The organism is Lactobacillus xylocopicola (assembly GCF_033096005.1).
Taxonomy (GTDB): Bacteria; Bacillota; Bacilli; order Lactobacillales; family Lactobacillaceae; genus Lactobacillus; species Lactobacillus xylocopicola.
The window spans coordinates 1,455,089-1,570,431 of sequence record NZ_AP026803.1; the positions used below are offsets into that span (position 1 = coordinate 1,455,089).

Below are 115,343 nucleotides of genomic sequence, written 5' to 3' on the forward strand. Positions count from 1 at the left end.
ATTGATCAAGTGAAAGGCTGCACCAATTTTAGAATTGAGGATTACCAAATGGAATGCTCGCCGTTGTGCAAAAAAGTGCTCACTAAAAAATGCTTGTAATATCAACCTTTTCGTGATGATTACAAGCATCTTTAAAGCAAGCTAAGTTTGTGCATTACTTATTATTATTTTCGTTAGTGTATTCTGCAATTGCCTTTTTCATGGTAGTAACTACTTCTTCTATCACAGATTCATTGGTAAAGGATTCCATATAAGCAATTCCATATGGCGAAATATCCTTGTAGTCAATTGGAACGTAAGAAATACCGGTGGTTTGATAATCAGCAATAAAGTTAGGTAGGATACCGTAGCCCCAGCCGCCCTTAACGTAAATTCCCATTGACAGGTAATCCTGCACAAATTTGATATGATCCATGCCCATATTATTAATCAAGAGATGTTGATACTTCATCTGCACATTGAGTGAACTATTAGGATCAAGTAAAAAAATGTCTATCTGCTCTAAATCTTTTAAAGAAATTTGATTTTTTTGAGCTAATGGCGAATCATCTGGGCAAGCCAAGACAAATTTACCTTGAATTAACGGTCTAAACTTTACATCCTCAACCACATTAACATCATCTTGGGCAATGGCACACAAGTCTACATGATGATTGAGCAGTTCACCCAGCGAATTATTGAGTACAAAGACAAATTGCACATTTAAGTTGCTACCATTTGCGCGCAACTTACGCAAAAACAGGGGCAATAACTTTTGTTCTAACGGTGTATCAGTGACCCCTATGCGCAGAAGCGTTTCTGGATCATTACGCTTGCTTTGCAAATACGAAACTGTATAGTCCATATCATCAACAACATTGCGCGCCACGCGGTAGAAATACTTACCTGCATTAGTCAGCGAAATCCGGTGATGGGCCCGGTTAAGGAGGGGTACACCGATAGTATTTTCCAAATCTTTAATATTTTTTGAAACGGCTGATTGCGAAAAATTCAAGCGTTCGGCCGCAATCGTAAAGCTTGAATTGTCCACCGCCTTGATGAAACAACGTAATTGAGTAAAATTCATTTTTTCTTCCAATCAACTTAAAACTAACCTGAATTGTATACCAGGTAACGCTGCTTTACCATAAAAACCACTAGATTAACCTATGAATATACATAAAAAAAGATTATTGTTTGAAATAACCCTTTTTGCACTATTCTACTACTAGTTAATCTTACTCAGGGCATCATTAACCGCATCCTTTAAGCCGCGACTGGTACTGGAAGCTCCAGAAACAGCGTCAACATCAACCTTATTCTGCTTAACCATTTCAGCGGGCAGAGTTTTTACGGCTTTTAGACCATAGTCGGCTGACTCATCCTGCTTTAGCACCTCAATATTAGTAAGCCGCTTCTGTTCACCAACAGTGACCCGGACAACAAGCTCATCACCCATACCGGTCGTCGACCGGCCAATGTACTGATTCTTGGCAGTTGGATAGTCTTCTTGCTTAAGATCTGAATCCAGGTACCTTGCCTGAGCAGACCCTCCACTAACAGCATCAACAGTGATGTCATCCTTGAGGCGAGCAGCTTCTACACCAGCAATTTTGCCCCAAATCAGACATTCAGCCAGGTTACCCCCGCCTTGGTATTGGTTAGCACAGAGACCACCCAATTCACCCGCCGAATACAGGTGCGGAATCGGCTCGCCCTTAGTATTTAGAACTTCTGCACGGGTGTTGCGTTTAGGACCACCCTGGGTATTGAGCATGGTCTGTTCCATTTGAACCGCGTAGACTGGCTTGCCAGCTAGTGCCTTCATCGTTGCCGGTGCCCGGTGGAACTCTGTATCATCTTGCGCTTCGGCTGCTTGGTTGAAGCGCTTCAACGTAGCTGCAAGTGTTTGCGCTTCAACCCCAATCTTGTCCGCCAACTCTTCGATCGAGTCAGCCTTCAGCACGTGTTCCGTGTATGGCTTGTAATCGCCAATAATATCATCGGCATCCAGTTCTCGTTTCTTATTTTCATCAAAAATTAAATATGGATGTTCCTGATTTAGCGGCACCTTCCACAAACCGTGGTTTTTAATATGGCCATGGCGGTTTTCTTCAGCTTCATTAAAGTACCTGGTGCCATCGTCACCAATCACAAAGGAGCTACCTTGTGCAACAACGTCATTTTGTTCGCCAAGCATTAAGCGCCCGCGCTCGCCGGCGGGCACGGCAAAGGCCATGCCGTGCAGGAGACCTAGGCTCTCGTAGTTAGCCATATGCCACAGGTCGGCACCGGCTGCTTGAGCCATCGTAATCCCCATCCCTTGGTTGTACAACGTACCCAGTGGTGCCACCCGTTTAGCCCCTAAGAAATCTTCAATCATGCGCTGGTTATTCTCAAAGCCGCCAGTTGCCAGCACGACACCATTCTTAGCCTGGACTTTAAGCTGCTTACCCGTACGGTCAATAACCACCCCTTCAATCCTACCTGTTTCCGGATTCTGAATTAGCTCTTGTGCCGGGGTATTGTATAAGACCGTGATTTTAGCTTTACGCTTGAGGACTTGCGTTTTCAGATTTTGCCATAAAGAGGCATCAAATAAGTTCTCCACAACAGTTGTATAGTCGTAAGAATGGACTCCTGGGAACTCTGGATACTCTTCATACGAATTCTTCAGAAACGGGGCAAATTGGCGGGCGCGGCAAGGCTTAACCTCAAGATACTTTTCAACGTACTCTGGCATGTCAACCATGCCCTGAACAAAGGTATCTATCATCTCTTCGTCAAGTTCCATTGGCGCAGTCAATTTTTCATAATATTTTTTCGTTTCGGCAAAGTCCTTACCCGTCCCGATTAACTGAGCAGAGTAGCGGGTATTGCCTCCCTCATGACCTTCTGGGGCCGAATCGACCAATAACACTTTAGCACCGGCATCAGCAGCAAATCTTGCCGCAGTTGCACCAGCTCCCCCAAAGCCCAACACAACTACATCGTAATTAGCATCCCAAGCAATATTTTTTTGATCAGTCATCACTTTGTCTCCTTTTGTAATCGGTTGCATCAGCATATATGTTAAGTTTATCACATATTGACTTAGAAAACTATCCTAACTAAAAAATCGTCCACTATTTATAGTGCAAACGATTCTTAACTGTTTAGGTATTTTTTGAGTTGACGGCCAGTGAGTCCAGCACTCAAGCCGACCAGTAACTTAATCCGCGCCTTGGGACCAGTTAAACCGCGGCAGTAGATAATACCCATCTGTGCCAGGTTAACTCCCCCGCCCTCATAATCATAGACCGGTTCCGCAATACCGTTGAAACAGCGTGAAACTAGAACAAGGGGGATGCCATGGTCAATTAGGGACTGTAAAGCACCTAGCGTTTGCGGCGGCATGTTACCGGCCCCCAGTGCCTCGATCACAATTCCTTTAGTCTGAGGACGGTCCAATGCTTGTAATAGTTCAGGACCCATGCCTGCGTATGCCTTAACTAAAAAGACACCTGGTAACACTCGGTCAATCGGCAAATGCTCCTGCGGATTGATGGTTTGCACATAATTAACGTGCCCGTCAGAGACAATCCCAATCGGCCCAAAAGTAGGTGTACGAAAGGTAGCGACATTGGTCGTATGAGTCTTGGTCACATAACGAGCCGAGTGAATCTCGTCGTTCATCACCACCACTACGCCCTTACCAAGCGAATCTGGCGCACTTGCAACCGCAACTGCTTGGCGAAAATTATAGATTCCATCGCTGCCAACTTCATTAGAGGAGCGCATCGCGCCCGTCACTACCACGGGCAGCTGACTGGAAATGGTAAGGTCCAAAAAAATGGCCGTTTCTTCCAGCGTATCTGTGCCGTGTGTGACCACTGCACCATCAAACCCTGCTGCCTCAGCCCGCCTGATCCTGAGCGACAAGTCCAACATCCGCTCTGGTGTCATATGGGGCGAGGGCAAGTTGAAGATTTCTTCTGTCACTAGTTCAACTTTACCGCTAGCTGCTAATGAGACAGTTGCAAGCGGGTTCTGGGCATTGGGCCTGATTTTACCCGTTTCATCCTCTGACATCGAAATAGTCCCACCGGTATGCAAGATTAAAATTTTTTTAGTCACAATTTTCAACTCCTAGAAGCAAGATTACTAACCCAATTTTAGCACTTAAGTTAGGCCTAATAAAAAATTCTGCTATCCCCAAGTTATTGTTATTATTCTAAGTCCGCCAGTTTATTAGCCAGCTCGTAAGAGCTTTTTCTTGCTAAAAAGTTGATTCATTTGTAAAATGACCAATGGTCATTATTGAAAATAACGGAGGCTTATATGCATACATTAACACCTACGGCAAGAAAAGCTAAAAAACAGTTGATTGCTACCGCAGCGGGTAGGCTATTTCACGAACACGATTTTTATGAGCTTTCAATGGCTCAGATTGCACATGCAGCTGGCGTAGCCAAGGGAACATTATTTAACTACTTTAAAACCAAAGAGAATATTTTTATGTACTTGCTCTTGGCAGGTTACCAAGACTTCTTGCAGGCTGCTTTAAACAGCTGGCAGTCACAACCGGAATTATCCACCTGGGAAGACCTGGTTGAGTTTTTATTACAACAAAATCACTTGTTAATTCACAAGCAAGCCGACTTAGTACGCCTTAATGCCCTCCGTGCGCCAATTTTAGAAGCTGCAGCTGACCGGGAAGAAACGCTAGCCGAGCGCCAAAAACTCTACCAGATTAACCAGACACTGGGACAGGCAATTGCTGACCGTATTCCTCGCCTTTCAGTCAAGCAGGCGAGCCATCTATTTGTAATTCAGAGTGCCATCATCAGTGGTCTAATCAACATGATGAAGTTAGATGAGTTTCACCATGACCACTTGCCAGTAAATTTCACAGGCTTTCAAATTGACTTAGAAGCCGAAGCCAAGCAAATACTAAAGTTCTACTTACAAGGTTTACAAAAGGAAATAGAGGTAGATAAATAATATGAAGCGCGAGAATATCCGGAACTTTGCTATTATTGCACATATTGATCACGGTAAGTCCACCCTAGCTGACCGCATCATGGAGCAGACTAAAACCGTCAGTGAACGCGAGCTTAGTGCCCAACTACTAGACAGTATGGCAGTCGAGCAAACACATGGTGTTACCGTCAAAGCTCGCTCGGTACGAAATTTTTATCATGGTGCTGATGGCCAAGAATATGAATATAACCTGATTGATACACCTGGGCACGTTGATTTTTCTGATGAAGTGGCCAAAAGCTTGGCTGCCAGTGATGGCGCCATCTTATTGGTAGATGCAACCCAGGGCGTTCAGGCTCAGACAATTGCCAATCTGCGGCTCGCTATCAAATACAACTTGAAGATTATTCCGGTAATTAACAAAATTGATAATGTTGCAGCAGACATTGCAGCAACAGAAAAACAGCTTCGCAAGCTGCGACCTGAATTTGCAAGTAGACCTATCTTAAAGATTTCTGCCAAAACCGGACAAAATGTCCACCAAGTCCTTGAAGCCATCTACCAAGAAATTCCTGCCCCAACGGGCGAACCGACTGCTGCTCTTAAAGCTCTAGTCTTTGATTCCCAATACGACCCATATCAGGGAATTATCGCGGACATTCGCGTCTTTGATGGTCACTTGCAGACTAAGCAAAAGTTACAACTAATGGGCCATGATAGCTCATTTACGGCCCAGTCTATCGGGATTTTCAACCCAGATATGAAAGCAGTCCCAACACTAACAACCGGTGAAGTTGGCTATCTGGTAACTGGCCTCAAAGACGTTCAGGCCCTGCAGGTCGGTGAAACCATAACTACTACCGCGCATCCTGCAACTACCGCAATTCCCAACTTTAAGCCCGCACAATCAATGGTCTATGCGGGACTTTTTCCAAAGGGGGAGACGAGTTATGAGGAACTTAAGCAGGCAATCAGCAAGCTTGCTCTCAATGATACTTCGTTTCACTATAAACCGGAACAGTCTGAAGCACTTGACGCTGGCTTTCGTTGCGGCTTTTTGGGCATTTTCCACTTGCAAATTATCAAAGAAAGGCTGCGTACCGAATATCATGTTGAAGTCTTAACAACCGCACCCAACGCTACATACCAGGTCTACCTTAAAAATCAGCAACCACAGGGTGAATACTTAACCATTACCAACCCGGTGGAGTTTCCCGACTTCGCTATAATCGATCACGTGTGCGAGTCCTTCGTCAAAGCCATTATTACCACTCCCAACACCTATCTCAGTGCAGTCATGAAACTTTGTGAGGAACATTATGGCGAATTACTCGACATTGATAATCAGCAAGACTTGGTTACTCTTACCTACAAATTACCTGTTTCTGAAATTGCCTACAACTTCTTTAACAGTCTAAAGTCACTCACACACGGTTACGCGACTCTCGACACCGAATTCCTCGACTATGAGCCCGTTGATATTGTCAAAATCCAGACGCAAATCAACTATGCGCCGGTCGATGCCTTAGATATCCTAGTACCGCGTCAACAAGCAGACCAAATTGCACATAAGTTAGTGGAAAAGTTAAAATATGCCATCCCGCGCCGGTTATATCCTATGCCCGTTCAAGCAATTATTGAAAATAAGGTTATTGCCCGAGTTGATGTTCCTCCATTGCGTAAAAACGCTGCAGTTAACGGTGAACAGCGTAGTATTTCGAAAAAGCAACAATTGTTGCGCCGTCAGAGCCTCAATAAGCGCCAGGCCGCCCGCAGTGACATCAAACTACCCCAGAGCGTCTTTGATGCGGTTTTAAATTTAGACTCACCTGCATAAAATATAGCTTATCCTGCTGAAGTCGTGTTTTTAATTAAGCGAACGTTTAATACCAAAAAATCTCCCAAGATGCACTACTTGAGAGATTTTTAGTTAACAGCTTAATTTTAAAACTTAGTCGTCCAGCTTTTCCTTGTTAGTAACCTTTAATTGGTCATCAAAGGTGTAGACAACTGGTTCACCGGTCTTCATTTCTACGTCCATGATATCAGCATCGGAAATGTTCTCAATGTACTTGGTCAGGGCACGCAGTGAGTTACCGTGAGCGGCAATAATGACGTTCTTACCAGCCAATAAGTCAGGCGCAATGTGATCTTCCCAGAATGGCATTACCCGTTCCAGACACACTTTGAGGTTTTCAGTCCGTGGAATGATGTTCGGGTCAAGGTCAGCGTAACGGCGGTCATGCACTTGACTAAATTCTGAATCATCCTCAAGCTTCGGTGGCAGCACATCATATGACCGGCGCCAGATGTGAACCTGGTCGTCGCCGTACTTGTCAGCTGTGTCCTGCTTGTTCAAACCTTGCAACCCACCATAGTGACGTTCATTCAGCCGCCATGACTTAGTCTCTGGCACCCAAAGTTGGTCACTTTCTGCTAAAGCATAGTGCAGGGTCTTAATCGCCCGGGTTAACACCGAGGTATAAGCTTGGTCAAACTCCAAACCATGCTCCTTAATCAGCTTACCTGCGTTCTTGGCTTCCTTAACCCCCTGGTCTGATAGGTTAACATCAACCCAGCCCGTAAACTTGTTTTCAAGGTTCCATTCACTTTGTCCGTGACGGATCAAAACTAATTTCGACATGAAATATCTCCTTTGCAAATTAAAAACTTCACTTACCATTTTACACATTTAGCCCTTGTTTTCACAGAGTTTCGAACTAAAAATCATTTTTTTAATTCAAGTTTTACGATACAATAGACATAATATAATTAGTAGAAAAGAGATTTTACCCACCATGAAACCGAAAAAAATATTACTTGGCTTGGGACTTGTAACTGCGTTGTTGGTCAGTGGCTGTTCTAATCAGCAAAAAAAGACTGAACCGGTCTTAACCAAAACAGCAGTAATCAAGCGGTCCCAAAAGAGCTTCAAGAGTGGTCAAGTCAAGCAAGTCGTTGACTTAAACACGGACACATCCAGCCAGTCAGTTGCCTCAATCTTCACCTTTGGCGGCGAACCGACAATTGTTCACCTTAACTATGAAACTAAGAACAAGAACAAGTCTCAACGCGCTGAAGAATGGGTTAGCAATACCGGTACAACTTATATTAACGGTCAGAGTACTTGGTATAAGGCCGACCTAGGCAAGATGACCGGACATTCCTACGCTGATGTGCTTGACGCGATTTTTAATAATGAAATGTTGATGGCTCCGCCGAAAGACCTCGTCAAGGCATATCAGATGAAACGCAAGGGCAACACCTACACCTTAACCGCAACTCTCAAAGACAAAAAGATTATGCAGGAAGCGGTCAAGCCGATCTTTTTGACTAATACACAGAGCCCGAAGCAAACTAAGATTTACCAACGCCTGGGTAAAGAAGGCAAGTTCAAGAACATGCAGGTCAAGTTGGTAGTCAAGAACGGTCACCTGCTTAGCTTTAAGTACTTCGTCAACATGCGGATTGGCAAGTTAATGACGCTAAGAACCGGACAAGTCTACAGCAATATGCGGAGTCGTGACTTCTTAAAAATCCCTGACAATGTCTTGAATGCCAAGCCTTTACCAAAGGATAAGCAAGATAAAAAGTAAATTCCAAGCCTCTTACTAGCGCAGTGCAGTAACGGGCTTTTTTATTAGTGAAATTATCGCAGACCCAGCAGTAAAACTTAAATTATGCACCCTAATTGCCCAGATATTCCCAATCGTTTATGATTGAGTAGACAAGGATATTTATAAATGGAGGTTTAATGATGAAGTTAGGAATTATCGGCAGTGGCATGATTGTCCACGACTTTTTGACGACCGCAGACCAGGTTAAGAACTTAGAATTAACCGCAATTTCAACGACGCAACGCAGTCAGCCGGTTGCCCGCGACCTGGCTCAGCAATACGGCATCAAAGAAGTTTATGCTGACAACGAGCAGCTACTACACAATCCTGAGGTCGATACGGTCTACGTTGCCGTACCCAACTTCTTGCACTATGACGTGGTCAAGCAGGCAATTGCTGCCGGCAAGAACGTCATCTGTGAGAAGCCTTACGTGGAATCTGTAGCAGAAGCTCAAGAGTTGAAACAACTGGCTGACGACCGCGGCGTGATTATTGTTGAGGCTATCACCAACATTCACTTAGAAAATTATCGGGCAATCAAACACATGCTTGCCAAGATTGCTCCGATTCACATCATCTCGCTCAACTACACCCAGTATTCTAGCCGTTATGATGATTTCTTAGCCGGAAAGATCGCTCCCGTCTTTGACCCTGCAAAGGACGGCGGCACTCTAAAGGATCTGAATATCTACAATATCCACCTGACGGTTGGACTCTTCGGTAAGCCGGAAGCCGTCCACTATTACCCAGTGATGCAGCAGGGAATTGACACCTCCGGTATCTTAACTATGACATATCCAGATAAGCAAGCGGTCTTAATTGCTGCCAAGGACTGCTACACTACACCCCGTTCTTTTATTGAAGGCGAACAAGGCTCAATCTCGTTTGACGGGTCAACCGGAGTTATCAAGGACTTCACGGTCGAACCACGAAATGGCGATATTGACAAGTTCCGCTTCAACCAGTACCAAAACCGCATGACCAGCGAGTTTATTGACTTTGTTAATATTATTGACGAGCACGATACTAAGACTGCAGACGACCTATATGAACACAGCGTCAATGTCATTGACGTCTTGGCGCAAGCCGAGGCCTCAGCAGCAAATAAGTAATTGCTAAATTCAGCCTAAGGGATTATACTTGATAAAAATTACAGCAAAGGTGGGTGCAGCAATGATTATGAGGGATATTTTTTATATCTTAGACAGGGTAATAATCTCTTACGGGATTATTGGGCTACTTTACAGTGTGAAGAAGTATTACAACAATAACCGCTATCCGTTGGCACAAAGCAAACTTTCTAAGGCAATGAAGCTCTGCTTTACTGCCTTATTGCTTATTCCCTGGATCTTTCCGTTAGCTACAATACTGTTCCCATTAACTTCAGTTCCACCCACTTATCTTCACCGGGCTGTGACGGCTTCAGCACTATTCCCATTAGCAGCGCTAGTCACGGATGCTGTCTTGTATGCCTTTACTTGGTTACAGCAAAAAAATTACTTAAATAAAAAAGTAAATTAAACCACAATAAAAGGCCGTATTCCCATAGTAGTGGGATACGACCTTTTACTTATATGATAGCTAAAAAAGTCCACAGAACAAAAATTCTGTGAACTTTCTTTGTTACTTTAAAAGTTGGCTGCCTTGACAAATTCGGTAGCGCTAATTGGGTAGTAGACCTGACCTGCAATGGTAATCCGTCCCCCATATGTGCGAACGGTATCGCCTCGCAGTAACTTCGAGTTGTTGGCACGAGCGCCAACAGTGTTGTAAACATAAGCATTATGCTTCAAGACCCGGTTCTTGCCAATAATGTTGCTGGCCACAACATATTGGTTATCACCAATCTTCAGGAACTGCTTGTTGTTAATGGTAACAGTCTGCTGCACCGTTACCTTTGTACCGGCAGTCTGTAGCTTGGAGCTGGTTTGCTTGCCTTGCGCATCGTAAATATAAGCATCATGCATCAGGGTTTGCTCGCCAGTTACAACTTCACTGGTTGCCGGCTTGCTAGTATCATTTGCGCTGCTAGCGCTACTTGCTGCACCATCGTTATCCGTTTCGCCGCCTTGCAAGTTATAGTAATACTTGAGCAGGTCAAAGAAGTCATCCATTGAGTAGCCCCACTTCGCAAAGTAGTCATCGGGATCGGTATGATTGGTACCGCCAAGAAATTGTGAAACCGCATGGTGGGACCAGATTGTCCCCTTACCAGTATTGGAAGCATTAGTTGGCACGATATCATAGCGGTGTAATAACTTGGCTGCATAGATAGCATCATTGTTTACGCTCTTAGCAAACTTATTCCGCGTATTCTCCTGGCAAAGTTCAATCTGAATGAAACGATTGTTGGCCAATGCACCTGCGCCCCAGACCCCGTAATTAGGCGTCATCATTTGAATGACTTGCTTGTGGTCAACGAAGGCATGAACGTAGGAGTACATGTTCTTCCACTCACGGTTGAAGTAGATAGCTTCGTTGTACGCTGAAGCCCCCGGTGTTGCCGTTTCATGGATAACAATCCCTTCGGGTTGACCCTTACGGTACTTAATCGCGGTCTTCTTGGTGTAGAACTTATTATACCGAATGTTCTGCGTCTGCAACATCTTGTGCAGGTAGGTAACACCGACATAACTATTCTGCTTAGCAACCGCGTTAATTGAAGCAGCTTGAACCGCTTGACTCTGACCAAGCTGCAAAACAGGTGTAACTAAACCTACTCCGATAGCAATAGTAGTTATTAGTTTCTTTATTTTCATTTAAAAATTCATTCCTTATTTCTTACTTAATGCATCCTGCGTGGAGCTAAAAATTCCCCTTCTTAATGTATTGGTGAAGTCCAATCCGGTAATACTGGTTGCCATAAATCTTAACTGCCGCACCAAAAGTGGCAACGGACTCACCCTTCTTCATCACTTTCTGGTTATCGCGATTACCATAATCATTGAAGATATAGGCGTTACTCTTCAATACTTTCATCGTGCCATCAATGTTGCCACTTGCAATGTACTGGTCATCAGCAATCCGGTAATACTTCTTACCGTTAATGGTCTTGGTACCATAAGTAGCAACTATCTTGCCGTTGACACCAGACTGAATTGCCTTCATACCCTTAATCCGTTCGCCCTTACCATTATAGACAAGCGCATTGTGCATCAGGGTCTTGTTAACCTTCTGATCACCCTTAGGTGCTTTAGCAGCTGGGGGCAGGGCACTGCCCTGGTTCAATAGAGTATCATTAACCCAGCCCTTGCCATTAATGTACATCCGCTTCTTACCATTATAAAAGGTAATCGTCTTAGTAACTGTAACGGCATCGCCCTTAGCAACGGAACCGCTCTTAGCTGAAACCGCGTGATCAGTTGGCCAGGCATAAGTCGCTCCCGCCTTCTTCACGATATATGACTTGCTGGTAGTCGAAAGCTGGGGATCATATTGCGTTAAGTTGTAAGTGCTAATGCGGTTGTTTAAGATTGTGTTGTAGTTATTGGCGGTGGCATAGGTCCCCGTCAGCGCCTTGGTGGCGTCCTTATAGCTGGATGCATTCTCCAGCCAGGCACCCTGGTAACGCAATGGCTGCCAAGAGACACCTTCACGAAGCTTCTTACCGTTATCGTTAAAAGATTGTTGGTAGCTTGGGTACTTCCTAAACTTGGCAACTACGTAGTAGCTCTTGCCGTCCTTGGTCTCTTCGCGCGTCTTGGCAGAATAAGTTGCTCCAGGCCAGCTATCATCGGCCTTCATGCCGAACAAGTTATTGGCATTTACCGCTAGGCCCGATTGACCCCAATTAGATTCCACAATTGCTTGGGCAATCATGACCGATGGATACAGACCATACTTCTTCGCCATCTTCTGAGCTTGCTTAGCAGCAGTATTCAAAAACGTCGTCTGACTAGACGTAGCTGCTGATACCTGCTCAGTCTTTGCTGGAGAATTGGCAATTAAGTTGTTGGTAACTGGCGCAACGGCAGTAGCAGCAAGTGCTGCCACCGCAAAGCCAGTGATAAGTCTTCTTTTCATAAATTATGTTTCCTCCCTAATCGACACTTTTATTGTATCGAGCAATCTGCTGATAGACAATACTTTCTACCTATTTGTAGTCAAAAAGTAATATTGGCTTTTCTATATTACAAATAGTAATTTAGTTTTCTAAAACATTTCGTAAGCGGATCACCAAACTACGCTTGATGCGCTGCAATTGTACCCGGCTAAGACCAGTCTCAACTACTAAGGAATTAACGGGCTGCTTCAATACTAGGTGCTTGAAGAAGATGATGCGCTCAATTGGGGCCATTCTTACCAGCTCGTGCTCTAGGGTTAAGTAATTATCCCAACTCATCAATTGGCTGACCGAGGCCAGATCTTGGCCGAGTTCTTGTGTCTCTTGCCGCTGATTCTTGCGCAGCTGGTCGATGGTGCGCCAGACAATCTTGCGAAAGGACCGCCGGTCGACTTCTGTCCGGGGCAGCCCCCGCGATTGACTAAGCAGCTCGGCATACAGCAATATACCCTCCTGCAGAAAGTCTTCATAGTTGGGATGGTTATATCTGACGTGAGCAGACTGCAAGGCGCCTCGCACCAATCTCTGGTTGTTCCACGCCGTTAGGAATGCTCTTTTGCTAATCTTCATTTTTTGTGACTCTCCTTAAGTTAATGTCACAAGCGCTTGTGTAGCCTAAGATTAGCAAGTTTGGTGGTTGGTTCAAAGCCAAACGTTGTAAGCGCTAACACTAATATTTATCATTATCAACTAGGCGGACTTAAAGTAGCCGATAAGCGGACGCCCGTGTTGGCAAGACCTAATCTATGGGTATTAAAAAACAACAAAAAAACGCAAATCTAAGTAGATTTGCGGCCGAAATCAGTAGAGCGTATCTGGGCGCTGGCTCAAGTGGTAGATGACGCGATGAGATTCGGTCAAGTAGGCCTGTTCATAATAATCGGCCAGATACTGAGCATAGCGCGAATGCTTCTTATTGAGCAAGTCCTGCAAGATTGCATTCAAGGATAAGTCACTGCTCGACTGATGAGGATGGAAGTAGTCAGATTGGTCAAGCAAAGATGGTCCACTGGGCGGCTTGACCTTCCAGCCCAAGCGCTCTTCAAGGTGAGCCAGACCCAACTTACACAGATAATGATTGTAGAGTAGCCCGGTGCGCAAGCGGTCATGGATGCGGTTAGTGCAGTTGTTAAAGGTAAAAACACACCCACCTGGACCGATTGATACAAAGTTAATTGTGTACTGTTTAACGACTTTGAAGCTGGCCATCTGGTGCAGGGCAACCCAGTCTACATTACCGGCATTATAACTGCGCATGGAGAAGTAAGCCAGCCGACCGGTTGCTATGGTATTGCGCCCCTTGATGTTGATCTGACGAGCAAATTCACGCTGAAACTCAATCCCAGCCAGGAGACATTGCTTGCCGTAAGCGGTGAGGAGCGCACTTGAACTGCGCTGGCTCAACACAATACCTTCCTGACTGTCAAAGGCCACACTCTTGTACTTGCCCAGAAGCGGTTGCTGCTGAAACTCATAGACAGCAAGGGTCTTTGCATTAATGCAGTAGTTCTGACCACCGGTTAGGTATTGGTCTAATACCTGGTCATGCCCTACCTGCTGGCGGAGCAGTTGCTTAGACCAATTACGGTATTTATCGCCGGCTGGTAAGTTCCAGTTATTACTATTAGTTTTCATCGCTTCTTCCTCCCTTAAAATGTCTGTTTAAGCCAATTATACAGAAGAAGCGAATGAGCATAATAAATCTGCTAAAAAAGTGCAACAAAAAACGGAAACAATTACTTGTTTCCGTTTCAGTTGTTAATACAGCAGTTAAAACTTAACTGTCAGGATTAATTAACGAATGTTGGCAACCTTAACGTATTGCTTAGCAGGACCACCAATCCGGTAGTAGAGCTTACCATTCTTGAATTTATAAGGTGAACCGTAAGTAATGACAGTCTTGCCCTTACGCAGAACACGCTTATCAGCACGCTTCTTACCCGTCTTGTAGACATAAGCGTTGTGCTTCAAGACACGTGAAGTACCATCGATGTTGTCGGCCATTACGTATTGACCTTCAGCAATCTTGTAGGCCAGACGACCATCTGCAAGCTTAACTGTTTTACTGTATACATCAACCTTAGTGAAGGCACGTAAAGTTTCAGTGCCCACACGCTTGTGCTGTAGATCATAGATGTATGCGTTATGCATAACAGTCTTAGATACCTTGTCAGCAGCTGGCTTGAATGAACCATCAACGTACTTAGTTTCTACATAAAGGTTAGAATCAGCAGACTTAATCCGCGTGTATGATTTACCGTTAATGATTACTGGATCACCAAAGGCAGTAACTTTTTCACCGTTTTGCACAGTCGTCTTGGTGTCAGTTACAGTGCTACCATCAATTTGGTAAACTGGAACGGCCCCATCTGACTGAACAATCTTATCAACACCAGCTGCTGGCGTAGTGGTGGTAGAACCACCTCCATTAACAGGTGCTGGAGTTGGGTTTGGGTTAATAGTAACTGCTGGATTAACCGTAACTTCAAAAGTTCCAGTCTCACCGCTATCAGCAAGCAAGTTCAAAGTGATTTTAAATGGGCTTGCTGGTTGGGTAAAGTTACCGTTAGTATCTACACCACTGAGAGCTGCACGAATATCAGCTTGAAGATCCTTAAAATCAGCTTTCTCAGTTGGAGTGCCATTAGTTGATACTGCATATTTAGCAGTAATCTTAGCTGCGACATCAGCAATATTGGTGTCTGCGGCAGTCAGGTCAACAGAGCCTGAAGTGACAACTGCACCACCCGCCTTATTTTCTTTAACAACTGGTTCGCCAGTCAAAGTAGTATCAAAAAGCTTAAACATGTCACTGACTACACCGATTCCAGTGATTTTACCAGTTGAATCAGCTTCAAGGTAATAGGTATCATCATTAGCAGAAATTGCATATGTTTTACCAGGTGTCAAACCAGTAATATCAACTTTTTCAGCTACAATATAATTAGTATCTTGCGCAAAATTTGCAACTTCACTACCAGAGACTACTAGTCCCTTACCATTCGGATCTGGTTCTACATCTGGAGCGACAACCGAAATTGTATTTCCATTATCATCAGTAATTATTTCGGGCGTATCAGAAGCAGCCTTATAAACCTTTTTTTCTGTTACCGTTGCTGTAGCACCTGTCGGCTTAGTTGGCATAGTAAGGGTTGCCTTCAACTTACCAACAGGAGCGTTTGGAACCAAACTAGTAACATTGTCAAGGCTCAGGCTAATTGTGGCCGCACCATCAACCTGAACAGCATTATTCCCACCACCTTTAACATCAATGTTGCTATCCGCTAATACAGTTGATACTGACGTTGCAACAACTGGAGCAACTGCCAGTATGGCAGCAGCAGCAGCACTAATAATTCTTGAATTCTTTTTCATAAGTCTTTCCTCCTTTTTCAAAAAACCCGGAAACGACTAGCTCGTTTCCGGGTTTCTAGATTAACAATTAAAACTTAACTATCAAAAGTTAATTAACGAACGTTAGCAACCTTGATGTATTGCTTCGAAGGACCACCAATCCGGTAGTAAGCCTTGCCGTTCTTGAATGTGTAAGGTGAACCGTAAGTAGTTACAGTGTTACCCTTACGCAGAACACGCTTGTCAGCGCGCTTCTTGCTGGTGCTGTAAACATATGCATTGTGGTTCAATACACGTGAAGTACCATCAATGTTGTCAGCCATTACGTATTGATCTTCACCTTCAGCAAGCTTGTAAACCAGACTACCGTCTTCAAGTTTAGTAGGTTGGCCTAATACATCAACCTTAGTGAAAGCAGCTAACATCTTAGTACCAACACGCTTCTTCTTAGCATCGTAGATGAAAGCATTGTGCATAACAGTCTTAGAAACCTTGTCAGCTGGCTTGAATGTACCATCGATGTATTGAGTTTCAATGTAAAGGTCTGAGTCAGCACTGTTAATGTGAGTGTATGACTTACCGTTGATGATAACTGGTTCGCCAAAGGTAGCAATCTGATCACCGTTTTGAACAGTGGTCTTGGAGTCAGTTACAGTGTTACCAGTAATTTGGTAAACTGGAACGGCACCGTTTGATTGAACTGTCTTGTAAGTTGCACCCTTAGTACCAACAGTCAACATGAAAGTTAACTTAGAAGTCAACTTGTCAGCGTTAGTAGCAGTTACAGTTACTGGGTATTTACCAGCAACCTTAGTGTTAACCTTGCTGTAGTCAAAAGTTGGCTTCATTGCTGCAGCACCTAAGCGGTTACTTACCTTAGCAGAGAAAGCTGCTTCAAGCGCTGGCTTGTTAATAGCACTGTTAACTGGTACATAGTTCCAAGCAGCATTTTCTAATGCGTCATTATCCTTCATGGTTTGAGTACCCTTGAAGCCCAAACCAGGAACAGTAGTAACACCACCAACCGTTGTTGGAGTACCACCTGGAATAAAGGTAATCAATGGGTATGAGTCAGAAACTTGAGCAACACCAGGGTCAACTGTAACTACGAAAGTACCGGTCTTACCATTAGATGCTTGCAAGTTCAAAGTAACCTTGAATGGCGTAGCTGGTTTAACAAAAGTATCGTCTGACTTAACAGTAACACCAGCAGCCTTCAATGAGTCACGAATATCTTGGTAAAGGTTCGTGAACTTCGCAGTTGCTGCATTAGGACTATTAGTACCAGCGTCAGTAGTTGTTGGCGTATACTTGTCAGTAATTGCTGTAGCAATAGCGTTAACAGTATCAGCAGCAGCAGTAACATCACCAGAACTTACAACAGTTGTTAGTAAAGTGTTGTCAGCTTGCTTAATTGGTGTAGTTACAACTGGGGCGCCAGTCTTGGTAGTGTCAAAAAGCTTGAAGCTGTCACTAACAACATCAACCCTAGCAATACCTGTAGCATCAGTAGTTGCCTTATAGTTCTTACCACCTACAACAATAGTGTATTCCTTGTTAGGCGTTAAGTTAGTAATCGAAGCAGTAGCAACGGCTACGTATTCACCAGTAGTTGAAAGTTGCTCAGTAGGAGCACCAGTAATAGTTGCTGCACCAGTAGTAGCATTAACAGTAACACCACCCACTGGGTAGATCTTAGCTGTTGAAACTGATACACCAGCACCTGTTGGCAAAGTTGGGGTTGCAAGTGAAGCCGCTACTTTAGAAGCAGGATCATTGTTAACCAAACTAGCAACATTAGTAATGTTCAGGCTAAGTCCAATAGTTGCTGTAGTAGTATTAGTAGTACCACCTACAACAGTAACAGTAGTATCAGCAAAAACAGTTGATACGGTAGATGCAGCAACTGGGGCAACTGCCATTAAAGCAGCAGCAGCAGCGCTAGCAATTCTTAAATTTTTCTTCATGTGGTCTTTCCTCCTTGTGTATATACAAAATAGTAATAGGCTATAGGTTCGGTTGTATTGAGCCTACATTGTTACAACACCCTTCCAGCCGAATTCATAAGTTTATAACTCTTATGAGGTAGCTTTCGAGCTGAAGAACGCGCATGCGTACAGGCAATTCAACCTGAAGCATAGCTATTACTTACCACATTTCATATTGTACCTACCTTTCTGGGAAATTGCAAGACGTGCGTTTATTTAACATACTTTTGTAATAAAGTCTTATGCTTTCTTTATTTTGGGATCTTTTTTGTAACAGTCGGAAAGCCCTAGTTATTGGGCCGTATCAATATATTGATGTAGTAAAAGGCTTTTTTTGATACACGAATTTTACAAACAAATAACGAAATAAAGTAAAAAGGCATGCCAATGTGACATGCCTTTCACCTGCCAGGTCCTTACTTAGACCTGAAATACTGCTTAATTAACGCAATTACCCTAGCAACTGCGTGCAATAGGTGCACGCTAGCTTGATTAAGCTGCAGTATCATCGAACACACTAGTAACAGTTCGTTCAATATAGGCAGCAGATTGCGGAATCTTATACAGATCAACTCCATCTTTGGCGAAGGCATTAGCCTGCGCAATTGTCTCCATTGCTGTCTTCACGGTCGCCTTATTTAAATTGGCGCTGGCCTCTGGCACCGCTAGCTTAGCCTTCTTAGCGGCACCTGTCAAGAATACTAGTTGTAAAGTTCTGCTTGTCGTCATTGTGTTTACCTCTTTCTACCTATTAATTTAACGGGACTGCTTGCTTCTGAATCAGGGTGGCACTACCTAAGTCATCACCCTGCAGGTCGGCCAAGACGCCACCTACTTCGGCTAGGCCTGCGGCTGATACTCCCTGCTTAACGTTCTTGAAGGTCCGGGCCTTAGCCCCCACCTCACCATACCGGTCATTCAAGAAAGTATATTGGATTGACTGATCTATTAACTCGAAATTCATGTTTCCTAAACCTTTCCTTATTATAATCTGCTTAATTCTGCTGTAAGTGCTCCGCGCGCCAGCTCCCTTACACTATTAATAACGAATTAGGTCGGGCGAGTGTAACATTATTCTTGCGAAAAGCTTATTTTTCTAGCTTAAAAATATCATTAAGTAGTCAAATCGCCCCAAAGCAACTATAATTAGTCTTAGTATTAATAAGGAGGATTATTTCCTAATGAAGAAATCTACAATTTTGACGATTGTGGCGGTGGTGGTTATCGCCATTGGCGGCGGTGTATTCTACGCCACCCAAAAAGCCAACCACAATCAGGTCGATGCTTCCTATAATGACGCAATGACCAGCGGCAAGAAGGCCGTTGCCGATAAGGACTACAAGCGGGCAAGTAGCGCGTTCGAGAAGGCGCTGGGCATCAAGCAGACTGACCAAGCCAAGGCTTACAAAGACCAGTCTGACAACATGCTGGTAGCAATTACGGCTACTAAGGCTGGCAAATACGACCGGGCCCTTAACCGCGTTGACGGAGTAATCAAGCAGAATGCTGGTTACGGCGTCTTGGTTAAGCAAGGCAAGCAGCTGAAGGAGACCATCGAGGACGTTCAAGACAACTACGACCACGAGATTACGCCTATCTTCACTGCAGCTGAGGAAGCAGAGAGTAACCAGCAATATGTGACGGCCGTTGAACAATATCAACGGGTACTCGACCTGCCCTACATCAACGGACAATACTACAGCAAGTATAAGGAGAGGGCCCAAAAAGGCATCAAACGTGACAAAAAGGCAGCTAAGAATAACAATGGCACTGCAGCCGTTCCTTACGGTTCAAAGTCGAGTCGCGCAAATAAGCATGACACGGGTAATGCCGGCAAGACCGGTGAAGGCGCCATGGGCAACCACAAGGTGCATGGTAAGACTGTTACGAACAAGCAGATTGACCAGTTACGCAAGCGCGTTGGTCAGCTAGGTTATGAAGCTTCATCTTGGAGTCCGCAAGATCTGATTGACTTGTACCGCAATTCCGGCCAGAATAGGCCAAGCAAGATTACCAGCCAAGATGTGCAAAATTATTTAAAGCCGTAAAGTAACAACTATGCTGCTAACTAATCGCCCTTGCTGCACTATGCGGTGAGGACGATTTTTGCTAATGGGACAGTTGCAGAAATCGCCCCAATGGTTGCTTTTACCATTTAAACTCTGTAAAATGACTATTGACTTTCACGGTTCCTATTTTTATTAAAGGAGTGTCTGCTTTGACCGAAAAAGAAGAAAAAAATATCAAAGAGCAAGATCAGGAAAAAGAAGAACAAGAAAACGAAGAACTTAAGGTCATCGTTCCTGAAGTTACTTGGACCACGATGCCCGCAGCAGAGTTTGCCGAGCAACCCAAGTACTTGCAAGTCTTCACTGACTTCTATATTGCGAAGTTCAACCAACGCGACTTAGAAATCATGAACACTTACGACGTTGACTCTAACATGGTTGACATTAACATCTATCTGCTCGACAACATTAAGTTCGGCCACAAGGATTTGGTTAGCCATGCGCTGCAAGATCACGCCCAAAATTTCCTCAACATTGTCGCTGAAATCGCCCAAAAAGACGATGTAACCGCGGAAAATATGACTTCCTACCAAGACTGGGACGACTGGTATGAGGACCGACGCAACAACATTTCTACTTCTTTATCATAATTTACTTGTACTATAAAGAAAAAAAGAACAAAATAGAGTTTTAAAAGAGGATGTCGCTTGGGCATTCTTTTTTACTTAAACTATTTTGGGTTAAGTCTATGGGAGTATTAAAATGTCTATGGATCAGAAACAAAAGCGCATTTCAGCGGCAGGACTGCTAATCACAATTGGCATTGTCTATGGTGATATCGGAACCAGTCCGCTCTACGTAATGAAGTCAATCGTTACCGGGAACGGGGGCATTGCCAATGTTAACCGGGAATTAATTTTGGGGGCAATCTCGTTAATTTTTTGGACGGTTACCCTATTAACAACCGTTAAGTACGTCATGATTGCTCTGCGCGCAACCAACCGCGGCGAAGGCGGAATCTTCGCCCTCTATGCGCTGGTACGCAAACGAGCCAAGTGGCTGGTAATGCCGGCACTGATTGGAGGCGCCGCGCTCCTGGCTGATGGTACATTAACTCCAGCCGTAACGGTTACCACTTCAATTGAAGGTCTTAAGAACATGCGCTTTGGTTCCAGCATCCCGGTCCCCAGCCAGAATGCGGTCGTTTTAATCACGATTATTATTCTGCTAGCTTTGTTTTCAATTCAAATGCTTGGCACGAGTAGCATTGGTAAGGCCTTTGGTCCCATCATGCTGGTCTGGTTCACCTTCTTAGGATTAGTCGGCATCAACAACATGACGCATGACTGGTCAATCCTCCAAGCCCTTAATCCGGTCTGGGCAATTAAGATTCTGTTCAGCCCGGCTAACAAGGCCGGGATCTTCATCCTGGGTTCAATCTTTCTAGCAACAACCGGGGCTGAGGCCCTCTACTCTGATGTCGGTCACGTTGGCCGTGGTAATATTCATGGTTCTTGGCCATATGTTTTTGCCTGTCTTGCCCTCAACTACCTAGGCCAAGGGGTCTGGATTCTACAAAACCCCAACTTCAAGACCAGTGGCGGGACTGAGCTCAACCCCTTCTTTGAAGCAGTTCCGGCCAACTTACGTCTGTTCAGCATTATCTTGGCAACAATAGCAGCCATCATCGCCTCTCAAGCGCTCATTACCGGTTCCTTTACCCTGGTTTCTGAAGCCAGTGGGTTAAAGTTCCTGCCGCGGATGAATATCCATTATCCTACTACTACTCACGGTCAGATCTATATTCCAGCGGTTAACAAGATGATTTGTCTTGCTACCATTGCGATTGTGCTCTTCTTCCGCACTTCCCAGCACATGGAAGCCGCCTACGGTCTGTCAATTACCGTAACAATGTTAATGACGACCCTGCTCTTGTTTGAATACTTGGGTGCTAAAAAGCAACCGTTCGTCCTCCGCCTGCTCTTTCTCGTTGTCTTCGGCTTCATTGAGGGTATGTTCCTCATCTCCAGTTTGACCAAGTTCATGCATGGTGGTTACGTAACGGTGCTCATCGCAGGCTTCATTGGCATTATCATGTTCATCTGGTACTTCGGTAATAAGGTACGCGACAAGCACGAAGGAGTAAGTACTTACGTCCGCTTAGACGAGTATACTGACATGCTCACCGACCTAAGTCACGATGAAGACTATCCAATCTACGCAACCAACCTCGTTTACATGGCCCCGGTCAAGTATAACAAGTTCATCAAGCGCGAAATTTTGTACTCGATTTTGGATAAACGGCCAAAGCGGGCTCGGGCCTATTGGTTCGTTACCGTCAACATTACTAACGAGCCCTTTACCGCCAGGTATGCAGTCAATACCTATGGAACCAAGAACGTGATTAACGTCCAACTCTTCCTGGGTTTCAAGAAGCAGACCAGTGTGAACATCTATTTAAGACAAATTGTCCACGACTTAATTAAAGACGGCACAATCGAGTCTCAACCACAAGAATACACTACTACACCTGGCCGGATGGTCGGGGACTTCTCCTTTGTCCTGGTTAACGATGTTGTCAGTCCGTTAACACGGCTAAAGGGCTTTGAGAAGTGGATGCTAAAGGCCCGCGTCTGGCTGCAAAACCTGTCCCCGAATCCGGCTTCCTGGTTCGGTCTTGAGTACACAGATACTGTGGTCGAACGGGTTCCGCTAATCTTGGGTAAGCCGCAGCACAACCTGCATATCCGGCGGGTGGCAGCGCAAGACTATTCTCACTCAAAAGATCAAGAGAGTTAATTTTTTACTTTAAAAGGCATTAGTCCGGTATAATTTACCAGGCAATGCCTTTTTATGTTGCCAACTTTTCATGATGGTTTAGACCAAATTAGTTATCAACCAAACAGGCTTTGTTTGCACTAATAGACTTATTTTCACTGCTGGTAGCAGTACTTGCTTTTTAGGTGGCTCAACTCTTGTTTTGAGGTCTTGCTGATTTTTTCACAAACTAAATAGCTTGAAATCAATAACTTTATTGGATTAATTTCACAAATTTTTATTTTTTATATTTATTTTTTCTTTTAGCATGCTATAATGTAAGCGGTTATATTCAGCTATCTTTTATTTCTTAATCAAAGATATGCTAGGAATATTTTACTTGTGTTGAATGTGTCTTTTGGAGGATATTAGAATGGATTTATTTAAAACGGTGATCGCCATTATCCCAATCGTGTGGTTGATCTTATCCCTGGGCGTCTTTCACGTCCGCGGCGACCTCGCTTGTGTGATTGGCTTCGTCGGTGCGATTGTGTTGAGTATTGTCGGGTTTGGCTTCTCCATTCCGGACAGCCTGACCGCCGGGTTAGACGGAATCATGATGGCATTTTGGCCAATTATTTACGTTATTATTTCTGCTGTCTTTATCTATAACATCAGCAGAAAGTCTGGAGGCATGGACACTATCATGTCCATGTTAACCTCGATTACCAAGGATATGAGAATTCTTGTCCTGATTCTTGCTTGGGCGCTTGGTGGCTTCCTAGAAGCCGTCGCCGGCTTTGGAACTGCCGTAGCGATTCCTGCAAGTATTCTAATTATGCTGGGAATGGAACCAATTAAGGCAGCCGTTATTTGTCTGATTGCCAACACTGCCCCGACCGCCTTTGGTGCAATTGGTCTGCCAATTACTACCTTGGCCAAAGTAACCGGCTTGGGTGCAACCGAATTAGGCTTCTTCGTTTCCATTCAATTATTTATTTTAATTATTATCATTCCTTTTGTACTGGTTTATCTAACCGGCGGTAAAGGGATGAAGTCGTTCAAGGGTAATGGAGTATTAGCCGCAACGCTGCTGGCGGGACTGACTTTTGCTGTTCCCCAAATCTTCATTACTAAGTACATGGGACCAGAACTACCATCCATTGTCGGTTCAATCGTTTGCCTGGCTGCGCTCGTCCTAGTTACCAAGATGTACAACAAAAAAGATAGCGATGGATCTAACGATGCATCCGACAAGTCGACTAGTGATAAGGTTAAGGCTTGGTTCCCGTTCATCCTGTTGTTTGTCCTGATTATCGCCACTTCTTCCCTGTTCCCAGCCGTTAAAAATGCCTTGGCTGGGGTTAAGACCAGCTTCCACTTCTATACTGGAGCACATCCAAAAATGGTAGACATTGACTGGTTGACCTCTCCTGGTACCCTGATCTTGCTATCAAGCCTCATTGGCGGTGCCGTGCAAGGTCTGTCACTGGGCAAAATGCTCTCGGTCTTAGGTAGCACAATCAAGCAGTTGAGTAAAACCATTGTAACTGTCTGTGCCATTGTTGGCTTATCAAAAGTTATGGGATACAGCGGCATGATTGCCACGATTGCAGTTAGCCTGGTTGCTATCACCGGTCCCTTCTACCCGGTTATCTCACCGATTATCGGTGTTCTAGGGATCTTCATTACGGGTAGTGATACCTCTGCCAACGTCCTATTTGGTGGCCTACAAGCCCAAGCTGCACACGCCCTAAGTGTTAGCCCTTACTGGTTGGCCGCTGCCAACATGGCCGGTGCTACCGCAGGGAAGATGATCTCACCGCAGAGTATCGCCATTGCAACGGGTGCAACCGGCTTGGACGGTAAGGAAGGTGTCCTTTTGAAAAAGGCCCTACCATATTGTGCAATGTACACCGTAGCGCTTTGTGCCATTGTTTATATCGTTGGAAAGCTGATGAGCTTACTATAACCCCGTTTAAAGTTATATAAGACAAAGAAAATATAGCACAAACAACACAGCAACAACATTATCAAAAAAGACTAGCCTGCCGTTCAAGCACGTGCTAGTCTTTTGCTTTGCTTTTTGCTACCGCTTCTTTATTCCGTAAGCAAGTACCAGCAAAGCGGAATAATCGACAACAGGATGACTGCGCCAATCACGCTGGCCCCAACCACCTTAATCCGTCTTGTTTGCTGCGCTGTTGCCGCACGGTTAGCTTGCGTTTCCACTGCTAACGTTACCAGCAGGACAAGTAGGCTCCAGCAGCCAACAATCAAGTGTCCGTGACGAGCTTCATTAACTGCTCGGTTAAAATAGAAAAAAATAAATGGTATAACGAAGCTAATTGTTAACTGATACTTGGCATAAAAGCGATTTATTGTTTGCATTATCGAAACTACCTCCCCGCCTAGCAAAAATCTTTCCTCATTATCATAGTCCTTTTTTGCAAAAATACCACTACTTAGTTAATTTTTTGCTACACCTAAAAAAGTCCTATTCCTGCTTAGGAATAGGACTTTTATACTTATACTAGGACTCACTTACCAGATGTCAACACGCTGGTCTGGCTCAAGCCACATGCCATCACCAGGCTTTACGTCAAAGACTTTGTAAAAGTCATCCTGGCACTGAGTCTGGACGTTGGCACGCAAGGGACCCGGCGCGTGAACATCTACTGCTGTCTGCGTCTTAATCGACTCCGTCAGCTGCTTATTAGCCCAAATCCGGGCAAAGTTTTCAAACAGTTTCTGCAAGTCATCGCTTTCATTCTTGGCTGCTTCCACCGCGGCCGTCAGTCCACCCTGGTCAGCGATATTCTCTGACACAATCTGCTTACCATTCAGCTTCACGGGGCCATATTCAATTCCATCAAAGAGGTCGATTTCAGCTTGGGTACGCTGCTTGAATTCAGCGTAATCTTCGTCTTTCCACCAGTTCTTCATGTTTCCAAATTCATCGAATTGTGCACCATTGTTATCAAAGGCATGAGAAATTTCGTGAGCAATAACTGTTCCAATTCCACCAAAGTTCGTGGCCCGATCCTGCTGCAAGTCATAGAACGGGGCCTGCAAAATAGCCGCTGGGAAAGTTAGGTCATTTCTTTGGGGATCATAACAAGCATTAACCAAATTGCCTGGCATTGCCCAAATCGTCCGGTCAACCTGCTTGTGCAACTGCTCAATGTTATACTTTTGCTCTTCAATGCCAAAGGCACGGTCGTTAGCATATAGGCTACCACCCCGATTTGCTGGAATTACTTGCAAGCGGTTGTATATTTCTTCAATCTTATCTGGATAGCCAATCTTCAAGACTAGTGCCTCAAGCTTGCCAACAGCCTGCTGCTTGGTTGCCTCTGACAGCCAGCTATTGCTCTGCAAGCGTTCCTTGTACACGTCGAGCATCCGGTGGATCATGTCTTCAACGTCGCGCTTGGCATCTGCACCAAAGTATGTCTGACCATAATAGACCCCGACTACTTCACTAAAATTACCATTAGCAATGCGGTAAGCCTGCTTCTCTCCACTTGCCAACTGCGGCTGACCAGACAGTGCCTGACCGAACGGAAAGGCTGCTTCACGGAATGCTTGAGACAGGTCTGAGGCAACATCGTTGATAAAGTTGACGATTATCCAACCCTTAATTTCAGCAAAGTTAGCCTGATTGATCAGTTCGTTAATATGGTCGAGGTAGCGCGGCTCACCCACAATAATGCGGTCAGGTTCTTCCCCGATCACTTCTTGTAGGTAGTGCTGGATTTTGAAGTCGCTGAATTTAGCTTCGAAGTCAGCAATTACCATTGGATTATATGAAGCTGGATAGTCGGCCCATTCTTCAGTTGACTTAACTACCTTGGCTAGTTTGGCGTCAAACTTGATCGCGTCGCCGGCATACTGCTTGGCTTCATTCTGGTCGACACCGGCCATTTGCAACAACTTAACTGACTGCTTTTGTAAAACTTCTAGCAACTCGGGTGCATCGGCAGTTTGGTAGGTAGTCGTATCTGGCAGGTAAGTAGCCGGACCAGTGAAACTCAAGACATTAACCTTAGTATTCTTCATGTCTGGTTCAACACTGAGACTAAACGGAACTGAGGCAAAACTGGTTAAATCAGCCGCCTTCAGGTTAAAGTCAGCGAAATCCTTGAGCCCAGTGAGGATTGCCAAGTCGGACTTAATAGGCTCTGCACCTTCACGATTACGTTTATCAAAGTCCTTAGCTAACCGGTAAAGCTCCACCGCCTTAGCCAAATTAGGTACATTCGGGACCGCCTTTTTACCAGCGGCAAAGTCTGCAAAGTCCTGCATCAAGTGTTGTTCAACATTCAAGTCAATCCCGTCAAAGGAAGCCATGCGTGAGCGGTCTGCCGGAATCTTAGTTTTTTCCAACCACTCAGAATTAACTGCCAGGTAGATATTATCCTGCGGGCGTGTACCCACTTTAGGTTCAATGACATCTCCGCTTCCGCCGCGGACTGCAAAAGTATTTTTCATCAAGAGTATCCTCCTCTTTTAAATATAAATTAAAATCAGGCTAAATTAATATTATCATTTTAATCAGTGCTTGGACATTAAAAAGTCGTTACAGAATCACTTAAACAACTTAATCCGTCCCCGCAACTTGGCATGTAGCGGCAGTAGCAGCAAAACCATCAAGAAAATGCCGGCCGCGGCAATAATGAAGAAGGGAATGTAGCCCGCCCGGTCAATGACCAAGCCGCCAAACAAGGGACCAAAGGCCTGACCAATACCTCGGGCCACGTTAATCTCGCCCTGGTACTTGCCCTTACTGCTGAGCGGTGACAGATCATTAATGTAGGCCGGCACGGCCGGAAAGGCAGTCGCTTCTCCCAAAGTTAAGATCACCATTGATAGTGCAAAGTGCCCAAAGTCACGCGCAAAAATCAGCGTGGCAAAGGAGATAGCAAACATTGAAGTCCCAAAAATAATCTGCTGGAACAAGTTTTTAAAGACATGCGGAAAGCGGGCCAGTAATACCTGAATAATTACAATAATTGCCCCGTTGAGGGTCCATAGCAGGCTGTACATGTGGAATGGAATGCCGAGCGAGACCATATAGACTGAGAGGTTAGATTCCCAATTCATGTACATCAGCCACGTTACTGCCAATGAGATTAAGAAGCCCACCATTAGCATTGCATTGTACTTAGGCATCGGCTCAGCCTTTCGTTTCTCGCCGGTATCCATTTTCTTGGCAGCCTGCCGACGTTTGTGAAAGCCACTAATTGGCCGATAATGAATCGCCGCATTAATGCAGGCAATAGCAAAAAGACTAGCGGCTAACAAGAATAGAAACTCAATGGAAAAGTCATACAAGTAGCCCACCAAGAGTGTCCCAGTAACAGTGCCGACGTTTTGAGCAAAGTAAATCAGGTTGAACACATAGCGCCCGGGATGCTTACGCAAACTGGTAGCAATTGAGTTAATCATCGTTGCATCCCAGCCATCAAGAAAGCCGGTAATAACTAACCAAATCCAGTATTGCGGCCAGCCATGGAAAAAGGCCATAAAAAATAAGACCAGGGCATTAAGGCCAAGGCCCGCAACTATTAGCGGATATGGGTTGCAGCGGTCATAGAAGCGCCCAGCCGCAAGGGACCCCAACACATTGCTGGCACAGTTGCAAAATAGCACAATCCCAATAACCGAAAGACTGATATGCAACTGCTTGTTAAGGTAAACCGAAGTTAGTGGCCAGACAAAACTGGCCCCAATCCACGTCGCTAGTTCTCCTAGCAGAAGCCAACTTAATTTAACTTCCTGTTCATTTTCCTTATGAAAACCATGTGTAACTTTCATTTATTCAGTCCTTCCTATAAACTCCAACTACTAGTGTAGCAAGTTGCCCGCAAAAAGAACACCCCGAGCTACCTGTAAAAAAGCAAAAAAGACAACAGGCAAATAATTGCACCGTCATCTTCTGTGGTTTGGATTCATCCTGTTATTCGAAAAATTGCCCTTTGTTCACCTGAAAGTACTTCTTGTAACGCGCATAGTAGTTATGAAACATATACTTCATGAGTAGCCAGCGCTTGAAGCTATGTTCTTGATCATAAAAGACCGTTGTACCGTAGCGTCCTTCATGGATTAACTCCTCGGCCGCACGCTTGGCCTCATTGTTAACAGCGTACCGCTTGAAGACCTTCACCGGGATACCCAGCCACAAAACTTGCTGCGCTTGCAACTTGTTACCGTAAACCGTCTCCTTGTCCTTCAGACTATCGTTAATATAGTCGTCAACATACCACTTGGCCAGGTTGTAGCCGTTCAAGGTCACATAAAAGCTGGACCGCCCTTGACGCAAATTAATTTCAAAGAACTTGTACTTACCATCACGACTATCATACTTGATGTCAAAGTTAGCCATGCCAACATAATTTAACTTCTCTAAAAACGCTTCAACTTGCTCGTATAATTTTTCGTTATATTCAGGCAAAATCGCCATGTAGTTACCAATCGCCTGCGGCGTTGGGTCCTCTAGCAGCGGGTGACCCAAGCACATCATCTTAATGTGGTGATGCTTATCAACGTAGGCATTTAACACCCGCATATTGGAGTCATCACCGGGAATAAAGTCTTGCAAAATCAAGTCGGCCTGGTAGCCATTATCATAGATCTTGCCCACAATATCTTGCAATTCGGCCTCATTATGAATGGTAAACGCCTTTTTGCGACCTTCAAAGTGAACATCAAGCCAAGAGACCGGATCTTCTGGCTTGAGCTCCAGCGGGTAGCCAAACGGTAGGGCCAAGTAATCTTGTGCCTGATAGTCCGCCCTAGTTACAATCTTGGTCTTCGGATAGGGCAAGCCATATTCTTCTGCAATCTGGTAAAAGCCTTCCTTAGAAATCAACTTTTCCAACAAGTCGTGTTCAATATAGGGAACAACGAAGACCTCTTCTAACTCAGCCTTATGCTTGGACAGCAGTTCAGCATAGCCATCACCGCAGGCAATCAGCATAACGGGCTCTTGATGGTCGCGGTAGTGAGCCATTTGCTGGCGCATTACCGCGATAAAGGTGGGATCCTCACTAAAGCCATGGTGCAATTCAACTCGCACGATTTTGGAATAACGCGTAGCTGCTAATTGGCTATCAGCCAGTGCTTTAACAGTAATACCATATTCCTCATGAAAGGATCGAGCCATGCCGTAAACATTAATATCACTGCCAAGTAAGATCGGTGTAAAGTCCTGCTTCATTATCAAATTTTGCTCCTAAATTAAACTAGCTTTCCTTGTTCAATCAAGTTAGCTACTTCTGGTTGCACGTGCTGGTAATTGGCTACTGTACCCTCGTAATCGACGAAGAATAGCTTGTACCAAATAAGAAAGGTGTAGATGGTCCAGACCTGGCGACGGTGTGAACCATCGCCGTGGTAATTATCATCGAGCAAGCGCAAAATCTGCGCTTGCTCAAAAATATCGGCAACAAAGTCTTCGCTGAAGAGTTCCCTGACTTGTTTGTAAAAGCGCGGTTCCTGCAGCCATTGCTTAATCGGGGTAGGAAAACCCAATTTTGGTCGCTGGGCCCATTCATCTGGTAAGACTTTTTCCGCGGCCTTACGCAGAGCATATTTGGTATCATACTTGTTGACCAGATAGTCAGTCGGAATGGAATTGGCCCGTTCCGCAATCTTTTTGTCTAAGTATGGTACCCGCAATTCTAGTGAATGCGCCATGGAAATCTTATCTGCCTTCTGCTCAATGTCATTGAGCATAAAGTGGTGTAAGTCAATATACTGCATCTGCCGAACGTTGTCGAGGTCCTTGACCTTCTTGAAGTCATTCTGGTAGATACTGTTGACCGTCAACTTGTTGCGGTATGACGGCTTTAGAATCCCATTGGCATCGTCAGACGTAAAGATCGTAGGATAGTCCATATCATAGATCACTGATTGTCCTACATAAAATTCGCTGGGTTCAGCCAGGTTCGTGTATAAGTGTACTTTGCCTGGAAAATTTGGCAGCTTCTTGATTCGGCGGGCCAACTTGAGCCTACTCTTTGGAGGCAACTTCTTGAACTGGGAGGTGAAGGCCTTGATCACGCTGTTATGCGTATGCATACCATAGTTGACGTAACCGGCAAACAATTCGTCAGCACCTTCACCCGATAAGGCAACCGTCACATGCTTACGTGCTAACTTGCACAGATACCACAAGGGAATAATTGACGGGTTAGCGTCAGGTTCATCCATGTGATACTGCATCTCGGCAAAGTCATGCATGGCTTCATCGGCATTTACCTTGTCAGCAAAGAACTTCCAGCCTTTAATGTCCGCTAATGCCTTAGCCTTTGACGCCTCATCATAAGTTGCATCATCAAAGGAAATGGAAAAGACATCATCAGGGTTCAAAATACTGGTAATGTAACTGGAATCAACCCCCTCTGACAAGAAGGCTCCGACCGGAACATCAGCATTATGGTAGAGTTTGACGGTTTCTTGGAGGTCTTCATTAATTCGATTAACTGTCTCCTCAAAACTTAAACTATTGGCCTTGTACTCAGCATCCCAATACTGGTGAAGCTTCAGCTCACCGCCCTGGTACTCAAACCAATGACCGGCTGGGAAGCGGTGGATGCCCTTGAAGAAGGTCTCATTAAGGTCGTTATACTGGTTCATCAGGTAAGGCTTAACAGCAGTAGTATTCAACCTGCGCTTAAAGCCGGGATAGGCCAAAAAACTCTTGATCTCTGAACCCATAATCAGGTGGCCGTTTTCGTCACTATAATATAACGGTTTAATCCCAAAAAAGTCACGGGCACCGTACATGGTTTGGGTGTTATCATCCCAAATAACAAAGGCAAACATGCCCCGCACCCGCTTTAAGAGACCGTCCATCCCCCATTCCTCAAAACCATGCAAAAGCACTTCTGTATCAGTCTTAGTTGAGAAAGTATGGCCAGCAGCAAGTAGCTCTTTTCGCAGTGGCTTGAAGTTATAGATTTCACCATTAAAGATAATTGCCCGAGTTTGATCTTCATTGTAGATCGGTTGACTACCACCGCGCAAGTCAATAATTGACAGCCGTCTAAAGCCCAGAGCAACTTGATCATTCGTGTAGTAGCCGTCTGAGTTAGGACCGCGGTGCTTAATAGTAGCCATCATCTTGCCAATGGCCGCTTGCTTATCATTGATATCTGGATTATAAAATGCGACAATTCCGCACATAGTGATCGTCCTTTAATTAATCTTTATTTATCTTCGTGCTAGTTTAACTGTTCCATTATATGCTAAAAACCGGCATTTACCAAACTCACCGGTTTGCCTGATCAGACGTAGAAGAATCTTCTCCTACCTGCTGCACCATAACCGAACACCTGAATAAAGTGCCGGTGCAGGTCTATATTGACCACGTAGCCAGCAAACTCGGTCTGGTGGTCAAGCTGACGAGTCCAATTCTTGTTATACTTCGTCGTTAACGTATGATTAGCACCCATGAGGGCCGAGCAGTTGAACAAGATGTACTGGATGCCGTTAATGCGGTACTGGTCTTCGCGGTGACGGTGACCACAGAAGTAGGCAATAATCCGCGCATTTTTAACATTGGTAAAGTCAAAGGCATTAGCCAAGCGAAATTCAGGCGGAATCCCGCGGATAGAATGCATCTGTCCCTTTTCGCCCTGGTTGAAGGCAACTAACAATTCATGCAAAGAGCGGCCGTTATACTTCAAAGCATTTGAACCCTTGCGATTGATTGGGTTGGCATGACTCATGAACACAATCTGCTTGTTTGAAGACTGTTGCAGAATTTCGATAATTTCTTCAACCTGGTCTTCGCGTACCGCTAGCGTGATTTTGGCATCATAGTGCTTTTGACCCTGAGCATTTAATAGATAAGGCAGGTCCGTCGTGTTGACAGTAATAAAGCGGACATCATCCACATCATAATAACTGACGCCATGCCGGCGGGAAATATAGTGCACCCCTCTTTGGTTGTACAAAGTCGGCCACATAATGTTTTCGAATTCATTTTCGGGAAAGGAGGCCTTCATATCATGCTGTTCGTCATACTTGTCGTTTTCATCATGGTTGCCCTTGACCAGCAAGCTCGGCACCTGCTTAGACTTGAAGGCATCGCGCAGTTTGATTAGTTCACTTTCACCGATAAAGCCAGTGTCAGACCCATCAATCCAATCACCTAGATGAACTTTTAAGTCGACTAGTCCAGACTGGTCAAGATAAGAAAACTCATTGACGTGAGTTAGCCCATTCCACCCGTAAAAGTCGAGACTATTACGGTCCTTATAGTGAGTATCAGTAATAACACTAACATTGACCGAATTCTTGCCGCGCCGCACATGCCCCTGCACCCGCTCAACAAAGCGGTCAAGGTATTCCTCAACCACGTAGCGGCGTCCGGTTTTGCGGTTAACAAAGGCCCGGTAGCGCCCCAGTTCAGGGCTATACGTGCGCACGTATTCCGGTTCTAAATTTTCTGTCTTTTGGGGACTAAGGGCTTGGTGCAAGATTCCATCCTCATCCTGGTAGACCGTCAGATTATAGGGCTGCCCACCAGGTGTCTGCTGCTCTTGACCAACGTTATACTCGCCTACCTTGACATAGCTCTGCATTGGATCGAGCAACTCATCCTTCTTGTTAAACAAGGGCTTTTTTTGAAGTTCTCGCGCCTGCTTGATTAACCCTTTAGCATATTTAAAAACACTCATAATTCTGCCTCAAGACAAAGAAAAAGCTGGGGTCCTGCCGCAGCTTTAACAATTATGCATTACTTGCCAAAGCATGCGCTGCTAGACCGATTGACAAAACCGCATCCTTGGACAATACTTCTTGTAATACTTTAGGCGCAACCGCTTGAACTGCACCGATTACCTTTAAACTATAGGTGACAACGTGTAAATCAATCAACTCATTATAATAATCGTCCTCATAAGGATTCTCATGATTATAAGTCAGATTAATTTTGTGCTGATCAACAAAGCCATCCGCATGATTGGTTAAGACTCGCTCGTGCAGGTCAGTCAGCTTATCAGCTAAGTCAATCAGGGGCAGCTTATGGTCACTCTCGGTCTCATAATACTGTTCTTCGGTTAATTCAAAGTACTCTTTAATTGGCCTTTGCAACACGTGCAAGTGGTCAATCGCCTGATAAACGGCCTCTGCATCAAAGTCTTTTTCTTTATTCAAAATACTCTCTTGATTTGTGGCCAAATCATCGGCCAAGGTCATTATATCTAACTTTTCCATGGTATCCTCCTCAAGTTCATTCCATATTATACCAAAAAAAGCCCTAATGCACTTTTTGCGGAAGAATTTTTTATTCTTTTATAATTGCTTTAAAATTAAAGCTTGAGCAAACTGCTTAAATTTTCTAAAGGAGAAAGTAAATGACCCTCAGCACCCGTTGCTCATGGAGCAAGCCAAACGACCCCTTAGTTGAAGCATATCACGACCACGAATGGGGCAAGCTCAACCTAAACGAGCAGTACTTATATGAAATGCTCGTGCTTGAATCATTTCAGTCGGGCCTCAGCTGGACTACGATCTTACACAAGCGCGAGAACTTGCGGACGGCATTCAGGCAGTTCAAGCCTGCCGGAGTAGCCCAGATGGCCGACCCTGACGTAAACAGACTGATGCAGGATGCGTCCATCATTCGCAACCGGCGTAAAATTGTGGCCGCCATCCAAAATGCACGGGCAATATTAACTATTGCGGCCAAACATGGCAGCTTTGCCAGTTACCTGCAAGATTTTATTAAAAAACCCATCATCAACCACCCGCAAACAGCTACCGAAGTGGCGACGACAAGTCCGATTGCCCAGAAGCTGGCCAAACAAATGAAGCAAGACGGCTTTACCTTTGTCGGTCCCGTGGTCATCTATTCCTTTTTAGAAGCTATTGGCCTCATCAATGACCACTTAGAAAGTTGCAGCTTCAAGTACACGAATAAAGAATAATAAAAAGATGCCGCACCACCCCACAGGGTTGATACGACATCTTTTTAAGTTAACAAATTTTTTAAACCAGCTTCTTGCGGATCCAACCGGAAATCCCGTCAATCACAATGACCATCAGAATAATACCAAGCAGGATGATGCCCACCCGGTTCCACTGCCGATATTGCAAGGCAATAATCAGCGGATAACCGATTCCGCCGGCACCAACCAGGCCGAGAATGGAAGCCGACCGAATCGAAACGTCGAACCGGTACAAGGTGTTGGAAATCAGCGCTGGCAAGAGGTTGGGCAGCGTTGAAAACATCACAATGTTAGTCTTTGAACCACCAACTGCTGTTACCGCCTCGTTCGGACCATCTTCTAGATTCTCGATCGCTTCGGAGAAGAGCTTAGCCAGCATCCCCACTGAGTGAAAGCCCAGTGCTAACACACCGGCAGCTGAACCCGGCCCAACCGCCTTGATAAACATTAAAGCCAACACGATCTCGGGAAACGACCGGATAATTGCCAGCACAATCTTTCCTGTCCGCGAAACATACCACTTCTTATGCTTGGTATGGGCCGCCCAAAAGGCAAACGGTAGTGAAATGATTGCTGAGATAAATGTTCCTAAAAAGGCAATACAGACGGTTTCCCATAATTGGGAAACTAGGTCCTCACCGGTTCCGTTGTATACATAAGACCAGTCTGGATGAAAGATTCCCCCAAAGATTGCGCCCGCAATCTGGCCGGCAGTTTCTTTAATGCCGCCAAAATCAATTCCAGTACATGACCAAACAATTAAAGCTGCCGTGATTACAGCCACTGCCCAGTGCAGCAGCCGCTTCTTCGTCTCTACCGGTTTTGGAGGCAGTTTTTTCATTGTAGTATCCATTATTCCATCAACGCCTCCCGTGATTTAGACGAAACATAATCAATCAAGACCACCACCACGATAATCACAATAATGATGGTGCCAGTCTTCCCATAGTCAAAGACTTGCAGGGTCTGTTGCAAGTACAGGCCAATCCCGCCTGCACCGATGTAGCCGAGGACGGTTGAAGCCCGGACATTAATCTCAAAAGCATACAAGCAATATGAAATAAAGTAGGTCATCACCTGCGGTAACACCGCAAATACAATGATTTGCAACTTGTTAGCCCCAACCGCGGTCAAAGCCTCTATGGGACCTGGATCAATCGTTTCGATTGCTTCATAAAAGAGCTTGACGACAATACCAAAAGTGGCAATTGCTAGCGCCAGCACACCGGCAACTGGGCCAATGCCGACAATAGCAACAAAAATCGCCCCGAGTAGGAGGTCTGGGACCGTCCTGATGATATTCATCATTATCCGCAAAACACCAGTTACAGCCTGGTTTTTGACAATATTGCGGGCAATCAGCAAAGCGTAGATAAAGGCCACCACTGAACCAATCACCGTACCCAAGATAGCCATTTTGATAGTCTCAAGGAGTAGCGGAACCACTGTCCCCAGGTAAGACCAATCCGGATGCATCATCTGCACAAAAATATCGGTAAACTGGCTAAAATTGGCAAAAAACGCACCCAAACTTGTCTTAGTGACATCAGTTGAAACGAAGATACCGCCAATAAAGATGATTAACCAAATGAGGTTTAAAAAGTTGAACTTCTTTTTTGGCAGGGTCAGCAGCTGGTCACGCTCAGTCTTACTCATCTTCATCACCGCCACTGTATATTTGCTTAAAAGTCGACTCCGGCGTGTCACTCATCTTGCCATCGTAGATAATCTTACCAGCGCGAACCCCGATTACCCGCTGGCCAAATTCACGGGCCAATTGGACACTATGCAAGTTGATGACCACAGTCATGCCATGCTTTTCGTTGAGCATCTTAAGATCGCTCAAGACGCGGCGCGAAGTCTGCGGGTCGAGTGAGGCAGTCGGTTCATCCGCCAAAATAATGTCGGGATTTTGGGTCAATACCCGGGCAATCGCAACCCGTTGTTGCTGACCACCCGACAGCTCATCAGCCCGCGAATAGACCTTATCGGCCAAGTCAACTTGCTGCAAGGCGTCATAGGCACGCTGCTTATCTTCCTTGGTAAACAAGTTTAAACTGCTCTTCCAGGTGGGATAGTAAGCTACCCGACCCGTTAATACATTGCGCAAGACACTAGAGCGTTTAACCAAGTTAAAACTCTGAAAGATCATCCCGATGTTGCGGCGCAGCAGGCGTAGTTGCTTGCCCTTGGCCTTGGTAATCGATTCACCGTTAATTAAGATATCACCCGCACTCACATCGATGAGACGGTTGATCGAGCGCAGCAGAGTGGACTTACCGGCACCCGATAACCCAACAATCACGACAAATTCGCCTTTATTAATAGCTAAATCGACGTCTTTTAGCCCAACAACGTCTTTACCGTAAACCTTTTTGACCTTCTTTAATTCAATGATTGGCTTAACTGCAGAATCTGCCATTATATACTTCCTCTATATCTTATTTTTTGGTTGATTCGATAATCTTTTCATATTTACGAACACTATCGAAGTCACTGTCCTTAGACTTAACGTAGCCTTCGTGCGTATAGATACTTTCGATAACCTTTTTACCCTTCTTGGACTTACCAATGTCAATAAATGCCTTGGCTAATTTTTGCCGGAAGGCCTTGGACATGCTCGGCACCACCGAGATGGTATCATTAGGAATTGGTACCGTGAAGTAGATTGGCACGACCTGACTCATAATCTTCGGGTTGTCCTGCTTAACCGTGTTGCGCGCATCTTCAAAAGCAAAAGCAGCATCAGTATCACCATTCAACACGTTCAAAACCGCCTGATCTTGTCCAGTCACTGTAACCAGTTTACAGCTCTTGCGCACATCGAGGCCTTTTTCCTTTAACTCCGCAATTGGGTATACATAACCACCGGAAGAAGATGGACTTTGGATTGAGATTGACTTACCCTTCAAGTCCTTCCAAGTCTTGATGTTAGAGCCTTTTTTGACCAGAATTTCTGCCCGGTAGCTGTTAACCAGTTCACTGGTAGCTCGACCACCCGGTTGCTTAACCCCATATCGCTGAGCCTGCAACAGCACATCAGCCGCCCCTTGCTGATGGGCCAAAACATAACCACTTGGCGGTAGGAAGCCAACATCGACCTTCTTAGACTTCATGGCCTCAACCACCGTATTATAGTCGGTTGACATGGAAACGTGGACCGGAATTCCTAAACGATCCGACAACATTTTTTCAAGGGGCTTAGCCCGGGACTCAAGTTTAGTTGCCGCCTGGCTAGGTACAAATTGAACATTGAGCGATTTTGGTGTGCCATTATCGGCACTCTTGTTCTTGCTCGAACACGCGGTTGCCATCATTGCTACCAAGAAGACAGCCAGACCAGCTAATACTTTTCTGAATTTTTTCATCATGCCCTCCAGACATAAAAAAAGACTTTAGATAGAAACACAAACGTGAATTATCCCAAGTCTTTCAACAACATTTTTATTTAAAAAACGAACAATACCAATATTTTCGAGGAAGCGAAAAGCCTGCTTGATAAAAAGCACAATGAACGCTTCAAATCGCTCGTACTTCTGCATAGCCTTCACTTCCCTTCAATATCTGTACTTATTCTATCAAAATAATAGCAGAAATGTTTTGTTTAGAAAAGGGAATCAGGTAGAAAAATTATTTTTTTAGAAAATCAACTAATTACAATATTATTTTCTAATTGCTGATACGATCTTATTGTATTTGCGGATAATGTCATAGTCACTGTCTTTGGCTCTAACATAGCCCTCATGGGTGTAGACTTTTTCAATAATTGCCTTGCCCTCTTTGGACTTACCAATCGCAATAAAGGCCTTAGCCAACTTTTGCCGAAAGGCCTTTGACATGCTCGGCACAACTGAAATAGTGTCATTGGGAATCTGCTTAGTAAAGTAGATTGGCACCACTTTATTCATTATTCCAGGAATATCTTCCTTCACGTTGTTACGTGCGTCTTCAAAGGTAAAGGCGGCATCTGTGTCCCCATTGAGAACATTGATGACGGCTTGATCAGCTCCCTTAACTGTAACCACCTTACAACTCTTAGGAATATCCAGACCGCGTTGCTTTAGTTCAGCAACCGGGAAGACGTAGCCGGAATCTGAAGTAACATCAGCCACCGAAATCGACTTCCCTTTCAGATCCTGCCAGCGCTTGATGGCCGAGCCCCGTTTTACCAAGATCTCACCGCGATAAGAATTAACCAGTTTTTTAGTGGCCTGGCCACCTGGTTGCTTGATCCCGTAACGAACAGCTTGTAGCAGCAGGTCTGCAGCACCCTGCTGGTGGGCCATGATGTAACCATCTGATGGTAAAAAGCCCACGTCCACTTGCTTGGACTTCATCGCTTCAACCAAGCCATTATAGTCAGTTGACATAGAAATGTGGACCGGAATTCCTAGCCGTTTAGAGAGCAATTTCTCTAGAGGCTTAGCCCGGTCTTCAAGTTTATTGGCACCAACGCTAGGGACAAATTGCACCTTGAGCTCTTTAGGTGTGGCATTATCGGCAGTTGATGACGGCTTTTTGGTTGAGCAGGCCACAGTCCCCACTGCTACTAGCAATACCATCAACGTTAACCAAACTTTTTTGATCTTAGACATTTTCTCTTCTACTCCTTCTATAAAAATTTCAAAATTCGCACATTAAAGAAAGCACCCGCTTCCTTTATCATCCGCAAATAAAACGTTCATTACACGATTATATTAGCACGATTATTCGGATTATTACACAGATATGCCTAAAAATATTATTTAAAAAAGACGAAAACGAATAAATAACGAACATTATCAAAAGAAAAGAGCACCCCGACTAGCTCTGGGTGCTCTTTAAGTAAAGTCAAGCTTACTTGACTAGTTTATTGTCCATATCAGTTCTTACAATCAAAACATCGGCTAGAGCGTGTTGGTTGACATACGCTGTTACCGAACCCATCAACATTCTTTCAACTACATTTAGGCCAGTTGCGCCCATAATAATCAGGTTGTTGTGATGATCCTTGATGAAGTCACGGGAAATAACCGCCTTGGGACTACCATAACGGACATGGTAGTCAATGTCATCAAAGTTAAAGTTGTTATAGGCCCAGTCTTTCAGACTCTTCAAGTATTTGCTAGCATCTTCCGTCATTTGATAAACCGTGTCACTCGTAATCAGCGTATCTTGCATTTTTCCCAAAAAATGTCTAGTATCAATCACATTCAAAATATCAATATGAGCATTTTCCCCCATTGCAATTTTGACTGCTTTGTCAAAAGATCTTTCCGCTGATTCAGAGCCATCAACGGGAACTAAAATTTTATCTTTTTTCATAACTTTTGTCCTCACTCAACTAGATAATACCGACCTTTTACTGTTAATTTTACCATATTAATGGAAGCAGTTACTTTTTAAATAATTGTTTACACTTTAATTTATTGCTAAAATGTTTCTTACAAACAAAGTCAAATGGTAAAAAGGTGGGAGAATTAATGACCAAAAAACTAACCAATCAATTAATCGGTGTAAAAAGCGGCCGCAATTTTCGTGAATTAGGCGGCTACCAAACAAAAGATGGCAAAACTATCAAGATGCATAAGTTGCTCCGAACAGCCAATTTAGCGACTCTTGATCAGGCTGACCTCAAGTTTTTACACGATTATGGTGTCAAATATATTGTTGACTTTAGAAGTACAGCGGAAGTCGAACATGAACCTGATTTGGTTCCCGCAGGGGCCTTCTATAACTTCGATCCTGTCTTCAGTGAAGACCTGACGGACGCTTCTAAGGGCATCGATGAGATCATTAACCAAGAAGAAAAAGATCCCAAAGCCGGTTTTAACCACATGTTCATCGCATACGACGACATGATTAATAGCGCATCGGCTCAGAATGCTTATCGCCGCTTTTTTGACACGCTGCTGGCCAACACGGCTGCAGGAGAAAGTGCAATTTTTCATTGCACGGCCGGTAAAGATCGGACTGGCGTTGCCGCCCTCTTAGTCTTAACTGCACTCGGTGTCCCACTTGATACGATCAAGCAGGATTACCTGTTGACTAACGTTGCTACAGCTGACTTTGTGGCTCAGTTTCTGGCCAAGGCAAAGTCCGAAGGCGCAAACGACGTCACCCTAAATATTTTAAAAGACCTGCAGACCGTCCACCCCGAGTACTTTGACCATGTTGTAACCACCATGAATGAAAAATATGGCAGCATTGAAGACTACTTACGTGATATTATGAAATTAACTGATCAAGAAATCAGTGACTTGCGTGAAATTTATCTTAATTAGTAAAGGAGAAAGCAATGAGCAAGACAAAGACAGTATATTTTGGTGCGGGCTGGTTTAATGACAAACAAAATCGGGCTTACAAGGCTGCTATGAAGGCGCTCGAAGAGAATCCGACCATCGACTTGGAAAATAGCTACGTTCCGCTTGATAACCAGTATAAGGACATTAAAGTAGATGAGCATCCAGAATACCTACATGACCGTGAATGGGCAACTGCTACCTACCGCGGCGACCTTACTGGCATCAAGTCCAGTGATATTATGATTGGCGTCTATCTGCCAGAAGAAGAAGATGTCGGCTTAGGTATGGAGCTCGGCTATGCAATGGCTCAAGGCAAGTACATCCTTTTGGTGGTTCCCGATGAAGATTACGGCAAGCCAATCAACTTGATGAGCTGGGGCGTTTGCGACAACGCTATCAAAATCAGTGAACTACAGGGCTTTGACTTCAACAAGCCAAAGTTCAACTTCTACGATGGTGCGGTATATTAAATAACCTAGCTAGCATAAACTTAAAAAGCTTCCAAATGCAAATTGCCTTTGGGAGCTTTTAATATACGCCGCTTTATTTTAGATTGGGTTTACTAATATTTTTAGGCCTGGTAACGCGACTCGCCGTTCAAGTACGTTTCTGCCAGCGTCATATCTGGATTCAGCACCAGGAAGTCAGCATCCTTATCGGGAGCAATCGACCCGCACTTATCCAAAACCGCAGCGCTCTTAGCTGGTACATAGGAAGCCATCATCAGCGCTTCTTCGGGAGTTGCAATGTTCCAGTCGACCAGATTCTTCACGGCCGTTTTCAGCTGCAAGATGCTGCCTGCCAGGTTGTTCCCATCCTTGAGGCGGGCCATGCCGTCCTTAACATATACCGGCAATTCACCTAACATGTAGTCACCATCCGGCATCATTCCGGCCTCCATACAGTCAGTAATCAAGCAAATATGCTCTGGACCCTTGACTTTGACTAGCGTACGGATCATTTCCGGCTTAACGTGGTGGCCATCACAAATTAATTCGTCGGTCACATTATTCAAAGCCATCGCCGCATTAGAAATTGAAGAGTCATGGTGCCCTGGATCAGGCATCCCGTTAAAGGTATGGTTGAACATCGTGGCACCAGCCTCAACACCAGCCTTAGCTTCAGCAAAAGTGGCACTTGAGTGACCAAGTGAAACGACCACCCCTTCCTTGACCGCTGCCCGAATAAATTCCTTGGTTCCCCGACGCTCTGGGGCAAGCGAAATCTTATTCAACAGGCCCTGGGATGCTGCCCGCCAAGCATTGAACTGGTCAATGTCAGGATCAAGCAAGTACTTCGGGTTTTCCGCACCAGCATGTTCAGCCGTAAAGTATGGTCCTTCAAAGTGCATCCCCTGGATCTTCGCTCCAGTCTCTTCACCCTTGTGGTCGCCGAACATCTGGCAAATCCTTGTCAATTCGTCTACGCTAGTAGTATAAGTGGTCGGCAGCCAACTGGTCACACCTGACCGCAAAAAGCCTTCAGTTAGGCGATTAATACCCGCCCAGTCGCTTTTGGTTACGTCTTCTTTGAGCGAACCATGGACATGGGTATCAACTAGTCCCGGCGCAATCCACTTGCCTGCATAGTCAACAATTTTGCCCGCCGGCTTTTCATCTTCTGGGTAATAAAAACCAAACTTGCCATCATCTTGAACTTCAAGATAACCGCCCTCTTCGGTCACGTTTTCAAGAAAGAATTTAGCTGCATGAATATAATACGTCATTTATTTTGCCTTTCTCTTAAAATGTTTCTTCTAGTCTTTTCAAATTATTCTAGACTAATATACTGGTCTTTACCAGTTTAATCATAAATACTAAAGAAAGTTTTTATTTTTTAGTTATAATATGTAGTAAGTAGAATAATACAGGAAGCAAAAATCATGATTAACGACACGCAAACAAACAAACATCAATTGGGCGCTTTAACCGGCGCCAGCAAGTGCCAAAATTACTATGAGCTCCACTTTGCCACTGGTGAAACTGCCCACTTTTATATTTTGGCCGACGGGATTTTCCGGCTTTTGGTCGATCCCGACCAGAACTTTACTGAAATTCGCACGCCCTTTATCCAGTTAGCTGCATTCACTGCTGATGCCTTCGAGCAATCAACTGTGCGGGCAACTAGTGATTCACTGATTATTCAGGCGGGTACTTACCAAATCATTTTTGAACAAAAACCCTTTGTGATGAGTATCTTTGACGAAGCTCTGCACAGGACCCGGATGGCACAAGCAAGACCGCTGGAACTGGCGGCGAATGGCACCAGTGAAAGCTTGGTTCAAAATAAAAATGAGTACTACTTTGGCGGCGGACTACAAAACGGTTACTTCAGCCACAAGGGCCACAAAATTGTAGTGGCCCGCGACCAGATTACCGGCAAAGGCGGCGTAATCTTACAGGTGCCGTTCTTCTGGTCAAGTGCGGGCTATGGCGAGGTTCGTAATACCAAGCAGAGTGGCACATACGACTTTGGTAAGCTTAATCCGCGCGAGACCACAATTGAGCACTTGGACCGGGTTTTCGACAGCTTTTACCTACTTGGCAATAACCCCCAAGAAATGCTTGCCAAGTACTATACTTTAACTGGTCAACCCATGCTACTACCTAAATACATGCTAGGATTAGGCCATATCGGCAACTTCTGTACTACGCTCTGGCAACCCAGTCAGGCTAAAGAACGCAATGCTAGCAAGTTTGGCAGCAATTTTTACACGCGGACCAGTGACACTAGCGTCGTATCGGGCCGTGCTTCGCTTAATGGTGAAGAAAACTACCAATTCTCGGCGCGGGCGATGATTGACCGCTATCGTGAACTACACCTGCCCCTAAGCTGGTTTATTCCTAATTACGGTGTGAATGAGGTTAGTCTTCAGGCTGCCAGCTTCTTCAATGATTATGCACATAACCAGGGTGTTCAGCCCGGCTTTTGGCATGACCAAAGCAAGACTTTACCGGAACAGACTGCCTTCACTTTTACAAATGACGCAGACACCGCTGCGGACTTAGAGCAATTACAAAGACAAGCTAATAAGCACCCCTTTACCAGTAGCAGCGGCGGCTTTATGGGCCAGCAAAAGCACACTGCACTACTTTTTGGCGGGGTCGGTGGTAACTGGGAAAACATCGCAACCCAGGTAGCTGGCCTAATCGGAGCCAACCTGTCAGGGCAGCCGTTAGCCGGAGCAGCCGTTGACGGCGCTGAAGGCGGTGGCAACGCTCAGATCTATGTACGCGACTTTCAATGGAAGTCCTTTACCCCCCTGCTGTTCAACCTTGACGATCAGGGTAACTTTAGTAAGACGCCTTTTGCCTATAACCGCCGAATCACCGAAATTAACCAAGCATACCTGCAGCTCCGTACTAGACTTACCAGTTATTTGTACACCCTCAATGCTCATGCAAAAGCAGGTGAGCCAATCATCCGGCCACTCTTTTTAGCTTTCCCAGATGAACAGACTAATTACAGTGAGCAGTTCAGTAGCGAATTTATGCTAGGTGATAACTTGCTAATTGCGCCAATTACCAACGGTCGCGAAGACGAAAATGGCAACGCCCGCAAGGACAACCTATACTTGCCGGATCAGTCAACCATGTGGATTGACCTGTTTACAGGGCAAAAGTATGCTGGCGGCCGGGTTTATAATAATTTAACTTATCCAGTGTGGCATCTGCCTGTTTTTGTCCGCGGTGGCAGTATCTTTGACTTCGGTAAGCGGGACTATGTCTTCTACCCCCAAGGTGAACGCGAAACCGTTACTTATAGCGACAACGAGAGCGACGATAACAGTATCCATTACGAAACCAAAATCAGCAGTAAACTCGATGAAAACAAACTAACCATCACCATTGATCCCGCTAAGGGTGATTTGCCAGGCGCAGAAACCATGCAAGAGACCAAGCTGTCCATTCTGTGTGATTCATACCCGCACCAGATAGCCGTCAAAGTCAACGATCGCGAAATTCCGCTACAGGCATGCGGAACAGCTGATGCGTTCGAACATGCCCGCGAGGGAATCTTTTACAACAGCAGCTATGGTCTGCCCGAATTCAGCCAATACCAGGAGTTAAATCAAAAGGCGCTCCAGATTAAGCTGGACAGTCATGATATCACTACCAATAAGATTGAAATCACCATTCATAATTTCACTTACAGCCAACAAGTCCTAGTCCATGAAGTCACGAGCGGACTCTTGCCCACGCCGAAGTTACCAGCTGTTGATTCAAATAAAATTACCGCCCACTCCTTCGAGCTTGCTTGGACTAGACCCAGTAGAGTTCAGATTGAAATCAATCACCTCCTCTACGAAGGTATTTCGGGAACCAGCTTTACCTGCCACGAATTGACCCCCAACACGCGCTACATTATCCGCATCCGTTACGTGAGCGGAAACCGCGTTTCAGAATGGTCCGAGCTTTTTGGGGTAATTACCAAGCCGGCGGCCGCAGATTATGCCATTGAGCAGATTACGGCAACCAGCAACTTTACCAGCAATCCCCAGCACCCGCTGTCCTATCTAACCGATCTCAAATTGGCCAGCGAATGGCAGACGGAGGAAGCTGCTACGCCTGATCATCCCCTGGAATTGACCTTTACTTTTGAACAAGTAGAAAAACTGAGTCGAATTGTCTTTGTTCCCCGTAACCTTGACCACAGCGGTGATCCGACTGAAGTAAGCATCGCTATCTCAGAGGATGGCATCAATTACACACCTTATGCCTTTGCTCAGAAACAAGCACAAGAAGATGCTGATTCAACTAGCCAAGAAAACTACACTGCATATAGTGACCAACTACAGTGGAAAGCTGACAGCAAGAACAAGGTAGTTGGCTTGCGGGACGTTCAGGCCAAGGCAGTTCGCTTAACGGTCTACCAGTCTTCAGGTCCCATTGTAGCGGCGCGCGAAATTTTCTTTTACCGGGCAAAGAAATAAAACTACAACATAAAAAAGGTCTGTCGAAGAAATTCCAGACCTTTTTTATTTTTTGCTTCCAGCTTCCTACTCTTTTCTATGCAAAAAAGCCTCAAAATCAACTTGATCTCGAGGCTTACGGCTACTCAATCGGGCAAGCTTATTAGTTTGCGCCGTACTTTTTTCTCATCTTGAAATCGTGCCGTATTGCCAGCACCATAACTAGCGTCCACAGGGCACAAATTATCATTAGCGGCCAGACATCTGTTAGTCTTTTAGCATAAGTTGCTACATCACCACTAAGTGGTAGCACTAGATACCAGAGTAAGGCACACCATGGAACAATGACGGGCAAGCTCACTAGCAAGATGGTCAGAGACTTCGAATATAATAAGGGCAGTTGATAGATCGCTTTTTTGTGTTTGGTAAAGTAAAGCGCATAGACAATTGCACTGATTAGGAAAATAAGTGCGATTATCCCCATACTCTGCTGTAATAGCTCCCTCCCACTTGTCATCAGTAAAATGGGGAAATTTAAAAGTAATTCTTGCACGTTCATAGTTTACACCTCTTTCTTAAGGCAATCGTTTACTTAATAATTTCATATTAGGCTATTTAAATTTTTTGCAAGCGTTTTCTTAAAATGATAATAAAAAAAGTTTAAATGATAAACTTTCTTATCAATTAAACCGGTCCTGCTTAATTACTCGGTAAATAGAAATCACTAGCACTAAGCCCGCACAGGCCATGGCCACATAGGCCATCGGTCCCACACTTACCGCGGCGCGGGCTTGACTACTAGCCATGCGGCTTTCCATGGCATACTCCACAATCCACTTACGCATGAACTGGGGGGTCAGTACAAAACTGACCGTGGCCACGATTGAAGCCACTAGAGCTGTATTTCGAGCATAGGGCTCACGGAAGAATTGGGCTAAGACACAGCAGGCTGGCGCGATCATAAGGAGCAGAATCCACATGATGATAAGGCGGCCGGCGCTGCTATTCATCATTTGAGCGCTGTTAGTCGCATAACGATACTTGCCCCAGAGTTGGCCGTTAGTCAACGTGTTGAGTAAACTCAGCAAGTACGACCCCCGTTGACCATAAACGCCGCCGCGGTTGGATAGCACACCTTGAACCACTTGCAGGCCATCAGTTAAACCCGCCGTTGAAAAGTTAACGGTGACCACCTTTTTCATGTAAGTTGCCAAAAACATAATAATGGCACCACCGAACTGCAAGGCACGGAGCATGCTCAACTTACGCGAGGCCTTCAGCCTGAACTCAAGACTAAGAACACGGCTGGGATGGTGACTGCGCCCAATCACCCAAATCCCGGCAATTACCAAAATAATAAGCAGCAGCAATAACCACCAAAACTTCGCCATCACGAAGAAAATCGCCAGGACAATCACGGCCACCGCCAAGTAAGGCCGATCCGAAAAGATTTCCCAAAAATTCAGTTTCAAGTGCCGGTAGCTAGCCCGACTTTGGGGGAGCGTTGGCTGATCAGCCAGCTGGGGCGTAACTTTGGGACCACTATTTACTCCCTTATCTATCTGCCGGCGGCGATATTCTCGCCTAGTCAGGCGTGAATTTTTAGCCATATCCACCGCCTCCTTTCAGGAATAATATCCTAGCACGTTCCCTGAGTAAAATTATTGCTTTTAGCAAATTCTTATCTTTTTTATTGTGCTAAAATGGAAAGGATGATGTTTTCAATACAATCACAAAGGAAGATGAAGATATTTTGAAAAGTTCCGCTAAACTACCAGCAGGTTGGCACAAGGCTTTTTATACTTTATGGCTAGGCTGCTTTATTACCGGCATGGGCTACTCGATGACAATGCCATTTATTTCTTTATTCATTGCCGACCTAGGTCATTATAGTAAATTGCAAATCAGTCTGTATTCCGGGCTGGCATTCGCCGTGACCTTTATTGCCCAGGCAATAGTTTCACCCTACTGGGGCAACCTCGCCGACCGTAAGGGACGTAAACTGATGTGTATGCGCGCGTCTGGCGTAATGGCCCTAACGATTACAGCCACCGGTTTTGCCCCCAACGCAATTTATATTATCGTGCTGCGGTTCATTCAGGGTGCCTTTTCTGGCTATATCAACAATGCCACCGCCCTGATTGCCGGTGAAACTCCCCACCAAAGGAGTGGCTGGGTCATGAGTCAAATGATGACGGCCGGAACTGCCGGCAACTTAGTGGGGCCGCTATTGGGGGGCCTCCTATCGAGTTTCTTTGGCAATTGGTTGGGGGCAGTCTGGGGTTACCGGATTCCGTTCTTTATTACGGGCTTTTTGATGTTACTGGTCTTTCTCGGTAGTACCTTCTTGGTCAAAGAAGAATTCACCCCCGTTTCACGTGCGGAAATGAAACCAATGAAGGAAATTATGCACACCTTGCCCAACGTCAAGCTGATTATCGCCATGTTTGTAACCACGCTGCTAGTGCAAGCGGCCAACATGTCAATTGATCCCATCGTCTCGCTCTATGTCAAGTCAATGATGCCTAATAGCAACAACATTGCCTTTGTCGCTGGCGTAGTAGCTGCCACTCCCGGCTTAGGGACCCTGCTTGCCGCATCTAAAATCGGCCACAAGATGGATGAAATTGGTCCACTAAAAATTTTGCGCGTGGGCCTGGTGGCCGGAGCTATTCTCTTTATCCCCATGGCCTTGACCAGCTCCCCTTGGGTACTGGCTGCCTTACGCTTTTTGTTGGGAATTGCTAGTGCTGGCATGTTGCCAGCCGCACAAACTGTGCTGACTCTTAATACGCCGCCTGAAAGTTTTGGCCGGATCTTTAGTTATAACCAGTCCTTCCAAGCCATCGGTTCGGTCTTTGGCTCCCTCATGGGATCAACCATTTCAGGACTCTTCAATTACGCCACCGTCTTCTGGACAACCGGCTTAACTCTACTACTTAACTTTATGCTTATTATCCTATTCAGCTTGCGCAAAACGGCAAGTAAATAAAGTTAACCTATCTATAGTTATAAATTTATCACATCCCGGAACCACTAATGAAAGGGCGAACCTGATTCAGACCACGCATTAATCAGTTCCAAGGGCAATTCTCTGGATGACGAACTAATGGAGAATTTCTTTGGCATCTTAGCAGGAAATGTTTTACTATTTTGAACAAGACCTTCGAGAATTTAATCGCACTAGAAAAAGCAATTATCAACTACAATACCAAAATAAAAGGACTAACTCCTTATGAATATCGGGAGTTGGTCCTCGGCTGATATTTATTAAAATGTCCTAATTTTTAGAATTACATTACTATTTATTCAGATGAATTTCTCGATCGAACAAGTTGTTCATGCGCTGATTAAAGTTGTGTGCAATAAAAATAATTGTGTTAGGTCTTTGTAGTAACTGATGTAAAATTTTTAGTGTTGCTGTCTGGTCAATGGCACTGGTTCCCTCATCAATCAGCAAAATATTACTGTGATGAACTTGTGCACGCGCCAAAATAATTTTTTGCCTTTGCCCACCAGAAATATTCAGTTTTTGCAAATTGATTTTAGTATTAAGACCTTGAACAAAAGCCGTATTATCAGCTTGGAGGTCCATTTCTTTACCCGCTATTTCGGCTAGATTATTAAGATTATCGTTAAACATTGTAATATTTCTTTTGACCGTACTTGGAAATAGGATGGAATTCTGCGCAATATAGCCAATCTTTGTAAGATCAGGATTAATAATCTCGCCATTTTGATTCTTAAATTCAATTTGTCCAGAACTGGGTTCAAGAAAGTTTAAAATCAGTTTGAATAACGTTGATTTACCTGCCCCACTATCACCAGTAAGCAAAATCTTTTCACCATAATCGATCTCAATATCAGGAAATTTTAAAGTTTCTCCATTTTGAAATTTTATTGTTAAGTTTTTTGTTTTAAAAGAGAAAGGCACTTCCGAAGATTCAGATTCACTGTGATTTTTCATAGGTAAAGTTGCCCTGGTAATCTGTTCTCTTAATACACTGGTACCTTTAATTAAGCCCAGATAATAGGGTAGATACTCAATGCCCGTAGACATATAATGACTAAAATTACCGATAACAGCAATAGCACCAAAAGGTACAATATCCTTTTTAATCAATACTCCTGTCCACACAAACAAAGCAAAAATCATTACTTGAGAAATGCTACCAGTAATAATTGATAAGATTTGCTGTTTAGCGTTTTGCCTTAGTTTAGCTTCTTCCAATCTTTTTGCGCCTAGATGCATTACACTCATTAAATGATCACCTGCAGCATAGCGCTGCAGTTCAGCTATCCCACCAAGCCATTTTTCAACTAAATCCAAATATTGTCTATTTTTTATTGATACGTTTTCCATTGCTCTTTGGATTGGTTTATCAATTAACTTGGGTAACAACATTGAAATCAAGACTGTCAATAAAGTGATCAGTAGTAGGGTCCAATTAATAGTTAATAACGCAATTACTGAAAAAATAATATATCCAAGAAAAACACATATAGTTGGTAGTAAATTAAAGTACTGATCATTGACCATATTCAAATCGTTAGTCAGTTGATTCTCAACCTCTGTCACCTGATAGTTTCTTTTTTCATCATATAGATGTCTAAGAACTTTTTCTCTTAATTGTTGGTTAAACTCTCGCATGTGTGTAGCAAGTAAGTAGCTTGCTGACATATCGCAAAAGTAAGAGGATAAATACGCTAGTAGTGAAACTATTATAATTGTCAACCAGGCTTTTTGGTTATGATTACGTAGAGCACTAATTTGCAACATATTGAGGTAGGAGGTAGTGATTAGGATAAAAGGTTGTAATATACTAGAAATGACGATTAACCAAATACGTAAAGGACTCGTCCGATAAAATGTTTTAAAATTCATCTTTTTCCTCTTTGTTGTCTACTAGACTAATTCTTTTATCAAATAGTGCAGAAACTTTTGCGTTTAAATTATGAGCAATAACTACAATCGTTTTGCTGGAAGTAGTAAGCTCATACATAATTTTCTCTGTAGAATTACTATCAATAGCACTCGTTGCTTCATCTATTAAGACAATATCATTTGCAAAGATTTCTTCTCTGGCTAAAATTATTTTTTGCAGTTGTCCTCCGGAAAGATTACCCTGATTCAAATCAACTATGGTATTAATTCCTAACGGAAACCCTGCTATATCTGCTTCTAATTGCATTTTTTTGAGGACATCTGGCACTTTCTCTAAAAGTTGATCTTTAAACATGGTGATGTTTTCAGCAATTGTTCCTGGAAACAACTGTGAATCTTGTGCTAAATATCCAATTTCACTTAAATTTGGTAAAAAAACGACACCTGTCTCCGTTTTAAAAACTATTTCCCCTTGGTACGGTTTAATTTCACCCAAAATCGCTTTAAACAAAGTAGACTTACCTGTTCCACTATCACCAGTTAATAAAATTTTTTCACCCTTATTAATTACAAAATCTGGGTATTCAATTTTCTTTCCTAGTTTATACTTTAATACAAGATCATGTATTTCAATTCGGCTAATTGGAATATTTGAAGTATGCTTGCTATACACTTTCTTGCTCAATTGTTTAGTTTGTCTATTAATACTTTGTGTTGAATTGATTTTGACCTTAGCAGAGGTGATTGTTGAAACAGCAGAAAAAATACTAAAAGCAAAAGAAGTAGATGCAAGTACTGCACCAATTTTTATATACCCTGTAAGAAACAGTATACCGGCCAAAAATGCAATTGACATCTGTCCAAATGTATTACCAAAACCGTTTACTGTGTTTGAATACATCTTAACTTTAGTCTGGTTAACCTTCGACTCCTCTAATTTATCAGCATATCTACTCAATTCCTTATTAAGTACCGTCCAAGAATTATATCGTCGCAATTCATTTAAACCAGCAATCCACTCTCCAATTACAGTCAAAAACATACCATTTTGTTTAGATACTTGCATACTTGCTTTTGCAGTCTTTTCTGCCATAACCTTGGGTAAATACAAATCAAGTACAATAAAGAAAGCCGTTAGTATGACAAAAATCCAGTTAAGACTAAGAAGAGCTCCCAGTGATAGCAAAATAATAAAAAGATTGCTTAATATACTAATCCAAGGCAGCGCATAATCATTAGTCAGTAAATCGAGATTGTTTTGTAAGTGGTTTTGCATTTCAGAAGTGGTCAAATGGTTAGTTGCATATAAGTACTTAACCATTCTTGTTCTCAATTCGTCCACATATTCTTGAATTTGTTTATTAAATAAATATGATGCTGTTGGTAGAATAAATAAACCACAAATAGTTGGAATTAACTCAATTATCTGCCAATAAATAAAGCCGCTCAAATTTCCACTGCCTAAGTTGTTGATAGCATATTGATAAATATATAAATCAATCGTTCCAGTAATAGCAAACATTAAATAAAGAAAAATCACCCAGAAGGCACGCTTATTATTGACTTTAATTAATCCCGATAACGTCATTATGAATCCTTTCTAGTAAAACTTATTTTGTTTAATGACAACAGCATCATAAAATAAATGTAAAAATACACACGGAATAAATCCTATATTAAACCTTGTGATAATCAAAATAATATTTAATATGAAAAGTATAGAAAAACTAAAGAGTTTATTTTTGGAACTTAAAATAATAAAGCTGTGATTCAACAAAAATATAATAGTAATTATAATTATTGACATAAGAACATTATTTAAAATGATAGGTAAGTAACTTATTCCAATTTCTCTATATATGATTTCTTCTAAAACGGCAGCAACTAAAAGTCCTATTTCATAGCTATTATGCGCATTCGTAACAACTATCGCTATGACCACCATCATTATAATTATGATGGCACGCATATAAATACCACTTGTTATATTATGAAGTTTAATATAATTACACGAAAATAATTGTATAAAAATAATTATTAGCCAAAATAAAAGATAGCAGTTATAAATCACATAAAAATCATTTTTTTAATATATGATATATAGCCTGACATAAAACTTGATATTGATAAAAGAAACAGGTCAAGGCATAGGATGAATATAGCATTCATAATCTAAACTTTCATTTTTTAGTCTTGGATGATTTAATTGTGGAAAAGAAGGGAATGTCATTGCAAGAAGCTCGGGAATAAAAACTCTTGCCACTCTATAATTATTTACAAATGGAGGCGTAATATCTAAAAAACTGGCTTCGGGTGCAACTTGCTTCAGATAACTTAATAATTCTACAAATGAAGATATGTACTTTTTTCTTTCCAAAAATTTTAAAGGATCACAAAAATCTATTTTAGAAAATAAAACTTCCATATTTTCCTCGTAATTACTTGGATTTAAAAAAAGGCAACATTTTTATCAAAATCAACCATTTTTTTTAAATCCACGTCCTCAAATTTTGAGAAACTAATATAGTTACTTTCACTCATTTCCCTATTTGCAAAAGCTTCACAAAAAGCTCTATAAATCGTATCATTTACTTCTAGTCCACCCTGTAATCCAAAACTAATTGCAGGAATGTTGTGACCTGATTTAGAAATTATAAATACTCCAAAGACATATATGGGAACCGCAGCAAATTTCGAGTAATTCAAAATTAATACGTCATATTTCGTAAAAACGTTTCCCATTAAATTAACAATCTTATCTTTCAATTCTTTATTGTATAGTTCATTTAAATGTATTCCATCTACTTTTTTAACTGAATACCATGTTGAAGTAAAACTATCAATCTGTATGTATTCAATAATACTGTTGGTTAATGCTTCCCTCCACGTTACATGAGCTGCGGTACCAGTAGAAACAGATAGCATATGCATATTTTCACCAGGCATTCCGAAAAGAAAGTCGTTTGCTGGAACCACAACTTCCTTTTGAGTAGAATATAGTGATTGTGTACGAATCCAAAGTAGCTTTTCATTTACATCAAAAGCGCTAGATCTAAAATCACTTCTTAGCTTATTTATTGCTTTCAACTGATTTACTGTATATGGCATTAAATACTTTTTGTCTACTGCATTTTCACGTACTTTCATATAATTGCTTTCAAATATCCTATTTGCTAAATACTTTTGGGCTAAAACACCAGCTGCACGTTCCACGCTTTCTCCACCTAAACGTGTAAGCCCATCACTAAAACTATATCCATATCCTGCCAAATGATAATTTATTTCAGCATTAGGAGAAATAACATATTTTTCAAAGTTGGGTAATAATGCGCTACAAATATTTAATTTCGAAGCTATATTAGATCCCTGAGAATAATATATATTATTGGTTAGTAAACCAGAATATCTACCTGACAAATTTTTAACTTTAAAATTTCATTTTGTTGCAGTTCCCATTTATCAAACATCTACCGTTCTTTAATAATAAATATTCCTTAAATTATTATTATAGTTAAAAATAAAATTAAAGTCAATACTCTATTTAAATTTATTTTAATTTATAGTTAAGCTAAGCAGAACTGCTACTTGCCAGCTAGCATTAATTCGATTTATATTACAAGAGTGCTTTTACTTGACAAAATTTTTCTGCACGAATTAGTTAAACATTGTATCCAATATAGATTAACAATATCAGAATATTGCTGGGTAGCGTAAAACCGAATATGGCTAGGAACAATTTAGTAGCAGAGGAATTGCTCTTAAGTCGACCAAAACTAGTCCTAATTTCCCTAATGTTGGGTAAAGATAGCTTTATACGATTAATTACAATCAGGTATTTCTGTTCAAAATCAGTCTTACTAATAATTTAGCATAAGTACTTGTATATAGTTGGCTTATGCCACGGCTTGAATTTTTTACGTAAGAGTAACTGTAAGTCTTCCTGAAGAAATTTCAATTTTTGATAATCACGCAAGTGAAATAGTTGGTTAAGCGGGGCTTAGCTAAAATAAGTAGCTGAATAACCCAGAAAATTATATGACTTTCTGGGCTCATTTCATTGGAATCGGGCTTTTATTATGGAAATATTCTGTTTATACTTAACCGTTAGCAGCAGCAAGCAAGGAATTCATTTGTTCAACTAATTGGTCATTAGAGTAATCTTGAGCCGTTTGCAAAACCAAATTAAATTGGCCCAGCCCCAACTTGACGTTGATTTTTATTATTATGCGGGATATTAATGGTATTTGCAGCAAAAATTCCTCAGGCTCCTTTAAATAAACCGAAACATACCGGTCACCTAATATCCCCTTTTTGTTTTCAACTTTAGCAACAGCACTCCACGGAATAAGCAGATTTTTAGTTGCAATAGCACTACTATAATCATAAAAACCAACTTGGGTAAGTTTTACTACTGTCTTTTTACCCTTAAGCATTTGCCTAATGACAAAAATTTCACCAAAACAGAACATAATCAACCAAATTACTCCACCAACCACAATCAACGGTTGGGACACCAAAGGCCTAAGCCCAAAATCGCCAGGGAGACGACAATCATTAAGAACCCCGCCCAGAGTGACTTAAGCTGTTTTGCTTTATCTTGATAAACTAGCAATTCTTTTTGCATTTTTCTAATCCAATCATGATATTATTTCATCATTATATACTATATAGCAAAAATCAACATCACTTTTTTTACCTTATAAACACTATTTTGCGAGTTGAACTAGTAGCAGACAGACTAAAAGGCCGCATCCCGACGTTCTGAACATCGGCATTCGACCTTAGTAAATTGCAACTACTGCACTGTTAAAGCAACTTAGTTACTTGCGTTTTTGCCAGCATCAAAGTACTTTAAATCACCAATTTTTCCGGCTAACTTAAACTTCCCATTCTGATAAACTAACTTAGTTACCGAATCATTAGCTAAGCCCGTCCCCTGATAGGAAGGATAATTTTGCGTTGACAAAAACATATTAATTGCCATTCCTGAACTAACTACCAAGACGTTGCCGCCTTTGCGTTGTTGCTTTTTGGCGATCATGGTTAGGCAATCGGTCATTCTTTTCTGAACGGTCTGTGAACTTTCTGCCCGGTACTGGATTGGCAAGCCACTCTTCAGTTTGTCTTGTTGGTCAAGCTCATAGTAGCCATCCTGCATCTTATTTTGGAAGAGTTTACCCGTCTTCGCTTGGAAGTCTTCGCTACTCTCATAACCGTAGTATTCGGCAATTTCCGGTACATTCTTACCAATATCTGACCGGCCCTCATAGCTGCCGTAGTTACATTCACGCAAGCGCTGGTCTATTTTAACCTTGATTTTCTTGTTGCCAGAGGCCTTTAATGCTCCTTGGGCGGTTTTTTCTTGTCTCGATAAGTCACCTGAATAGGCCGCCTTGAATTTTACGCCTTTTAGACCTTTACCTAAGTATTCTGCACCCTTTACCCCGTTATCCGTCAACGTAAAGTCGCTCCAGCCTTGGGCCAAGTGCATCACATTAGCAGTTGTTTCCCCATGCCGGGTTAGATAGATTGTAACGGGCTTAGTGCTCTTACTTTTAGCTTGGACTGTACTAGTAGTAATAAAAAAGATGTTTAAAATACTCGCTAATAATACCAATACTTTCGTTAATTTATGTTTCATTTTATCCAATCTCCTCTCCATTAGAAGCGATAACCTGTTTATACCAGGCAAATGACTTTTTCTTATACCGGTTAAATGTTCCGTGCCCCGCATCGTCTTCATCAACATAAATGAACCCGTAGCGCTTAGACATTTCTCCCGTTGAGGCACTGACTAAGTCAATACAGCCCCATGGAGTATAGCCCATGACCTCAGTACCATCATCAATTGCAGCCGAAATTGCTTCAATGTGTTGGCGCAGGTAGTCAATCCGGTAGTCATCAGCCACAAAGTTGTTCTCATCCGGTTGATCGAGGGCGCCCAAGCCATTTTCAACAATAAACAGGGGCTTTTCATAACGATCATACAGCTCATTTAGAGCAATTCGCAGACCAGTAGGGTCAATCTGCCAACCCCAATCACTCGACTCTAAGAATGGGTTCTTAACTCCGCCCATCAAGTTACCAGCAACGCGATCTTGGTCTTCATTAGTAACATCAACGACAGAAGACATGTAGTAACTAAAGCCAATGTAGTCAACCGGATACTGGGCCAGTAAGTCCAGCTCGTCAGCAGTATAGTCTAAATCGCTGAGCTTGACCCCATTGCGCGCAAGTAAGCTCTTAGTATATGCTGGATAATGACCGCGAACCTGCACGTCAGCACAGAAGAAGTTGTTAGCCTGGTTATCCTGCAGCGTGGCCAATTGATTCTTAGGATTAGCATCAAAACTGTAGGTAGTGGCATACAGAATCATGCAGCCAATCTGCAACTTAGGATCTAACTCGTGGCCAATTTTGACTGCCTTCGAGCTGGCAACAAATTGATTATGCCAAGCTTGATAAATATTCTTTTTGTCCTTTGCTCCATTGCTTACCGTCAAGCCCTGACTCATAATCGGAAAATGAGCTGCACTATTAATTTCGTTGAAGGTCATCCAGTACTTAACCTTGGCATGGTACTGGTCCAAAACAGTTCTGGCAAACCGTTCATAGCAGGCAATTAATTTTTTGTTCTTCCAGCCGCCATACTCCTTAATCAAGTGGACTGGCAATTCGTAGTGCGAGATAGTAATTACCGGTTCAATCTGATACTTCAAGCACTCATCAATTACGGCATCGTAGAACTTAAGACCCGCTTCGTTAGGTGTTTCTTCATCACCCTGCGGGAAGATCCGTGACCAAGCAATTGAGAAACGATAACACTTAAAGCCCATCTCACCAAATAGCTTGATGTCTTCTTTAAAGTGGTGGTAGTGGTCAATACCAACGTGGTTAGGGTAAACCCGCTGCGGATCGATGGTAAAGTCGAAATCCGGTTCATTAATGATAGCCATCCGGTCTTTGCCCCCAGGTAATACATCTGGTAAGGATAAGCCCTTGCCGCCTGCTTGGTAAGCACCTTCAAGTTGGTTGGCCGCTGTAGCGCCACCCCATAAAAAACCTTTAGGAAAATTGTTCGTAGTCATCAATTGACTTCCTCTCTTTATTCTAAGCTAAGTAGTCGTCCGCCAGTTCCCCTGTCGTCAACCATTACCTTAATATTTGTAACAATTGTTTACTTAAATGGGACTATTTCTTTTGAACTTTATCATCCCGCTGCCTGTGCGTTACCCGCCAGATATGGAGCGTTAGATAAACCTCATCATCAGGTTGTAAGTCCCAACCAGCCTGTTTAGATAAATAAGCGCCGATCTTTAAGGCCGTCTTGTATGCTTTCTGATACTTCACCCGCATTAATTCAAGTAAGGACTCATCAAGCTCACTACCAGCAGAATCTGCACCAGTATCGTAGAGGTGGCGTACCATGAACGACCTCAAGTGAGTCATGAAGCGGTTGAAATTAAAGGACTCAGTATCAAGTTGCAGACCATACTGATATTCAATAATGTTGATAACCCCTTGAATTAACTTGGTTATTTTGATCGTGTCTTGAATTTTAGTCTGGTTTGAAGCCGCATTAATGAAGTGATAAGTTAAATAAATTTCTTCAGAATTAGAAAAAGCTAAACTTGTCTTTTTTTCAATCACCTTCAACGCCGCTTTTGCGGTAGAATACTCTTTAGGAAATAACTTATTCATTTCCCATCTGACCGTGGCTTGACCTAAATCAAGACCTTCATCCGCTCTTTTGAGCATGAAGTCAATATGATCTGCAAGAACCAGGTATTGATAATCAGAAAACTTAACTTGCAACTTATTTGAAGCTAGTTCAATGACGTCAGTTGCCAACGATAACGTTCGTTCGTCAATGTTACTAACGCTGTCAATCATCTTGATATTCTTCTTAACAGCAACAAAGCGGCGGGTGATTTTGGCTTCATCAATGGGATCATTCGGCTTCTTACCAAAGCCAATCCCATTACCAATCACGACCCATTCAATCCCAGATTCATCCGACACCAGAGCAGCATTATTGTTAAAATTCTTAATAAATTTCATCCACAATACTCCCTCTTTCAATAAAAAAACCTATGGACTACAAGAAAAGCCTTGTCCATAGGTTAATGCCTGATCGAATCAGTAACACACTCATTTACACCTAGAATTATAAATTATTATTTAAGCGATTTCAATACTTATTATTGATTTTTAGTCAGTGTTTTACTTCGCTTAATTATTGGAAGAGCAGCTAACTACTAGCTGGTTAATGTGAAATCAGTGTTTTAATAAGGACGCTAGTATAAATGATCACAGTCAAAGCACCACATCCACTTAAAAATAAACTGCGCGCGACTACTCGCGTGCTCCTTTGGGCTACCCTCTTTTACCTAGGTGTTACCCTGATCTTTTTGGGATCGAGCTTTGGCACATCTTACCTCTTGCAGCAAAATACCGAACAGGCTAGTAGCGGCTTAACGGTTAACCAGGTAGATGCCAACAAACGACGTAAAACTAGCTATGACACCAGTAAAACGGCCTCCATCAGTACTAGTAAAATTTTGCAAGCCAAACGGCAAAAAGCCTATGCCATTGGCCGCCTGGCAATTCCTGCGGTCAACATTCACAACCCCCTTTTTGCTGGTTATGGCGACCAAAACCAAAATTTGGCCTATGGCGTTGTTACTTGTCTGCCCGACCGGGTAATGGGCGGGGCCAACAACTACGTTTTGGCTGGCCACTATATGGGCGCTTATGGTCCTGCAGTCTTAGATAATCTGCACCTGGCTAAACGTGGCGACCGAATCTACGTAACTGATCTGCATCACATCTATGCTTACCAGATCAACCGGATTTCTTTTGCCATCAAACCTAATCAAGTCGAGGTTGAAAATAATGTCAAAGAAAAGAGCATGATAACCTTAATTACCTGCTCTGACTTTAATACTTCTAAATACGGCTACGGCGAACACCGGACGGTCGTTCAGGGCGACCTGATTAGCCAGCTCAAAGCTACAAAGAAAAAGCTGCAGGCTCTGGAGTTAACTGCCCACCCCCAAACAACTAGCAAACAGCCGCAAGTCACCTTGCCTACAAAAAAAGCTGGCCGCGTGCGGTCTGCCGCCCGACCCCAGTTTTTCCAAAATACGAACCTGATTAGCAAGTTAATTATGGGCTTCACCGTTATTTTCCTGCTACTGCTTTGCTGGCGGATCGTGCGCATTTGGCGACCGCGAGGCAAATCATCATCACATTAAGCTTAATTTTTAAAAAAGAGGTAGAAAAATGGGACTGCACAAACCACTATTATTCGCACTTAGCGATGCACCAACCGGACCAAACAACCTAATCACCGACGTTGCTGGTATCACGGTCGGCCACAAAACCATCGTTACCGACCGCCTGAGAACCGGTGTAACCGTGATTAAGCCCTGTCAGGACAACATCTTTCGTGAAAAAATGCCGGCTGCAGCCCACGTCATCAACGGCTTCGGCAAAAGCACCGGTCTGGTCCAAGTCGAGGAATTGGGGACGATTGAAACTCCGCTGGTATTAACCAACACTCTGAGTGTCGGCACCGCTTCAATGGCTTTAGTCAAAAGAATGCTAGCTGAAAACCCCGAAATTGGCCTTTCAACGGGTAGTGTTAATCCACTGATCATGGAATGCAATGACAGTAGTATCAACCATCTCCGTGACCTAGGTGTAACCGAAGCAGACGTCGACGCGGCTTTTGTTAATGCTAGCACCAAATTTGCCGAAGGAGGTGTGGGCGGTGGCACCGGCATGCGCTGCTACCAGCTTAAGGGCGGAATCGGTTCAGCTTCACGCCAAGTCATAATCGATGGACAGACTTTCACCATGGGCGCCTTGGTCATGTCCAATTTCGGTTTGAGCCAAGACTTGAACATCTACGGCCGGCCAATCGGCAAAAAGCTTCAGCAAATCCAAGCAAGTAAGGAAAAAGGTAGCATTATTACCATCATTGCCACCGATATTCCCTTTAACTCACGGCAGTTAAAACGGCTGGCCAAGCGCTCCAGCATCGGTATTACCCGCTCTGGCTCCTTTAGCGGAAATGGTAGTGGTGAAATTACCCTCGCCTTCTCAACTGCCAACCGGGTCAGCCACTTCCCTGAACACGAGCTAACTACAATTCAGGCTATTACCGATGACCAGATTGACCGTTACTTCCGCATCACCGTCGATATTGTCAACGAAGCCATTTTGAGTTCCTTGACGCACGGTCAGACCACACCAGACCGTGATGGTAAGCCCATCTTAGGTTTATCAGCGGCCTTAAGCAGTCTGGGCAATGATTTTGACGCCCTAACTTTACGCCAGCAGCTAGGTCTTTAAACACTAAACCGCTAAATTTACAAAAGGTGTATGATACTGTGCCTAAGGACAACATTTATACAATTCTAGAATACTGCCGTGACCACAACTTTTATGTTACGATTGAAGCCTCAGAAGATGACTACATCGAAAACGGCAAAATCATTGCTGTTGATTCTGATCAAATAACTATTGACCAAAAAGAGTATGGCAAAGACCATCGATGGACGGAGGAGAGCTCCGAGCCTCAACTTGAAATTGACACCATTCAAACGTTAGATATTGTCAACCGGGAAAATTATCTTTACCAACAATATGTCAAACAGAAGTTGCTAACTGATTAACTTCAGCATAGCGAAAGAAAGACTGCAACTGCAGTCTTTCTTTTTTAATTATTACGCTTTAATTATTCCAAATACAGCTGGCGCAATTTAGCTAAATCTTCCGTGCTAAAGCCCAGGGCCTTGGTAAAGAAACTGGCAAAGTCGCCCCAACCGCCACGGATGGTCTCCGTAATACCGAGAATAGCGTCCCCCTCACCTCTAGTAAGGTTCATCTGCGCAATCATTCGGGAAATTTCATCATTGCTCGGCAACTGGCGGGAGGCTGCAAAGTCATAGAGCTTATTAGTTAGCAAATAGTCCCTAGCAATCGTATCATCATCCACGCCCAGGGCCATCAAGATTAAGGCCGAAACCATCCCCGTCCGGTCTTTACCGGCGCTGCAGTGATAGACTAAGGCCTGATCTTGCGGCAAATTCAGCAATTCGGTAAAAATCTCCGCGAACATCTTTCGACTATGGGAGTTAAGCAGGGTCTGTTGGTAGATGCGCCCAATAAAGTTACCGCTTAAGTCTGGAATATGGTGGAGCAAACGGTATATCCGGTGGTCGTTTTGACTATCATCCGCTTTTTCGGAGTAGACTGGCACATCAACGAGGCGAGCATCAGGCCAGAGCATATCAGGCGCAGAGTGTTTTTCATATTGCGAGCGCAAGTCACAATCAACTGTAACCCGAAGCTCCACTAGCTTATCCTGGTCAGTTGACGTTAGTCTACTGAGTGAATCCGACCGGTAAATCTTATTCCACTTAACTGCCTGACCAGCTTCATTCTGGTAGCCGCCAACATCCCTAAAGTTTAGCGGACCGTCCATCTTAACAATGCGATCATGTGCCATCTTACTCACCTCTCATACTTTTATTATCTCACTTATCGGTCTGGTCGCGGGCAAATAATTGGGTTGCCTTGACTGCGCTTTTCCAACCTTGGTATAGGTGGTCACGCTCGGCTGACCCCATCTTGCTCTCAAAGGTCTTACCAACTACAAAAATATCTTTTAATTCGTCAACATTTTTCCAGTAGCCGGTCGCTAGTCCGGCCAAAAAGGCTGCACCCATTGAGGTCGTCTCGAGTGTTTTTGATCGCTCGATTTTAATTCCTAAAATATCGGCTTGAAACTGCAACAGATAATCATTGTTGGACGCACCACCATCAACCCGCAAGGTCGGAATTTTAATACCTGAATCGTCTTGCATCGTGTCAACTACATCCCGCGTTTGATAGGCCAGAGACTGCAACGTGGCCTTGATGAAGTCATTCTTACTTGTGCCGCGGGTAATCCCAAAAACCGCCCCTCGCGCTTCTGAGTCCCAATACGGTGCACCCAGTCCGGTAAAAGCAGGAACAACAAAGACCTCGTCTGCAGACTTGGACGCGGCGGCAGCCCTTTCCGATTCTGCGGCTGTTTTGATCATCTGCATCGAATCACGCAACCACTGCACAGCACTACCTGAGACGAAGATTGACCCCTCAAGCGCATAAGAAATATGACCGTTAATGCCGTAAGCAATCGTAGTTAATAGGTTGTTGTCCGATTCGGTCGGCTCCTCGCCAGTGTTCATTACGATGAAAGAACCTGTTCCATAAGTGTTTTTGACCATGCCCTTCTTCAGCGCAAGCTGGCCAACCAAGGCTGCTTGCTGATCGCCCGCAATACCGCAAATAGGTACTTTTCCCCCAAAAAAGGTATAGGCTCTGGTATAACCATAGACTTCCGAACTGGACTTAACCTCTGGTAGCATTTGCGCCGGAATATTGAGCAAGTTGAGGATATCTTCATCCCACTTTAGATCATGAATATTAAAGAGCATTGTTCTTGAAGCATTGGTGTAGTCCGTAACGTGGACCTCACCGTCAGTTAACTTCCATAGTAGCCAGCTGTCAATTGTCCCAAAGAGCAGTTCACCCTGCTCAGCTCGCTTTTGCGCGCCCTCAACATGGTCCAAAATCCAGCGAATCTTGGTCGCACTAAAATACGGGTCGATGATCAAGCCCGTTTTTTTATGGATCAGGTCGCTATGACCGGCCGCCTTGAGTTGCTCAGCCAGATCTGTCGTTTGCCGGGACTGCCAAACGATTGCATTATAAATCGGTTTACCCGTTTTCTTATCCCAGATGACGGTTGTTTCTCGTTGGTTGGTAATGCCGATCCCTTGGATCTGCTCAGGACGGATACCTGAATTAATAATTGCATTAGCAATAGTGGTTTGAACTGCATGCCAAATCTCTTCGGCCCTGTGTTCAACCCAACCCGGCTCAGGGAAATACTGCGGAAATTCCCGTTGGGCTGAGGCAACCTTGTGGCCTTGATGATCAATGATCATTGCCCGCGTAGAGGTAGTCCCCTCGTCAATTGCCATAATGTAGTTTTTCGCCATAATGTTTCCCTTCTAAGAAAGCGATTCATAATAATTTTACTATTTAGCCCTACTTTTACAAGAAATAATTATCTCATTGCACTTATTTACGTTATACTAAGGCATAATGTATACCTTAAAAGGAGGACTATCAGTGAAAAAAGAAATTATTGCCTTGACAATTGCCGGCAATGACAGTGACGGCAGCGCTGGCATGACGGCTGACCTACATTCATTTTATGCCCGACAAGTTTACGGAATGGGCCTGCTAACCGCTGCTGTTGCTGGCAATACAACCGGCATCTTTGCTCAAGAGGTAATGCCGATCCCCTTTATTCAAAAACAATTTGACGTGCTCAACGAGGACTTCAAAATCAACGCACTGAAGACCGGAATGCTGGCCAACCAAGAGGTAATTGCCTGTGTTGCTAGCAACCTACACAAGTACCAGATGGGCAAGATTGTCCTTGATCCGGTCATCATGACCAAGCATGGCGACACGTTGCTCGATGACGATGCCTACCAGGCCTTTTTGCATGACTTACTGCCCCTAGCCGACATCATCACGCCGAATTTCTATGAGCAACAAAAGTTAACCGGCCTCGAACTCATTGACAAGGACGAAATTCACCAGGGTGCTAAGAAGTTGCAGGCCATGGGGGCTAAAAACGTGCTGATGAAGGGCCGCCATGACGACAAAACCCAAAATCAGGTGACCGATATCCTGCTAGCAGCAGATGGTCAATTTTATGAATTTACTAAGCCTTTCATTAACACCGACCGCATCAACGGCACCGGTGATACCTTATCAGCCGTGATTGCAGCTGAGCTGGCCAAGGGGAACACAATTATCGATAGTATCAAGATTGCCAAGAGGTTCACGTATGAGGCCATTGCCCATCCGATTGAAGTTGGGTCCATGTATGGCCCAATTAACCATTTTGCCGCTCAGCAAGATACAAAATGATTATCTTTTGCCCATGGCCAACCTTTAAGCTATACTTTAACAAGATATTAGAGGCAGGTGCATAATGGCAGACAAGACAATTAAAATTGCTTACTTATACGAAGATCTAATGAATACTTACGGCGATTCCGGTGATGTCAAGATTATTCAGTTTTGGCTAAAAAAACAGGGCTATTCAAGTCAGGTTGCCAATATTTCTTTGGGCGACCCGTTTAACGCCTTTGATTATGACTTTGTCTTCTTCGGAGGCGGCCAGGACTTTGAACAAACCGTGGTAGCAAAAGACTTGCCGCGCCACAAGGAAACCTTGAGCGCCTACATCAAGGCAGGTCGACCAATGCTTGGTGTTTGCGGCGGCTACCAACTGGTAGGCACATATTACAAGACCAACTCCGAGGTTACCATTAAGGGTCTAGACATCCTGCCCTTCCATACAGTCTTCAAGGCCGACAAGCGGATGATTGGAGACACTCGCTATCTGAGTGAGTGGGGCGAAGTCACGGCCTTTGAAAATCACTCTGGCCAGACCTACTTCGACGACCAAGACTTATTGGAACCGCTAGGCAAGATGATTGCAGGCTACGGCAATAACCCGCAAGATGGAGTTGAGGGACTACGTTACCGCAATTTCATCGGAACTTATTCGCATGGGCCGCTCCTTAAAAACCGCAACATGGCTACTGCTATCAGCAAGATGATCTTGTCCTGGCATGAAGAACGGATTAGCACCAAGTAAGCATGAAACTAAGCGGAAACAGTCAACTTTAGAGGCGACTGTTTCCGCTTTTTTGACAGTTTTGGGGGAATCCTTAAGTAAGCAACCATTACGATAAGCTGTTATAGTAAAGTAAATATTCCATGATTTGACTATAGTCAAAGGAGATCTTATGAAAGTTTTTGTAGTTGGGGCCAGCGGCCGGGTAGGCCAAGAATTATGTCAAGCATTAATTAAACGCGGCCATCAAGTTACTGCTGGTGCCCGTCACTTTGACTCCCTCAAGGGACTGAAGTTAACGGAAGTACCACTCGACCTCCACGCGCCAGTTGCCGAAATCGCAGACAAAATTGGTCAGCAAGATGCCCTTTACTTTGTCGCCGGATCCCGCGGCAGCGACGTCTTAGAGATTGATACCTACGGTGCCATTAAAACGATGCAGGCGGCGCAACTCAACCACATTAGCCGCTATATCATGCTTAGTGGTTATGGTTCTTTAAACCCAAGCTTTTGGGAGGAGACTACTATCCGTGAATACTACTTAGGCAAGTACTTGGCCGACAACTGGCTAATCCATCAAACCGACTTGGATTACACCATCTTACAGCCGGGTAGTCTTACCGAAACGCCGGCAACTGGGACAGTTGCCCTAAATGTTCAAGCAGCTGGTAATAATTCAATTAGCGATGTTGCCCGTGTCCTTGCTGCAATTCCAGACCACGACAACTTGATTGGCAAAGTAATCCCCATGCATGAAGGAACTATTCCGATTGATGAAGCGCTAGCGCAAATATAGTCAAAAGACCGCAACATTAGTGAGTTGCGGTCTTTTGGTGTTTTATGCTTTAACTTAATAATTTGCCATCTTCTAAGCAACTATACCAAAGGGACTTAATCTGGTCACTTCAGCTACTAACAGGCTGAGGGGCTCTTGTATTTGTATCAGCACATTACTTTTCAGGTGTTAGTTCCAGCCCTCTTCTTCATAGGCCATTTGCCAAAACTGCAATTCATAGTAGCTGCTGCGAATGAAGGCGTCCCGCATCCCTTGCCGCTCATCTTCTGTTGCCTGGTCGGCCAGCTGGTTGGTCAGGGCCAGCACCTTGGCCACGTTAACTTGATACCAGTCATCTTCATAGGTATCAATCCATTCCTGATAATAAGTAACAGGTGAATCAGTGTCAGCCAGCGATTTACCAATCTCCTGATAGAGCCAATAACAAGGTACGATAGCAGCTACGCCGGCACCGAGGCCGTCCCTGGCCAGAGACTGATACAAGTGATTAACATAAGCATAGGCCGTCGGCGCGATCGGCGTCTTTAAGACTTCTTCCGACGTGATTGCTAATTCTTGAAAAAATTGTTCACGTACCTTGATTTCCGTATCCCTTAAGTCCTGGGCTCGTGCCCGCACAAAGTCAGCTATCTGCTGGTCCTCAGCCGTTGCCGCAATTAGTTGGTGGAACTTGGTGAACTCGTCTAAATAATACCGATCCTGCAATAAATAAAAACGAAACTTCTTTAGTGGCAGTTCCCCACTCGCTAACTCTTTGACAAAGGGGTGATCCTGGCTTTTTTGCCATAAACTACTAGTCGCCGCCTGTAATTGGTCCGTAAATTCTGCCATCATCTTTTCTCCTTGCTCCTAATGGCTTCAGTTTACGCCAGTCTGCCTTTTGGGGCAATCTTTGACTGCTAGCGCATTTAATTCGACATAACAAGGAATAGTCCAAATTTTACCGTCCAAATTCATTGTTGACAACGTTTACAGCAAGACCTATAATATCTAGTATAAAAGGTGTGTTACCGATTAAATTTGGGCATTAACCTATCTTTTGCTGTACGTGTACTTCCAGAAGGTAGGTTTTTTCTTTGCCTTAATCAGAATGAGTGGTGATTAGGAACTACAGGTAACGGAGAGCAGATTTTTACAAAATGGCATGTGACCCCTTGCCACATAAGTGAATAATCATTAATTTGGTGTGTTACTGATTCGATCAGGCATTAACCCGTTAATTGTGATCGCTAGGATTTATTGCAAATTTTAGTCTTTTGCTTTGACGGGTTTTTATTATTTAGGAGGAAAAAATGGCTTACGAAGAATTAAGCAAGCAAATTTTGGAAAATGTTGGGGGAGAACAAAATATTAAGACCGCCTGGCATTGTGCAACTAGACTTAGATTTATTTTAAAAGACGAAAGTAAAGCTAATAAGGCAGCTATTGAGGCCTTGGATGGTGTCGTTACGGTGGTGCAGGCCGGTGGACAATACCAAGTTGTAATTGGCAACAACGTAGGCGAGGTTTACGATGCGCTGGTCGCCCAGGTGCCACGGCTTGGTTCCGGTGATGAAGCAGAAACTGTTGCCGGAGATAAAAAGAAATTAACTGCTAAAGGAGCCTTTGATGCTTTTGTTAGTTTTATTTCAGGATCATTTACGCCATTTTTAGGTGCAATGGCCGGTGCCGGTATCTTAAAGGGCTTACTTTCACTGTTTGTCGTTCTACATTGGATGACGCCAAATACTGGTGCTTACCAGGTTTGGTACGCAGCCGCTGACGGCATTTTCTACTTCCTGCCAATTGTTTTAGCATTTACTGCCGCAAAGCAGTTGAAGGTCAACCAGTTTGTTACGGTTTCAATCGCTGCGGCGCTAGTATATCCAACAATGGTTGCACTTACTTCCGCCAAAACCGCCATTAACTTTTTTGGGATTCCAATTATTCCAACCACTTATACCAGTACGGTAATTCCCATCTTGTTGGTTGTTTTCTTACAAAAATATTTGGAACCACTATTTAACAAGCTTTGGCATGAATCGGTGCGCAATATTTTGACCCCACTCTGCGTATTAATGATTTTAGTGCCCTTGACTTTTATCGTGGTAGGACCGATTAGTACCACCATTAGTAATGCCCTAGCCAACCTGGTGCTCTTCTTATACAAGAATACCAGAATTATCTCCGGTTTCGTTTTAGGCGGTTTCTGGGAAGTCTTCGTGATTTTTGGGGTCCACTGGGCGTTTGTACCAGTCATGATGAACAATGTGACTAAATGGGGTTATGACCCGTTAGTACCAATTCTGTTACCTGCTGTTTTAGCCCAAGCTGGTGCTGCCTTCGCCGTCTTTTTAAAGACTAAAGATGAAAAAATGAAGGGTTTAGCAGGTTCAAATACCATTACCTCAATTTTCGGAATTACCGAACCAACTGTTTACGGCATCACTTTAAAAATGAAAAAGCCTTTCTACTGCGCAACGATTGCGGGCGGGATTGGCGGTGCGATTGTAGCCGCTTCTGGTGTTCATGCTAATGCAGTTAGTTTGGTCAGCATTTTAACGATTCCAACCTTTATTAGTAAAGGTTTTGGTATCTCTTTAATCGGTGACGTTGTAGCCTTTGTTTTGGCCACCATTTTCACTTTGCTATGGGGCGGCATTAACGATCAGCCTCAAACAGCAGCTGTTGCTGCCGCAGCACCACAAACAAAAACTAGTGGACAAGCAAAAGCAACGCTACAAACTAGAGCAGAAACTTTAGTAAGTCCCTTAACTGGCCAGGTTATTCCGTTAACAGATATTAAAGATGAAGTCTTTTCTTCTGGTGCGATGGGTAAGGGTGTTGCGATTGAACCTAGTGTAGGTGAAATTGTGGCACCAGCTGATGCCACAGTTCAAATGGTCTTTCCAACCGGCCATGCAATTGGCTTATTAACCGATAATGGTGCCGAACTTTTAATTCACATTGGCATGGATACCGTTCAAATGGATGGCAAAGGCTTCGAAACGCTGGTGAAGAAAGATGACCAGGTTAAGGCTGGCCAACCACTGGTTAAATTTAACATCAAAGAAATTAAAGCAGCTGGCTTAAAAACAACCACTCCAATTGTCGTCACTAATAGCAAAAATTATCATGAAGTTAACGTAATGGCTAAAAATGAAGTTAAGCAAAACGAGCTATTGTTAGATTTGGAATAAAGTTTTAGCCAGAAAGTACATTTTGATAAATGTGAACTGCAAAATTAGAACAACTTAATAAGTTTTAACTGAGGACTAACTCCTGCTGCACATCAGGAGTTAGTCCTTTTGTGATTGGCGGTAGCCTATGAAAAGCAGTAACCCAACCTAGTTGTTGCCAACCGCTTTCAAAGTCGTTATAATGAAAGTGTTAACACGAGGGGTGCCTTTTAGGCTGAGATGAAAGTTAAGTTCAGACCCTTTGAACCTGTAAGCTAATTCTTGCGTAGGAACGTGTCAAATACGATTATGCTTTGACACCAATGTGTCAAAGCTTTTTATTTGCTTGAAGCTAGGTTTGGGTACTTCTCTGCTTTTTCAAGGAGAAAAAATATGCAGATAGATATGCTTAATAAGGTACGCGGACAAAATCCCGTAGTTTTAAACGTGGCCAATTTCGTTACCGTTCAAGACGTCGCCAACGCCCTAAATGCAATTGGGGCATCCCCCATCATGAGTAAAGAAGTCGCTGAAGCCGAGGAAATGGTCAAGATGGCCGGTAGTGTGACCATCAACTTGGGTACACTAACTAAAGAACAGGTTATCCAAATGCGCACTATTGGGACCTTGGCCAACCAGTTCCACAAGCCCGTGGTGCTTGATCCCGTTGCTGTTGGTGCTGTTCACTACCGTTTAGAAACTGCCCTGGACCTACTAGCATCATTTCCCGTCAGCATTATTCGCGGCAATGCAGGCGAAATCGCTGCTCTTGGGGGCTTTGACTGGAGGGCCCACGGAATCGATGCAGGAACCGGTTCTGGCAACCTGGACCAAATTACTAAGCAAACGGCGACTAAGTTCCACTGTGTGGTCATTGCCAGTGGGGCCACTGATACAATCAGTGACGGTAAAACAGTTGCACACATCTATAATGGCACTTCGCTCTTTCAAGCTCATGTTGGTTCCGGGGATATGCTGTCCAGTATTGTCGCAGCCTTTGCGGCCGTCTGTGACGACCCCTATGCAGCAGCACAAGCGGCCACATTAATTTTTGCCGCTACCGGCGAAAAATTGGCCCTAGATCAACCAGCTCTGGGTCCTGGAACTTTTGGAAGTCATTTGATGGACTACCTAAATAAGCTTCAAACCACTGACTTTGACCAAATCGCACGTTTTGATTAAGGAGAATTATCATGAATGACCAAGTCAATTCGTTTCCCCAAGTGCTTACTATTGCTGGCACTGATTCCGGTGGCGGTGCCGGCATCATGGCAGATCTTAAAACCTTTCAGATGCAGCGGGTCTTTGGCACCGCAGTGGTCGTCGCTGTGACCGCTCAGAATACACTAGGCGTGCAGGACTCTTACTTAATGCCACTCGACATGGTGGATGAACAGTTTGCTGCTTTAGCCGCTGACTTTAAGATTCGCGCGTGCAAGACCGGCATGCTGGGCGATGCTAATCATGTCCACCAAGTTGCCCTCAACCTGCAAAAATATAATTTTGGACCCGTGACCGTTGACCCAGTGATGGTAGCCAAGGGCGGCGCGCCATTATTGGAACCAGCTGCAGTAGCCACGGTCAAGGAAGAACTGCTACCGCTGGCCAACCTAGTGACACCTAATCTACCCGAAGCAGAGGTTCTAACGGGACTTAGAGCCGAAAGTGAGGCCCAGTATCCTGATCTAGCCCACAGCCTGCAAGAACTGGGCGCCCAAAACGTCTTAATTAAAGGTGGTCACGCTAGTCATAACACTGTTCGGGATTATGCCCTGCTTAGCAATGGCTCAAGCTTTTGGGTCAGCAGTCCGCGCAAGCAAACAGAACGCACACATGGGACCGGTGATACCCTAGCAGCGGCAATTACTGCTCAGCTAGCTCTGGGTCACAATCTACAAGATGCAATCGAAAGCGCCAAGAAATACGTCAGCCGGACAATTGAGCAAACTATCCAGGTTGGACACGGGCATGGACCACTCAACCACTGGGCCAAGTAAAAGGGGAAACTATGCAAAAATTCAATTCCCAGTTGTTACGCGCTTACTTTATTTGTGGATCTCAAGATGTCCCTGCCGGCAAAACACTACCAGGACTAGTTGAAGAAGCCTTAAAAGCTGGTATTACCGCCTACCAATTTCGTGACAAGGGGCCGAGATCAACCTTGGCGGCCGCAGCACGTCTACCGCTAGCTCGCCAATTACATGGGCTCTGCCAGCAATATCACGTGCCTTTCTTTGTTGATGATGACGTAGACTTGGCCCAAGCAATTGGTGCCGAAGGTATCCACGTGGGACAAAGCGATGAGGCCATCAAGCAGGTTGTCGCAGCAGTTCACGAGCAAATGATGGTCGGTTATTCTTGTTCAACCCTGGCTGAAATCATTCAAGGCGACCACATAGGTGGCATCGATTATTACGGTAGTGGGCCGATTTTCGCCACCCAATCTAAAGACGACGCCGATCCCGAAATCGGCCTTAGTGGCCTGACCCAGTTAGTGGAACAAACGAACCGGCCGATTGTTGCCATTGGCGGTATCACCGTAGAGAGCCTGCCAGCCATTGCGCAAACCGGCGCAGCCGGTGCCTCAGTCATTTCGATGATTGCCAGTAGCACCAACATCAAGCAGACAGTGCAGGCCATGCTCGCTGCTCCGTGGAATAACTAATTCCGTTTAAGTCCTTAAATACACTTACACCAAAAACCCAGCTTCAAGTTGAAAGCTGGGTTCTTTTGGACTCGTTTGCTTAGTCTTTTTATAAACAAGCCAATTTGGTTAAAGTTCGAATCATTTGTGCCACAAAGCCTGATTCATTATCATACCAGGCATAAGCCTTAACAACCTGACTGCCCGCAGGACCATTGGCAATCTGGGTAATTGTGGGGTCAAAAATTGAGCCAAATTCTGTACCAATAATATCCGACGAAACAATTTCATCATCATTATAACCAAAGGATACGTTATCAATGGTGTGTTTTTTTATGCTGTCATTAAAGCTATTTACCGTCACAGGCTGCTGCAAAACGACTACTAATTCTGTTAATGAACCAGTAATTACTGGGAGCCGCTGAGCAATTCCCGTCAGCTTACCTTGCAATTCAGGAATTACTAATCCAATAGCCTTAGCTGCACCAGTTGAATGCGGAATAATATTCTGTGCAGCAGCGCGGGCATTACGCATGTTGTCATTACGATCTGGACTATCTTGTAACATTTGCGATGTCGTATAAGCATGGAAAGTCGTCATTGTTCCCGTATGGATACCAAACTCATCGTTCATTGCCTTAGCAAGAGGAGCCAGACAATTGGTCGTACATGATCCTGCTGAAACAATCTGGTCATCGGCAGCCAGGATGTCATCATTGACATTATAGACAATCGTCTTAATATTTCCGGCTGGAGCAGAAATGAGGACTTTTTTTACACCAGCTTTCAAATGCGCTTGCGCCCGTTCCTTAGAGGTATAGAAACCAGTACATTCTAACACTACTTCTACTCCATCATTTTGAACCCAGGGAATATTCTGTGCATCTGCCTCCGCATAAACGGGAATTTTTTTGCCATCAATTACAATACCATCTTTAGTCGCTTCAACATCGTGATCAAACTTGCCATGTGCGGTATCATATTTTAACAAATGCGCAAGCATTGCTGGTGAAGTTAAATCATTGATGGCAACAAGTTCAAGATCATCATTACCCACTTCATACATGCGCCGTAAAGCTAAACGACCAATCCGACCAAAACCATTAATTCCTATTTTCTTTGTCATCATTATTTTTCTCCTTTAATATTTATTGATAGGCCAAGTATATGACCTCCAAGCTGTTGTGCATAATTCAAAATCATGATTGTGTTATCATCTTTAAAGATAGGAGAAAAAATGAATTTTAACGACCTTAGTATTTATCAAACCATTTATGAAACACAGTCGCTAAACAAGGCTGCAAAAGAACTAGGTTACTCCCAATCCAACCTTACTGCACGTTTGCAGGCTTTGGAAAAGGAATTAAATGCTCCACTCTTTATTAGATCCAATTCGGGTATTCGTCCAACTACAAATGGGGAGCAAGTTTATAAATTTACTGTATCTGCCCTGCACAATCTCGACGCACTCAAGGACAAACTAGCTGACCGCCAGCCTCAAATGCTTTCTTCAGAACTCCTCTTTGACTACCTACTCAATCAGAAAGATATCTTTCTACTTGAACATTATGATGTAACCATTAAAAAGACTGATCAATTTCAAGACATTCTAGCTCGTAAAGAATTCGATGTGGTTTTATCCTTTACACCGACTACACTGCCAAACTATTCTTTAGTCAAGGAAGACCAGCTTACAGCAACTTTTTTACAAGGAAAGCCGTCAACTAATAGCAAGCTACCAATTGCAATTAATTCTGACTATTCCTGTCCTTTTCGCCAATTAACCTGTAAATTGTTTCCCAACCAGAATGATCTGATTGAAATTGATTCTTTAGAAATGATTTTGCAACTGGTCAAGCAACAACGGGCAATTGCCTTGTTGCCATGTCATTTGATTAATGACCAACTGGTTCAGGCTAGCCCGAAAAGATGGTCTATCCCCTACTATCATTATCGCAACCAGCTATAATAGCTTGCAGAAGTTACCTTCAAACATGGATCAAATAAAACTGTTTTGAAAGATTTGAGCTATCAAAGCAATAGCAACAAACCTTTTCCTTGTCATGGTATTTGGAGCTTCTGTTATAGTTGTTTGGCGTGTAATCATAGTTTTGTCACTATTATGCTAATTTAGCTAACAGCATTCTGATTACCATAATTTGGTTAATAGTCGGTATTATGGCTTATGTAGTACAAATAAAACTTGTTTTACAGACAAGACAACACAAATATATAATTAGTCATTCATAGTAAAAGCATTTACTATGAGAAATAGTTAAAAATTAAATTTCATAAGAAGAGCTTGGCAGAATAGTTTCTCCCAAGCCTTTTTTCGAAGCTATTAGTAAAATATCACTTTTGTGAAATATTGGAACAGGTCACTCTAGAATCATCAATACCTTTCTAATTAGATATTTATTCTGAAAGCTTTAGCTACAATATCTGTCTAAAGGGGTTATACTAGAGAAAACAGTTAAAAAAGGGGTAACTTACGTTATGAATAAAAAAGTTGTTACATATTTAACCGCCATGCTATTATGTGCCGCTTCATTTTGGGCTATTGGCGACAGGCAAACCACTACCGTTCAAGCTGCAACACACACACTTACTAAGACGGTAATGCATAATGCACAAGCTTATTCCAGGTTAGGTAAAAAGGTTAAGGGCAGCTACCCCGCTTTTTCAACCATCATCGTTGATGACCAGCTGGTAATAATTGGTACGCAGCCACATGCACCTTATTATAAAATCGCAAATAAGAAGCGGTACATTAAAGCTAGCAATATTGATGGCGTTAAACGCAAATTAACCCAAAACTCCTATGTTTATGTCTCAAGTAGGCAAAAAGCTGGCACCAAGGTAATTAAAAAAGGCAGCACCATTACTACATACGGTAGCGCCTACAGATTTAAAAACGGTCAACTGTATTACCGCGTGAGCGGACCACAAAGGCAATATATTAAAGCCAAAAACTTAGGTCCGGTTACTGGTTCATCAACCGAGGAAACTACAGTAACAGTTATCAATAGTAGAGGTACCGCAATCTATAAGGATGAAGATAACATTGATACGATTAACAAGAGGGTTAAAAAAGGCACCAAGTTCAGAGTTGATCGTTGCGAAGAAGGTAGTCGCGCTGAATATATCGAAAATATTATTGGCCAATTTGTACCCAATGCGGTAATTTATCGTATAAAAGGAACAACTCATTGGCTCTGGGGCTTAGATGTCAAAGCCAACAAAAAACTGCCAGTACATGATTACAATGCTGAGAACTTTACCTATATCAGATTTAATCAAGACGTTAACGTATATAATGCCGATGGCACCATGCAAGACCATCATGGACAAAAAATCAGAAAACAAGGCGGATCATTCAAAGTAAACAAATTGCTATATATTTGGGTACCAACTGAAAATAAGGTTGAGCTGTTCTATCATCTTGTAGGCGATGAATTTTACTCTACTCATCCTGAAGTAAGCGAAAAAATTGAAGTTGGCGATGCCTATGTTAAGCAAAATGAAGTAGAATTTTTCCTCGGGATAAAATTAAAACCAAGCAATACCGTTCAAGACGCACTAAATCAAGCCAAGCAAAATAACTCAAATTAGTCAGTAAAATCAATGTAAGAGTATGAAGCAGCCATTAAATTGGCTTTTTTTATATTTTAAAATCAACCATTTTGTCTGCTACCGAGATGGCATTATTTAAAATGACTGCTTGCATTTTAGGTTCGACTTTATCCAGTTTTTTCCGTTTTCTCTCCAATGTGCAATGTAATCAATTGTATAATCGTGGTTATCAATACCTAGATTTTTAGCTACTAAACTAAGAAGTTAATTGGCTTTGCAATGCTCTCTTTGGTCGGATTAACGTGCAACTGTGCGTGGCCTATTTCGTGCATAAGCGTTGTAGCAGCTTTCTTTAATTCCTGTTGAAGACTTAATTCAATTAAATTACAGTGACTCTGGTAAATTTTAACTGAAGATGAACAATAGTGTTAAATCTTCACCATCAATATTCGGAATTTTTGTCGTATTCAGAAAAAAGAGTTTTCATTCGCGCACTTGATTTTCAAATGTATTCAATTACGCACATGCTACTGGATCTCAAAAACGCAAAAGTAATTGATAGTAATGGAAATGATATTACTAATTTCGAATAATAGAGTTTTGGCTTATTAAATAATTTGTTTGCTTATAAATCGTATATAATTAGTTTTTATTTTTGCGCTTCTCGATCGGGATTAGAGTAATATGTCCCTCAGTAAACTTAATAATTACAAAATCTTGTCCCAAATTAGGGAATCCGGTTTGATATGGACTAGCGAGATCGACTCCATTTAACATTTAATCACGCTCCAGTGCAGCCTTAGATTGATAGTCAGTGTCAGAAACAAAGCCCAGTGTATCAGGTAAAGTAGCATCTGTAGTCGTCTGCGTCTGATTTACTAATGTTTCCGTTGCTGCCTGCTTCTTGTCGCTGCCAGCTTTATCTGTCTTAGTAGCTTCATTATTGACCAAGACCTGCGCTAGCTTGTACCAAACATCTAGTTTGTCTGCCAGCGGCTTATCATGCTTTTGAATGTATGGATAAATACCAACAAACAGAAATGCAGTAGCAATTAAAGGCTCAGCTAGAAATAATATCGCTGTTGCTTTTTATATCTTAATTATTTCAATGTATTATAATTAGAGAAAAAGATTAATTTTATGTTCGAGGTATTAGTATGAAAATTAGCAAAAAACTTATCCTAGGAGCAGTTGCTGGCACCCTGGCTCTCGGTGCTGCGATTCCATTAGCAACCACCACTAGTAAGACAGTTACTGCTACTTCAACTAATAACTTGAAGTTAGCCCATGGTGCCTATGTTTATAACAAAGCTGGTAAACGCCTGCGCACTTATCGCGGCAGCACGTGGAAGACCCACCTTAAAAAAGGCGCCCCCCTTAAATTTACTGGTGCAATCGAACCCACCGAGCGCGACAGCAAACGCTTCTTCTTACTCGACGACGACAACTACAACCAGTCTTGGCTTCCTTATAAACAAATAAAGGGGCAATATTACTATGGCATCGGTGCTGGTGGCTACATTAAAGCCAGTAACGTCAGTCAAATTGCTGACAAGCCGTTATATACCTCTGAAGCAACTGTTAAAATCAAAGATTCCAGATGGACCAAGCCCTATACAGTGGGAACTGGAAAAGACAAAACTACAATTAAGAATGGTAAAACCTTTAAAATCGATCGTATTACATCGGTGCAAGGTGATCCTGACAGATTTACAAAATATCGAATTAGTGGAACAACAGACGCTTTTCTATTTGCAGACAGTGTAAAGATAAAACCACGACAAAATTTACAAATATACACTCGATCAACCTATGTTGTCTTTTCCAAAGAAACTGGTACATACAACGTACACGGCACATTAAGACCTATTACTCATACATATTCTACTTTTTTAAAAGGTGATATGTATCCCGTTGAAGAATTGACTTATTTATGGATTCCTAATGAAAACAAAGCTGAGCTTTTCTATTTGCTTAAAGATTCATGGGGAAAACCTCGAGTACATTCATTGGCTAATTATGTTGGTGACGATTTTGCCGGACTTATATATATCAAGGCTTCAGACGTTAAATATTGCTCAGGCCCATATCTAAAGCCTGATAATACTCCTGATCAAGCTCAGGCTAACTCTAAAATCGCTACAGTTGCTGATAAACATGAGCTACAAAATTTAATTAATCAGGAAAAAACAGTTAATACTGATAATCATTTATATTATAGCTATGCTTTGCAATTTGCTAAAAATATTAATGAATCAGCCTTAGCAACCATTACTGAAGTTAAAAAAGCCACTACCTTATTAACTAACGCGCAAAATGCTGCCATTAATACAACTATAGAGCAAGAAGATATCGATATGATTCTAAGCAATACTTCTCCTTACATCAACGAAAAAAATAGCTATTATCTTAAAAATAGAAAATAGATCTATGAATTAGTAAAATTAGAGCCCGGGAAAAAGGTGATCTTTAACTTCATCTAAAAAATTTCACAATTTAAAAAGATTGACAAATTAACGTTTGTTAACGTGATTTGTCAATCTTTTTGTTTGGGTTTGGGTTAGAGTTTTCCCAGACTCTTTTATATTTTTCCGAACATTTGTTTGACTTTATAGAACTTATGGGGTGAAATATTTATGATCTCGAGATCAAATTAACTTGTTTTAAAAATTATTTTTATTTTGAAAGGAAATCTAAATGAATACAAAATCAAATACTTTAGTTAGCTTAAGATACACATTAGACGATGATAACAATGGTCTATTTCAAAATGTTGTTCAAAAAGGTAACGTCACAACAAATAACTGTTACGCTTTACAACTGCACAAAGGCATAAATTATGTTTTTCGCACCCCATTGAAAGGCAATATGAATTTTAATAAAAACAGTGTTCTTGTTCTATCCGGTACTGCTTGTGGTCATACTCAAACCTTTGAATATGCAGGCCAAAAAGGTGCGTGGTTTATTGAGCTGTAGATAAAGGAAAATATGCTTGGGCTTCACAAGTAGCCCGTGTTCAAATTCCAGCAACTTCTTGCAGTGATAACACTAAACTTGCACGTCTTTCATATTTAAATCGCGCTGGTAGTGGTCGAAAATTAAATAGTGCAAATAAATTTGAAGAAACATTTACAGGTAATGACTTATATCGTTCAGAAGCTGCTATATCACCAGGTCCTAATTACAGTAAGTTTTTACTAGCAACTATTGATACCAGAGGTAATGGTTATTTCTTCTTATACAACTTGTCAGACATTAACAGCGCACTAAACCGTGCGGGAACCTCTGATGTCAATATTGGTAATATCCCTTGTCTGAGTTACTTTGCGATTCCTAAAATCACAAGTAATATTGGCTCAATTCAGGGCTATGACTTAGATGACAACAATAATATTTATATCTCTAGTCAGTACTCTGGCGAAAAAGATAGAAACATTTATAAAATTCCATGGGGAGCTTCTACACCAGGGCAATGGGAGCAAATACCATTGACTAGTGAAACAGCACTAAATCTTCCTGGTTATTCCACTGAACTGGAAAGCGTTCAAGTAATCAGTGAAAACGATCTCTACTTAACTGTTGCATATCATAGAAACACAGATAATAAAACAACACGAAATCGAATCTTTGAAGTCACGTGGAAAAACGAATAGACCAATCGAACTTAACATAATGTAGTTTAAGCGAAGTAGGTTTAATACTTAGAGCCACAAGGCTCAATTTGGCAATAAATAATTGTTTGTGAATTTTAACCCGTATAGCAAAAGGGAAGACTGAATTAATAGTCTTCCTTTTTTTGCTTACTAGCCAATTTCACAATTAGACCAATTGGTATATCTTGACTTATTTAGCTTTTTTCGTCGCCGATTTCACTCAGAATATGTAACTTCTAACTTTAGCTTAAAGCAAAATCAGTAGCGCTTATATGGCCATATAAGCCCCTACAAGCGATTTTTAGGGGCTTAAGTATCTTTTATCATTAATCGACCGCTCCACCAACAGTTTAAGCTATATTGCTGCTATAATATCAGTGAAAACCAACTCACTAGATTTCTAGCAAAAAAAACGAGAAACCTTTCCCGTCCTTTCTCTGTACTATTTAAGTAATCTATCAAGAATAGCAATTATGTCATTTAAGACTTGCTCAATCTTAGACACTATAGCGTACATTAAGAATAGTAGTACATGGCTAATCATCCATGTAAGCGTGCAAGCGATCTAATCAGTCGCAAGCCAATTGAGCGATCCTTTTGTATCGCTTTTTTCTGGTGCAACAACTTTTGCAAATCGGTAGAATTTTTACCCCTTTTCGGTAGCCTATGGTAGATTTTTCTACCATTTTTGGTGGTATTAACGACTAATTTTTATTTGATTTTTGGACAATATATTTAACCAACATTCTCCTTGCCGCACAGGTATTCTTAGAATATCGCCACTGGCGATTCCAACTGATGTTGGACTGTTCTACCTTATGCTCATTACTAAAAGTTTGTAAAAATAAATAATGTGGCTACTCTACCTGCGGTTTTAAGCTTTATTGCCATTATTATAGCTTGGCTGCTTAATTCTATCCTTGTAACAAAACTTAAATTTACAAAAAACAACCTAAGATAAATCTTAGGTTGCACTTTTGCACTACTTTCGTAGCCCGTTTAGAATATCTTTGACAATATTCAGCGCGTCCCGAATTTCAGAAATTTCGAGATACAATAGAATTAGAATAATTAAATCTGACACGTATAACTGACGTGCATGTAAGTTCAGTCACCTGCAAGATAGCAAATGCGACCCCTCGTGGGTCGTTTTTTGGTCATTGCCATTATTAACATTTATCAACCTCAAAATGTTGATTTTTTGTTATGGGTTAGAAAATCTCTAAGCATAAATTTAAATACCCCAAAACACTTAAAGCAAAGAAAGTTGGGGCTAATGCCTCAACTTTCTTCAAAATTATAAATAAATATCACTCTAATATTAATAAAATTGCGGATGATTTTTCCAATCTTCATCAAAATTAACAACTTTTATAAGGTGGTTTTTAAAAGTAGTCCCTGAAATATTAAAATTGCCTCTTATTGCGCCCAGAAAATTCATTAGAGTTATAAAATCTTTCTGTGTACTCAAAGTTATTTCAAAAGATTTAGGAATTTCGACTTCTTTAAAAGAAACTGTTGGTGCAGCTTGCTTTACTACCGCAAGCATTGCTTTCAACTCAGATAGTTTTTCATCATCCATTTGAATCCTCCATTTGAATTAAAAACCCGTACGTGGAAACTTAATTTTACCCATATTTCCATTAATTTTACCAAATAAAACAGCATAACCGTGTCGATTTCTTACGTAAGATCTAGAATCTGTCCAATATACCCTGTTCCACCAACTGATTTTTTTGTGTCCGGTTTTTTTACTTCCTGTAGCATAATAATGAAATTTTAAAGTACCATTCCAAACATATACAGAAACTATTATATTAGTTACTTTTAAAGAAAACCATATGCGTCCCCCTGAAACCCATACTTTAGAAACACCTAAATCGCCCCACATAGTATTTAGTTGCAATAGTTGAACTTGACTTAGATCACCAGTTTCCTGACTATCGGCTTTAACCATTGATTGTGTACTAAGAGTAGCTAAAAGAATTGAAAAAAAGACTGCAATAAATGCGTTTTAAAAAATTTTCCTAGCTTTCATATAATTTCTCCAAATCTTATAAATTTATTAAATTATATAAATATATTGTCAACAATTTTTTTAACTCTCAATTTTAAACGGTAACATAAAATTGTTACTTTAATCCAAATTAAATCATATTAACTTTTATAGTTCAATTACCCCCAAAGTAATTACTAAGGAATTTCGTACAGTTATAGAATGTTGCTATATCAATGTTCTTAATCTACACATTTATGAGTAGTTTTAGTTATTTCACAACCATAGTCATGGAAGAAAGGCGCTAAATCAATATTTTCAGCTACCCATAATTGTAATGAATTCCTATCATTGCCTTTATCCAAGTATAATTTATTTTTTTACGTCATCTGCTGTATTGGATGGTTCTAAATGTCGGCCATAATTGTATTTAACATCAGAAGCCTTTACATACACGTAGCTAGTATCATTTGACCAGGTAAGTAAAGTTCGATAAAAAAGTTCAGCTTTATTTTCACTTGGGATCCAAATATAGCGTAAATCTACTACATCAGTACCACGTCCTTGCTTAAAAGTAATGACTTTGTCAGCATTCCCATCAGTATCATAAAGTCTAGCATCATTCACAAATTTCACAGCCATAAAATTAGTATATGGTCGCAGTATTTGTCGAACCTTTGTTTTCACATCATCCATTAGAATAAATTGTTGTTTATTATTCTTGATTCGATATACTTCTAAGATATTATTTGCCAAACCTTCAATTTCTCGTGAGCCAGATAACAGCGCTCTATCAGATCTACGGTCTACCACCACTTTAGTACCTGCTTTGAGATATTTACCAGTAAATTTGCCTTGGTTATCAACCATTTGAGAATAACCATTACCTTTTTCTGAAGGCAAAGTTTCCGCAGAAATCGTGACCGTCGCATAATTAGTATATAGTCTTTGACCATCAATGCTATCAACATTTATGGCCTTAATGTAGCCGCCATGACCAATGTTATAATATTCCTTTCCCTTTATCGTCTTATATGGTAAATAGAACCAATTCCAGTCATCATCACGGAAAGAATAACGCTTGGCATCTGGGTCAGTTATTGCTTCAACCTTACCAACATACTTTACGGTAGCGTCTTTTTTAAGTAAGCCATTGCCTCCGCGATAAGAGTATCTTTTTTGCCCCTTCTTGTTATAAATCCGGGTCTTATGATTCAGGGTTAATTTACCCTGGTCAGTATTTGGGCTTGGACTAGTTACTTCTTCTGCATGAACTTGATTTGTCTTGGCTACTGCAGGAGCTGCTAAAGTTGTTGCCATTAATGCAGCTGCTAAACTAATAAATAATTTTTTGGTCTTCTTCATTGTCGTCACCTCTCTAGGTCAATTCTAATAGTTGTTTCTATCAATGTCTAATCGTTTTATTTAACTGCTATGCTGGAATAAAAAAGCATAAAGATTTCAATTAGCATAAAAAGACCACCAAAAGTCATGGTGGTCAAAACTGTTTTGATTACTCGATTATTTCAACTTTCAAATGCTACATAGTAATAAAACTTATGTATTATATTAGATAAACAAAGTAATCGTATTTGTTACTAAGTTAGCCCAAGTTGGGGACATACCAACACTACGACATGCTGAATAAATAATATCATGTGTAGTTCCTGTATAATGATCAATTACTTCCAGAAAACCAGCAAGACCTCCACCAAAATATTTTTTAATCTTATTTTTAATAGGTTTTGGTATTTTATGCCATATTTTTGCTACAGCTTTTGCTACTTTAGTGACACCAATTCGGGTATCTAATTTAGGAGCTTGTTCAGCAAGATATACAATATCCTTATCCGAAATCTCTTTTAAATCTTCATCAGTAAACTGATGTACTTGCTTTAAAACCACTTTTGCATTTGCTAGATCTTGTGGTGTAAACACTACATTTTCTGATGGATCATATTCGGTATCTTGCTGAGAAACTTGTTCAATGTCACCACTATCATTAGTTGCGGCAAACACTGAATTAGCAGGAATAGCTAAAATTTGACCGAGAATTAATAGACTTCCACCTAATGTTGTATATTTTAAAAATTTATTTTTCTTCATAATGTATGTCTCTAAAATTAATTATTTTCTTTTACTTTTTAATAACTCTAAAACAATTATTACTTGTTGAATGATCCAAAGTAATAACGAATAAATAGATATAACACCCAGTAAAATATTTTTCCCATCTAAGTAATATAAAACTATAAAGACGAAAAACATCGTTAAATAAATACGTTCCGAATAAATTACAACTTTGTGATCAACTAAGTAATCTGTTTCAGAAGAAGTTGATTTTTGGTTTTTACTTGTGGGACATAATGCCGCTGCTAATGTTAATAGTCCTATTATTATTTCCCCTGGACTACGCCAAGGAGAAAAATCTTTTATCGCAATTGTTAATAATATAATACCTATTGAAATAGGAAAAATTTTACTAAGTTTTATTTTCATAATCTACACCTATAGAATTAACGATAAGAATTGGTAATCGACCCAATAAATCCTGCTATTTTTATCCCCCTTCATATTCATTTTTTATCTTATATTTATTTTTGTCGGCCAATTGACCATCTATTGCAACTCCCATTCTTAGTATGAATCTCACCTCCTTTCCTTTTGATCTTTAATTTGTTTATTCTGTTTTAGATCCATTTGATATTATCTTTTATTAAAATGGGAAAAAGATAATTACCCCTCGTAGTAAATCAAACATTTTCGTTTCCTCCTGTTTATTTATATTTTTAGTATACCTAAGTATCAACCGAAATCATAAAAATATCATATTTGATTTTTATTAATCAAATATGATATTTTTATTTATTCATTCGTAATTAAAAGATTTTCTAAATCTTTACCATACTCAGACATACCCGCTAATTTAATGCTTTCAATTATTTTCATCGCCGTATCTATATATTTCTTTTTATACTCATAATGATATTTAATTACATTATCAAAAATATAGGTATTATGTCTTTATAAAAAAATATATCTGGCTGTGCTTTTATTTGATCTGCATAATCAATAAACGTTCCTGTTTCTTCAAATTTTTTGTTTTGAATACAAAAAACCAACATATTGATAATGATACCTAAAACTACTTTTTGTGTTTTTACACTGCTTGATCCAATAAACTGCTTTACTGCTTTTTTAGACAGTAACAAATTGCTATTCAAATCATAAAAGCTCATAAAGTTACAATATACAATTAAACTATCTTCATCGAAATTAGAAATGTTAAAAACTTTTTCCTTCATTTTATTTATAACATTTCTATCTAAATGTGTAATATCTTTATCAATTACTGCAACATAAGCATCAATAATAAGTAGTTCATCATTTTTATTAGGTAAATCACTTTTTACTAGTATATCTCGTATTTGCTGCAATTCTTTCTTAGAATTTCGATAATATGCTTCATTTGCCATTCTACGTATTTCCAACTTTTGTTGATGAATCGATTTATCTTTTTGATTCAATTTACCAAAAAAATCAATTACTGAAATTTGGTTAGAATGCAATAAGTCTATTAAGTTTTCTGCAGAAATTCGGCTTAGGTTTCTCTCCACCTTGGTATAAAAAGAGGCGCTTATCACATCACCAACCCACTGCTTCTGTGTTTTCCTTTGCTGAATGCGATAGTCTTTTAGTAATTCACCAATTGTCATCTATATTTCCTCTACTTTTTGATTAACTATCAAAAATGACACTTTTGAATTTTATTATAATCAAAATATCATAAAAAGTATCATAAAATTTAAAAATAAAGATGATATAGTACTGCAGTAGAAAATTGGTTATTACATTCTGTCAATACTGAAACCACGTAAGTATTTTTAGAACGTTTTTGCAACTTATTTATTATCGTTAAATTGGTATTGATTAAAGTCAACAACTACATCATAGTTTTGCAGTTCTTCTGGATCGTAATGATGAATAACTTCAACAAAAGTAAAATTTGAATCAAAAATATATTGGTGAATTGCCTTTGACGAAGTTTTATCAAGTGAAGCATTAATTTCATCCAGTAATAAAATTGGTCGATTAGCCAAAATAGCCCGTGCCACCTCAATTCTGGACAATTGGCCACCAGATAATTGATCCGCATTATCACCTAATTGATAATCAAATCCTTTTTCTTTAATTAATTGACCTAATTGTAGTCCTTGACACACTTCAAGAACTTTTTCTTTAGCTATATTGGCACCTAGAGTTAGATTAAACCAAAGTGTATCAGAAAAAATAACCGCACTCTGGCTAGAATAAGCAAACAACTTAGTGAATGATCCTGCTGCTACTTCTTTCTGATCAAGGATAATTTTCTTCGACTTACCGTACTTACCATACATTAGAAACTGTAACATCGTAGATTTCCCTGATCCTGAAGGTCCGATGACTGCAATTTTTTGACCAGACTTAATATTAAAATTAATATGTTGTGCCAATACCTTATCCTGGCGCATTAAATCTAGATCTTGTACTTGCAGTTCATTAAATGTAGGAATATCGGTTTGCTCACGCTTCACCTCATCCGCTTTTTGTACATACTGCCTTACCTTTTGAACAATTGGCTTTGTAGTAGACAAATTATTTCGTTCTTGCAAAATTTGTAAAATTGGATTTACAAATGAATTAGATAACTGAGTTATTGCAAAAAGTGCGCCTAAAGTAGTTTGACCTTTAATTACCAACATAACTCCAATTGCAAATGGCAGTAAATAAGTACCAATAATTGCAATTGCATTAAGATAAGCACTGGTATTAGTATTAAGCAAATTCATCTTGGCTAATTTTTCTTCTAATTTGTTAACTTTATGCTGGTTTTGTTTAACCGCATTATCCTGCTTATCATATAAGTTAAAGGTAGCAGTACCAGATAACAAATTTTTAGTTTGGTTAACATACTGATCATTAGCATTTGTCCAAGCCTGTGCCGCATTTTGAATCGGTTTTTGAAAAAAGCTACCAACAATTGTTGGTATAACCGAGCCAATAAAAAATATTATTGTCAGCTGCCAATTTAAATACAAAGCATACGTCATAGCAAGTACGACCGTGTATGAATAAATCAAGATTCCTATTTCAGCATCATATCGATTTGTTTCCAAAAGTTTAAAATCATTAGTTAAAAAACCTAGATTAGCAGCATTTTCTTGCTCATCGGAAAGCATACCCCTCATCACTTTAAGCCTTAGCTCAGTATTGACCTGCTTAACAGCATCTGCTTTAAGATAATCAAAAATTAAAGTAGCGACTAAAATTAAAACCAATACCAACACTGTTTTACCAAAAAAGACTGGAATACCTGCAAAATTTTTAACCGTTGCCATGTTAATTAACGAACCAATAATGTATGCCATAACAATATTCTGCATACTAGAAATTAATCCAAAAATATTTAAGCAAAAAAACTTAATGTGCGAATAGTATTTATAAACCATAATTTTCTCCCGAATTTGCTTTAATCTCACTTTTCATATAATGGAAAAGCTGGATGTTTAGTTGTTTATGAAGTTAACCCTCTAGATTGGACCAAAATCCATCTGGAGGGTTTTACTATGGTTAAATTTACCGTTGAACAAAAATTACAAGCACTTAACTTGCTCAAAGAAGGCTATAGCAGCTGCTCTGTGGCCCAAATAATTGGTGCTGGCTCACATCAAACAATTGATACTTGGGCAGGGCAATACCAGCACTTTGGCGTGCAGGGTTTAGAAATTCAGCGCACTTGGCAAAATTATCGTGGTCAATTCAAGCTCCAAGTCTTAAACTGGAGAAAAGAACATGACGAGACCTATCAAAATACCGCCATTCACTTCAAGATTTCCTCCCCTAGCTTAATTTATACTTGGGAAAAACGTTTTGACGAGGGCGGACTTGATGCACTCTTTACCAAACGAGGCCGACCACCGATGAATAAATCACCTAAAAAACCAGGTAAGTATACCAGCAGCGAGTTATCTGAATTAGAGCGGCTGCGCTTAGAAAATCGCCAGCTCCACATTGAGAACGACTACTTAAAAAAAGTCGAGGCCTTAGCTCGGCGCAAAGACGCTCAACGCAAGAAGAACTATTGCACTATAGCTTTTTAGCCAAGAGCACCTATGAGTATCACCCGCGCAGCAGGCGGAAAAGTTACAACGATCTGGCTTTACTGTCGCTAATTAAAGTGGTTAAAAGGCATAATCCCAGCTTTGGCTACCTGCCCATGACTGATAAGCTAAAAATCAAGTATGGTCTCAAGGTAAACCATCAACGGGTTTACCGGTTGATGAAAGAACAAGGTCTGCTGGCGTGCAAATACAACCTGCGTGCAGGCAAGTATGATTCATCCAAGGGTCCTCAAGGCAAGAAGGCCAAGAATCGCTTCCACCAAAAGTTTAAGACGAATCGGCCCTATCAAAAGATAGTCACCGATATTAGCGAGTTTCGCTATGGCAATAAGAGCATGAGTGAACGGATATATTTCTCACCTTTTAAAGACCTTTACAGTGGTGAAATCATCAGCTACACCATTGGTCAGCCGGCCTAAACTGCCTTACCGCATGACGATTCACAGCGACCAAGGCATTCAATACCAGTCCAAAGCATATTGCCAGACCCTAAAGCAGCATCACGTTTTTCAAAGCATGTCGCGGCGAGCCACCTGCCACGACAATGCGGCCTGCGAGAGTCTCTTTCACATCATGAAGGTTGAGTTAGACTACTACACCTAATACCTATCCTACTAAGAAGGTGCTGCAGGAGGCCATGGAAAAGTGGATCAAATACTACAATCAAACTAGAATAAGGCACACGCTAAAAGGCCGCACCCCGATTGAATATCGGAACACGGCCTTAGCAAATATGAAATAATGTTAATGTCCAATTCTAGGGGGTAACTTCATTATACAAATAGTATATTGCTTTTTTATTTTTATTAATAAAACTGTCATATTTGACATAAATAAACTAGATATGACAAATATAAAAGATAACACAATTTATTTTCTATCCACTTCAACCTATCCCACCGCTAACTTTATATGATGTAGTTTAAAGCGAAGTAGGTTTAATACCCAGAGCCACAAGGCTCAATTTAGCCACAAATAATTGTTTGTGTGTTTTAAGGACTATCGGTTGGTGACGTTTTTTATTACTAAACGTACTTAATGGAGATTTCACCAAATTTAATCGTGCCTTGTAAGATGACGGTTGGCCCTCCACCCTGGGACGTGCCACTAATATTCACTTCACCAAAAGCAGCTGACAAGTGATCCTCAATCTGCCAAGACAACGGCAGGTAGATTTCAACTTCGCCCATTGCCGCACTCACATTAACAGTTACAGTATCACCAGCTGGTTTAGCCGCATCAAGGTAAACAGAAACTTGACCAATAGTTGAATTGATTGTTACGCTTTCCAAATTTTGCGAATGTACATAGCGCGAAGTATCGCCAATCTTTTGACTAATTACAATGTTGCGGTCGTTTTCTTCGGCTCTGCCAGCATTATAGTGCTGCGAACTTTCATTTATCTTGCTCCAATCGTGGCTAACAAAGTAAGACTTAGGATGACGCCAGCCATGGGGTAGAATCAGTGACAAGCCAGCATAGATAAGACCAGCAGCTAAAAGCAGAGTCCACGGCACAATCTTAGTAATATGTAGTGGCCCAGCATAGATAATTAGCAGGAAGGCAATTGAAAAGACGATGCCAAAAGTACTTCTTCCGACAATACTGTTAACCAAGACTAGCCCAAAAATGATGGTCCAAAAAATTGTCCCCAAACTCAAGCTAAACGACAAAACATGCAACTGATTGAGCACCAGAAAGGCTGCAGCTGCAACTAATCCCATACCCCATAATAATTCTTTGATTTTTTGTTTTTTCATGATGATGACCTTCTCTCGTTTAATCGATCGTTCAAATTGTGGTAATAGCGACGTGAAACATAAACTGTTTTATAAGAATCTCGAAAATGCACCTGGCAATTTGAAATCGACCTGGTTAAAGCATAAATCTGCTGCAAATTCAAAATGGTCGACTTAGACACCCGCATGAACTGACTGCTCAAAAGATCTTCCAACTCATAGAGCTTGTAATTGACTACGAATGACTCCCGCTGGGTGTGGGTGATTACCTGTCGTCCTTCCGTTTCAAAAAATAAAATATCAGCTAAATTCACATAATACGTCATATCCTCTTGATAACATTCAAGCTGGTCTGGCCGCTTACTTACTTCCTGCAACTGCCGGTATATACGCTCAACTTCCGGCGATAATTCCTTGGCATGAATAGTTACGACTGGTTCACCTTGGTCTGGATCAAGGTCAATTTTTACTTTCAAGATTCTCACCTACCTTTCATTTGATATTTTTATTAAACGCTAATTTTTTCATAAAAGCTAGACCATTTGCGCAAGCGGTTAGTTTTGCTGTTTAAACGGTTAGACTTTTAGCCATCAAAAAAGCAGTTTACTGATGAAGCGTAAACTGCTTTTACTTGTTTTAGCTAATTATCGTCTTGCCATATCCTCTAGTTTTCTGCAGCTCGAATAGCCATTTATTCAAGCCAAGTTTTCACTTTAACAATCACTTCGTCATATTCAACCTTACGAAAATCTGATACATTTAAAAAAATTGTTTTCCCTAAACTGAAATTTTCATAGTCCCGTATTTTATTGAATTTTTCAAATTCCGCTTTTGTTTTTTGGATATCCATTTTGGTTCGGTCTGGTAAAGTGTCGCCTTGATGAAAATGATTCATGATAAAGCCTAGGTGGCGATCAGGATCAAGATCTCTTTGTCTTTGCCGTTGATACAAAACATCGGGATCACAAGTAAGAGTAATTGTAATTACCTGGAAGGCATACTGGTTAGCCAACCGTTGTAAGCTATCATGTTGCCGATAAGAAAAGGGATAATCTGAAATGATTGATTTACCTTTTTCCATTAACGTTTCAATACTTTGGTAAAACAGGCTGTACGCCTGATCATCTAGCTGCTTTTTCTCTTCGATATTATTAAAGCCCTGTTCATCATAGAGTTTTTCTTTGAAAAAATCTATCGATGTCTCATTAAAGAAATCTGGAATAGCTTTACAAATCAGCTTTCCTAGGTAAGACTTACCTGTACCTGGACAACCAGCTAAAAGTAACAGCGTTTTTTTCAATGAAATCCCCCGTATTACTTGTTCATAAATAAGGCAAGTTTATGTTTGATAATCTTATGAACCTGATCATTACATGGAATAATATTGTTTCTAAGTGAGCTGTTAACTTCAGTTTTACCAAACATTTCTTTAGCTTCCTCAGTCCAGGCTACTAATAATTCCGTGCCAACATTAAATTTCCGAATGCCATTTACGGTTAATCGATGATAGTCTTCCTCCTTAACACCTGTACCCCCATGAATCACCATTGGTTTATTAAGCTTTTGGTTCAACTCTTCAATAAGTGCGAAGTTTAACTCAGTTTTTGATTGGAATTGGCCATGATGTGTGCCTACCCCAACAGCTAGAGCATCAACATCACATTCCCGTAAAAAAGCAACCGCATCTTCTGGACGAGTATAGCTCCCTTCTTTAACCGTAAAACCTTCTTCTGTACCACCAATCGTGCCAATTTCACCCTCGACTGAAACGCCTCTTTTATGTGCATATTCAACAACTCGCATGGTTTTTTCAATGTTTTCTTTAAATGGAAGTAACGATCCATCAAACATCACCGAACTATAACCCGCCTCAATTGCAGCTTCAATATCATTTAGCTCACGGGCATGATCTAAATGAAGGACCACATCCACAGCTTCATGTTCTGCCATACTTTTACATACCGCAACAAAGTTTCTCATTCCTTCTGTATTGGCGGTGCTAACAGATGTTTGAATAATAATTGGTGCACCCTCATCATGGGCAGCCTCAATCATCGTTGGTACCATTTCAAGATTATGTGCATTAAATGCACCAACCGTAAAATCTAATTCTTCTGCTTCTTTTAGTACTTCTTTTAAAGTCTTGTAAGCCATTTTTTCCCTCTTGTGTTTTAATTCAAAGATCCAACTAGATCAGTTACTTTGATCTCATTATTTTCTTTGATAATGCCGTCAATTCGTCACTCTTATTGAGCCACTTTTGAATCTCACTGTTATCTTTTGCATAAGCCGCCGCTTGCCTTTTGACATCATATAGTTTAAGCAAACCATCAAAAGCAGGACCGAAGTCCTCACTGCACTTTAAACTTTTTTCATAAGCAGCAATCGCTTTATCTACTTGGCTTAATTCTTGGTAACATTGGCCTAGTTCGGTTAGCATGACAGCCTTTTGCTTCTTTACAACTGCTGTACCAGCAGTTGTTTCATCATTTAGCTGCTCGGTCAATTTAGTGATTTTATCTGTTATTTTCTTTGTTTCTGCCGCTGATATTTTTTCCACTTCAGGTTCTTTTGGTTCCGCAGTGGATTTTAAAAATTTTGACCAAAAAGACATTTTTATTACCTCCTATGTACTAGCCAACCGCATGAAAAGCTGGAGCCAGCACCCAAAGATAAAGTAACGCAGCAACAATAGTATCCACATCAGTAGCGGTCGCGTTTACAAATCCTACTGATGATAACGCACCTACTAGTAGTGCTGGCAGTAGCGTAATAAACAGGCCATGGGCAATACCACCAATAATGGCACCTCGTTTACCACCCACTGCATTGCCAAAAATACCGGCCGTACCACCGGCAAAAAAGTTAGTCGTCATCCCCGGCAGGATAACTGCAAGGCCTGCTAACGGTGATAAGAACATCCCAATTACTGTACCGATGGTCGTGGTAATGAAGCCAATAATTACAGCATTAGGCGAATAAGGAAACAATACTGGACAGTCTAAAGCAGGTATCGAATTTGGAACTATCTTCATCGCAATACCACGGAAGGCAGGTACAATTTCTCCTAACATTAGACGAACACCCGAAAGCATTACGTATACACCAACGGTAAACTCAATTGCTTGCAAGAATGCATAAATAATATAATTTACACTTCCAGCTGCTCCACCTGCAGCCTTAATTGACCAGTAAGGGCCGGCAAAAGCTGCCGTAATTATATACAGGGGTATCATGACTACCATGATAGAAAGTGAATTGTCCTGCAAAAATGACATACTCTTAGGCAGATTGACATGTTCCCAGGAATCTTTCCTTTCTTTAATATTGGCAACATGTTGGTCGACTTTACGATCTCTAACGAGCCAGGCAACCCCAGCTTCAACTAAGTAACCAATTGTACAGAAGTGGCCTAGTGCAATAGCGTCATTCCCAGTTATTTTTCGCACAATTGGCTGTGCTAGGGCCGGCATAGCAATGGCAAAGATACCACCAACAATACTACCCATTAAAATCAACGGAAAACCCTTTAAACCAGCAAAGTGTCCCCCAATAACGGTCATGGTTGCCATCCACAATAAGGCTTGTCCGGTTAAAAATACGTATTTCCATTTAGTAAATCTAGCAATAATAATATTTACAATAAAAATACCTAACAGGGTCAACGCAATGTCATTACCTAGACCCAGTTTATTCATCGCTTGGCCATTAATTGCTTCAATACTTGGAACAATCCCTTTCGTATTGAAACCATGCTGAAAAATTACAGCAAAATAGGCTAAACTCTGTTGAATAATGCTAGAACCGGCAGACAAAACTTCAAACCCAAGTAAAGTTTTAAGTGTACCACCAATAACTGCTCCGGGTTTTTTACCCTGTAACATCAAACCCAACATTGCAATTAATGAAATCAAAATTGCAGCTTGCGTAAGTACATTATTAATTATCCATTGAACAACGGCCATTTTCTCTCACTCCCTTATCCCTTTAGCTTTCCGCGATTTCTTTTATAATTGGTACGACTTTTTCTTTTATTTCGTTTTTATCCACAATATTATCCAGATAGACAATCTTAGTCTTAGGATCAATTTGCGTATTTGCAAACTGTGATTCAAAGTTGCTCGCCGAAACAATCACATCGGCATCTAATGAAGGTGCCGCAGAGATTGAATCGTGGCCGGAATTGACTTCAATTCCCGCTGCTTGAAAAACATCATCTGCCTCCATTTGACAAGCCAAACTCGAACCTAACCCGTTTCCACAAATAAAAAACACTTTTGGAATTTTAGCCATTATCTTGGTCCTCCGATCTTTCAGTTCTGTCATCGCCAAATAAGGTTGCTTTAAAACTTGCTTTATTACTTTTCTGGCATAGTTCATCAATCTTATTTGGTTTATTTATTAAATTAACTACTGTCTTCAAAACATTTAGATGAGAGTAACTATCAATCGCCGATAAAACAAAAATAATCTTTACTGGATCATTCGCTTTATTGCCAAATTCAATTGGTTCAGCTAAAGACGCAACACTAACATCTAATTTCGCAGCACCATCTTCTGGTCGTGCATGGGCCAAAGCTATCCCGGGCCCAATTACAATATAGGGGCCAAATTTTTTGACTGAATCTTCCATTGCAGCGATATATTTCGCATTAATTGCTTTGTTTTCTAGCAATGGTTGACTAGCTTTTTCAATAGCTTCACACCAGTTATTAGCTTTTAGATGTATTTGAATCTTGTCATCAGTTAATAAATCTTGGAGCATTGGCCTCACCTCTCTTTCTTTGATGTCAATACGATATTCCGAAAAAATATTGATTAATTTATCCACTGTCTGTGATGAAACAGCTTGGTCAGTCTGTGCTTCAATCAAAGCAATCACATCTTTGAGCAAATTTGCCCTAGTTACCGTATGCTGCTTAACTGCAAGAATATGTTTTTTGATATCGGCTCTCGTGATAAAATTTTTTAATGCCTGATAATCACTTTGTTTAGGAACTAGCGGCATTTTGAAACTTGGAACAGCGTCCGTAGGCTCATCAATTGTCTTAACCACAAAGTCAATATTTAACTTTTTGAGTGATCTAATATCCTGCAAACCCAAAACAGCAACAACTTCGACATTCATATTCCTTGAGATATTAGCCGCCAGCAGCTGGCCAGTAGCTTCACCATAATTGCAGAGTACAGCAATCCGATAAAAATCATTTTCTTTGATGATTTCCTCGTAATACGTACTAAAATAAACTGTTATATAAGCTTTTTCTCCTTCTGAGACACTTTTATCGTACTTACGTTGGAAAAAAGCCGAAACATCTTGATAAATTGTTGTATAACTTGTTTTCAGCACATCAGTTAAGGGATTATATATTTCAATATGATTTTCTTGTCTTTGCAAAAAAGCTGAAATATGAAAATTAAGTTGCTCATATAACGGCTCAGAGTCACGATAATCGATGTTTTCCACTTCACTCATGTAGTCTATCAACTGTAAAGTAAGCAATTCCGACTTATTCCACTTATCTAGCCTCACCTCTTTTTCACCTAAAAAGTTCTTAAGAATGAAAGTCATATAACTTTTTTCATTTTCTGGCACTTCGAGTTTGAGCTTTTTTAGTAACTCATTGAGCGATTTTTGAATCCTCGTATCAGCTACTTCTAAATTAGTCGCGGGACTTTCATCAAGATATTGCTGTTCCTGCACCCTTCTAATCCATATCGCCATTAATACCGAGACTTGCGCTTCTCTTGCAGACACACCCTCATACCGACTGCCAAGTATTAGTTGCTTAGAAACTTGATCCGTTTGGTTAAGTACTTTAGGGTTTAAATAATCAATTACTATTTTGTTGCTGTCACTTCCTTCAAAACTTTTTTCTCTTAATCTCGAAATATCGACATTCTCAACAATTAACTGTTGAATCATCGTTCTAATGTTTCTCTCCGCACCGACAATTTTTGCTCCCTGCTGCGTATTCAAAGTTAACGAATACTTTGCAAGAAATCTTCTAACCTGGCGCATATCTTTATCCATTGTGCTTTTACTGATATGTAATCTTTCTTGCACTTCATAAATTTTCACCTGGTGTGGTGCTTTGAGAAAGCTAACAATAATGTCAAGTTGCCTTTTTTTCGGATCAGGAAACGGGTCAACTCTAATTTCCAAATAGTGAGATAAGGAATGCTTTTCTTTAGAGTTAAGACTAAAGTCAAGCTGACCACGTTTATTGGAAATTTTAGTAATTGACCAATTATTTAACGCTTCATTGATATCAATCACGTCATTTCTAATTGTTCGGGAAGAAACCTTCAAGGCACGACTTAATTCATCGATTGATAATCTTTCTTTACCAAGCAATTTTTTTATTATCAATAATTGCCGGTCTTTCATATTCCTCACCCCAATTCACATATTACGTTAACGCTTTCATTTAAAAAAGAGTTTATTGCTTCCACTTTATTTTGAAAAATTAAACACATAGTTTACCCATTTTCATAATATTTATGAAAATAGATAGACCATAAAATAAATCCATAACCAGAAAGATTACAGCTTAAACCATACTTTTATCAGTTGATTATAAGTAGCATACAAATTGCATACCGCAAAACAGATATTTAAAGCAAAAACAAAAGAGCTAACTTCGTCTATATCTTGGAAGCTAGCTCTTTGTTAAAGTTTAAAAATTATCTTTTGTCTTATCCTTTATTTGATTTTATTTAGAGCATCTCTAACCGCGTCTTTTAGGCCACGGCTGGTGTTGGAAGCTCCAGAAACAGCATCAACATCAACGGTATTCTCTTTAACCATTCTTCTTGGTATTTCAGCAATCGCTTTTTGTCCATAATCATCTGATTCGGCTTGCTTCAAAACTTCAACATTTTTGATGTTCTTTTGTTTATCTGCCGTTACCCTCACAACGATTTCATCACCAATTCCCTGGTCAGACTTACCAATATACTGGTCAGGTGCAGTCGGGTAATCTACCTTTTTGAGGTCAGAAGTCAAATGTGGCATCTTTTCTGGCCGATCGGACTTAACTAAAGGTGTGTCTACTTCATCAACATCATCTTTAGGATGAGCCGCATTCTGGCCCGCAATCTTGCCAAAAATCAGACAATCAGCTAGGTCAGAACCACCCTGGTACAGGTTAGCCATGTTACTACCAAGTTCACCAGCACCATAAAAGTGCGGGATTGGTTTACGCTCTGGATCCAAAATTTCTGCCCGCGCATTTCTTCTTGGACCAGCTTCTGTCCAACCAATCGTTTGGACGAGCGGAATTGCGTAGTATGGGCCTTGCTCAGAGAATGAGCTCATGGTTTCAGGAGCACGGTGGTAAGCATAGTCATGTTTCTTTTCAGCAAAGAAATTAAACTCATCAATTGTGCCCTGCAGTTTTTCAGTTTCTACGCCCATTTTTTCAGCTAAATCACTAACCGTTTTGGCTTTAATGACCGAATTGAGTGCCTTATTATCAGGGAAAGTATCAACCTTACTAATCTTGTCATACTGCTTTTGATCTAGCACAAAGTATGGCTGAATTGGATTGAGGGGCTTGTACCACGAACCATGGTTTTCAATATAACCCTCACGTGCTGGTTGGTCTTCTCTAAAGTAACGCGTACCGTCATCCCCAACCGTGAAGATGCTACCTGTAAAGAAGATTGGATTATTCATGTAGAATGGCGCCCGTTTCATTCCTGGTTCATAGAAAGCAAAACTTTGCTGCATACCGCCGGAGGCATACATTGACATGTGCCACATATCAGCTCCGGCTTCCTGAGCTAGATTAATCCCTTTACCCGTGTTGTAAAGTGAACCTAGAGGTACCAACTTGTATGATCCGATATAGTCTTGAATCATTTCGGGGTTATTTTCAATTCCCCCGGTTGCCAGAACTACCCCATTTTTGGCATGAACGTTGAGTAAGACATGATCACGCTCAATCTGGGCCCCAACAACTTTCCGGTTAGTTTTTTGTAAAAGGTGAACTACCGGTGCAGAATACCAGACATCTATCTTATCGCTGCGGTCAAGCACCTTTTGCCGTAAAACATTCCACAGTGCAGCATCAAAAATACTAGGCTTCACTGCAATCATGTCGTAGGTCTTGGCACCAGGAAGGTTCGGATGGTACGCAAGTATGGCATCATCGGGTAATCCAAGAACTTTTTTATAACTTACCGGTTCAGCCACATCCAAATATTTTTGAAAATATTCTTTCATATGTGCTATGCCGTGAACCACCGTATTTTCGATTTCGGGATCGATCTTAAAATGCTGCGCTAAGTGCTTATAATATTTCCGATAATCTTCTTCACTGCTGCTATAGCCGACCAATTCTCCGGCGTATCTCGTATTGCCACCTTCATGACCTTCTGGGGCTGAATCAACCAGCAATACCTTGGCTCCGCTGTCAGCGGCAAAACGGGCTGCGGTTGCTCCGGCACCCCCAAATCCCAAAACAATAACATCATAACTTGCATCATAGCTTGTCTTTTGATTGACAATCATTATCTCTATTCTCCAGTTTATCGCTTAATCTGTTTTCCTAACATAATCTGCTACCTGCTTACCTGCAATTTGGCCAAACACCGTACAAGTAGTGAGCATGGTCCCGGTAGATGGGTAAGTATGGACAAATATTTGCCCCGTTAAGCCTTGTTTCATCACTTCAGGTTCACCTGTCGTATCAACGACGTAATTCAATCCCGCTGGGCCAACAATTTTATTAATTGCTTCGATCAAATCTACCTTAGTGTTGTTAATCACATCAGTTGCACCAAATTCTTTAGCTACATTTAAGCTCATATCATTCTTATCAACCGCAATCACGTGATTACAGTTAGAAACCGCAGCACCCATAATCGCAGCCAGACCGACCGAACCTGTTCCCAGCACAACTAAATTAGAATTGACCTCTGGCTTCAATGCATTCAAAACTGTACCTGCAGCTGTCATGTACCTACAGCCTAGGGGGTACTAGCTAGTCGCAAGTCCAAATCATGTGGCACTTTAACTACATTATTGACATTTGCAATAATGCGATCACCAAATGATGATTGTCAAAAAAAGATGCCAATATTTTGACAATCTTGCTTAAAATCAGTCACATTAGGACCAACCTTTTCAACGATTCCTGCCCCTTCATGGCCCAAAATCACTGGTAATTGAATCGGTGCTCGACCGTCCTTAAATTCAATATCACTATGACAAATCCCCAAGGCAACGGTTTTGATTAATACCTCATTACTGTTAGGATCATCCAAAACAACAGTTTCTAAATCAAAATCACTATTTTATTTAACACAGCTGCTTTAACTTGCATCTTTATGCAACTCACCTTGATAAAATTATTTTAAATTTCCTCACAAGTTCACTTTATCACATAACCGCTTACATTTTTAGAAATTATGCAATTTTTATACTTTAGTAATATATTTTACGCATGTCAATAGCCAGTAGCTATAACCCCATCTAAGCTGGGCAATAATTTTATGACATTGACCTAAACTATTATGAGTATTAGTAAAACCTGCTCTTTTTTGCGTAAATTTCAAAATTAGTATGGCAATGAATTAGTCTTTCCGTTAAAATAATATTTATCTCAGCACTGTTAGGTAGTCAGTGCTGGGATTTTTTTTGCTATTTTAATTAAAAGTGCTGTTTGCTAAACCACTTTTTATTTTCCTTTAGTCAAAGAAATCCTATGCAAACTGAAAGGACTAACTCTTTCAAAATATCCAGAGCTAGTCCTCAACTAAAGATTATTAAACTGTGCTAATCTTGGTAACCACATCCGTTTTACCGAAATCCATTACCCTTTTAGCTAACCTATAAATTCTCTAAAACTTATAACTCCGGTTAATTGCTTTATTTTTTTAGCAAAACCAAGCTGATATTTTCTCGGTACATCAAGTAAATTTATCAAATCAGCAATTATTACTTGCTTAATTGTACTTTTTGAAGTAGTTATATTTACTGTTACTGACTTTTTATATAATTAGCAATTGAGACAATTTTACGCTTTAGAGAAATTTACTTTCCCTTAGTAGCTTTTGTAAGCGATACTTTATCACAAACAAATTATGCTTTTTTTGAATCAAGATAGCTACAGCTGCTATCCCTTTCGGTGTTGCACCAGTGCCGGACGTAATCGAAACCGTGACACCGATGATTGTTCCTACAATCATGTCTGGTGTCTGATAACCTGCCATATTGCCCAAGCCCATCCACATTAATTCTAATGTCGCAGAAATTACTAACGCCGTGGGTAAATCCCCCAAAATAAGTCCAACGACTGGCCCCACTAGTAGAGGTCGACGGAACATTTGCGGCCCCTGATCATCGAATGAACAGTAGCCCGCCCAGATTGCAATCAACAATGCTTTTAAAAAACTCATTGTCTATACTCCTTCCATTTAAAGATAACTGAAACCTTTTACTATCAGTTATTCTAATCCTATGAACTTAGTATAAAATAGCGCTTTCACAACTTCCATGTACACTTTTGAACTTTAGTTTGCAAAAAGATATTAGGAAAAATGGTTTGACGCCTAGTAATTCTATGCAAAATAGCAATATTAAAATTCATAGGTAGGACTAAATATATTTACTTAGCTCCAGTTCACTATCAACAATGGCGTATTTTACTTTATAAGTCGTACAAACTTTATCCTATCAATTGTATAATTATAAATATGCAACAAATATTTAAATAGCAACCTATCAAATTGAGGAAATATGGACAATCTAAATAACATTCTAAAAGCTTGGACAATTATTGAACAGTTATCAGAAGGCGAAGTTAATACCAATCTCAAAAGTGCGAATGCTGCTATAAAATTTAATCCCGCTACAGTCATCGCAAATGATTTTTATGATTATTTTCAGCAAATAATTAAACAGAAATTCGCGAAAAAGGAAAAGACAGGAAAAAGTCAGGTCACTCATGGCATTATCTTCTACTTTAATGTTTTTAAATTTCAGTCTGTAATTGATATTATTGTAGAAAAATACCATTTAACTAACTTGCAAGATGAAATCAATAATCGGCAAAGTAAATTTAGCTTTGCACTGGTTTTTGACCAAGATATGAAGCTGCTCGAAGATCAAACCTTTATCACAATTAGTCAATATATTTTAGAAAAGCATGAGTTAATTAGTGATCCGGCAGTATTTAAAGATTATGAAAGAAGCTTAAAAGAATATATTAATAACTTGTTCTGTTTTAAAAACGACAATTTAAATGCAGCTGAATATATAATTAAGTTTAATCAGGCCTTTGCAAAATTGTGCACCCATTTTAATGATGATCAAAGGCCAATCTATTCGTCGGTCATTAACAATATTGAAACAGATGCTGTTAACTTACATTCTTTTTTCATTGACGATTTAAAATTAGCACAAAAGTCTCAATCCAAGCTTCTCAAGCGCTATTTGAACGGTATCGACAAAAGCTGGCGGATTAACTTAGACCCTACACAGAATATTGATGTGTTTAAAGAAATTTTACAACCACAAAATTATTCTGTCGGTCATTTCTTGTCCAAGTTTCCTGCTTCAGTGATGCAGCAAGTAGCAATTAATTTGACAATTAATGATAAAAACGAGCTGCGCACGGTTAATGGTCCGCCAGGCACTGGAAAAACAACATTACTAAAAGATCTTTTTGCAGAAGCAATAGTACGACAAGCTAAAACAATTTGCAGTTTAGATAATAAAAACGTCTACTCTCCCATAGACAGTAAAGTTGGACAAACCCCCTTACCACAAGAACTGGTTGAACAAAATATCGTTGTTGCTTCTTCAAATAACAGTGCTGTCCAAAATATCGTTAATGACCTACCCTTGTTCCCAGATAAACAAGACTCCTTTACCGAAGTACTTAACCAACTGCAACAAGTACATTACTTTGACAAGATTGCTGGGAAAACCCTAAAAACAGCAAAGACGTGGGGTCTATTCTCTGCAGAAGGCGGTAGCCAAAGTAACTTAAAAAAACTAGCTCAGCAATTTAGTAATATCATCTCTGAACTACAAGACCTGAACTTCCAACCCGATCCTGGAGCATACGCTGATTTTAGTAAGCAGTACCAGAAAATTACCGCCAAACGAGAACACTTACAAAAATACGCCAAATTTGTCTTTAAGAAACAGGAATGGGATAAAGAAGCTCGTAAAAACCACTTGCAAGTTGATGAATATGGGACTATCACTTCATCCAACTTGACACTGCAAATTACTCAAGCGCAAGAAGATATTGGGATATTAGAACGCAATTACGATCAATTAAAATCTACAATTAGAGATCGTAAGTTTTGGGGCCTAGCTGATTGGATTCTCGATTGCTTTTTTAACGGAAACAACGCCGAAAATAGCAAAAAAAATCATCACAGTCTACAGGCACTTAATGATGATTTAAAACATAAAATTAAAGAAAAACGAGCATTAGAAAATAAATTAGCGCAGTTGCAGCAAAAAGCCCAAAAAATTGCCCAAGAGGCTAAGGCGTTTACAGATATTCACACTAATGTGCCTAACTACGATCGTGATTTTACTAACCGGAGAAATTATGACCATTTCGAGGAAGAAACATATTGGTATACAGCTGACGATATAAAAGAAGAATCATTATTATTTGTCCTTGCGCTAAGGGTTAGAAAGCAATTCCTCTATGAAAACATTAAATCATTAAAAGCTGCTCTTTATAACTGGAATGAGCAGGACAAGCAAATCAAGGAAAATCAACAGCTGTTAACTCTACGCGCTTGGCAGTGGATTAATTTTGCAATTCCGGTTATTAGTACCACTTTTGCCAGTTTCCATCGTATGTTCAAAAACTTACCAGCAAATTCTATTGCCAACTTATTTATTGACGAGGCCGGGCAGGCTGTACCACAAGCAGTTATCGGTCCTTTGCTTAAAAGCAAAAGAGTTATGGCCGTCGGTGATCCTGCCCAAATAAAACCCGTCAACACACTTGATTCCAAAATTCTTTCACTTATTGGTAGCCGTCTTTTTAATGTTAGTGAAAAATTTGTTTCGACTAACGCTTCGGTTCAAACCATTATGGACCAAGCCAGCCAATATGGTTATTATACCGATAAAGAACAAGAACAGTGGATCGGAATCCCGCTTTGGGTTCATAGACGATGCCTAAACCCTATGTTTAGTATTTCCAATGCGATTTCTTACAACGACAACATGGTATTACCGCATTCGGTCAAAAAAGCCGAATTAACTGCAAGTAAAAAAGAGCAAAAAGCCGGAATCGCTGGCGCCGGCTACTGGATCGATATTAGTGGTCAATCAAGAGACAAGTTCGTACAGGAACAAGCTGACCTTTTAAAGCAATACATCAAAAAATTAACTGAAGAAGATACCAATCCTTTTTCCGCAAAAGATATTTTTGTAATTACACCTTTTAAAAATGTAGCAACCAAACTACGTGAAGCGTTAATAGGATTCCCGCTAAAAGTTGGAACGGTCCATACTTTTCAGGGTAAAGAAAATAAGATTGTCTTCTTAGTTCTAGGTGCATCGGAACAAGAAAAAGGGGCTGCAGCTTGGGCAGTTAGTGAGCCAAATATCATTAACGTTGCAGCGACTAGAGCCCAAAAATGGTTTTTCATTATCGGCGACAAAAAACTCTATGAATCATTAGGAACGGTAACAATTTCAAAAACAATTGCGGCAATTGATGATTATAACAACAACTTTAACATGTCAACTCAATAGTATACAAATTAGTCATACAAAAAGGTCGATCCACATTAGTGGGTCGACCTTTTTGCTTATCTTTTACTTAATCACACGCACTAAATCATCACGCACCAGGCATTCCGCAATTTCCACCGTGTTACTGGCGGCGCCGCGCAAGAGGTTATCGGCAACAACCCACATGTGGAAAGCACCGGGATTTTCCTGATCTGCACGAACACGACCGACAAAAGTCGCCTTCTTGCCGGCTGCTAACAAGGGTTGAGGGTAAAGCTGCTTTTGTGGGTCATCCTGCAAAACCAAGCCCGGAGTTTTGGCTACTTCGCCTTGGATCGCGCTCGCAGTTGCACTTTTATCCTTGAGCACAAAGTAGACGGTCTCGCCGTGACCAACTTCAACCGGGACACGCACACAAGTTGCCGTCACCTTGATACGGTCGGAATTTTGGTCATTAAACAAAATCTTCTTCGTTTCATGGATCATTTTCCACTCTTCGTGGGTATAACCGTCATCCTCAAACACATCAATCTGGGGCAGCAGGTTAAACGCCAGCGGATAATGCTTTGAGTCAGATGCGGTTGGCAGGATTTGGGCCTTGGCTGGTTGCTCATTCAAACGGGCCTGCGTCTCGCTAAGGAGTTCATCCCACGCTGCCTGACCCGCTCCCGACACCGCCTGATAGGTCGAAACAATAATCTGGTCGATCCCCCAACGTTGGTAGATGGGATACAGAGCTGCCACCATTTGAATAGTTGAACAATTGGGATTGGCAATAATACCGCGATGCTGGCTCAACTCTTGGTCATTGACGCCCGGGATAACGAGCGGAACTCCCTCCTGCATGCGGAAGGCACTGGTATTATCCACGCAGACTGCACCACGCTTGACCGCCTCAGGTAACAGCTGCTGTGACACTGTACCGCCTGCAGAAGACAGAACCAAATCAACACCTGTAAAGGAATCCGGTTGGGCTTCTTCCACTGTTATTTCCTGCTGGTGAAATTTTAATTTTTGACCAGCCGAACGCTGAGAAGCTAGCAGTTTAATCTTTTTTACCGGAATTTGTGAATGTTCCAATTCATTAAGTAAGCGGTGCCCCACGGCACCCGTAGCGCCAAGAATCGCCACAACATATTCTCTCATTACTTACTGCCTCTTTCCTTCAAAAACTTTTTAATGCGCTTCATGGCCACTTGCAATTCTTGATCGCTAGCAGCATATGAAAAGCGAATATAACCTTCACCGCCCTCGCCAAACGAACTACCAGGGGTGCCGCCAACCTTGGCCTGGTGTGCCAGGTCTAGCGCAAAGGCTTTATCATCAGTGCCATACTCTGCCGGAATCTGACTAAAAACGTAAAATGCACCTTCACTGGTCTGCGTTTTTAGACCCACATCATTGAGGGCTTTAACAATATAGTCGCGGCGCCTTTGATAAATTACCCGGGCCGCTGCCGGATCCCCAGCCCCATTCTCCAAGGCCTCAGCTGCAGCGGCCTGGGCGGGATTGGATGGCGCAGTTACCATAAAAGCATGCATTTTAGCAATCAAACTAAGCAATTGCGCCGGCCCGGCAACGTACCCAATCCGGTAGCCCGTCATCGCGTGGGATTTTGAGAGTCCATTGATTAACAATGTCCGCTCCGGCAAATAATGGGCAACCGAGACATGTTTAAAGTCATAGGTCAATTCACTATATATTTCATCAGAAATAACATACAAGTGGTGCTTGGCAATTAGCGGCGCCAGTTGGACTAAGACTTCAGGCGAGCACTCTCGACCAGTTGGGTTTGTCGGGTAGTTAAGCAAAATTGCCTTAGCAGCAGGATGTTCTGCCAGTGTTTGGGCAAGAGCCTGCGGCGTCAACACAAAATCTGACTTTGCCGTATTAATTGTCACCGCCTTAGCCTTGGTATACTGCAATAAAGGAAAATATAGGGCATAAGATGGGGTCGGCACGATTACCTCATCCCCCGGTTGAAATAAGGTCAGCATGGTGGCCGCCAATGCTTCAGTCGCACCCACGGTCGCAATGATTTCAGTATCGGGATCATAGGCCAAGGCTTGCTCGCGCTGCAAAAAATGACTGATAGCCTGGCGTAATCTAAGTGTACCCCGCTGGGCCGAATAGTGTGAATCATCATTTAAAATACTCTCCACCGCCGCTTGCTTGACGTGTTCAGGCGTGTTCAGATCGGGTTCTCCCAGGGTTAATTTGATCAGTCCAGGAATGTTATCAATCTTCTGGGCGAACGCCCTGATACCGGACGGTGGGATTTTTTCCAGTGGTGAATGAATAATTTGAGTTAAATCGGAAGCTAGTTGTGGCATTTTTCACTCCTTAGATTGTTAATATATTTTCTAACCCGACAACTAATTCGGTCAGGTTCATCACCTGGTCTAGCGCAACTTTGACGCCCTGCATAAATGATGAACGTTCAAAGGAGTCCTGCCTGATGGTCAACGCCTCGCCGGGTCCGCCAAAAAGCACCTGTTCATGAGCAACATAGCCGGGCAAACGAACCGCGTGAACCGCGATTCCATCGTAGTTAGCACCGCGCGCACGAGGAGCATCCCGCGCACTTTTTTGTTCCGCTTTATGACGGCCGGCAGCTATCATTTTAGCCGTGGCAATGGCGGTTGCGGACGGCGCATCCACCTTGTCAGCATGGTGCAGCTCAACTATCTCCGCCTCAGGAAAGTAACGGGCGGCCGCCTGGGCAAATTTCATTAATAAAACCGCTGAAAGGCCAAAGTTGGGGGCAATAATTCCGCCTAAATTCTTTTCACTAGCCAATCTTTGCAGGTTTTTTATTTGGTCAGCTGTTAAGCCACTAGTACCAACAATTGGCCGCATGTGATGCTCCAGGGCAAACTTGGTATTAGCAAAAACGGCCTGCGGCGTGGTGAAGTCAATCCAAATGTCGGCATCAGTTTCCACAGCGGATAAGTGATCAAAGCGCTGAACCGTCTTTTCCAGTTCGGTATTGGCTGTGGCTGTAGGCGCCAAAACAGCAACTAATTGGCAATCTGCTCGCTTTTCTACTAAACGTATGGCTTGCTTGCCCATAGAGCCGGTAGCTCCGGCAATGAGAACTTTTTTCATTAATCTACTCCTAGTTCCAATGGTAATTCATACAGCAGTGCCGACTCGTTCAACCCGAGATGAACGGCTAGCTGCTTTTTTTCTGCTTCATTCAAAGCAGTAATCGGCAACCGGCACCCACCCGCTGCTAGACCCTGCGCATTTAAAACGGCCTTGACCGGTGACGGTGACGGGTACATGAACAATGCCGCCATCTTGGGCACCAGCCGCCGCTGCAACGTACCAGCTGCCTGAAAGTCACCCCGGTACAAGTCATCGTACATTGCTCGCATTGCCCGGCCATAAACGTGACTTGCGACCGAGATTACGCCCCGCGCCCCTAAGACTCTGGCCGCCAAAGACTGCTGGTCTTCGCCGGTATAAACCAGAAAATCACTGGCGACATGTTCTACAATGTATTCCAAGTCTTCAAGTTCACCGCACTGCTTAACGCCAGCAATCTGGGGATTATCAGCAAGAGCAACTAAAGTCTCTTTAGCGATTTTTACTCCCGTCCGGCCTGGAATGTTATAAATCATCAGTGGTACCTTAGACTGGCTGGCCACCGCTTCAAAGTGCGCCTTGAGTCCCCTTTGGTTAGGCTTGTTGTAGTACGGTGCAACTACCAGCGCGAGGTCAATCCCAGGAATGGCACTCACTTCACGGGTAAACGCGACCGTCTGGGCGGTGTCATTGCTCCCTGTGCCCGCAATCACGGGCACACGGCCGCCGACCAGCTGGACAAACTTCGTGTACAGGGCGATTTTTTCATCATGTGTCATCGTGGCAGTCTCACCGGTTGTGCCGCCAATGACAAATCCCCGACTTCCGGTTGCCAGCAAGTGTTCAACTAGCTGCTTGAGTCCCGGATAATCAATCTCCCCCTTTTCATTAAAAGGAGTAATTATCGCTGTTAGTAGGTCAGCATTAGTAAAATTCGTCATCATTGTTCTCCTTCATCGCGGTGCATGTGTGCTGTTAAAAAGCCAATCATCGTTTCAACTCCCACCGTGATAGCTTCTTCACGTGGATTAAAGGTAGCCGCATGAAGTTGCGCACGATCTTCTACCCCTAGCCAAAACATCGTCCCAGGAAACTGTGCCAACAAATAGCCAAAGTCTTCGCCCGTCATCGCCGGCTGGGTCTCCTGGTAAGTGATCTGCGGCGTTTGCTGCAGATAATCAATGAATTCCGCAGTCAATTCTGGATTGTTTTCAACCGGCCAGTAACCGCCCTGGTTAAGCTGAATATCCACTTTCGCATCGTAGCTTTTGGCAATACCAGCTGCTACTGCGCGCAAGCGTTCATCAATGCGCTCAATCATGGTCTGGGTCAGGCCGCGAATTGTCCCCTCAAGGTGGGCATGACCAGCAATTACGTTGCGGACCACGCCAGCCTCCAGCTTACCGATAGTGATTACCCCACCGGCAACCGGATCAATACTGCGGGACACAATGGTCTGAATTTGATCAACTAACTGGGCGGCAGCCACAATCATGTCGTTGGCTCGTTGCGGATATGCGGCGTGACCGTCTTGACCATACAGGTCAATGTTTACCTCAGTCGTACCGGCAAAAAGCGTCCCCAGGCGGCAGCCAATTGTTCCTACCGGCAGGTCCGGCGTGACGTGCAGTGCAAAAAATTCATCGGGTCGTAATTGACCGGCCAAAAGCTCCTGCTCATAAGCCAACTTCCCACCACTTTCACTCTCTTCAGCTGGTTGAAAAAAGAAGAGCAGGTTGTCCTGCGGTTGGTGGTCACTAAAATAACTAAGGATTCCTAGTGCAACTGTCATGTGCAGGTCATGGCCACATGCGTGCATTCGTCCCTCGTTTTGCGAAGAAAACGGCAAGTTTGTTTTTTCCTGGACGGGCAGGCCATCCATATCGGCCCGGTAACCGATTGTTTTAACCGGATGACTGCCTTGAATTCTGACTATAATAGCTGTCGGCAATTGGCTAAAGGTCATAACCTGTAAATTCTGCTGGTTAAACTGCCCGATTACCTGTAGCAGGTGCTTTTGGGTTTCTTGTTCCTGCAGAGCTAATTCAGGCATCTGGTGCAAGTCGCGGCGGATCTTGCTTAGTTGCTGAGTTGTTAACATAAGATCACAACTTTCTTAAATCTTTCTCAATCTTGGTTTTAGCGGCCGTTTTCTGATCACGCTGCTTGATAATTTTGGCAGGGACACCTGCAACCACAGTAAGGGCGGGTACATTTTCGGTGACTACCGCGCCAGCCGCGACCACCGCTTCATCACCAATTTGCACGCCTTCCAAGACCACGGCATTGGCACCAATCAGCACATTTTTGCCAATTCGCACTGGTTGAGCTGACGCCGGCTCCACCACTCCGGCAATGACGGCACCTGCGCCCACGTGTGTGTTAGCGCCGATAACGGCCCGGCCACCTAACACGGCATTCATATCAATCATGGCACCAGGACCAATTTCAGCTCCGATATTAACCACTGCCCCCATCATGACTACCGCACTATCACCGATTTTAACCTGGTCGCGGATCATGGCACCGGGCTCAATTCTGGCAGCGATATTCTTTAAATCCAATAGGGGAACTGCTGAGTTGCGGCTAATATTTTCAACCTGATATTCGGTTATCTTGCCAGCATTAGCTTTTAAAAAAGGGGCTAGCTCCTGCCAATCACCAAAAACGACGCCGGTTTGTTTTTCAACAAAGGACTTAACGCCGGCCGGCCAGGTTAAGCTGTTCAGATCACCCTTGACGTAGACCTTTACTGGTGTTTTTTTAGGTGCATTAGCAATAAAATCAATAATTTCTTGTGCTGATCTGTTTTTCATTTGGTAACCTCACTTTAGTTGATATGATTGATCATGGCTGATAAGATCTTCGTATGTTTCACGTGTAACTACCTCCTGTGCCCGGCCATTCTCCGCAAAGACCACTGCTGGCCGCGGTACGCGGTTGTAATTGGAAGCCATACTATAGCCGTATGCCCCTGTAGCCAAAACGGCAATGACATCACCAGGCTTAGTAGCTGGCAACGATACCTGCTTAATCAGAACATCGCCAGATTCACAATAGCGGCCAACCAGACGTACTGTTTCACGTGGTTGGGCGGCTGGTGCGCTGGCCAAAACCGCCTCATAGTCAGCCTGGTAGAGTGCGGGACGGATATTGTCACCCATGCCGCCGTCAACCGCCACACATGACGTTAGGCCTGGCACATCCTTGCGCGAGCCAACTGTGTACAATGAATAACCTGCACCGCCCACCAGTGCCCGGCCCGGCTCAATCCAAATAGCTGGCTGGTCCAAGTGATATTCTTGCGCGCTTGCGCGCATTGTTTGCACAATCTGCGTAATAAAGGTTTGAGCAGGAAGTTCTTTGTCGGCTGCAGTGTAGTGGATACCAAAACCGCCGCCCAAGTTTAAAACCTGTGGCTGGTAGCCAAACTTCTGAGACCACTCATGGACCAAGGCCAGTAGTTTTTGCACTTCTAACTGGTAACCATCAACCTCAAGAATCTGTGAACCAATGTGGGCATGCAGGCCAATTAAAGTCATCCACGTGCTGGCCTGTACTCGAATAAAAGCTTGCTCGGCCTGCCCCGATTGCACATCGAAACCAAATTTGCTGTCCTCTTGGCCGGTTTGATCATATTCATGGGTATGTGCAGTCACACCGGGGGTGACCCGCAACATTACCTGCATATGACTTTGGGTTTCAGTTAAGATTTCCTCTAACAGCTCGATTTCGTAGAAGTTATCCAAAATAATCACGCCAACATGGTTTTTGACCGCCATGATCAGTTCTTCCCTAGTCTTATTATTACCGTGAAAACTGATTTTTGCGGTTGGAAATCCGGCCCTAAGTGCGGTATAGAGCTCGCCTCCCGAAACAACATCGATATGGCCACCCAACTGCTTGATTACTTGATACATTGCAACGGTGGCAAAGGCCTTGCTCGCATAACTGATTACATAAGGGCTTTGGGCTTGCTCAAAGCCCGTTGCAAATGCCTGATACTGTCGCCGAATCTGTCCCACGTCATAAGCCACTAGCGGACTACCAAACTTTTTGGTTAGTTCTAGGGCATCAACGCCGCCGATCGTCAGGTGTCCTTGATTATTAGTGTGATAATATTTTTCTGTAGACATGGCAACCTCCGCTGTACAAATAAAAGGACCCTTTTGTGTGCTTAAACAAAAGAGTCCTTCGAATTTAAAATTATTTTCTGGTATCAGTTTTGTCGATAGCGCTCCGCAAACTCTGTTTTGCGACAGTCCGTAACTTCTTAAATTACGTCCCAGCTAATTAATTACCGCAATAATTAATGCTTCGGCAACCGCCCCTTTCACTGGTTTCTTCATTCTTGCAGGAACTCCGCCAGCTAATCTTGTTAGTTGCAACCTCTTCGATTTACTAAAAATATTATTATCATTTATTCATAATGTCAAGCTTTTATTTCGGCTAATTTTAATAAATATTTTGACTATTAATCTTTTTCCGTTATGCACGGGCCGTTTTTCTGCTAGCTAAATTTATTTTTTTCCCGCAAAAATCATTGCTATTAAGGTAAAAATATCAAAATTTCAGCTTTTTTGACCAGCCCTTTTTCACTTTATTGTTGCAGTTAAAAATTTTGATGATAAAATGCTTTACTAAAATAAACTAAGTTTTTTTTAATCGATGGGGATGCAAAATGAAAGTTGTAAAATTTGGTGGTAGTTCTCTGGCTAACGGCGAGCAATTCCAAAAAGTAGTCAATATTATTAATGCCGATGCCGAACGCAAAGTCATTGTCACCTCAGCGCCGGGCAAAAGGTTCGACCGGGACACCAAGGTAACTGACCTGTTAATCGATTATGCCCAGTACACCTGCAAAAAACAGGAGACGGCACTTATTTTCAAACAAATTTGGGCTAGATACCAAGAAATTGCTGATTATTTTCACATTGCGGCAGAGCAGCTAGCGCCTTTACGGCAGGAACTAGCCACTTTGCCCGCCAACAAGTACCGCAGTCAAGCTGTCTTACTGGCTACCTTTAAGGCCCATGGCGAAAAACTTAACGCCCAGCTTTTGACTTTGATTTTACAAAAAAAGCAGATTGCTGCCCGTTACCTCGATCCCCAACCGGCGGGATTTGAAGTTGGTGGTCCCGCTAATGATGCCCACATCTTGCCGCAAACCTACCAGAACCTGCAAAGATGGCAAGAGCCAGCCACTTTGCTAGTTGTCCCTGGCTTTTACGGTATCAACGAAAACGGTGAAATTGCCACTTTTTCACGGGGAGGATCAGATATCACCGGTGCCATTTGGGCACGTGGACTGCAGGCTGACTTATACGAAAACTTCACTGATGTAAACGCAATTTATGCTGCCAATCCGCAAATTATTAAGCATCCCCAAGCAATCAAAGTCATGACCTACCGAGAAATGCGCGAACTTTCTTACGCTGGCTTTTCTGTTTTTCACGATGAGGCAATTATCCCCGCCATTGAGGTCCAAATCCCGATTAACGTTAAAAGCACCAATCATCCCGAGCTACCGGGGACAATGATTGTTACAGAAAAAGAATTTAAACCGCAACATGTGATTACCGGCGTTGCTAGTTCTAATCACTTTTCCGCATTATACTTACATCGATACCTGCTTAATAAAGAAGTTGGATTTACACTTAAATTATTGCAGATTTTTTATAAATATAATATTTCTTATGAACATATGCCTTCCGGCATTGATGACTTAACCGTTATTTTTGATAAGCGCCAGTTTACCGCTCAAGTTCGGGATCAGATGTGTAACGATATTCGAGCAATGCTTGCACCAGATTACCTAGAGTGGATCGATGATTACGCTATTATCATGGTTGTTGGCGAAGGCATGCGCAATAAAATTGGCGTAATGAAAAACATCACGGCTCCCCTTGCGCAAAAACACGTGGCAATTCACATGATCAATCAGGGCGCGTCACGTATTTCAATCATGTTGGGTACCAAAAGAGCCGATGCCGCTGCTGCTGTTACCCAAATTTACCAACAATTTTTCAATTAATCATTAAGGAGACAAGATGATGGTCCAATTACAAAAAGTGCATGGTTCACAAAATCAATTTTTCCTGCTTGACCAGACCAGTCTGCAGAAAGCTCTTTCTACAAATGAGTTGGTCAGCCTGGCCCAACAATTAACCAATCCCCAGAATGGTCTTTTAGGTGGCGCGGATGGCTTACTAGTGGTCAGTGCTTCGCAGCATCCTCAGGTTCGTGGCCGCATGCAAGTAATTAACAGTGATGGCACTTTCGCTGCAATGTGTGGCAACGGACTGCGGACTGTTGGCCGCTACTTAGCCGAAAAATATGGCGAGACTGACTTTAAGGTTGAAACCCCGCAGGCCGATTTGCAAGTCAGTTGCCAATCCGATTGGGCCCCGCAGGTAAAGGCGATTAGCGTTGAAATTAGTCCCGTCAGTTTTCAAGATACGGCTTTACCCTTCGCCAATTTAGGCGGTCCAAAACTAGTTAACCAATTTGTTCCTGCCTTTGCAGACGAGTTAAAATTTTCAGCAGTTGCTGTTCCTAATCCTCATCTTATAAGCATAGTTAGTCATGATGTGTTAACCAGCAATTTATTAGAAAAATTAGGTACTAGATTAAATCAACCTAACGCTTATTTTCCGGATGGAGTCAACGTCAGCTTTGCACAAGTAGTTAATTCCAGGCACCTTTTTGTCAGAACCTTTGAACGCGGCGTCGGCTTCACGAATGCCTGCGGCACTGGTATGTCGGCCGCTAGCCTGATTTTTGCTGTAACAAATCCCCAAGCTGCGGCTTTCGAGCAAATTCTCACCGTTGCCAATCCAGGCGGCTTTGTTCAAACCAAAGTCCATCAAACGCATGCCAGTTACTGGATTGAACTCATTGGCAATGCCACCATTACCCATTATCTTGAGGTTGACGAGGCTGAATTGCATCAGTCGCAGCCTGATTTTGACCGATTCGAGGTCACTTCAACCAGTGAAGATGCTGCTTATCGCGACTTTATCGCCCAACACACGGTTTAACTTACTCCACGCGAAATTTAAATTAGACTTTTCGAGGAAAAAATACTCCTAATAGTTGACCTAAATATCTAACTATTAGAAGCACTTCACAATTAATCATTGTTATTCTCTTATTTACTCCATCCAGCTATTTACCAAGAACTGGTAATTCAGGACCGGATAGGTACTTTACATCAGAAGCTTTTACATACGCTGGCTGATATGCTCGATAATAAATTTTTTTGTTATCTTTAGGATTAACTACCTTAATAGCAATGACTGCCTATCATTGCCTTTATTTAAATATAATTTATTTTTTTACGTCATCTGCTGTATTTGATGGTTCTAGATGTCGGCCATAAATATATTTAACAGCTGAAGCTTTAACAAATCTATATGCTTTGTCACTTGTCCATTCATCTAATGTTTTATAAAATAATTCAGCTTTATTTTCACTCGGAACCCAAATATAGCGTAAATCTACTACATCAGTACCATCACCTCGTTTAAAAGTAATGACTTTGTCAGCATTCCCATCAGCATCATAAAGTCTAGCATCATTCACAAACTTTACACCCATGAAATTAGTATATGGTCGTAATATTTGTCGAACCTTAATTTTCACATCATCCATTAGAATAAACCGCTGTTTATTATTCTTGATCCGATATACTTCTAAACTACTATTTGCTAAACCATCAATTTCACGAGAACCTGCTAAATCATCTCTATCGCATCTACGATCAACCACTACTTTAGTACCCGCTTTGAGATATTTACCAGTAAATTTGCCTTGGTTATCAACCATTTGAGAATAACCATTGCCTTTTTCTGAAGGCAAAGTTTCCGCAGAAATCGTGACCGTCGCATAATTAGTATATAGTCTTTGACCATCAATGCTATCAACATTTATGGCCTTAATGTAGCCGCCATGACCAATGTTATAATATTCCTTTCCCTTTATCGTCTTATATGGTAAATAGAACCAATTCCAGTCATCATCACGGAAAGAATAACGCTTGGCATCTGGGTCAGTTATTGCTTCAACCTTACCAACATACTTTACGGTAGCGTCTTTTTTAAGTAAGCCATTGCCTCCGCGATAAGAGTATCTTTTTTGCCCCTTCTTGTTATAAATCCGGGTCTTATGATTCAGGGTTAATTTACCCTGGTCAGTATTTGGGCTTGGACTAGTTACTTCTTCTGCATGAACTTGATTTGTCTTGGCTACTGCAGGAGCTGCTAAAGTTGTTGCCATTAATGCAGCTGCTAAACTAATAAATAATTTCTTGGTCTTCTTCATATTGTCACCTCTCTAGGTCAATTCTAATATTTGTTTCTATCAATGTCTAATTACTTTATTTAACTGCTATGCTGCAATAAATAGTAGTCAAAACCAGTACGAAAGTGATATACTTTCCTTGCTAATAACAAAAAACATTGCCATGCAGGGCAATGTTTCTAATACTCTTGGTCATTACACGATTATTTATTTTCGTGTAATATTTTTTTGCAATAAATTAATTTATTCCGAAAATTGCAACTTTAAGTTGAACACCTTATTTGCCTTGATAGATACAATCTAATCTTCTCTCATATAATTCATCGGGTGTGCCGCTCCACCCCGCCCTTCTCACACGAAGTGTAAGGGGCGCGTAGTAGACCAACATCTGCGATATTCCTTCTAACTGTGCTAAATCCGCAAATTCAGAACCGTTGTCCGTGGTAATGGTCTTGAAGACCTCGTCCCATTGTTCCTGGTATTGGCTACGCAAGTTTTTAAAAGCTGTCATCACACTGGTAGCCGTCTTATCCTTAATGGGGATAATCATGAATTTACGCGTCATGCGTTCATACAGGGGTAAGAGGACATGGTCATCTGTGGTTTTGTGGCCTAAGACTAGGTCGCATTCCCAGTGACCAAACTCCCGGCGCTGGTTAATAGCAGCAGCCCGCTCACTAAATACTGTGCTCCAGTCTGCGTTTATGCTGGCATATCCGTTTGGCTTTGGTCTTGCGGCCACAATTTAAGCGCCTTTTCTGATAGCGTCTTTGCGCTGATTGGTCATCACAGCGGTGCCGTTTACCGTGGTATAAAGAAATTTGGCCCCGTTCAAGCTCATATTTCACGGTTGAGGGTGAACAGTTGAGACTAGCGGCAATTTGACGCAGGGACTGGCCCTGCTGGCGCAAGATTTGGATAATCACGCGGTCTTGCAAAGCAAGATGTTGGCCCTTTTAGTAATTACATTCTATCAAAGAAGTCCAATGGACTTTTTTATTTTCTAATCAGGGCAAG

Annotated in this window: 104 protein-coding genes, 1 pseudogene and 2 riboswitches; of the genes and pseudogenes, 36 read left to right on the forward strand and 69 right to left on the reverse strand. The window is 42.1% G+C overall.

Annotated elements, in window-relative coordinates; all coding sequences use genetic code 11:
- Positions 1-154 precede the first annotated feature (154 nt).
- The 3 genes from R8389_RS07050 to R8389_RS07060 all read right to left on the reverse strand — a co-directional run bounded on the left by R8389_RS07050 (position 155) and on the right by R8389_RS07060 (position 4,050).
- On the reverse strand, positions 155-1,066 hold the full coding sequence (locus R8389_RS07050) for a LysR family transcriptional regulator (protein WP_317637320.1): 912 nt from the start codon (positions 1,064-1,066) through the stop codon (positions 155-157).
- A gap of 141 nt (positions 1,067-1,207) precedes the next feature.
- Positions 1,208-3,010, reverse strand: coding sequence for an FAD-binding protein (locus R8389_RS07055; protein WP_317637321.1), 1,803 nt, complete (start codon positions 3,008-3,010; stop codon positions 1,208-1,210).
- Between the two features lie 116 nt (positions 3,011-3,126).
- On the reverse strand, positions 3,127-4,050 hold the full coding sequence (locus tag R8389_RS07060) for an asparaginase (protein WP_317638266.1): 924 nt from the start codon (positions 4,048-4,050) through the stop codon (positions 3,127-3,129).
- A gap of 249 nt (positions 4,051-4,299) precedes the next feature.
- Between R8389_RS07060 and R8389_RS07065 the strand changes: the two genes are divergently transcribed.
- Positions 4,300-4,962, forward strand: a complete 663-nt coding sequence (locus R8389_RS07065) for a TetR/AcrR family transcriptional regulator (RefSeq protein ID WP_317637322.1) — start codon at positions 4,300-4,302, stop codon at positions 4,960-4,962.
- Between the two features lies 1 nt (position 4,963).
- Positions 4,964-6,778, forward strand: a complete 1,815-nt coding sequence (gene lepA / locus R8389_RS07070; RefSeq protein ID WP_317637323.1) for a translation elongation factor 4 — start codon at positions 4,964-4,966, stop codon at positions 6,776-6,778.
- A 114-nt stretch (positions 6,779-6,892) separates the two neighbouring features.
- Here the strand turns inward: lepA and R8389_RS07075 are convergent, their stop codons facing one another.
- Positions 6,893-7,585, reverse strand: a complete 693-nt coding sequence (locus R8389_RS07075) for a 2,3-diphosphoglycerate-dependent phosphoglycerate mutase (RefSeq protein WP_317637324.1) — start codon at positions 7,583-7,585, stop codon at positions 6,893-6,895.
- Positions 7,586-7,739: 154 nt separating this feature from the next.
- Between R8389_RS07075 and R8389_RS07080 the strand changes: the two genes are divergently transcribed.
- From R8389_RS07080 to R8389_RS07090, 3 genes are all read left to right on the forward strand, one after another.
- Positions 7,740-8,537: a DUF6612 family protein gene (locus R8389_RS07080; protein ID WP_317637325.1), complete on the forward strand. Its 798-nt coding sequence runs from the start codon at positions 7,740-7,742 to the stop codon at positions 8,535-8,537.
- Between the two features lie 161 nt (positions 8,538-8,698).
- On the forward strand, positions 8,699-9,670 hold the full coding sequence (locus R8389_RS07085) for a Gfo/Idh/MocA family protein (RefSeq protein WP_317638267.1): 972 nt from the start codon (positions 8,699-8,701) through the stop codon (positions 9,668-9,670).
- 28 nt (positions 9,671-9,698) lie between these two features.
- Positions 9,699-10,079, forward strand: coding sequence for a hypothetical protein (locus R8389_RS07090; RefSeq protein WP_317637326.1), 381 nt, complete (start codon positions 9,699-9,701; stop codon positions 10,077-10,079).
- 107 nt (positions 10,080-10,186) lie between these two features.
- On the opposite strand, the gene R8389_RS07095 is transcribed toward R8389_RS07090, so the two are convergent.
- The 8 genes from R8389_RS07095 to R8389_RS07130 all read right to left on the reverse strand — a co-directional run bounded on the left by R8389_RS07095 (position 10,187) and on the right by R8389_RS07130 (position 18,927).
- Complete coding sequence (locus tag R8389_RS07095; protein WP_317637327.1) at positions 10,187-11,317, reverse strand: SLAP domain-containing protein; 1,131 nt, start codon at positions 11,315-11,317, stop codon at positions 10,187-10,189.
- 46 nt (positions 11,318-11,363) lie between these two features.
- Complete coding sequence (locus R8389_RS07100; RefSeq protein WP_317637328.1) at positions 11,364-12,581, reverse strand: glucosaminidase domain-containing protein; 1,218 nt, start codon at positions 12,579-12,581, stop codon at positions 11,364-11,366.
- 121 nt (positions 12,582-12,702) lie between these two features.
- Positions 12,703-13,191: a sigma-70 family RNA polymerase sigma factor gene (locus tag R8389_RS07105; protein ID WP_317637329.1), complete on the reverse strand. Its 489-nt coding sequence runs from the start codon at positions 13,189-13,191 to the stop codon at positions 12,703-12,705.
- A gap of 231 nt (positions 13,192-13,422) precedes the next feature.
- Positions 13,423-14,256, reverse strand: coding sequence for a hypothetical protein (locus tag R8389_RS07110; RefSeq protein WP_317637330.1), 834 nt, complete (start codon positions 14,254-14,256; stop codon positions 13,423-13,425).
- A gap of 159 nt (positions 14,257-14,415) precedes the next feature.
- Positions 14,416-15,996, reverse strand: a complete 1,581-nt coding sequence (locus tag R8389_RS07115; protein WP_317637331.1) for an SLAP domain-containing protein — start codon at positions 15,994-15,996, stop codon at positions 14,416-14,418.
- A gap of 92 nt (positions 15,997-16,088) precedes the next feature.
- A complete protein-coding gene (locus R8389_RS07120; protein ID WP_317637332.1) occupies positions 16,089-17,942 on the reverse strand; it encodes an SLAP domain-containing protein in 1,854 nt (617 codons plus the stop codon).
- Positions 17,943-18,455: 513 nt separating this feature from the next.
- On the reverse strand, positions 18,456-18,692 hold the full coding sequence (locus R8389_RS07125) for a DUF2922 domain-containing protein (RefSeq protein ID WP_317637333.1): 237 nt from the start codon (positions 18,690-18,692) through the stop codon (positions 18,456-18,458).
- 22 nt (positions 18,693-18,714) lie between these two features.
- A complete protein-coding gene (locus R8389_RS07130; RefSeq protein WP_317637334.1) occupies positions 18,715-18,927 on the reverse strand; it encodes a DUF1659 domain-containing protein in 213 nt (70 codons plus the stop codon).
- A 217-nt stretch (positions 18,928-19,144) separates the two neighbouring features.
- On the opposite strand from R8389_RS07130, the gene R8389_RS07135 reads away from it, so the two are divergent.
- The 4 genes from R8389_RS07135 to R8389_RS07150 all read left to right on the forward strand — a co-directional run bounded on the left by R8389_RS07135 (position 19,145) and on the right by R8389_RS07150 (position 24,701).
- A complete protein-coding gene (locus R8389_RS07135; protein ID WP_317637335.1) occupies positions 19,145-20,011 on the forward strand; it encodes a hypothetical protein in 867 nt (288 codons plus the stop codon).
- A gap of 170 nt (positions 20,012-20,181) precedes the next feature.
- Positions 20,182-20,622 carry a hypothetical protein gene (locus R8389_RS07140; protein ID WP_317637336.1) on the forward strand — a complete coding sequence of 147 codons (441 nt, stop codon included), beginning with the start codon at positions 20,182-20,184 and terminating at the stop codon, positions 20,620-20,622.
- A gap of 118 nt (positions 20,623-20,740) precedes the next feature.
- The gene (locus tag R8389_RS07145; RefSeq protein WP_425604632.1) at positions 20,741-22,771 is read left to right on the forward strand and encodes a KUP/HAK/KT family potassium transporter; all 2,031 of its coding nucleotides are present in this window, start codon (positions 20,741-20,743) and stop codon (positions 22,769-22,771) included.
- 391 nt (positions 22,772-23,162) lie between these two features.
- Entirely contained in the window at positions 23,163-24,701 is a 1,539-nt protein-coding gene (locus R8389_RS07150) for an L-lactate permease (RefSeq protein WP_317637338.1), read from the forward strand.
- A gap of 128 nt (positions 24,702-24,829) precedes the next feature.
- On the opposite strand, the gene R8389_RS07155 is transcribed toward R8389_RS07150, so the two are convergent.
- From R8389_RS07155 to R8389_RS07185, 7 genes are all read right to left on the reverse strand, one after another.
- Positions 24,830-25,120 carry a hypothetical protein gene (locus tag R8389_RS07155; RefSeq protein WP_317637339.1) on the reverse strand — a complete coding sequence of 97 codons (291 nt, stop codon included), beginning with the start codon at positions 25,118-25,120 and terminating at the stop codon, positions 24,830-24,832.
- Positions 25,121-25,273: 153 nt separating this feature from the next.
- Entirely contained in the window at positions 25,274-27,223 is a 1,950-nt protein-coding gene (locus R8389_RS07160; RefSeq protein WP_317637340.1) for a M13 family metallopeptidase, read from the reverse strand.
- A 96-nt stretch (positions 27,224-27,319) separates the two neighbouring features.
- Positions 27,320-28,549, reverse strand: coding sequence for an MDR family MFS transporter (locus tag R8389_RS07165; protein ID WP_317637341.1), 1,230 nt, complete (start codon positions 28,547-28,549; stop codon positions 27,320-27,322).
- A gap of 142 nt (positions 28,550-28,691) precedes the next feature.
- Positions 28,692-29,951 (reverse strand): carboxylate--amine ligase, encoded by a 1,260-nt coding sequence (locus R8389_RS07170; RefSeq protein WP_317637342.1) that lies wholly within the window; start codon positions 29,949-29,951, stop codon positions 28,692-28,694.
- A 20-nt stretch (positions 29,952-29,971) separates the two neighbouring features.
- Positions 29,972-31,921 (reverse strand): asparagine synthase (glutamine-hydrolyzing), encoded by a 1,950-nt coding sequence (gene asnB / locus R8389_RS07175; protein WP_317637343.1) that lies wholly within the window; start codon positions 31,919-31,921, stop codon positions 29,972-29,974.
- A gap of 101 nt (positions 31,922-32,022) precedes the next feature.
- A complete protein-coding gene (locus tag R8389_RS07180) occupies positions 32,023-33,420 on the reverse strand; it encodes a metallophosphoesterase family protein (RefSeq protein WP_317637344.1) in 1,398 nt (465 codons plus the stop codon).
- A 52-nt stretch (positions 33,421-33,472) separates the two neighbouring features.
- Positions 33,473-33,958, reverse strand: coding sequence for a hypothetical protein (locus R8389_RS07185; RefSeq protein ID WP_317637345.1), 486 nt, complete (start codon positions 33,956-33,958; stop codon positions 33,473-33,475).
- A 140-nt stretch (positions 33,959-34,098) separates the two neighbouring features.
- Between R8389_RS07185 and R8389_RS07190 the strand changes: the two genes are divergently transcribed.
- A complete protein-coding gene (locus tag R8389_RS07190) occupies positions 34,099-34,671 on the forward strand; it encodes a DNA-3-methyladenine glycosylase I (protein WP_317637346.1) in 573 nt (190 codons plus the stop codon).
- A gap of 61 nt (positions 34,672-34,732) precedes the next feature.
- Here the strand turns inward: R8389_RS07190 and phnE (R8389_RS07195) are convergent, their stop codons facing one another.
- The 6 genes from phnE (R8389_RS07195) to R8389_RS07220 form a co-directional block, all read right to left on the reverse strand.
- A complete protein-coding gene (gene phnE, locus R8389_RS07195) occupies positions 34,733-35,545 on the reverse strand; it encodes a phosphonate ABC transporter, permease protein PhnE (protein WP_317637347.1) in 813 nt (270 codons plus the stop codon).
- Positions 35,545-36,348 carry a phosphonate ABC transporter, permease protein PhnE gene (phnE, locus tag R8389_RS07200; RefSeq protein WP_317637348.1) on the reverse strand — a complete coding sequence of 268 codons (804 nt, stop codon included), beginning with the start codon at positions 36,346-36,348 and terminating at the stop codon, positions 35,545-35,547. The genes phnE (R8389_RS07195) and phnE (R8389_RS07200) overlap by 1 nt, the downstream gene beginning before the upstream one ends.
- Positions 36,341-37,114: a phosphonate ABC transporter ATP-binding protein gene (phnC, locus tag R8389_RS07205; RefSeq protein ID WP_317637349.1), complete on the reverse strand. Its 774-nt coding sequence runs from the start codon at positions 37,112-37,114 to the stop codon at positions 36,341-36,343. Before phnC ends, phnE (R8389_RS07200) begins: the two co-directional genes overlap by 8 nt.
- A gap of 19 nt (positions 37,115-37,133) precedes the next feature.
- A complete protein-coding gene (locus R8389_RS07210; protein ID WP_317637350.1) occupies positions 37,134-38,060 on the reverse strand; it encodes a phosphate/phosphite/phosphonate ABC transporter substrate-binding protein in 927 nt (308 codons plus the stop codon).
- A gap of 294 nt (positions 38,061-38,354) precedes the next feature.
- Complete coding sequence (locus R8389_RS07215) at positions 38,355-39,287, reverse strand: phosphate/phosphite/phosphonate ABC transporter substrate-binding protein (protein WP_317637351.1); 933 nt, start codon at positions 39,285-39,287, stop codon at positions 38,355-38,357.
- Between the two features lie 241 nt (positions 39,288-39,528).
- On the reverse strand, positions 39,529-39,996 hold the full coding sequence (locus tag R8389_RS07220) for a universal stress protein (protein WP_317637352.1): 468 nt from the start codon (positions 39,994-39,996) through the stop codon (positions 39,529-39,531).
- Positions 39,997-40,154: 158 nt separating this feature from the next.
- On the opposite strand from R8389_RS07220, the gene R8389_RS07225 reads away from it, so the two are divergent.
- Entirely contained in the window at positions 40,155-40,955 is an 801-nt protein-coding gene (locus R8389_RS07225; RefSeq protein WP_317637354.1) for a tyrosine-protein phosphatase, read from the forward strand.
- A gap of 14 nt (positions 40,956-40,969) precedes the next feature.
- The gene (locus R8389_RS07230; protein ID WP_317637355.1) at positions 40,970-41,446 is read left to right on the forward strand and encodes a nucleoside 2-deoxyribosyltransferase; all 477 of its coding nucleotides are present in this window, start codon (positions 40,970-40,972) and stop codon (positions 41,444-41,446) included.
- 101 nt (positions 41,447-41,547) lie between these two features.
- Here R8389_RS07230 and nagA read toward each other — a convergent pair whose 3' ends face one another.
- Positions 41,548-42,702 (reverse strand): N-acetylglucosamine-6-phosphate deacetylase, encoded by a 1,155-nt coding sequence (gene nagA / locus R8389_RS07235; RefSeq protein WP_317637356.1) that lies wholly within the window; start codon positions 42,700-42,702, stop codon positions 41,548-41,550.
- Positions 42,703-42,858: 156 nt separating this feature from the next.
- Between nagA and R8389_RS07240 the strand changes: the two genes are divergently transcribed.
- On the forward strand, positions 42,859-45,909 hold the full coding sequence (locus R8389_RS07240) for a TIM-barrel domain-containing protein (RefSeq protein ID WP_317637358.1): 3,051 nt from the start codon (positions 42,859-42,861) through the stop codon (positions 45,907-45,909).
- Positions 45,910-46,051: 142 nt separating this feature from the next.
- Here the strand turns inward: R8389_RS07240 and R8389_RS07245 are convergent, their stop codons facing one another.
- Positions 46,052-46,447 (reverse strand): hypothetical protein, encoded by a 396-nt coding sequence (locus tag R8389_RS07245; RefSeq protein ID WP_317637359.1) that lies wholly within the window; start codon positions 46,445-46,447, stop codon positions 46,052-46,054.
- Between the two features lie 121 nt (positions 46,448-46,568).
- On the reverse strand, positions 46,569-47,498 hold the full coding sequence (locus tag R8389_RS07250; protein ID WP_317637360.1) for a cytochrome C5: 930 nt from the start codon (positions 47,496-47,498) through the stop codon (positions 46,569-46,571).
- Between the two features lie 143 nt (positions 47,499-47,641).
- Between R8389_RS07250 and R8389_RS07255 the strand changes: the two genes are divergently transcribed.
- A complete protein-coding gene (locus tag R8389_RS07255) occupies positions 47,642-48,880 on the forward strand; it encodes an MFS transporter (protein ID WP_425604633.1) in 1,239 nt (412 codons plus the stop codon).
- A 309-nt stretch (positions 48,881-49,189) separates the two neighbouring features.
- On the opposite strand, the gene R8389_RS07260 is transcribed toward R8389_RS07255, so the two are convergent.
- The 8 genes from R8389_RS07260 to R8389_RS07295 form a co-directional block, all read right to left on the reverse strand.
- Entirely contained in the window at positions 49,190-50,773 is a 1,584-nt protein-coding gene (locus R8389_RS07260) for an ATP-binding cassette domain-containing protein (RefSeq protein WP_317637361.1), read from the reverse strand.
- Positions 50,763-52,361, reverse strand: coding sequence for an ATP-binding cassette domain-containing protein (locus R8389_RS07265; RefSeq protein ID WP_317637362.1), 1,599 nt, complete (start codon positions 52,359-52,361; stop codon positions 50,763-50,765). The genes R8389_RS07260 and R8389_RS07265 overlap by 11 nt, the downstream gene beginning before the upstream one ends.
- A gap of 552 nt (positions 52,362-52,913) precedes the next feature.
- A complete protein-coding gene (locus tag R8389_RS07270) occupies positions 52,914-53,198 on the reverse strand; it encodes a hypothetical protein (RefSeq protein ID WP_317637363.1) in 285 nt (94 codons plus the stop codon).
- A 23-nt stretch (positions 53,199-53,221) separates the two neighbouring features.
- The gene (locus R8389_RS07275; RefSeq protein WP_317637364.1) at positions 53,222-54,190 is read right to left on the reverse strand and encodes a YcaO-like family protein; all 969 of its coding nucleotides are present in this window, start codon (positions 54,188-54,190) and stop codon (positions 53,222-53,224) included.
- A 680-nt stretch (positions 54,191-54,870) separates the two neighbouring features.
- Entirely contained in the window at positions 54,871-55,287 is a 417-nt protein-coding gene (locus R8389_RS07280; protein ID WP_317637365.1) for an STM3941 family protein, read from the reverse strand.
- A 302-nt stretch (positions 55,288-55,589) separates the two neighbouring features.
- Positions 55,590-56,414, reverse strand: coding sequence for a histidine phosphatase family protein (locus R8389_RS07285; RefSeq protein WP_317637366.1), 825 nt, complete (start codon positions 56,412-56,414; stop codon positions 55,590-55,592).
- A gap of 1 nt (position 56,415) precedes the next feature.
- Positions 56,416-57,861, reverse strand: coding sequence for a 6-phospho-beta-glucosidase (locus R8389_RS07290; RefSeq protein ID WP_317637367.1), 1,446 nt, complete (start codon positions 57,859-57,861; stop codon positions 56,416-56,418).
- A gap of 103 nt (positions 57,862-57,964) precedes the next feature.
- Positions 57,965-58,834 (reverse strand): BglG family transcription antiterminator, encoded by an 870-nt coding sequence (locus R8389_RS07295; protein WP_317637368.1) that lies wholly within the window; start codon positions 58,832-58,834, stop codon positions 57,965-57,967.
- 245 nt (positions 58,835-59,079) lie between these two features.
- Here R8389_RS07295 and R8389_RS07300 point away from each other — a divergent pair, with 245 nt between their 5' ends.
- From R8389_RS07300 to R8389_RS07310, 3 genes are read left to right on the forward strand one after another with little or no spacing between them, the layout of a single operon-like run.
- Entirely contained in the window at positions 59,080-60,030 is a 951-nt protein-coding gene (locus R8389_RS07300; protein ID WP_317637369.1) for a class A sortase, read from the forward strand.
- Between the two features lie 28 nt (positions 60,031-60,058).
- Positions 60,059-61,132 carry a P1 family peptidase gene (locus R8389_RS07305; protein WP_317637370.1) on the forward strand — a complete coding sequence of 358 codons (1,074 nt, stop codon included), beginning with the start codon at positions 60,059-60,061 and terminating at the stop codon, positions 61,130-61,132.
- 38 nt (positions 61,133-61,170) lie between these two features.
- Positions 61,171-61,455 carry a hypothetical protein gene (locus R8389_RS07310; RefSeq protein WP_317637371.1) on the forward strand — a complete coding sequence of 95 codons (285 nt, stop codon included), beginning with the start codon at positions 61,171-61,173 and terminating at the stop codon, positions 61,453-61,455.
- Positions 61,456-61,517: 62 nt separating this feature from the next.
- Here the strand turns inward: R8389_RS07310 and R8389_RS07315 are convergent, their stop codons facing one another.
- On the reverse strand, positions 61,518-62,291 hold the full coding sequence (locus R8389_RS07315) for a tyrosine-protein phosphatase (protein ID WP_317637372.1): 774 nt from the start codon (positions 62,289-62,291) through the stop codon (positions 61,518-61,520).
- Between the two features lie 28 nt (positions 62,292-62,319).
- A complete protein-coding gene (gene glpK, locus R8389_RS07320; protein WP_317637373.1) occupies positions 62,320-63,831 on the reverse strand; it encodes a glycerol kinase GlpK in 1,512 nt (503 codons plus the stop codon).
- Between the two features lie 193 nt (positions 63,832-64,024).
- Here glpK and thiD (R8389_RS07325) point away from each other — a divergent pair, with 193 nt between their 5' ends.
- The 3 genes from thiD (R8389_RS07325) (at position 64,025) to R8389_RS07335 (ending at position 66,288) form a co-directional block, all read left to right on the forward strand.
- Positions 64,025-64,777, forward strand: coding sequence for a bifunctional hydroxymethylpyrimidine kinase/phosphomethylpyrimidine kinase (thiD, locus tag R8389_RS07325; protein ID WP_317638269.1), 753 nt, complete (start codon positions 64,025-64,027; stop codon positions 64,775-64,777).
- Positions 64,778-64,841: 64 nt separating this feature from the next.
- Positions 64,842-65,513 carry a type 1 glutamine amidotransferase gene (locus R8389_RS07330; RefSeq protein ID WP_317637374.1) on the forward strand — a complete coding sequence of 224 codons (672 nt, stop codon included), beginning with the start codon at positions 64,842-64,844 and terminating at the stop codon, positions 65,511-65,513.
- Between the two features lie 151 nt (positions 65,514-65,664).
- Positions 65,665-66,288 (forward strand): NAD(P)H-binding protein, encoded by a 624-nt coding sequence (locus tag R8389_RS07335; protein ID WP_317637375.1) that lies wholly within the window; start codon positions 65,665-65,667, stop codon positions 66,286-66,288.
- Between the two features lie 168 nt (positions 66,289-66,456).
- Here the strand turns inward: R8389_RS07335 and tenA are convergent, their stop codons facing one another.
- A complete protein-coding gene (gene tenA, locus R8389_RS07340) occupies positions 66,457-67,122 on the reverse strand; it encodes a thiaminase II (RefSeq protein ID WP_317637376.1) in 666 nt (221 codons plus the stop codon).
- Between the two features lie 458 nt (positions 67,123-67,580).
- On the opposite strand from tenA, the gene R8389_RS07345 reads away from it, so the two are divergent.
- The 4 genes from R8389_RS07345 (at position 67,581) to thiE (ending at position 72,111) form a co-directional block, all read left to right on the forward strand.
- The gene (locus R8389_RS07345; protein ID WP_317637377.1) at positions 67,581-69,467 is read left to right on the forward strand and encodes a beta-glucoside-specific PTS transporter subunit IIABC; all 1,887 of its coding nucleotides are present in this window, start codon (positions 67,581-67,583) and stop codon (positions 69,465-69,467) included.
- A gap of 188 nt (positions 69,468-69,655) precedes the next feature.
- A riboswitch (TPP riboswitch) is annotated at positions 69,656-69,756 on the forward strand.
- Between the two features lie 83 nt (positions 69,757-69,839).
- Positions 69,840-70,628 carry a hydroxyethylthiazole kinase gene (gene thiM / locus R8389_RS07350; RefSeq protein ID WP_317637378.1) on the forward strand — a complete coding sequence of 263 codons (789 nt, stop codon included), beginning with the start codon at positions 69,840-69,842 and terminating at the stop codon, positions 70,626-70,628.
- An 11-nt stretch (positions 70,629-70,639) separates the two neighbouring features.
- Positions 70,640-71,443, forward strand: coding sequence for a bifunctional hydroxymethylpyrimidine kinase/phosphomethylpyrimidine kinase (gene thiD / locus R8389_RS07355; protein ID WP_317637379.1), 804 nt, complete (start codon positions 70,640-70,642; stop codon positions 71,441-71,443).
- A gap of 11 nt (positions 71,444-71,454) precedes the next feature.
- Positions 71,455-72,111, forward strand: coding sequence for a thiamine phosphate synthase (gene thiE, locus R8389_RS07360; protein ID WP_317637380.1), 657 nt, complete (start codon positions 71,455-71,457; stop codon positions 72,109-72,111).
- A gap of 88 nt (positions 72,112-72,199) precedes the next feature.
- Here the strand turns inward: thiE and gap are convergent, their stop codons facing one another.
- Entirely contained in the window at positions 72,200-73,216 is a 1,017-nt protein-coding gene (gene gap, locus R8389_RS07365) for a type I glyceraldehyde-3-phosphate dehydrogenase (protein ID WP_317638270.1), read from the reverse strand.
- A 111-nt stretch (positions 73,217-73,327) separates the two neighbouring features.
- On the opposite strand from gap, the gene R8389_RS07370 reads away from it, so the two are divergent.
- A complete protein-coding gene (locus tag R8389_RS07370; RefSeq protein WP_317637381.1) occupies positions 73,328-74,059 on the forward strand; it encodes a LysR family transcriptional regulator in 732 nt (243 codons plus the stop codon).
- A 527-nt stretch (positions 74,060-74,586) separates the two neighbouring features.
- Positions 74,587-75,702, forward strand: coding sequence for an SLAP domain-containing protein (locus tag R8389_RS07375; RefSeq protein WP_317637382.1), 1,116 nt, complete (start codon positions 74,587-74,589; stop codon positions 75,700-75,702).
- A gap of 738 nt (positions 75,703-76,440) precedes the next feature.
- Here R8389_RS07375 and R8389_RS07380 read toward each other — a convergent pair.
- Positions 76,441-76,614 carry a hypothetical protein gene (locus R8389_RS07380; RefSeq protein WP_317637383.1) on the reverse strand — a complete coding sequence of 58 codons (174 nt, stop codon included), beginning with the start codon at positions 76,612-76,614 and terminating at the stop codon, positions 76,441-76,443.
- A gap of 206 nt (positions 76,615-76,820) precedes the next feature.
- Here R8389_RS07380 and R8389_RS07385 point away from each other — a divergent pair, with 206 nt between their 5' ends.
- The 3 genes from R8389_RS07385 to R8389_RS07895 all read left to right on the forward strand — a co-directional run bounded on the left by R8389_RS07385 (position 76,821) and on the right by R8389_RS07895 (position 79,316).
- Positions 76,821-78,089, forward strand: a complete 1,269-nt coding sequence (locus R8389_RS07385; protein ID WP_317637384.1) for an SLAP domain-containing protein — start codon at positions 76,821-76,823, stop codon at positions 78,087-78,089.
- A 271-nt stretch (positions 78,090-78,360) separates the two neighbouring features.
- On the forward strand, positions 78,361-78,639 hold the full coding sequence (locus tag R8389_RS07390) for a helveticin J family class III bacteriocin (protein ID WP_317637385.1): 279 nt from the start codon (positions 78,361-78,363) through the stop codon (positions 78,637-78,639).
- A gap of 44 nt (positions 78,640-78,683) precedes the next feature.
- Positions 78,684-79,316, forward strand: a complete 633-nt coding sequence (locus R8389_RS07895) for a helveticin J family class III bacteriocin (RefSeq protein WP_425604674.1) — start codon at positions 78,684-78,686, stop codon at positions 79,314-79,316.
- Positions 79,317-80,637: 1,321 nt separating this feature from the next.
- Here R8389_RS07895 and R8389_RS07395 read toward each other — a convergent pair.
- The 7 genes from R8389_RS07395 to R8389_RS07425 all read right to left on the reverse strand — a co-directional run bounded on the left by R8389_RS07395 (position 80,638) and on the right by R8389_RS07425 (position 86,801).
- Positions 80,638-80,898: a hypothetical protein gene (locus R8389_RS07395; RefSeq protein WP_317637386.1), complete on the reverse strand. Its 261-nt coding sequence runs from the start codon at positions 80,896-80,898 to the stop codon at positions 80,638-80,640.
- Between the two features lie 18 nt (positions 80,899-80,916).
- Complete coding sequence (locus tag R8389_RS07400; RefSeq protein WP_317637387.1) at positions 80,917-81,273, reverse strand: hypothetical protein; 357 nt, start codon at positions 81,271-81,273, stop codon at positions 80,917-80,919.
- Positions 81,274-81,684: 411 nt separating this feature from the next.
- A complete protein-coding gene (locus R8389_RS07405; RefSeq protein WP_317637388.1) occupies positions 81,685-82,677 on the reverse strand; it encodes an SLAP domain-containing protein in 993 nt (330 codons plus the stop codon).
- A 204-nt stretch (positions 82,678-82,881) separates the two neighbouring features.
- Positions 82,882-83,418 carry a hypothetical protein gene (locus R8389_RS07410; protein WP_317637389.1) on the reverse strand — a complete coding sequence of 179 codons (537 nt, stop codon included), beginning with the start codon at positions 83,416-83,418 and terminating at the stop codon, positions 82,882-82,884.
- Between the two features lie 21 nt (positions 83,419-83,439).
- Positions 83,440-83,811 carry a hypothetical protein gene (locus tag R8389_RS07415; protein ID WP_317637390.1) on the reverse strand — a complete coding sequence of 124 codons (372 nt, stop codon included), beginning with the start codon at positions 83,809-83,811 and terminating at the stop codon, positions 83,440-83,442.
- A 494-nt stretch (positions 83,812-84,305) separates the two neighbouring features.
- Entirely contained in the window at positions 84,306-85,028 is a 723-nt protein-coding gene (locus R8389_RS07420; protein WP_317637391.1) for a helix-turn-helix domain-containing protein, read from the reverse strand.
- Positions 85,029-85,214: 186 nt separating this feature from the next.
- Positions 85,215-86,801, reverse strand: coding sequence for an ATP-binding cassette domain-containing protein (locus R8389_RS07425; RefSeq protein WP_317637392.1), 1,587 nt, complete (start codon positions 86,799-86,801; stop codon positions 85,215-85,217).
- Between the two features lie 117 nt (positions 86,802-86,918).
- Here R8389_RS07425 and R8389_RS07430 point away from each other — a divergent pair, with 117 nt between their 5' ends.
- From R8389_RS07430 to R8389_RS07900, 4 genes are read left to right on the forward strand one after another with little or no spacing between them, the layout of a single operon-like run.
- Positions 86,919-87,452, forward strand: coding sequence for a helix-turn-helix domain-containing protein (locus R8389_RS07430; RefSeq protein ID WP_317637393.1), 534 nt, complete (start codon positions 86,919-86,921; stop codon positions 87,450-87,452).
- The gene (locus R8389_RS07435) at positions 87,434-87,892 is read left to right on the forward strand and encodes an IS3 family transposase (RefSeq protein ID WP_317637394.1); all 459 of its coding nucleotides are present in this window, start codon (positions 87,434-87,436) and stop codon (positions 87,890-87,892) included. The genes R8389_RS07430 and R8389_RS07435 overlap by 19 nt, the downstream gene beginning before the upstream one ends.
- Positions 87,852-88,076 (forward strand): hypothetical protein, encoded by a 225-nt coding sequence (locus R8389_RS07440; protein ID WP_317637395.1) that lies wholly within the window; start codon positions 87,852-87,854, stop codon positions 88,074-88,076. Before R8389_RS07435 ends, R8389_RS07440 begins: the two co-directional genes overlap by 41 nt.
- Positions 88,077-88,110: 34 nt before the next feature.
- The gene (locus tag R8389_RS07900; protein WP_425604634.1) at positions 88,111-88,215 is read left to right on the forward strand and encodes an IS3 family transposase; all 105 of its coding nucleotides are present in this window, start codon (positions 88,111-88,113) and stop codon (positions 88,213-88,215) included.
- Positions 88,216-88,498: 283 nt separating this feature from the next.
- Here R8389_RS07900 and R8389_RS07445 read toward each other — a convergent pair whose 3' ends face one another.
- From R8389_RS07445 to R8389_RS07500, 12 genes are all read right to left on the reverse strand, one after another.
- Complete coding sequence (locus tag R8389_RS07445; RefSeq protein ID WP_317637396.1) at positions 88,499-89,233, reverse strand: LiaF transmembrane domain-containing protein; 735 nt, start codon at positions 89,231-89,233, stop codon at positions 88,499-88,501.
- Complete coding sequence (locus R8389_RS07450; RefSeq protein WP_317637397.1) at positions 89,230-89,688, reverse strand: LytTR family DNA-binding domain-containing protein; 459 nt, start codon at positions 89,686-89,688, stop codon at positions 89,230-89,232. Before R8389_RS07450 ends, R8389_RS07445 begins: the two co-directional genes overlap by 4 nt.
- 215 nt (positions 89,689-89,903) lie before the next feature.
- Positions 89,904-90,512, reverse strand: a complete 609-nt coding sequence (locus R8389_RS07455; protein WP_317637398.1) for a P-loop nucleotide/nucleoside kinase family protein — start codon at positions 90,510-90,512, stop codon at positions 89,904-89,906.
- Positions 90,513-90,526: 14 nt separating this feature from the next.
- Positions 90,527-91,366, reverse strand: coding sequence for a class II fructose-bisphosphate aldolase (locus R8389_RS07460; RefSeq protein WP_317637399.1), 840 nt, complete (start codon positions 91,364-91,366; stop codon positions 90,527-90,529).
- A gap of 43 nt (positions 91,367-91,409) precedes the next feature.
- Positions 91,410-91,826: a tetratricopeptide repeat protein gene (locus tag R8389_RS07465; RefSeq protein WP_317637400.1), complete on the reverse strand. Its 417-nt coding sequence runs from the start codon at positions 91,824-91,826 to the stop codon at positions 91,410-91,412.
- Between the two features lie 19 nt (positions 91,827-91,845).
- Positions 91,846-93,177 carry a PTS sugar transporter subunit IIC gene (locus R8389_RS07470; RefSeq protein WP_317637401.1) on the reverse strand — a complete coding sequence of 444 codons (1,332 nt, stop codon included), beginning with the start codon at positions 93,175-93,177 and terminating at the stop codon, positions 91,846-91,848.
- Between the two features lie 22 nt (positions 93,178-93,199).
- Complete coding sequence (locus R8389_RS07475; RefSeq protein WP_317637402.1) at positions 93,200-93,505, reverse strand: PTS sugar transporter subunit IIB; 306 nt, start codon at positions 93,503-93,505, stop codon at positions 93,200-93,202.
- Positions 93,498-95,603 carry a BglG family transcription antiterminator gene (locus R8389_RS07480; protein ID WP_317637403.1) on the reverse strand — a complete coding sequence of 702 codons (2,106 nt, stop codon included), beginning with the start codon at positions 95,601-95,603 and terminating at the stop codon, positions 93,498-93,500. Before R8389_RS07480 ends, R8389_RS07475 begins: the two co-directional genes overlap by 8 nt.
- A 315-nt stretch (positions 95,604-95,918) precedes the next feature.
- Positions 95,919-97,730: an FAD-dependent oxidoreductase gene (locus R8389_RS07485; protein WP_317637404.1), complete on the reverse strand. Its 1,812-nt coding sequence runs from the start codon at positions 97,728-97,730 to the stop codon at positions 95,919-95,921.
- 24 nt (positions 97,731-97,754) lie between these two features.
- Positions 97,755-98,177: a zinc-binding dehydrogenase gene (locus R8389_RS07490; RefSeq protein ID WP_317637405.1), complete on the reverse strand. Its 423-nt coding sequence runs from the start codon at positions 98,175-98,177 to the stop codon at positions 97,755-97,757.
- 104 nt (positions 98,178-98,281) lie between these two features.
- Positions 98,282-98,485 carry an alcohol dehydrogenase catalytic domain-containing protein gene (locus R8389_RS07495; protein ID WP_317637406.1) on the reverse strand — a complete coding sequence of 68 codons (204 nt, stop codon included), beginning with the start codon at positions 98,483-98,485 and terminating at the stop codon, positions 98,282-98,284.
- 759 nt (positions 98,486-99,244) lie between these two features.
- Entirely contained in the window at positions 99,245-99,619 is a 375-nt protein-coding gene (locus tag R8389_RS07500; protein WP_317637407.1) for a PTS sugar transporter subunit IIC, read from the reverse strand.
- Between the two features lie 340 nt (positions 99,620-99,959).
- Here R8389_RS07500 and R8389_RS07505 point away from each other — a divergent pair, with 340 nt between their 5' ends.
- A complete protein-coding gene (locus R8389_RS07505) occupies positions 99,960-102,956 on the forward strand; it encodes a DEAD/DEAH box helicase (protein ID WP_317637408.1) in 2,997 nt (998 codons plus the stop codon).
- Between the two features lie 63 nt (positions 102,957-103,019).
- Here the strand turns inward: R8389_RS07505 and R8389_RS07510 are convergent, their stop codons facing one another.
- The 7 genes from R8389_RS07510 to lysA are packed head-to-tail and all read right to left on the reverse strand — an operon-like array spanning position 103,020 to position 110,161.
- A complete protein-coding gene (locus R8389_RS07510; protein ID WP_317637409.1) occupies positions 103,020-104,081 on the reverse strand; it encodes an aspartate-semialdehyde dehydrogenase in 1,062 nt (353 codons plus the stop codon).
- Complete coding sequence (locus R8389_RS07515) at positions 104,081-105,268, reverse strand: aminotransferase class I/II-fold pyridoxal phosphate-dependent enzyme (RefSeq protein WP_317637410.1); 1,188 nt, start codon at positions 105,266-105,268, stop codon at positions 104,081-104,083. The genes R8389_RS07510 and R8389_RS07515 overlap by 1 nt, the downstream gene beginning before the upstream one ends.
- A gap of 10 nt (positions 105,269-105,278) precedes the next feature.
- Positions 105,279-106,043: a 4-hydroxy-tetrahydrodipicolinate reductase gene (dapB, locus tag R8389_RS07520; protein ID WP_317637411.1), complete on the reverse strand. Its 765-nt coding sequence runs from the start codon at positions 106,041-106,043 to the stop codon at positions 105,279-105,281.
- Positions 106,043-106,966 carry a 4-hydroxy-tetrahydrodipicolinate synthase gene (dapA, locus tag R8389_RS07525; RefSeq protein ID WP_317638271.1) on the reverse strand — a complete coding sequence of 308 codons (924 nt, stop codon included), beginning with the start codon at positions 106,964-106,966 and terminating at the stop codon, positions 106,043-106,045. Before dapA ends, dapB begins: the two co-directional genes overlap by 1 nt.
- Positions 106,966-108,126 (reverse strand): N-acetyldiaminopimelate deacetylase, encoded by a 1,161-nt coding sequence (locus R8389_RS07530; RefSeq protein ID WP_317637412.1) that lies wholly within the window; start codon positions 108,124-108,126, stop codon positions 106,966-106,968. Before R8389_RS07530 ends, dapA begins: the two co-directional genes overlap by 1 nt.
- 4 nt (positions 108,127-108,130) lie before the next feature.
- Complete coding sequence (dapD, locus tag R8389_RS07535) at positions 108,131-108,841, reverse strand: 2,3,4,5-tetrahydropyridine-2,6-dicarboxylate N-acetyltransferase (protein WP_317637413.1); 711 nt, start codon at positions 108,839-108,841, stop codon at positions 108,131-108,133.
- A gap of 9 nt (positions 108,842-108,850) precedes the next feature.
- Positions 108,851-110,161 (reverse strand): diaminopimelate decarboxylase, encoded by a 1,311-nt coding sequence (gene lysA / locus R8389_RS07540; protein ID WP_317637414.1) that lies wholly within the window; start codon positions 110,159-110,161, stop codon positions 108,851-108,853.
- A gap of 88 nt (positions 110,162-110,249) precedes the next feature.
- Positions 110,250-110,426, reverse strand: a riboswitch (Lysine riboswitch).
- A gap of 280 nt (positions 110,427-110,706) precedes the next feature.
- Here lysA and R8389_RS07545 point away from each other — a divergent pair.
- Positions 110,707-112,059: an aspartate kinase gene (locus tag R8389_RS07545; RefSeq protein ID WP_317637415.1), complete on the forward strand. Its 1,353-nt coding sequence runs from the start codon at positions 110,707-110,709 to the stop codon at positions 112,057-112,059.
- A 19-nt stretch (positions 112,060-112,078) separates the two neighbouring features.
- The gene (gene dapF / locus R8389_RS07550; protein ID WP_317638272.1) at positions 112,079-113,065 is read left to right on the forward strand and encodes a diaminopimelate epimerase; all 987 of its coding nucleotides are present in this window, start codon (positions 112,079-112,081) and stop codon (positions 113,063-113,065) included.
- Between the two features lie 289 nt (positions 113,066-113,354).
- Here the strand turns inward: dapF and R8389_RS07555 are convergent, their stop codons facing one another.
- Entirely contained in the window at positions 113,355-114,347 is a 993-nt protein-coding gene (locus R8389_RS07555) for an SLAP domain-containing protein (protein WP_317637416.1), read from the reverse strand.
- Between the two features lie 308 nt (positions 114,348-114,655).
- A pseudogene (locus R8389_RS07560) lies at positions 114,656-115,264 on the reverse strand (IS30 family transposase); the annotation flags it as partial.
- Positions 115,265-115,343 lie beyond the last annotated feature (79 nt).

Coding starts and splice junctions, on each gene's coding strand:
- R8389_RS07055 (WP_317637321.1), bottom strand. CDS start 3,010: ATGACTGATCAAAAAAATATTGCTTGGGATGCTAATTACGATGTAGTT.
- R8389_RS07510 (WP_317637409.1), bottom strand. CDS start 104,081: ATGAGAGAATATGTTGTGGCGATTCTTGGCGCTACGGGTGCCGTGGGG.
- R8389_RS07155 (WP_317637339.1), bottom strand. CDS start 25,120: ATGCAAACAATAAATCGCTTTTATGCCAAGTATCAGTTAACAATTAGC.
- R8389_RS07470 (WP_317637401.1), bottom strand. CDS start 93,177: ATGGCCGTTGTTCAATGGATAATTAATAATGTACTTACGCAAGCTGCA.
- R8389_RS07115 (WP_317637331.1), bottom strand. CDS start 15,996: ATGAAAAAGAATTCAAGAATTATTAGTGCTGCTGCTGCTGCCATACTG.
- nagA (WP_317637356.1), bottom strand. CDS start 42,702: ATGACGTATTATATTCATGCAGCTAAATTCTTTCTTGAAAACGTGACC.
- R8389_RS07260 (WP_317637361.1), bottom strand. CDS start 50,773: ATGAATTTTAAAACATTTTATCGGACGAGTCCTTTACGTATTTGGTTA.
- lepA (WP_317637323.1), top strand. CDS start 4,964: ATGAAGCGCGAGAATATCCGGAACTTTGCTATTATTGCACATATTGAT.
- R8389_RS07410 (WP_317637389.1), bottom strand. CDS start 83,418: ATGAAGAAAAATAAATTTTTAAAATATACAACATTAGGTGGAAGTCTA.
- R8389_RS07105 (WP_317637329.1), bottom strand. CDS start 13,191: ATGAAGATTAGCAAAAGAGCATTCCTAACGGCGTGGAACAACCAGAGA.
- R8389_RS07330 (WP_317637374.1), top strand. CDS start 64,842: ATGGCAGACAAGACAATTAAAATTGCTTACTTATACGAAGATCTAATG.
- R8389_RS07135 (WP_317637335.1), top strand. CDS start 19,145: ATGAAGAAATCTACAATTTTGACGATTGTGGCGGTGGTGGTTATCGCC.
- R8389_RS07220 (WP_317637352.1), bottom strand. CDS start 39,996: ATGAAAAAAGATAAAATTTTAGTTCCCGTTGATGGCTCTGAATCAGCG.
- R8389_RS07210 (WP_317637350.1), bottom strand. CDS start 38,060: ATGAAAAAATTCAGAAAAGTATTAGCTGGTCTGGCTGTCTTCTTGGTA.
- R8389_RS07345 (WP_317637377.1), top strand. CDS start 67,581: ATGGCTTACGAAGAATTAAGCAAGCAAATTTTGGAAAATGTTGGGGGA.
- R8389_RS07335 (WP_317637375.1), top strand. CDS start 65,665: ATGAAAGTTTTTGTAGTTGGGGCCAGCGGCCGGGTAGGCCAAGAATTA.
- thiM (WP_317637378.1), top strand. CDS start 69,840: ATGCAGATAGATATGCTTAATAAGGTACGCGGACAAAATCCCGTAGTT.
- thiD (WP_317637379.1), top strand. CDS start 70,640: ATGAATGACCAAGTCAATTCGTTTCCCCAAGTGCTTACTATTGCTGGC.
- R8389_RS07545 (WP_317637415.1), top strand. CDS start 110,707: ATGAAAGTTGTAAAATTTGGTGGTAGTTCTCTGGCTAACGGCGAGCAA.
- R8389_RS07125 (WP_317637333.1), bottom strand. CDS start 18,692: ATGACGACAAGCAGAACTTTACAACTAGTATTCTTGACAGGTGCCGCT.
- R8389_RS07515 (WP_317637410.1), bottom strand. CDS start 105,268: ATGCCACAACTAGCTTCCGATTTAACTCAAATTATTCATTCACCACTG.
- R8389_RS07110 (WP_317637330.1), bottom strand. CDS start 14,256: ATGAAAACTAATAGTAATAACTGGAACTTACCAGCCGGCGATAAATAC.
- dapD (WP_317637413.1), bottom strand. CDS start 108,841: ATGAAAAACAGATCAGCACAAGAAATTATTGATTTTATTGCTAATGCA.
- R8389_RS07400 (WP_317637387.1), bottom strand. CDS start 81,273: ATGGTTAAAGCCGATAGTCAGGAAACTGGTGATCTAAGTCAAGTTCAA.
- R8389_RS07555 (WP_317637416.1), bottom strand. CDS start 114,347: ATGAAGAAGACCAAGAAATTATTTATTAGTTTAGCAGCTGCATTAATG.
- R8389_RS07465 (WP_317637400.1), bottom strand. CDS start 91,826: ATGTCTTTTTGGTCAAAATTTTTAAAATCCACTGCGGAACCAAAAGAA.
- R8389_RS07475 (WP_317637402.1), bottom strand. CDS start 93,505: ATGGCTAAAATTCCAAAAGTGTTTTTTATTTGTGGAAACGGGTTAGGT.
- R8389_RS07245 (WP_317637359.1), bottom strand. CDS start 46,447: ATGAACGTGCAAGAATTACTTTTAAATTTCCCCATTTTACTGATGACA.
- thiD (WP_317638269.1), top strand. CDS start 64,025: ATGACGGCTGACCTACATTCATTTTATGCCCGACAAGTTTACGGAATG.
- lysA (WP_317637414.1), bottom strand. CDS start 110,161: ATGTCTACAGAAAAATATTATCACACTAATAATCAAGGACACCTGACG.
- dapA (WP_317638271.1), bottom strand. CDS start 106,966: ATGACGAATTTTACTAATGCTGACCTACTAACAGCGATAATTACTCCT.
- R8389_RS07060 (WP_317638266.1), bottom strand. CDS start 4,050: ATGTCAGAGGATGAAACGGGTAAAATCAGGCCCAATGCCCAGAACCCG.
- R8389_RS07075 (WP_317637324.1), bottom strand. CDS start 7,585: ATGTCGAAATTAGTTTTGATCCGTCACGGACAAAGTGAATGGAACCTT.
- R8389_RS07225 (WP_317637354.1), top strand. CDS start 40,155: ATGACCAAAAAACTAACCAATCAATTAATCGGTGTAAAAAGCGGCCGC.
- R8389_RS07385 (WP_317637384.1), top strand. CDS start 76,821: ATGAAAATTAGCAAAAAACTTATCCTAGGAGCAGTTGCTGGCACCCTG.
- R8389_RS07305 (WP_317637370.1), top strand. CDS start 60,059: ATGGGACTGCACAAACCACTATTATTCGCACTTAGCGATGCACCAACC.
- R8389_RS07390 (WP_317637385.1), top strand. CDS start 78,361: ATGAATACAAAATCAAATACTTTAGTTAGCTTAAGATACACATTAGAC.
- R8389_RS07250 (WP_317637360.1), bottom strand. CDS start 47,498: ATGGCTAAAAATTCACGCCTGACTAGGCGAGAATATCGCCGCCGGCAG.
- R8389_RS07295 (WP_317637368.1), bottom strand. CDS start 58,834: ATGAAATTTATTAAGAATTTTAACAATAATGCTGCTCTGGTGTCGGAT.
- R8389_RS07505 (WP_317637408.1), top strand. CDS start 99,960: ATGGACAATCTAAATAACATTCTAAAAGCTTGGACAATTATTGAACAG.
- R8389_RS07425 (WP_317637392.1), bottom strand. CDS start 86,801: ATGGTTTATAAATACTATTCGCACATTAAGTTTTTTTGCTTAAATATT.
- R8389_RS07530 (WP_317637412.1), bottom strand. CDS start 108,126: ATGTTAACAACTCAGCAACTAAGCAAGATCCGCCGCGACTTGCACCAG.
- tenA (WP_317637376.1), bottom strand. CDS start 67,122: ATGATGGCAGAATTTACGGACCAATTACAGGCGGCGACTAGTAGTTTA.
- dapB (WP_317637411.1), bottom strand. CDS start 106,043: ATGAAAAAAGTTCTCATTGCCGGAGCTACCGGCTCTATGGGCAAGCAA.
- R8389_RS07500 (WP_317637407.1), bottom strand. CDS start 99,619: ATGAGTTTTTTAAAAGCATTGTTGATTGCAATCTGGGCGGGCTACTGT.
- dapF (WP_317638272.1), top strand. CDS start 112,079: ATGGTCCAATTACAAAAAGTGCATGGTTCACAAAATCAATTTTTCCTG.
- R8389_RS07900 (WP_425604634.1), top strand. CDS start 88,111: ATGGAAAAGTGGATCAAATACTACAATCAAACTAGAATAAGGCACACG.
- R8389_RS07165 (WP_317637341.1), bottom strand. CDS start 28,549: ATGAAAGTTACACATGGTTTTCATAAGGAAAATGAACAGGAAGTTAAA.
- R8389_RS07405 (WP_317637388.1), bottom strand. CDS start 82,677: ATGAAGAAGACCAAAAAATTATTTATTAGTTTAGCAGCTGCATTAATG.
- R8389_RS07460 (WP_317637399.1), bottom strand. CDS start 91,366: ATGGCTTACAAGACTTTAAAAGAAGTACTAAAAGAAGCAGAAGAATTA.
- gap (WP_317638270.1), bottom strand. CDS start 73,216: ATGACAAAGAAAATAGGAATTAATGGTTTTGGTCGGATTGGTCGTTTA.
- R8389_RS07445 (WP_317637396.1), bottom strand. CDS start 89,233: ATGAAAAAACAAAAAATCAAAGAATTATTATGGGGTATGGGATTAGTT.
- phnC (WP_317637349.1), bottom strand. CDS start 37,114: ATGGCAGATTCTGCAGTTAAGCCAATCATTGAATTAAAGAAGGTCAAA.
- R8389_RS07395 (WP_317637386.1), bottom strand. CDS start 80,898: ATGGATGATGAAAAACTATCTGAGTTGAAAGCAATGCTTGCGGTAGTA.
- R8389_RS07300 (WP_317637369.1), top strand. CDS start 59,080: ATGATCACAGTCAAAGCACCACATCCACTTAAAAATAAACTGCGCGCG.
- R8389_RS07215 (WP_317637351.1), bottom strand. CDS start 39,287: ATGTCTAAGATCAAAAAAGTTTGGTTAACGTTGATGGTATTGCTAGTA.
- phnE (WP_317637347.1), bottom strand. CDS start 35,545: ATGGATACTACAATGAAAAAACTGCCTCCAAAACCGGTAGAGACGAAG.
- R8389_RS07485 (WP_317637404.1), bottom strand. CDS start 97,730: ATGATTGTCAATCAAAAGACAAGCTATGATGCAAGTTATGATGTTATT.
- R8389_RS07080 (WP_317637325.1), top strand. CDS start 7,740: ATGAAACCGAAAAAAATATTACTTGGCTTGGGACTTGTAACTGCGTTG.
- R8389_RS07095 (WP_317637327.1), bottom strand. CDS start 11,317: ATGAAAATAAAGAAACTAATAACTACTATTGCTATCGGAGTAGGTTTA.
- R8389_RS07265 (WP_317637362.1), bottom strand. CDS start 52,361: ATGACGTTATCGGGATTAATTAAAGTCAATAATAAGCGTGCCTTCTGG.
- R8389_RS07370 (WP_317637381.1), top strand. CDS start 73,328: ATGAATTTTAACGACCTTAGTATTTATCAAACCATTTATGAAACACAG.
- R8389_RS07120 (WP_317637332.1), bottom strand. CDS start 17,942: ATGAAGAAAAATTTAAGAATTGCTAGCGCTGCTGCTGCTGCTTTAATG.
- R8389_RS07270 (WP_317637363.1), bottom strand. CDS start 53,198: ATGGAAGTTTTATTTTCTAAAATAGATTTTTGTGATCCTTTAAAATTT.
- R8389_RS07050 (WP_317637320.1), bottom strand. CDS start 1,066: ATGAATTTTACTCAATTACGTTGTTTCATCAAGGCGGTGGACAATTCA.
- R8389_RS07315 (WP_317637372.1), bottom strand. CDS start 62,291: ATGGCACATGATCGCATTGTTAAGATGGACGGTCCGCTAAACTTTAGG.
- glpK (WP_317637373.1), bottom strand. CDS start 63,831: ATGGCGAAAAACTACATTATGGCAATTGACGAGGGGACTACCTCTACG.
- R8389_RS07375 (WP_317637382.1), top strand. CDS start 74,587: ATGAATAAAAAAGTTGTTACATATTTAACCGCCATGCTATTATGTGCC.
- R8389_RS07145 (WP_425604632.1), top strand. CDS start 20,741: ATGGATCAGAAACAAAAGCGCATTTCAGCGGCAGGACTGCTAATCACA.
- R8389_RS07290 (WP_317637367.1), bottom strand. CDS start 57,861: ATGACTACGAACAATTTTCCTAAAGGTTTTTTATGGGGTGGCGCTACA.
- R8389_RS07490 (WP_317637405.1), bottom strand. CDS start 98,177: ATGACAGCTGCAGGTACAGTTTTGAATGCATTGAAGCCAGAGGTCAAT.
- R8389_RS07415 (WP_317637390.1), bottom strand. CDS start 83,811: ATGAAAATAAAACTTAGTAAAATTTTTCCTATTTCAATAGGTATTATA.
- R8389_RS07130 (WP_317637334.1), bottom strand. CDS start 18,927: ATGAATTTCGAGTTAATAGATCAGTCAATCCAATATACTTTCTTGAAT.
- R8389_RS07230 (WP_317637355.1), top strand. CDS start 40,970: ATGAGCAAGACAAAGACAGTATATTTTGGTGCGGGCTGGTTTAATGAC.
- R8389_RS07185 (WP_317637345.1), bottom strand. CDS start 33,958: ATGGAAAAGTTAGATATAATGACCTTGGCCGATGATTTGGCCACAAAT.
- R8389_RS07085 (WP_317638267.1), top strand. CDS start 8,699: ATGAAGTTAGGAATTATCGGCAGTGGCATGATTGTCCACGACTTTTTG.
- R8389_RS07190 (WP_317637346.1), top strand. CDS start 34,099: ATGACCCTCAGCACCCGTTGCTCATGGAGCAAGCCAAACGACCCCTTA.
- R8389_RS07430 (WP_317637393.1), top strand. CDS start 86,919: ATGGTTAAATTTACCGTTGAACAAAAATTACAAGCACTTAACTTGCTC.
- R8389_RS07180 (WP_317637344.1), bottom strand. CDS start 33,420: ATGAGTGTTTTTAAATATGCTAAAGGGTTAATCAAGCAGGCGCGAGAA.
- R8389_RS07150 (WP_317637338.1), top strand. CDS start 23,163: ATGGATTTATTTAAAACGGTGATCGCCATTATCCCAATCGTGTGGTTG.
- R8389_RS07160 (WP_317637340.1), bottom strand. CDS start 27,223: ATGAAAAATACTTTTGCAGTCCGCGGCGGAAGCGGAGATGTCATTGAA.
- phnE (WP_317637348.1), bottom strand. CDS start 36,348: ATGAGTAAGACTGAGCGTGACCAGCTGCTGACCCTGCCAAAAAAGAAG.
- thiE (WP_317637380.1), top strand. CDS start 71,455: ATGCAAAAATTCAATTCCCAGTTGTTACGCGCTTACTTTATTTGTGGA.
- R8389_RS07420 (WP_317637391.1), bottom strand. CDS start 85,028: ATGACAATTGGTGAATTACTAAAAGACTATCGCATTCAGCAAAGGAAA.
- asnB (WP_317637343.1), bottom strand. CDS start 31,921: ATGTGCGGAATTGTCGCATTTTATAATCCAGATATCAATGATAAGCAA.
- R8389_RS07100 (WP_317637328.1), bottom strand. CDS start 12,581: ATGAAAAGAAGACTTATCACTGGCTTTGCGGTGGCAGCACTTGCTGCT.
- R8389_RS07240 (WP_317637358.1), top strand. CDS start 42,859: ATGATTAACGACACGCAAACAAACAAACATCAATTGGGCGCTTTAACC.
- R8389_RS07480 (WP_317637403.1), bottom strand. CDS start 95,603: ATGAAAGACCGGCAATTATTGATAATAAAAAAATTGCTTGGTAAAGAA.
- R8389_RS07285 (WP_317637366.1), bottom strand. CDS start 56,414: ATGAAACATAAATTAACGAAAGTATTGGTATTATTAGCGAGTATTTTA.
- R8389_RS07065 (WP_317637322.1), top strand. CDS start 4,300: ATGCATACATTAACACCTACGGCAAGAAAAGCTAAAAAACAGTTGATT.
- R8389_RS07170 (WP_317637342.1), bottom strand. CDS start 29,951: ATGAAGCAGGACTTTACACCGATCTTACTTGGCAGTGATATTAATGTT.